Origin of the sequence: Leucobacter luti (assembly GCF_019464495.1) — a bacterium.
Taxonomy (GTDB): Bacteria; Actinomycetota; Actinomycetes; order Actinomycetales; family Microbacteriaceae; genus Leucobacter; species Leucobacter luti_A.
In genome coordinates this window covers 172074-287416 of sequence record NZ_CP080492.1, presented here as the reverse complement: position 1 = coordinate 287416, position 115343 = coordinate 172074, and the positions used below count along the sequence as shown (strand labels likewise).

General features: G+C 64.0%; 102 protein-coding genes, 2 tRNA genes, 1 other RNA gene and 1 pseudogene (2 of these 106 cut by a window edge). 33 read left to right on the top strand and 73 right to left on the bottom strand.

Annotation, left to right across the window (positions count from 1 at the left end):
* The 6 genes from K1X41_RS01325 to dut form a co-directional block, all read right to left on the bottom strand.
* Positions 1-119: the start of a pentapeptide repeat-containing protein gene (locus K1X41_RS01325; RefSeq protein WP_133616652.1), read on the bottom strand. 547 nt of this gene lie to the left of the window's left edge; only the first 119 of its 666 coding nucleotides appear in the window; its start codon is at positions 117-119; its stop codon lies beyond the left edge, outside the window.
* Between the two features lie 6 nt (positions 120-125).
* The gene (gene dxs, locus K1X41_RS01320) at positions 126-2096 is read right to left on the bottom strand and encodes a 1-deoxy-D-xylulose-5-phosphate synthase (RefSeq protein WP_133616651.1); all 1971 of its coding nucleotides are present in this window, start codon (positions 2094-2096) and stop codon (positions 126-128) included.
* A gap of 141 nt (positions 2097-2237) precedes the next feature.
* Entirely contained in the window at positions 2238-4907 is a 2670-nt protein-coding gene (acnA, locus tag K1X41_RS01315; protein WP_132203291.1) for an aconitate hydratase AcnA, read from the bottom strand.
* Between the two features lie 62 nt (positions 4908-4969).
* Positions 4970-5656 carry a DUF3159 domain-containing protein gene (locus K1X41_RS01310; protein ID WP_220175143.1) on the bottom strand — a complete coding sequence of 229 codons (687 nt, stop codon included), beginning with the start codon at positions 5654-5656 and terminating at the stop codon, positions 4970-4972.
* A 110-nt stretch (positions 5657-5766) separates the two neighbouring features.
* Positions 5767-6456, bottom strand: coding sequence for a DUF3710 domain-containing protein (locus tag K1X41_RS01305; RefSeq protein WP_220175142.1), 690 nt, complete (start codon positions 6454-6456; stop codon positions 5767-5769).
* 85 nt (positions 6457-6541) lie between these two features.
* Positions 6542-6979: a dUTP diphosphatase gene (dut, locus tag K1X41_RS01300; protein WP_220175141.1), complete on the bottom strand. Its 438-nt coding sequence runs from the start codon at positions 6977-6979 to the stop codon at positions 6542-6544.
* Positions 6980-7077: 98 nt separating this feature from the next.
* On the opposite strand from dut, the gene K1X41_RS01295 reads away from it, so the two are divergent.
* Positions 7078-7566 carry a DUF3093 domain-containing protein gene (locus K1X41_RS01295; protein ID WP_133617750.1) on the top strand — a complete coding sequence of 163 codons (489 nt, stop codon included), beginning with the start codon at positions 7078-7080 and terminating at the stop codon, positions 7564-7566.
* Between the two features lie 200 nt (positions 7567-7766).
* Here the strand turns inward: K1X41_RS01295 and K1X41_RS01290 are convergent, their stop codons facing one another.
* On the bottom strand, positions 7767-8057 hold the full coding sequence (locus K1X41_RS01290; RefSeq protein ID WP_132204039.1) for a DUF4193 domain-containing protein: 291 nt from the start codon (positions 8055-8057) through the stop codon (positions 7767-7769).
* 210 nt (positions 8058-8267) lie between these two features.
* Here K1X41_RS01290 and sepH point away from each other — a divergent pair, with 210 nt between their 5' ends.
* Complete coding sequence (gene sepH / locus K1X41_RS01285; RefSeq protein WP_220175140.1) at positions 8268-9551, top strand: septation protein SepH; 1284 nt, start codon at positions 8268-8270, stop codon at positions 9549-9551.
* 36 nt (positions 9552-9587) lie between these two features.
* Here sepH and K1X41_RS01280 read toward each other — a convergent pair whose 3' ends face one another.
* Positions 9588-10829, bottom strand: coding sequence for an alkaline phosphatase family protein (locus tag K1X41_RS01280; RefSeq protein ID WP_133617749.1), 1242 nt, complete (start codon positions 10827-10829; stop codon positions 9588-9590).
* Between the two features lie 10 nt (positions 10830-10839).
* Between K1X41_RS01280 and K1X41_RS01275 the strand changes: the two genes are divergently transcribed.
* On the top strand, positions 10840-13290 hold the full coding sequence (locus K1X41_RS01275; protein ID WP_133617748.1) for a DNA gyrase/topoisomerase IV subunit A: 2451 nt from the start codon (positions 10840-10842) through the stop codon (positions 13288-13290).
* Between the two features lie 122 nt (positions 13291-13412).
* Here the strand turns inward: K1X41_RS01275 and K1X41_RS01270 are convergent, their stop codons facing one another.
* Both K1X41_RS01270 and K1X41_RS01265 read right to left on the bottom strand, forming a co-directional pair.
* Positions 13413-14387, bottom strand: coding sequence for an EamA family transporter (locus K1X41_RS01270; protein ID WP_220175139.1), 975 nt, complete (start codon positions 14385-14387; stop codon positions 13413-13415).
* Positions 14388-14606: 219 nt separating this feature from the next.
* Positions 14607-16727 (bottom strand): DNA gyrase/topoisomerase IV subunit B, encoded by a 2121-nt coding sequence (locus K1X41_RS01265; RefSeq protein WP_220175138.1) that lies wholly within the window; start codon positions 16725-16727, stop codon positions 14607-14609.
* Positions 16728-16924: 197 nt separating this feature from the next.
* On the opposite strand from K1X41_RS01265, the gene K1X41_RS01260 reads away from it, so the two are divergent.
* On the top strand, positions 16925-17146 hold the full coding sequence (locus K1X41_RS01260) for a DUF7455 domain-containing protein (protein WP_132203271.1): 222 nt from the start codon (positions 16925-16927) through the stop codon (positions 17144-17146).
* A 158-nt stretch (positions 17147-17304) separates the two neighbouring features.
* On the opposite strand, the gene K1X41_RS01255 is transcribed toward K1X41_RS01260, so the two are convergent.
* Positions 17305-18609: an RNA polymerase sigma factor gene (locus K1X41_RS01255; RefSeq protein ID WP_132203269.1), complete on the bottom strand. Its 1305-nt coding sequence runs from the start codon at positions 18607-18609 to the stop codon at positions 17305-17307.
* Positions 18610-18871: 262 nt separating this feature from the next.
* On the bottom strand, positions 18872-19816 hold the full coding sequence (locus K1X41_RS01250) for a proteasome assembly chaperone family protein (RefSeq protein ID WP_207907390.1): 945 nt from the start codon (positions 19814-19816) through the stop codon (positions 18872-18874).
* Positions 19817-20040: 224 nt separating this feature from the next.
* On the opposite strand from K1X41_RS01250, the gene lpdA reads away from it, so the two are divergent.
* The 5 genes and pseudogenes from lpdA to glnA (K1X41_RS01225) all read left to right on the top strand — a co-directional run bounded on the left by lpdA (position 20041) and on the right by glnA (K1X41_RS01225) (position 26611).
* Entirely contained in the window at positions 20041-21414 is a 1374-nt protein-coding gene (gene lpdA / locus K1X41_RS01245) for a dihydrolipoyl dehydrogenase (RefSeq protein WP_220175137.1), read from the top strand.
* Positions 21415-21462: 48 nt separating this feature from the next.
* A pseudogene (gene sucB / locus K1X41_RS01240) lies at positions 21463-23233 on the top strand (2-oxoglutarate dehydrogenase, E2 component, dihydrolipoamide succinyltransferase).
* Positions 23234-23954: 721 nt separating this feature from the next.
* Positions 23955-24644, top strand: a complete 690-nt coding sequence (locus tag K1X41_RS01235) for a DUF4191 domain-containing protein (protein ID WP_220175136.1) — start codon at positions 23955-23957, stop codon at positions 24642-24644.
* 3 nt (positions 24645-24647) lie between these two features.
* Positions 24648-25079: an RDD family protein gene (locus K1X41_RS01230; protein ID WP_220175135.1), complete on the top strand. Its 432-nt coding sequence runs from the start codon at positions 24648-24650 to the stop codon at positions 25077-25079.
* 107 nt (positions 25080-25186) lie between these two features.
* Positions 25187-26611 (top strand): type I glutamate--ammonia ligase, encoded by a 1425-nt coding sequence (gene glnA / locus K1X41_RS01225; RefSeq protein ID WP_133617740.1) that lies wholly within the window; start codon positions 25187-25189, stop codon positions 26609-26611.
* Between the two features lie 495 nt (positions 26612-27106).
* On the opposite strand, the gene K1X41_RS01220 is transcribed toward glnA (K1X41_RS01225), so the two are convergent.
* The 3 genes from K1X41_RS01220 to K1X41_RS01210 form a co-directional block, all read right to left on the bottom strand.
* On the bottom strand, positions 27107-30142 hold the full coding sequence (locus tag K1X41_RS01220) for a bifunctional [glutamine synthetase] adenylyltransferase/[glutamine synthetase]-adenylyl-L-tyrosine phosphorylase (RefSeq protein WP_220175134.1): 3036 nt from the start codon (positions 30140-30142) through the stop codon (positions 27107-27109).
* A 14-nt stretch (positions 30143-30156) separates the two neighbouring features.
* Positions 30157-31494, bottom strand: coding sequence for a type I glutamate--ammonia ligase (glnA, locus tag K1X41_RS01215; protein WP_132203249.1), 1338 nt, complete (start codon positions 31492-31494; stop codon positions 30157-30159).
* A 127-nt stretch (positions 31495-31621) separates the two neighbouring features.
* The gene (locus tag K1X41_RS01210) at positions 31622-31825 is read right to left on the bottom strand and encodes a methionine aminopeptidase (protein ID WP_132203247.1); all 204 of its coding nucleotides are present in this window, start codon (positions 31823-31825) and stop codon (positions 31622-31624) included.
* Between the two features lie 67 nt (positions 31826-31892).
* Between K1X41_RS01210 and map the strand changes: the two genes are divergently transcribed.
* Positions 31893-32762 carry a type I methionyl aminopeptidase gene (gene map, locus K1X41_RS01205; protein WP_132203245.1) on the top strand — a complete coding sequence of 290 codons (870 nt, stop codon included), beginning with the start codon at positions 31893-31895 and terminating at the stop codon, positions 32760-32762.
* A gap of 190 nt (positions 32763-32952) precedes the next feature.
* Here map and rnpB read toward each other — a convergent pair.
* The 6 genes from rnpB to K1X41_RS01175 all read right to left on the bottom strand — a co-directional run bounded on the left by rnpB (position 32953) and on the right by K1X41_RS01175 (position 37694).
* Positions 32953-33328: RNase P RNA component class A (gene rnpB, locus K1X41_RS01200), an RNA gene on the bottom strand.
* 50 nt (positions 33329-33378) lie between these two features.
* Positions 33379-34107 (bottom strand): zinc ribbon domain-containing protein, encoded by a 729-nt coding sequence (locus tag K1X41_RS01195; RefSeq protein WP_220175133.1) that lies wholly within the window; start codon positions 34105-34107, stop codon positions 33379-33381.
* Positions 34104-34964: a Nif3-like dinuclear metal center hexameric protein gene (locus K1X41_RS01190; protein ID WP_220175132.1), complete on the bottom strand. Its 861-nt coding sequence runs from the start codon at positions 34962-34964 to the stop codon at positions 34104-34106. Before K1X41_RS01190 ends, K1X41_RS01195 begins: the two co-directional genes overlap by 4 nt.
* 3 nt (positions 34965-34967) lie before the next feature.
* The gene (locus K1X41_RS01185; RefSeq protein ID WP_220175131.1) at positions 34968-35633 is read right to left on the bottom strand and encodes a methionine ABC transporter permease; all 666 of its coding nucleotides are present in this window, start codon (positions 35631-35633) and stop codon (positions 34968-34970) included.
* Positions 35633-36661 carry a methionine ABC transporter ATP-binding protein gene (locus tag K1X41_RS01180; RefSeq protein ID WP_220175130.1) on the bottom strand — a complete coding sequence of 343 codons (1029 nt, stop codon included), beginning with the start codon at positions 36659-36661 and terminating at the stop codon, positions 35633-35635. Before K1X41_RS01180 ends, K1X41_RS01185 begins: the two co-directional genes overlap by 1 nt.
* A gap of 142 nt (positions 36662-36803) precedes the next feature.
* Positions 36804-37694 (bottom strand): MetQ/NlpA family ABC transporter substrate-binding protein, encoded by an 891-nt coding sequence (locus K1X41_RS01175; protein WP_132203237.1) that lies wholly within the window; start codon positions 37692-37694, stop codon positions 36804-36806.
* Positions 37695-37899: 205 nt separating this feature from the next.
* On the opposite strand from K1X41_RS01175, the gene K1X41_RS01170 reads away from it, so the two are divergent.
* The 4 genes from K1X41_RS01170 to K1X41_RS01155 all read left to right on the top strand — a co-directional run bounded on the left by K1X41_RS01170 (position 37900) and on the right by K1X41_RS01155 (position 42376).
* Positions 37900-39339, top strand: coding sequence for a glyceraldehyde-3-phosphate dehydrogenase (locus tag K1X41_RS01170; RefSeq protein ID WP_132203235.1), 1440 nt, complete (start codon positions 37900-37902; stop codon positions 39337-39339).
* Positions 39340-39387: 48 nt separating this feature from the next.
* The gene (locus tag K1X41_RS01165) at positions 39388-40233 is read left to right on the top strand and encodes a universal stress protein (RefSeq protein ID WP_132203233.1); all 846 of its coding nucleotides are present in this window, start codon (positions 39388-39390) and stop codon (positions 40231-40233) included.
* Positions 40234-40398: 165 nt separating this feature from the next.
* On the top strand, positions 40399-41046 hold the full coding sequence (locus K1X41_RS01160; protein WP_258566601.1) for an MBL fold metallo-hydrolase: 648 nt from the start codon (positions 40399-40401) through the stop codon (positions 41044-41046).
* Between the two features lie 97 nt (positions 41047-41143).
* Positions 41144-42376, top strand: coding sequence for an MFS transporter (locus K1X41_RS01155; RefSeq protein WP_132203229.1), 1233 nt, complete (start codon positions 41144-41146; stop codon positions 42374-42376).
* A gap of 19 nt (positions 42377-42395) precedes the next feature.
* Here the strand turns inward: K1X41_RS01155 and K1X41_RS01150 are convergent, their stop codons facing one another.
* Positions 42396-43175, bottom strand: coding sequence for a TetR/AcrR family transcriptional regulator (locus K1X41_RS01150; protein ID WP_133617734.1), 780 nt, complete (start codon positions 43173-43175; stop codon positions 42396-42398).
* 112 nt (positions 43176-43287) lie between these two features.
* Here K1X41_RS01150 and K1X41_RS01145 point away from each other — a divergent pair, with 112 nt between their 5' ends.
* Positions 43288-44544, top strand: coding sequence for an MFS transporter (locus K1X41_RS01145; RefSeq protein WP_220175128.1), 1257 nt, complete (start codon positions 43288-43290; stop codon positions 44542-44544).
* Here K1X41_RS01145 and K1X41_RS01140 read toward each other — a convergent pair.
* Positions 44537-45073 (bottom strand): flavin reductase family protein, encoded by a 537-nt coding sequence (locus tag K1X41_RS01140; RefSeq protein ID WP_132203223.1) that lies wholly within the window; start codon positions 45071-45073, stop codon positions 44537-44539. The two genes, K1X41_RS01145 and K1X41_RS01140, sit on opposite strands and share 8 nt — an antisense overlap.
* 140 nt (positions 45074-45213) lie before the next feature.
* Here K1X41_RS01140 and K1X41_RS01135 point away from each other — a divergent pair, with 140 nt between their 5' ends.
* Both K1X41_RS01135 and K1X41_RS01130 read left to right on the top strand, forming a co-directional pair.
* Positions 45214-45702 (top strand): glutathione peroxidase, encoded by a 489-nt coding sequence (locus tag K1X41_RS01135; protein ID WP_133617732.1) that lies wholly within the window; start codon positions 45214-45216, stop codon positions 45700-45702.
* Positions 45703-45736: 34 nt separating this feature from the next.
* On the top strand, positions 45737-46012 hold the full coding sequence (locus K1X41_RS01130; RefSeq protein ID WP_132203219.1) for a DUF4031 domain-containing protein: 276 nt from the start codon (positions 45737-45739) through the stop codon (positions 46010-46012).
* Here the strand turns inward: K1X41_RS01130 and K1X41_RS01125 are convergent.
* Positions 46009-46944 carry a saccharopine dehydrogenase family protein gene (locus K1X41_RS01125; RefSeq protein ID WP_133617731.1) on the bottom strand — a complete coding sequence of 312 codons (936 nt, stop codon included), beginning with the start codon at positions 46942-46944 and terminating at the stop codon, positions 46009-46011. The genes K1X41_RS01130 and K1X41_RS01125 overlap by 4 nt on opposite strands.
* Complete coding sequence (locus K1X41_RS01120; RefSeq protein WP_220175127.1) at positions 46941-47168, bottom strand: putative antibiotic biosynthesis monooxygenase; 228 nt, start codon at positions 47166-47168, stop codon at positions 46941-46943. The genes K1X41_RS01125 and K1X41_RS01120 overlap by 4 nt, the downstream gene beginning before the upstream one ends.
* 87 nt (positions 47169-47255) lie before the next feature.
* Here K1X41_RS01120 and K1X41_RS01115 point away from each other — a divergent pair, with 87 nt between their 5' ends.
* Both K1X41_RS01115 and K1X41_RS01110 read left to right on the top strand, forming a co-directional pair.
* Positions 47256-47831 (top strand): TetR/AcrR family transcriptional regulator, encoded by a 576-nt coding sequence (locus K1X41_RS01115; protein WP_220175126.1) that lies wholly within the window; start codon positions 47256-47258, stop codon positions 47829-47831.
* Between the two features lie 211 nt (positions 47832-48042).
* Positions 48043-49671 (top strand): ATP-binding cassette domain-containing protein, encoded by a 1629-nt coding sequence (locus K1X41_RS01110; protein ID WP_220175125.1) that lies wholly within the window; start codon positions 48043-48045, stop codon positions 49669-49671.
* Positions 49672-49814: 143 nt separating this feature from the next.
* Here the strand turns inward: K1X41_RS01110 and K1X41_RS01105 are convergent.
* Together K1X41_RS01105 and K1X41_RS01100 are read right to left on the bottom strand one after the other, a co-directional pair.
* Positions 49815-49887 (bottom strand) — tRNA-Val (locus K1X41_RS01105).
* Positions 49888-49941: 54 nt separating this feature from the next.
* On the bottom strand, positions 49942-50403 hold the full coding sequence (locus tag K1X41_RS01100; RefSeq protein ID WP_132203209.1) for a peroxiredoxin: 462 nt from the start codon (positions 50401-50403) through the stop codon (positions 49942-49944).
* A gap of 284 nt (positions 50404-50687) precedes the next feature.
* Between K1X41_RS01100 and aceE the strand changes: the two genes are divergently transcribed.
* The 6 genes from aceE (at position 50688) to K1X41_RS01070 (ending at position 58387) form a co-directional block, all read left to right on the top strand.
* Positions 50688-53414, top strand: a complete 2727-nt coding sequence (gene aceE, locus K1X41_RS01095; RefSeq protein WP_132203207.1) for a pyruvate dehydrogenase (acetyl-transferring), homodimeric type — start codon at positions 50688-50690, stop codon at positions 53412-53414.
* Between the two features lie 29 nt (positions 53415-53443).
* Positions 53444-54634, top strand: a complete 1191-nt coding sequence (locus K1X41_RS01090; RefSeq protein WP_132203205.1) for a PucR family transcriptional regulator — start codon at positions 53444-53446, stop codon at positions 54632-54634.
* Between the two features lie 112 nt (positions 54635-54746).
* Positions 54747-55664: an ACP S-malonyltransferase gene (locus tag K1X41_RS01085; RefSeq protein ID WP_220175124.1), complete on the top strand. Its 918-nt coding sequence runs from the start codon at positions 54747-54749 to the stop codon at positions 55662-55664.
* A 17-nt stretch (positions 55665-55681) separates the two neighbouring features.
* A complete protein-coding gene (locus tag K1X41_RS01080; RefSeq protein WP_220175123.1) occupies positions 55682-56686 on the top strand; it encodes a beta-ketoacyl-ACP synthase III in 1005 nt (334 codons plus the stop codon).
* An 84-nt stretch (positions 56687-56770) separates the two neighbouring features.
* On the top strand, positions 56771-57019 hold the full coding sequence (locus tag K1X41_RS01075; protein WP_130454444.1) for an acyl carrier protein: 249 nt from the start codon (positions 56771-56773) through the stop codon (positions 57017-57019).
* 129 nt (positions 57020-57148) lie between these two features.
* Positions 57149-58387: a beta-ketoacyl-[acyl-carrier-protein] synthase family protein gene (locus tag K1X41_RS01070; protein ID WP_220175122.1), complete on the top strand. Its 1239-nt coding sequence runs from the start codon at positions 57149-57151 to the stop codon at positions 58385-58387.
* 75 nt (positions 58388-58462) lie between these two features.
* On the opposite strand, the gene K1X41_RS01065 is transcribed toward K1X41_RS01070, so the two are convergent.
* The 3 genes from K1X41_RS01065 to K1X41_RS01055 all read right to left on the bottom strand — a co-directional run bounded on the left by K1X41_RS01065 (position 58463) and on the right by K1X41_RS01055 (position 60974).
* Entirely contained in the window at positions 58463-58951 is a 489-nt protein-coding gene (locus K1X41_RS01065) for a Dps family protein (RefSeq protein WP_133617389.1), read from the bottom strand.
* 155 nt (positions 58952-59106) lie between these two features.
* Positions 59107-59841 (bottom strand): hydrogen peroxide-dependent heme synthase, encoded by a 735-nt coding sequence (hemQ, locus tag K1X41_RS01060; protein WP_133617390.1) that lies wholly within the window; start codon positions 59839-59841, stop codon positions 59107-59109.
* A 35-nt stretch (positions 59842-59876) separates the two neighbouring features.
* Entirely contained in the window at positions 59877-60974 is a 1098-nt protein-coding gene (locus K1X41_RS01055; protein ID WP_220175121.1) for a ferrochelatase, read from the bottom strand.
* A 161-nt stretch (positions 60975-61135) separates the two neighbouring features.
* On the opposite strand from K1X41_RS01055, the gene K1X41_RS01050 reads away from it, so the two are divergent.
* Positions 61136-61951 (top strand): FadR/GntR family transcriptional regulator, encoded by an 816-nt coding sequence (locus K1X41_RS01050; RefSeq protein ID WP_220175120.1) that lies wholly within the window; start codon positions 61136-61138, stop codon positions 61949-61951.
* A 47-nt stretch (positions 61952-61998) separates the two neighbouring features.
* On the opposite strand, the gene K1X41_RS01045 is transcribed toward K1X41_RS01050, so the two are convergent.
* Positions 61999-62793 (bottom strand): tyrosine-protein phosphatase, encoded by a 795-nt coding sequence (locus K1X41_RS01045; RefSeq protein WP_220175119.1) that lies wholly within the window; start codon positions 62791-62793, stop codon positions 61999-62001.
* Positions 62794-62862: 69 nt separating this feature from the next.
* On the opposite strand from K1X41_RS01045, the gene K1X41_RS01040 reads away from it, so the two are divergent.
* Positions 62863-62936: transfer RNA gene (locus tag K1X41_RS01040), tRNA-Ile, on the top strand.
* A gap of 16 nt (positions 62937-62952) precedes the next feature.
* Here the strand turns inward: K1X41_RS01040 and K1X41_RS01035 are convergent.
* From K1X41_RS01035 to K1X41_RS01000, 8 genes are all read right to left on the bottom strand, one after another.
* Positions 62953-63513: a DUF308 domain-containing protein gene (locus K1X41_RS01035; RefSeq protein WP_132203187.1), complete on the bottom strand. Its 561-nt coding sequence runs from the start codon at positions 63511-63513 to the stop codon at positions 62953-62955.
* A gap of 67 nt (positions 63514-63580) precedes the next feature.
* Entirely contained in the window at positions 63581-64624 is a 1044-nt protein-coding gene (locus tag K1X41_RS01030) for a siderophore-interacting protein (protein ID WP_220175118.1), read from the bottom strand.
* The gene (locus K1X41_RS01025; protein ID WP_220175747.1) at positions 64611-65414 is read right to left on the bottom strand and encodes an ABC transporter ATP-binding protein; all 804 of its coding nucleotides are present in this window, start codon (positions 65412-65414) and stop codon (positions 64611-64613) included. The genes K1X41_RS01030 and K1X41_RS01025 overlap by 14 nt, the downstream gene beginning before the upstream one ends.
* Positions 65414-66436, bottom strand: coding sequence for a FecCD family ABC transporter permease (locus tag K1X41_RS01020; protein WP_258566600.1), 1023 nt, complete (start codon positions 66434-66436; stop codon positions 65414-65416). Before K1X41_RS01020 ends, K1X41_RS01025 begins: the two co-directional genes overlap by 1 nt.
* On the bottom strand, positions 66433-67410 hold the full coding sequence (locus tag K1X41_RS01015) for a FecCD family ABC transporter permease (RefSeq protein ID WP_220175117.1): 978 nt from the start codon (positions 67408-67410) through the stop codon (positions 66433-66435). The genes K1X41_RS01020 and K1X41_RS01015 overlap by 4 nt, the downstream gene beginning before the upstream one ends.
* A gap of 20 nt (positions 67411-67430) precedes the next feature.
* A complete protein-coding gene (locus tag K1X41_RS01010; protein WP_133617396.1) occupies positions 67431-68471 on the bottom strand; it encodes an iron-siderophore ABC transporter substrate-binding protein in 1041 nt (346 codons plus the stop codon).
* Between the two features lie 139 nt (positions 68472-68610).
* The gene (locus K1X41_RS01005; protein ID WP_133617397.1) at positions 68611-69297 is read right to left on the bottom strand and encodes a response regulator; all 687 of its coding nucleotides are present in this window, start codon (positions 69295-69297) and stop codon (positions 68611-68613) included.
* The gene (locus K1X41_RS01000) at positions 69294-70553 is read right to left on the bottom strand and encodes a sensor histidine kinase (protein WP_220175116.1); all 1260 of its coding nucleotides are present in this window, start codon (positions 70551-70553) and stop codon (positions 69294-69296) included. The genes K1X41_RS01005 and K1X41_RS01000 overlap by 4 nt, the downstream gene beginning before the upstream one ends.
* Before the next feature lie 148 nt (positions 70554-70701).
* Here K1X41_RS01000 and K1X41_RS00995 point away from each other — a divergent pair, with 148 nt between their 5' ends.
* On the top strand, positions 70702-72216 hold the full coding sequence (locus tag K1X41_RS00995; protein WP_220175115.1) for an ABC transporter permease: 1515 nt from the start codon (positions 70702-70704) through the stop codon (positions 72214-72216).
* An 82-nt stretch (positions 72217-72298) separates the two neighbouring features.
* Positions 72299-73000 (top strand): ABC transporter ATP-binding protein, encoded by a 702-nt coding sequence (locus tag K1X41_RS00990; RefSeq protein WP_243642821.1) that lies wholly within the window; start codon positions 72299-72301, stop codon positions 72998-73000.
* Here K1X41_RS00990 and K1X41_RS00985 read toward each other — a convergent pair.
* From K1X41_RS00985 to efp, 11 genes are all read right to left on the bottom strand, one after another.
* Positions 72981-73937 carry a DMT family transporter gene (locus K1X41_RS00985; protein ID WP_132203171.1) on the bottom strand — a complete coding sequence of 319 codons (957 nt, stop codon included), beginning with the start codon at positions 73935-73937 and terminating at the stop codon, positions 72981-72983. The two genes, K1X41_RS00990 and K1X41_RS00985, sit on opposite strands and share 20 nt — an antisense overlap.
* Positions 73934-74878, bottom strand: coding sequence for a guanylate kinase (gene gmk / locus K1X41_RS00980; protein ID WP_132203169.1), 945 nt, complete (start codon positions 74876-74878; stop codon positions 73934-73936). The genes K1X41_RS00985 and gmk overlap by 4 nt, the downstream gene beginning before the upstream one ends.
* Positions 74879-74933: 55 nt before the next feature.
* On the bottom strand, positions 74934-75788 hold the full coding sequence (pyrF, locus tag K1X41_RS00975; protein WP_132203167.1) for an orotidine-5'-phosphate decarboxylase: 855 nt from the start codon (positions 75786-75788) through the stop codon (positions 74934-74936).
* Complete coding sequence (gene carB, locus K1X41_RS00970; RefSeq protein ID WP_132203165.1) at positions 75785-79111, bottom strand: carbamoyl-phosphate synthase large subunit; 3327 nt, start codon at positions 79109-79111, stop codon at positions 75785-75787. Before carB ends, pyrF begins: the two co-directional genes overlap by 4 nt.
* A 5-nt stretch (positions 79112-79116) precedes the next feature.
* Positions 79117-80325: a glutamine-hydrolyzing carbamoyl-phosphate synthase small subunit gene (gene carA / locus K1X41_RS00965; protein WP_220175113.1), complete on the bottom strand. Its 1209-nt coding sequence runs from the start codon at positions 80323-80325 to the stop codon at positions 79117-79119.
* The gene (locus K1X41_RS00960) at positions 80322-80861 is read right to left on the bottom strand and encodes a PH-like domain-containing protein (protein WP_133617400.1); all 540 of its coding nucleotides are present in this window, start codon (positions 80859-80861) and stop codon (positions 80322-80324) included. The genes carA and K1X41_RS00960 overlap by 4 nt, the downstream gene beginning before the upstream one ends.
* A complete protein-coding gene (locus K1X41_RS00955) occupies positions 80858-82261 on the bottom strand; it encodes a dihydroorotase (protein WP_220175112.1) in 1404 nt (467 codons plus the stop codon). Before K1X41_RS00955 ends, K1X41_RS00960 begins: the two co-directional genes overlap by 4 nt.
* Positions 82258-83253 (bottom strand): aspartate carbamoyltransferase catalytic subunit, encoded by a 996-nt coding sequence (locus K1X41_RS00950; protein WP_220175111.1) that lies wholly within the window; start codon positions 83251-83253, stop codon positions 82258-82260. The genes K1X41_RS00955 and K1X41_RS00950 overlap by 4 nt, the downstream gene beginning before the upstream one ends.
* Positions 83250-83804 carry a bifunctional pyr operon transcriptional regulator/uracil phosphoribosyltransferase PyrR gene (pyrR, locus tag K1X41_RS00945; protein WP_132203157.1) on the bottom strand — a complete coding sequence of 185 codons (555 nt, stop codon included), beginning with the start codon at positions 83802-83804 and terminating at the stop codon, positions 83250-83252. The genes K1X41_RS00950 and pyrR overlap by 4 nt, the downstream gene beginning before the upstream one ends.
* Positions 83805-83924: 120 nt before the next feature.
* Positions 83925-84341 (bottom strand): transcription antitermination factor NusB, encoded by a 417-nt coding sequence (gene nusB / locus K1X41_RS00940; protein ID WP_132203155.1) that lies wholly within the window; start codon positions 84339-84341, stop codon positions 83925-83927.
* Positions 84342-84346: 5 nt separating this feature from the next.
* Positions 84347-84910 carry an elongation factor P gene (efp, locus tag K1X41_RS00935; protein ID WP_132203153.1) on the bottom strand — a complete coding sequence of 188 codons (564 nt, stop codon included), beginning with the start codon at positions 84908-84910 and terminating at the stop codon, positions 84347-84349.
* 276 nt (positions 84911-85186) lie between these two features.
* Between efp and K1X41_RS00930 the strand changes: the two genes are divergently transcribed.
* A complete protein-coding gene (locus K1X41_RS00930; RefSeq protein WP_258566599.1) occupies positions 85187-85747 on the top strand; it encodes a thioesterase family protein in 561 nt (186 codons plus the stop codon).
* Between the two features lie 12 nt (positions 85748-85759).
* Here K1X41_RS00930 and K1X41_RS00925 read toward each other — a convergent pair whose 3' ends face one another.
* Both K1X41_RS00925 and K1X41_RS00920 read right to left on the bottom strand, forming a co-directional pair.
* Positions 85760-86614: a hypothetical protein gene (locus K1X41_RS00925; protein ID WP_133617404.1), complete on the bottom strand. Its 855-nt coding sequence runs from the start codon at positions 86612-86614 to the stop codon at positions 85760-85762.
* Between the two features lie 98 nt (positions 86615-86712).
* The gene (locus K1X41_RS00920) at positions 86713-88635 is read right to left on the bottom strand and encodes a vWA domain-containing protein (protein WP_220175109.1); all 1923 of its coding nucleotides are present in this window, start codon (positions 88633-88635) and stop codon (positions 86713-86715) included.
* Positions 88636-88677: 42 nt separating this feature from the next.
* Between K1X41_RS00920 and K1X41_RS00915 the strand changes: the two genes are divergently transcribed.
* The gene (locus K1X41_RS00915; protein ID WP_258566598.1) at positions 88678-90162 is read left to right on the top strand and encodes an AAA family ATPase; all 1485 of its coding nucleotides are present in this window, start codon (positions 88678-88680) and stop codon (positions 90160-90162) included.
* Positions 90163-90343: 181 nt separating this feature from the next.
* Here K1X41_RS00915 and K1X41_RS00910 read toward each other — a convergent pair whose 3' ends face one another.
* From K1X41_RS00910 to K1X41_RS00835, 16 genes are all read right to left on the bottom strand, one after another.
* Positions 90344-91216: a DUF1684 domain-containing protein gene (locus K1X41_RS00910; protein WP_220175107.1), complete on the bottom strand. Its 873-nt coding sequence runs from the start codon at positions 91214-91216 to the stop codon at positions 90344-90346.
* Positions 91216-92613 (bottom strand): acyl-CoA thioesterase/bile acid-CoA:amino acid N-acyltransferase family protein, encoded by a 1398-nt coding sequence (locus K1X41_RS00905; RefSeq protein ID WP_220175106.1) that lies wholly within the window; start codon positions 92611-92613, stop codon positions 91216-91218. The genes K1X41_RS00910 and K1X41_RS00905 overlap by 1 nt, the downstream gene beginning before the upstream one ends.
* Positions 92610-93605 (bottom strand): Ldh family oxidoreductase, encoded by a 996-nt coding sequence (locus K1X41_RS00900; protein ID WP_220175105.1) that lies wholly within the window; start codon positions 93603-93605, stop codon positions 92610-92612. Before K1X41_RS00900 ends, K1X41_RS00905 begins: the two co-directional genes overlap by 4 nt.
* A gap of 11 nt (positions 93606-93616) precedes the next feature.
* A complete protein-coding gene (locus tag K1X41_RS00895; RefSeq protein ID WP_132203137.1) occupies positions 93617-94459 on the bottom strand; it encodes an ABC transporter permease in 843 nt (280 codons plus the stop codon).
* Positions 94456-95220 carry an ABC transporter ATP-binding protein gene (locus K1X41_RS00890; protein ID WP_132203135.1) on the bottom strand — a complete coding sequence of 255 codons (765 nt, stop codon included), beginning with the start codon at positions 95218-95220 and terminating at the stop codon, positions 94456-94458. Before K1X41_RS00890 ends, K1X41_RS00895 begins: the two co-directional genes overlap by 4 nt.
* Positions 95217-96260: an ABC transporter substrate-binding protein gene (locus K1X41_RS00885; protein WP_165875583.1), complete on the bottom strand. Its 1044-nt coding sequence runs from the start codon at positions 96258-96260 to the stop codon at positions 95217-95219. The genes K1X41_RS00890 and K1X41_RS00885 overlap by 4 nt, the downstream gene beginning before the upstream one ends.
* A gap of 151 nt (positions 96261-96411) precedes the next feature.
* Complete coding sequence (aroB, locus tag K1X41_RS00880) at positions 96412-97497, bottom strand: 3-dehydroquinate synthase (RefSeq protein WP_220175104.1); 1086 nt, start codon at positions 97495-97497, stop codon at positions 96412-96414.
* Positions 97494-98039: a shikimate kinase gene (locus tag K1X41_RS00875; RefSeq protein WP_258566597.1), complete on the bottom strand. Its 546-nt coding sequence runs from the start codon at positions 98037-98039 to the stop codon at positions 97494-97496. The genes aroB and K1X41_RS00875 overlap by 4 nt, the downstream gene beginning before the upstream one ends.
* Before the next feature lie 191 nt (positions 98040-98230).
* Positions 98231-99427, bottom strand: coding sequence for a chorismate synthase (aroC, locus tag K1X41_RS00870; protein WP_220175103.1), 1197 nt, complete (start codon positions 99425-99427; stop codon positions 98231-98233).
* 5 nt (positions 99428-99432) lie between these two features.
* Positions 99433-100266, bottom strand: coding sequence for a shikimate dehydrogenase family protein (locus K1X41_RS00865; RefSeq protein ID WP_220175102.1), 834 nt, complete (start codon positions 100264-100266; stop codon positions 99433-99435).
* On the bottom strand, positions 100267-101364 hold the full coding sequence (gene mltG, locus K1X41_RS00860) for an endolytic transglycosylase MltG (RefSeq protein WP_220175101.1): 1098 nt from the start codon (positions 101362-101364) through the stop codon (positions 100267-100269).
* On the bottom strand, positions 101361-101858 hold the full coding sequence (gene ruvX / locus K1X41_RS00855; protein ID WP_132203121.1) for a Holliday junction resolvase RuvX: 498 nt from the start codon (positions 101856-101858) through the stop codon (positions 101361-101363). Before ruvX ends, mltG begins: the two co-directional genes overlap by 4 nt.
* A gap of 4 nt (positions 101859-101862) precedes the next feature.
* Entirely contained in the window at positions 101863-104517 is a 2655-nt protein-coding gene (gene alaS, locus K1X41_RS00850; protein WP_220175100.1) for an alanine--tRNA ligase, read from the bottom strand.
* Between the two features lie 74 nt (positions 104518-104591).
* Positions 104592-104822 carry a hypothetical protein gene (locus K1X41_RS00845; protein ID WP_220175099.1) on the bottom strand — a complete coding sequence of 77 codons (231 nt, stop codon included), beginning with the start codon at positions 104820-104822 and terminating at the stop codon, positions 104592-104594.
* A gap of 170 nt (positions 104823-104992) precedes the next feature.
* A complete protein-coding gene (gene rpsD, locus K1X41_RS00840; RefSeq protein ID WP_132203115.1) occupies positions 104993-105622 on the bottom strand; it encodes a 30S ribosomal protein S4 in 630 nt (209 codons plus the stop codon).
* A 271-nt stretch (positions 105623-105893) separates the two neighbouring features.
* Positions 105894-107222 (bottom strand): replication-associated recombination protein A, encoded by a 1329-nt coding sequence (locus K1X41_RS00835; protein ID WP_220175745.1) that lies wholly within the window; start codon positions 107220-107222, stop codon positions 105894-105896.
* 158 nt (positions 107223-107380) lie between these two features.
* Here K1X41_RS00835 and K1X41_RS00830 point away from each other — a divergent pair, with 158 nt between their 5' ends.
* Both K1X41_RS00830 and K1X41_RS00825 read left to right on the top strand, forming a co-directional pair.
* A complete protein-coding gene (locus K1X41_RS00830; protein WP_220175098.1) occupies positions 107381-108616 on the top strand; it encodes a DUF349 domain-containing protein in 1236 nt (411 codons plus the stop codon).
* 110 nt (positions 108617-108726) lie between these two features.
* A complete protein-coding gene (locus K1X41_RS00825; protein ID WP_220175097.1) occupies positions 108727-109290 on the top strand; it encodes a hypothetical protein in 564 nt (187 codons plus the stop codon).
* A gap of 9 nt (positions 109291-109299) precedes the next feature.
* On the opposite strand, the gene K1X41_RS00820 is transcribed toward K1X41_RS00825, so the two are convergent.
* The 5 genes from K1X41_RS00820 to ruvB all read right to left on the bottom strand — a co-directional run.
* The gene (locus tag K1X41_RS00820; protein ID WP_132203109.1) at positions 109300-111546 is read right to left on the bottom strand and encodes a RelA/SpoT family protein; all 2247 of its coding nucleotides are present in this window, start codon (positions 111544-111546) and stop codon (positions 109300-109302) included.
* A gap of 77 nt (positions 111547-111623) precedes the next feature.
* The gene (gene secF / locus K1X41_RS00815; RefSeq protein ID WP_220175096.1) at positions 111624-112661 is read right to left on the bottom strand and encodes a protein translocase subunit SecF; all 1038 of its coding nucleotides are present in this window, start codon (positions 112659-112661) and stop codon (positions 111624-111626) included.
* 2 nt (positions 112662-112663) lie between these two features.
* Positions 112664-114451 carry a protein translocase subunit SecD gene (secD, locus tag K1X41_RS00810; RefSeq protein WP_132203105.1) on the bottom strand — a complete coding sequence of 596 codons (1788 nt, stop codon included), beginning with the start codon at positions 114449-114451 and terminating at the stop codon, positions 112664-112666.
* A 62-nt stretch (positions 114452-114513) separates the two neighbouring features.
* Complete coding sequence (gene yajC / locus K1X41_RS00805) at positions 114514-114996, bottom strand: preprotein translocase subunit YajC (protein WP_133617416.1); 483 nt, start codon at positions 114994-114996, stop codon at positions 114514-114516.
* Positions 114997-115124: 128 nt separating this feature from the next.
* Positions 115125-115343 carry the 3' portion of a Holliday junction branch migration DNA helicase RuvB gene (gene ruvB, locus K1X41_RS00800; RefSeq protein WP_132203101.1) on the bottom strand. Its footprint extends 792 nt past the window's final position, so 219 of the gene's 1011 nt are visible here — the last part of the coding sequence; its start codon lies off the right edge, out of view; its stop codon occupies positions 115125-115127.

Below are 115343 nucleotides of genomic sequence, written 5' to 3'. Positions count from 1 at the left end.
GTGAATTCAATCAGATCGTAGCTCCCGCGTGCACCAGGTGCGTTGGCAGGAGCGTGATCGAGCCTCGGAAAGCGCAGCGGCTCAAGCACGGGAAAACGCGGGACCTTGCGGACAGCCATGGAAGCCTACGGGTGCGTCTCGGGCAGCGGACCGTCCACGGGGAGCGCGATGGGTTCCGTGCGGGGCTCTTGGCGTGCGACCGGTACTTTGACCCCGCGCACCTGCGCTGAGACATCGGCCGCGATCTGTGCGGCGGTGAGCCCGGCAGACTCGAGCAACTGTTCGCGTGAGGCGTGTTCGGGGAACTCGTCTGGCGTGCCCAGCTCACTGACCGCGGTATCCACCTCCGCATCGCGCAGCGCCTGCCTGATCCGGGTTCCGACACCGCCGACGCGGATACCATCTTCGATACTGATGAGCAAGCGATGCGATCGGGCCAGCTCAACGACGGACTGTGCGACAGGAACCACCCAGCGCGGATCCACCACGCTCGAACTAATTCCGTGCTCGGTGAGCAGTTCGGCTGCTTCCAGTGCAATCGCCGCCATCGGTCCGACCGTCACGAAGAGGACATCGCGTTCTACCGCTTCGGGCGGCACCTCGCGCAGCACATCGACGCCGTCCGTGGTGCGGCGGAGCGCAGGGATCGGCCGGCCGACAGACCCCTTGGGGTACCGGATCACTGTCGGCCCGTCGTCGATCGCCACCGCCTCAGCGAGAAGCTCGCGGAGGGTTTCTTCGTCGCGCGGTGCCGATATCCGGATCCCGGGCACTACCTGGAGCGTCGCGAGATCCCACACACCATTGTGGCTGGCGCCATCGGGGCCGGTGAGGCCTGCGCGGTCAAGCACGAACGTGACGCCGGCGTGGTGGAGCGCGACATCCATGAGCAGCTGATCGAAGGCGCGATTCATGAACGTCGCGTAGACCGCCACGACGGGGTGCAGGCCCCCGTAGGCAAGGCCGGCAGCACTCGTCACCGCGTGCTGTTCAGCGATTCCCACATCGTAGACTCGCTTCGGGTGCTTCTCTGCCAACGCGTCGAGCCCAGTGGGGGCAAGCATCGCAGCGGTGATCGCCACGATGCGATCGTTCGTGTCCGCGAGTTCGACAATTCGTTTGCGGAACACGCCTGTCCAGCTCGCGCCGTTCGATACCGAAACCGGCTCACCATTGCCGGGATTGATCTGGCCAACCGAGTGGAACTGGTCAGCTTCATCGTTTTCCGCAGGCGCGTAGCCGCGACCCTTCTCGGTGATGACGTGCACGAGGGTGGGGCGTCCGTAGCCCTTGGCCTGGTGCAGCACTTCTTCGACGGCGGCGAGGTCGTGCCCGTCAACCGGGCCGAGATACTTGATGTCGAGGTTTGAGTACAGGTGGTCGTTGTTACTTGCCCGGCTCAAGAAACCGTGCAGGGCCCCGCGTGTGCCGCGGTAGAGCGTTCGACCTGGCCGCCCCAAACGCGAAAACAGCTTTTCGCTGCCCTCCTGCAGATCGCGGTAGGTGTCTTTGGAGCGCACCGAGTTGAGGAATCGTGCCATGCCGCCAATCGTCGGGGCGTAGGACCGTCCGTTGTCGTTCACGACGATGACCAGGTTGCGGTCGTTATCGTCGGTGATGTTGTTCAATGCTTCCCAGGTCATGCCTCCCGTGAGGGCGCCGTCTCCCACGAGCGCGACCACGTGACGATCTTCCTGGCCGGTTCGGGCAAACGCGCGCGAAATCCCATCCGCCCAGCTCAGCGAGCTGGATGCGTGTGAGCTCTCCACGATGTCGTGTTCCGACTCCGAGCGCTGCGGGTACCCGGCGAGTCCGCCTTTGCGTCGCAGCAACGAGAAGTCGCGGCGGCCGGTGAGGATCTTATGCACGTAGCTCTGGTGACCCGTATCGAAGACGATGGGATCACGGGGTGAGTCAAACACGCGATGGATCGCAATCGTTAACTCAACGACGCCGAGGTTCGGGCCCAGGTGTCCGCCAGTCTTGGCGACCTCAGCGATCAAGAACTCCCGAATCTCCGCTGCAAGCTGCAGGCACTCTTCGGGGGTGAGGGCATCGAGGTCTCGCGGACCTTCGATTCCATCCAGAATCGCCACCCGGTTACCTCCCCTTCAGCCCCAGCCGAGAGTGGCGGAGTATCTCAACAGTCTACTCGCCGGAGCGTGGTGAAGCTGCACCAGCACACACGCACAGGGCCCGAGTGCATGCACCCGGGCCCTGTATAGCGCGTAGCGTCCCTAGACGAGCGAACGCAGCACGTACTGGAGAATACCGCCGTTGCGGTAGTAGTCCGCCTCACCCGGGGTGTCGATGCGCACGACCGCGTCGAAGGCGACGACGTTGCCGTCAGCCTTCGTCGCTGTCACGGCAACGGTCTTCGGGGTGACGCCCTCGTTGAGCTGCGTGACGCCGGCAATGTCGAACGTCTCCGTGCCGTCAAGTCCGAGCGAATCAGCGCTCTCGCCCACGGGGAACTGCAGCGGCAGTACGCCCATACCGATCAGGTTCGAGCGGTGAATACGCTCGAAGCTCTCGGTGATCACGGCCTTAACACCCAGCAGACTGGTGCCCTTTGCGGCCCAGTCGCGTGAGGAGCCCGAACCGTATTCCTTGCCACCGAGCACCACGAGTGGGATACCAGCTGCCTGGTAGTTCTGCGACGCATCGTAGATGTAGGACTTCGGTGCGCCCTCCTGGGTGAAGTCGCGCGTGAACCCACCTTCTACGTTGTCGAGGAGCTGGTTGCGGAGGCGGATGTTCGCGAAGGTGCCGCGGATCATGACCTCATGGTTGCCACGGCGCGAGCCATAGGTGTTGAAATCGCGCACCGCGATGCCGTTCTCGACCAAGTACTGACCGGCCGGAGTCTCAGCGCGGAAGCTGCCAGCGGGGCTGATGTGGTCAGTGGTGACCGAATCGCCGAGCTTGGCGAGCACGCGCGCACCCGAGATGTCGGTGACCGGAACCGTCTCGAGGGTCATGCCCTCGAAGTACGGTGCCTTGCGCACGTAGGTCGACTTTTCGTCCCAGGCGAAGGTGTTGCCGTCGGGTGTCGGCAGCGAGGTCCAGTGCTCGTCACCGTCGAACACTGTGGCGTACTTCGACGTGAACATGTCGGAGTCGATCGAGGCGTCGGCGATCTGCTGCACCTCGGTCGGGTCGGGCCAGATGTCACGCAGGAAGACGTCGTTTCCGTCGTGATCCTTGCCGAGTGACTCCGTGTCGAAGTCGAAGTCCATCGTGCCGGCAAGCGAGTACGCGATCACGAGCGGCGGGCTCGCGAGGTAGTTCATCTTGATATCCGGGTTGATGCGGCCCTCGAAGTTGCGGTTACCCGAGAGCACGGCCGTGACGGCCAGATCGTTCTCGTTGACCGCGTGCGAGATCTCCTCGTTCAGCGGGCCGGAGTTTCCGATGCAGGTCACGCAGCCATAACCGACGGTGTAGAAGCCCAGGGCTTCAAGGTCCTGATTCAGACCCGACTTCTCGTAGTAGTCCGTGACGACCTTGGATCCCGGTGCCAGCGTAGTCTTGACCCAGGGCTGCGCCTTGAGGCCCTTAGCGACTGCGTTGCGAGCGAGCACGCCCGCCGCGAGCATGACCGAGGGGTTCGAGGTGTTCGTGCACGAGGTGATCGAAGCGAGCGTCACCGCGCCGTGATCGAGTTCGAACTCGTTACCTGCAGTGTCTGTGACCTTTGCGGGGTTGGCTGCCTGCGCGTAGTTCTTGAGATCGGTCTCGAACTGCGTCTTCGCCGCGGTGAGCTCGATGCGATCCTGCGGACGCTTCGGGCCGGCGATCGAAGACACGACCGTGCTGAGATCGAGCTCGAGGTACTCGCTGAACTCGGGCTCCTTCGCAGGGTCATGCCACATGCCCTGCTCCTGGGTGTACGCCTTGATCAGGGCGATCTGCTCTTCGCTGCGCCCGGTGAGGCGGAGGTAGTCAAGCGTCACATCGTCCACTGGGAACATCGCCGCGGTCGAGCCGAACTCCGGGCTCATATTGCCGATGGTGGCGCGGTTCGCGAGCGGCACGGAGCCAACGCCCTCCCCGTAGAACTCGACGAACTTGCCGACGACGCCGTGCTGGCGCAGCATCTGAGTGATCGTGAGCACCACATCGGTCGCAGTAACGCCTGCGGGGATCTTGCCAGAAAGCTTGAAACCGACGACGCGTGGGATCAGCATCGAGATGGGCTGACCGAGCATAGCGGCCTCGGCCTCAATGCCGCCAACACCCCAGCCCAGCACGCCGAGGCCGTTCTCCATCGTGGTGTGCGAGTCGGTGCCAACACAGGTGTCGGGGTACGCCTGGAGCGCGCCGTTGACCGTGCGAGTGAAGGTGACGCGCGCCAGGTATTCAATGTTGACCTGGTGCACGATGCCTGTCCCGGGCGGGACCACCTTGAACTCGTCAAACGCCCCCTGGCCCCAGCGCAGGAACTGGTAGCGCTCGCCGTTGCGCTGGTACTCGATCTCAACGTTGCGCGCAGCTGCGTCAGCGGAGCCGTACACATCGGAGATCACCGAGTGGTCGATGACCATCTCAGCGGGTGCCAGCGGGTTGATCTTGTCGGGCGTGCCCCCGAGATCGACGACGGCCTCACGCATCGTCGCGAGGTCAACCACGCAGGGAACGCCGGTGAAGTCCTGCATGATGACGCGTGCCGGGGTGAACTGAATCTCCGTGTCGGGCTGTGCTGCGGGATCCCAGCCGCCCAGCGCCTCGATGTGCGCCTTCGTGACGTTCGCACCGTCTTCGGTGCGGAGCAGGTTTTCCAGCAGCACCTTCAGGCTGTAGGGCAAACGCTCGTGGCCGGGTACGCGGTCGATCCGGTAGATCTCGTAGTCCTGCTCGCCGACGGCGAGGGTGCTCTTCGCGTCGAAGCTGTTGACGGCTCCCATGAGGCTCCTCCAATTTATCTCGATGTCAAGATAACTCTACACCGAAATGGAGCCCTCAAGACTCACTCCGGCGGGGCGGTTTGCCCAGTGCTCCCAACGATATCGGGCTTCGAATCATCAGATGATTTCGCGACACGCCGAACCCCGAACCAGGTGACAATGATCACAGCAGCGAACAGCGGCGTGCCCATTACGATCCTGGCCGCGCCGAGCGCGGTGACCTGCTCTGCGAGATACATCGGAAGCTGCACAGCGAGGCGCGCAACGAACATCGCGAGCCAGAGCAGCGTCAGCAGCGTGCCCATGCGCTTCAGCCGCAGTTCACGCCGCCACCCTGTGAGATCGCCACGTACAAACCCGATCACAAGACCGATGGCTGGCCAGCCAATGAGCAACGAAATCACGAGCCCAAGGGCCCACGCCGTGTTGATGACGAATCCCCACAGGAAGTAGTCGACGCCGCGTCCCGTGACCAGGGTGATGAGCACGGCAATGCCAACCCCGAGCATGCCTGACAGCGCCGAGACTGGCGTCTCCCGCCGCACGAGACGGATGACAAACAGGATCACGGCGAGCACGCCCGGCACGATCGCGGCGAGCCGCGCATCTTGAGTCGGGACGTAAATTCCGAGGAAAATCAAGCTGGGCAGCAACGTTTCCGCGACCCCACGCCAGCCGCCGATCGTGGCGAGCACGTTCTGCGCGTTGACGTCCTCGCCTGCGGCGCCTGCCTGAACGGCACGGGCCATCCCGCCGAGCCGCTGGACCGCCCCGACCGGAACTCCCTGCGCGGGGTGAGCGCCACTCTGCGCTTCCTCCGCCGGCTCACGTTCTGGTTCGAGGGGCCCACTGTTCACGCTCACGCGGGCTGCGCCCCATCTGGTGCGTCCGTGCGCTGAGCCTGGACTCCGGCGGGCACCTTGAGCGGGAGCAGCTCACTCGGCGGCATGGGCTGATCGCCACGGACAACCACGAGTTCGCGGAACACCTCAAGCACGCGCTCACGCGCCTGCGAGTCCGTCGCGCCCTGCCCCATGAGAACTCCACGCAGCATCCACCGTGGGCCGTCAACCGCGATGAAGCGCACCGTGCGGGATCCGCCCTGTTCGGCAGTGGCCGTGGTTTGCACCAGCAGCTCGGGGCCGAGCGGGCCGGATTCCTCAGCAACGGTGGCACCCTGAGCGCTCATCTGCTGGGTCAGCTCTCCGCGCACTCCGTGCCACAGGCCCGTAGTCTTCGGAGCGGCAAACGCCTGCACCTGGAGGAGGGACTCGGCATACTCGAGGGACACCGCGACGACTCGATTCGCACGCTCGTCAACCTCGAGCCTGAGCTGCAGTCCCTCGCGTGGTGCCACCTTGATGCCACCGAGATCGACGTACGGGCGCATAGCGGGCACTTCCGCTGCGTCGAACGGTCCGGCGACCTCGCGATCCTCCGGTGCGGACTTGGTGTCATCCACCTCATCGGGGGTGGCCTCGCGCAGTTCCACTTCTTCGGCGGTTCGCTGCGGCTCTGCCGCCTCCTGCTCGCGCTGTTCGTCGCTCATACTCGTCTACTCCTTGTTCGCTCCCCGCAATGCGAGGCCTTAACGGTGAGGCAACACGACCGAAGTGGCCGCGTGCCCAAGATTCTTAGCCGCGGACTCCGGTTGAGCCGAAACCGCTGGTGCCGCGCACGCTCTCGGGCAGCTCTGCAACCGGAATAAACGTTGCGCGCGACACCGGCATGATGATGAGTTGGGCAATGCGATCCCCCACCTCCACGTCGAATGCCGTGTTTTGATCCGTATTGAGCAGGGTGACCTTGATTTCACCGCGGTACCCGGCATCGATCGTGCCGGGCGAATTGACCACTGTGATGCCATGTTTGGCTGCGAGCCCGCTGCGCGGCACCACGAAACCCGCATAGCCTTCGGGCAACGCGATCGCGACACCGGTGCCCACGAGCGCGCGAGCGCCCGGCGCGAGCGTCACTGGCTCGGAAGCCATCAAGTCGGCACCTGCGTCATCCGCGTGTGCGTAACGGGGCGCATTCTCAGCGTGGAACGGAATCTCAACTACATCGGTCACCCGGCCAGGTTATCGGATCATCCCGCCCGCGGACTCACTCTTTGCTGAAGCACCTGCGCACACAGCGAGGGCGTAGGCGCTTGAGAGATAATGAGAGCATGACGAGCGACGTTTCCGCCTCCAGCGCGGCCTCCGCAACACCTTCTTCTCCGGAATACCGCGAGCGCTTGGTACCGGGACCAGGGCTATTCATCGCCTTGCTGCTCATTGTTCCGGCTGTAGCGCTCGTGTTCACCCCGATTAACGCTCCGTTCGCGATCCCGATGGGAGTGATCGTGTTCGTGATTGCGTGTGTGACGATGCTCCTCCTCGCGCCCACGGTGCGGGTGTCGGGGAATACGCTCATCGCCGGACATGCTTCGATCCCGGTCAATCAGCTCGGTGACATCGAACTGCTGGGGAGCGAGGCGCTCCGCGCGGCAATCGGGCCCGGCCTTGACGCTCGGAGCTTTCTGATGGTGCGCGGTTGGATCCACCGCGGGCTCCGGATCGTGAACATTGATCCTGCAGACCCCGCTCCGTACTGGATCATCACCACACGGCACCCGAAGAAGCTTGCAGACGCCATCGTCGCAGCTCGGGGCTAAGTTCCAGGCGTTGCGCAGGCACGGAAAAGCCCGCGTCACCCCTCGCATTCGAGAGCGGTGACGCGGGCTTTCATGTGTTTCCGGGGTCGAAATTGCTCCGCGTGGGTTTCCCGTCACAGCGGCCACGCAGCGTTCCCACGGCCTCAACCGTGCACTGTCACGCGGTGGTGCGAGCACCGTGCGCCCGCACCCTGATGAACTTAGACCGCGCACTCCGCGCAAATAGGTCCAAGATCAGTCTGGTGATCCATCTGGGAGCGGTGGCGCACCAGGAAGCAATTGACGCAGGTGAACTCGTCATCCTGCTGTGGAAGCACGACGACGTCGAGTTCCACGTCGGACAGATCTGATCCGCCTAGATCAAAACTGGGGTTATCGGCGTCCTCCGAATCGAGGCCCGAAGCGCCCTTAGCGGGCCCGCGTTCTTTCAGCGCCTCAATGGAGTCGGCTTCTTCTTCGGACTTCCGGGGGGCGTCGTAATCAGTAGCCATTCTCTCCTGCAATCTTGTGCCGTATTTCAGCACCACAACCATCGAGCGGCCATAGTCTGCCGTACGATTCACGTTTCATGCAAACTCTGAGCCTCCGAGTTCTCTGTACGCGAAATGTATGTGCCCGAAGTTTCCTACGCGCCGCGTCAATACTGCACACCACCGGTGAGGTGTGTCACCCTGGTTCGCGAGCGAGGAAGGGATGCGCCGATGGATGAATTGCGCTTTGTGCGACGTGAGGATCAGACACTCATCGTTGCGAACGATGCCGACCAGGAATTCCGACTCGTCGTCGACGATGCCGTACTGAGCGAATTGCGGGCACTGAGCCGGCGCGAACGCGATACGAGCAAGGTGCGGCCGCGTGAGATCCAGGCCCTGATCCGCGCCGGGAAGACGCGTGCCGAAATCGTCGCTCAGACCGGGCTCGACGAGTCCGATATCGAGCGTTACGAGGAACCCGTGCTCGCAGAGCGTCGGTATGTCCTTGAGCGCGCGCACGCTGTGCCTGTGCGCGCTGAAGCGCACGCAGACTCGGATCAGCGCTTCGGATCCGTCATTCAGGAACGCCTCATCTCCCTCGGCGCAGATGCCAGCGAGTGGTCGTCCTGGCGCGACGAGGAGACCGGGTGGATGATCGGTCTCGAGTTCATCTCTCATGACGTGGCTCACCGTGCGGTGTGGGCATTCGAGCACCGCAAGGGCGCGCTCTCCCCCATTACTCCGGACGCGGTGAACTTGTCGAAACAGGGCGAGGTGGGCGATCGGCTGATTCCGAAGCTCCGAGCGGTTGACACCGCGGATGGAGCGACACGCTTCGACTCGGGAGCGTTTGACGCAAACGAAGTGGCTTCGGCCGTTGCAGAGGCACCTACTGTTGAGCTGGCGGACGCTTCATCTCCAGCCGCTCAGGATTCTCCGTCGGACGCCGTACAGGACGCGACACCGGAGAGTGTCGAGGCCGACTACGAGCGCAGGCGCGAGATCGACCAACGCGCCATCAAGACGAGTGAAGCGCTCCCGGTGGATCTCAGCCAGACCGCTGATTTGCTTGACGCCCTGCGCCGCAGGAGAGGCGAGCGCGACGAAGCGAACCGCGCAGCAGCACTCGCCGAAGTTGCAGAGACGGCCGCACCAGAAACGCCGGGCGCAGACGTGGGCGGCGAAGCTCAGCTGGAACTTCCCGAACCGACGCCGCCGCCCTCCGAAGCACGTGCACGCAGCATCTGGGGTGCGAGTGGAGTGAGTGGCTCTGCACCGCCCCGTGGGAGTCGCAGCGAAGCTCCCGCTGCGCCAGCGAATGCCACCAAACCGCTCCCGAAGGCGCCGCGGTCCCCCGCCGAGTCGCTTGCAGCCGCGCCAAACTCTGAAGCTCCTGCGCCAGAGAAGGCCGAAGATACACAGGAAAAGCTTCCCAAAAAGGGACGCGCATCAATCCCCAGCTGGGACGACATCCTGTTCGGTACTCGCAGCGACGAAGACCCGAACCAGTAGCGACAGGGGCGCCCCCCTGTGGAGCGCCCCTCGAACTCAGGTTCCGTTGACTCCGCTGCGGCTCGCGACGGCAGTGACCAGAGCCGCGAAACTGGTCCCAGCAAGTGCCCCACCCAGCGCGAGCGGCACACCGCGCTCCTCATCGCTGAATGACCCGTGTTGCCCGATCATGGCGTGAGAGCCAGCATCGTCGCTACTCAAGGTGTACGCGACGCGTTTCCTGGCCGCGATAAGTACATCGCCCAGCCGCTCGGCGACGCCGGGCGCCACGGGTCCGAACAATCCCGCAGCAATTCCCTCATCGCGGGTAAATACCCACGCACGATCCCGTTCAGACTCTGCCCAGCGCTGTTGCACTTCGGTCGGGTCCGCACCTGGCGTCAGATAGAGCGAGCGAAACCGCGGTTCACCACCGATCTCAGCGACTCCCGCGAGGAGTTCGGGTGCTGAGTCCATGAGCACGTGCTGCTCTGGTGCAACGTCGACGATGCCATGATCTGCAGTCACCACGACGCCGACTTCCCCAGGCAGTGTGCGCAAGAAGTCTGTGAGTGCAGCATCGAGCTGCTCCAATCTGCGCACCCATTCACCGCTCGCTGAGCCATACTCGTGTGCCGCGCGATCGAGCTCGTCAATGTAGAGATACATCACCGTCGGTTCTCCGCCCCGCAGCGCTTGTGAGGCAATCGCGAAACGATCGTCGATCCGCTGGCCAGCGAGATACTCGGCACCCGAAAGTATCGCCTCGGTGAGCCCACCGTTCGCGTGGGCCGGCCGGCCGATCACCAGTGGGCGAGCACCGAGTGCGGCTGCCTGCGCAAAAAGCGGCTCGGCGAGCTGCCATGTGCGGCGATCAGCGATCCCATCCCACTCGTTGAGTGTGGTGATGACACCGAGTTCTGGGTGGCGGATCCGGTAGCCAATGAGTCCGTGCGCCCCTGGCAGCCTGCCGGTCGTGATCGTTGTCAACGCGGCACCCGTCGTTGAGGGTGCAACTGTCTCAATGCGCCGCTGCGGGAGCCCCGCCAGTGTCGGCGCGTGGCCGCGGCGTGCTCGCAGGTTCGCGTGACCGAGACCGTCAACGACGAGCAACACGAGTGAGCGCAGCGGCGGGATCTGCTGCGGATCGAGCTCTCCCAGGCGGGCCCCGCCCGGCGAACCGAAGGCGCGCTCAAGTGTTTCGAGTGGATTGTGGCCGAGGCCCTGTGAGACTGCGGCAAGTCCGCTTGGCAGAATCGCGGCAAGCCTCGCGCCGTTGTCGGCAGCTGTCGGTAGCATGATCTCCATTATGACCGAATCGCCCGGAGCCCCACACGAGATCGCCGGCGAACGCATCGAGGACATTGACATCTCCCAGGAGATGGAGGGTTCGTTCCTTGAGTACGCCTACTCCGTAATCTACTCGCGCGCCTTGCCTGATGCCCGTGACGGGCTGAAGCCTGTGCAGCGCAGAATCCTGTTCATGATGGACGACATGGGACTACGCCCCGAGAAGGGCCACGTGAAGTCGGCCCGCGTCGTCGGCGAAGTGATGGGCAAACTGCACCCGCACGGCGATTCGTCGATCTACGACGCGCTCGTGCGCATGGCGCAGAGCTTCAATATGCGCCTGCCCCTTGTGGACGGCCATGGCAACTTCGGCTCGCTCGACGACGGCCCGGCTGCCTCCCGATACACCGAGGCTCGCCTCGCCGGCGCTGCGCTCGCGATGACGGACTCACTCGACGAGAACGTCGTGGATTTCGTTCCCAACTATGACAATCAGATCATGCAGCCGGAGGTGCTGCCTTCGGCTGTGCCCAACCTGCTTGTGAACGGTGCGAGCGGCATCGCCGTCGGCATGGCCACGAACCTTGCGCCGCATAACCTGATTGAGGTGGTGGACGGCGCGAAGCATCTACTGCATCACCCGAACGCCACTGTTGAAGAACTCATGGAGTTTATCCCCGGCCCGGATCTGCCTGGTGGCGGAACGATAGTCGGTCTTGACGGGGTTAAAGACGCCTACCGGACTGGTCGTGGCGCCTTCCGCACGCGCGCCAAGGTGGCTGTCGAGCAGCTCGGGCCTCGCCGCACCGGCCTGGTCGTTACGGAACTCCCCTATTTGGTTGGCCCCGAGCGCGTGATCGAGAAGATCAAGCAAGGAGTCGAAGCGAAGAAGCTTTCTGGCATCTCTGACGTTGCTGACCTCACCGACCGCAAGAACGGGCTCCGTCTCGTGATTACCCTCAAGACCGGATTCGCGCCAGAAGCCGTGCTCGAGCAGCTCTACCGCTACACTCCGCTCGAGGACTCGTTCAGCATCAACTCCGTTGCTCTGGTGAATGGACAGCCGCAGACGCTTGGTCTCCGCGAGATGCTCCGGGTCTTTATCGAGCATCGGATCTCAGTGATCACGCGGCGGTCGCAGTACCGCCTCGATAAACGTCGCGATCGTCTGCACCTTGTGGAGGGTCTGCTCATCGCGATCCTGGATATCGATGAGGTCATCCAGCTCATCCGCACCAGTGACGACTCGGAGACAGCTCGCACCCGTCTGATGCAGGTGTTTGACCTGTCCGAGGCGCAGGCTGAGTACATCCTTGAGCTCCGCCTGCGGCGGCTCACAAAGTTCTCTCGGGTCGAACTGGAGAGCGAGCGAGACGAGCTGAACGCTGAAATTGCGCGCCTGCTCGAGATTCTCGGCAGTGATGCGCGCCTGCGCGGTGTGGTGTCGACTGAGCTCGACGAGGCCGCTGCCGCGTGGGGCACGCCGCGGCGCACCCTGCTCACTGGTGCCGTGGTGCGTCCGACGCGCACCGCAGCTGCGTCAGCTTCGCTCGAAGTCGCTGACACCCCGTGTTCGGTGCTCCTCTCCGTCACCGGCCGCGCGCTGCGAGTCGATCGCGATCCGGAATCTCCCGAGTCAACCCGCGGCGCACCGCGTGCCACAAAGCACGGTGCCGTCCTCTCAAGCGCTGAGGGCACCGTACGCGGCGAGTTCGGTGCGGTGCTATCCGACGGTACGTTGCACCGTTTCACGCCCGTAGACCTGCCCCTGGTGCCCGCAGCGAGCATCGCCTTTTCAGCGGGCGCCAAGCTCCTTGACTACCTCGGTGTCACCGACAAGAAACTGCGAGTCGTCGGCATCGCTCCGCTCGATCAGGACACGCCGATCGGGCTCTGCACGCAGCAGGGCACCGTCAAACGAGTGGTGCTCACTGAGCTGCCGGCAAAGCCCACGTTTGAAGTCATCGGACTCAAAACTGGCGATCAATTGGTAGCGGCATTCCCTGCGCCAGACGGAGCGGAGTTCGCGATTGTCACGAGCGACGCGCAGTTGCTGCGATTCGACGCGACCACGGTGCGCCCGCAGGGACGCCCTGCGGCTGGAATGGCCGGTATTCGCTTGGGCGCCGAAGCGAAGGTCGTCTTCGCCAATGCGATACCGGCCGACTCCGCTGCGAAGGTCGTGACCGTGGCGGACAGTTCAATCACGCTGCCGGGCACCGACGTTGCGACGGCAAAGATCACTGACTGGGCCGAGATCCCGCCGAAGGGCCGCGCAACCGGTGGCGTGCGCATTCAGCGCTTCTTGAAGTGGGAAGACCAGATTGCCTGTGCGTGGGTCGGTACTGGCGAGCCACGTGCGCTTGCGGCAGACGGTGCGGCACGGAAGCTGCCAACCGAGCTCGGGAAGCGCGACGGTTCTGGACAGCCGATCGACGGCGCTGCGGCGTATGTCGGCGAGGCGCCCTAGGGGCACTTCGCACCGCGGCGCTGGGGCACACGGCAATGCTGGGGCGCAGCGCTCCTGTGCCGCTGCGCTCCAGCGCCGCTGCGCCGCCGTGGCAGATCTCACCATGCGGCACCGCTGTACTTCTACAGGCCGATGAGGAGCACGCCCGCCACGACCACGAGGGCAGCGAGGATGCGCAAAATCGGGCGTGACTCGCGGAAACGCCAGGCACCATAGAGGCCGACCAGCACCACGCTCACCTCCCGCATCGGTGCCACAAGGGAAAGCGGTGCCATTGTGACAGCGGTGAGCACAAGGATGTACGACAGCGGCGAGAAGATACCGAATACCAGGAGTCTCCGCCAGTTTGTGCGCAGTTCAACACCGAGCCCGGCAGTCCCCGTGCGGCCACGCCGGAGCAGCGCAGCGGTGAAGAACGGGATCTCGGCAGCAGTGCAGCCCACCATGAACGCTACGGGTGCGATCGAGAGGGTGTTCACCGCGTAGGCGTCCCAGATCGTGTACGCGGCGATGGCCGCGCCGGTGAGGAGTCCGTAACCGATCGCGGGATCGATCAACCTGCTCCAGCGCTTCGCGTGTGTGCGCCCGTCTTCTCCCCCGCGCCCGTCGCCGATTCCCGCTGCGTGCTCTGAGGCCTTCGCCCGGATACCACCGAGCCGAGCAGGTATCGCAGGGCGCCGGCCGATGATGCCGAACGCGACGACACCGAGCAGCACGAGCCCAACCCCGGAGAGAGCCAGCCAGCTCGGCTGTTCTCCGAGAATGAGGATGGCGACACACACGGTGAGCAGCGGTCCCGAGCCCCGCGCTGTGGCGTAGACCGTGGAGAGCTCTCCGCGTGCATAGCCGCGTTGCAGCACGAGCATGTAGCAGACGTGAAGCACAGCGGAGACCAGGATGCCGAGCGTGAACCCAGCGAAGTCCCCTGTGCCAAATCCGCCGGTGAACGGGATGACCCCCACCCACAGTACTGTGGCGAAGACTGATCCCCACCACAGGAACGGGATGCCCGAGCGGCTTGCGCCGTGAGCGACGATGTTCCAGATCGCGTGTGCGATCGCGGCAGAGAGGACCAGGAGAAGAGCAACAACAGACATGCGGGAACCTTCTCTTCGCCGCAGGGCACGGCGAAGGGGTTCCTCCAGGCTTTTGTCCGTTCAGATGACGGCTGATCCCGAGAACAGCCGTGGTACCGCTTGGACCAGTCGAGCACGCTGCCCCGGAACCCTAGGTACTGTCGCACCGAGTGTAGCGCGACCGAGGGAACCGGCGTTGTTTTTCACTGCAGTGTCGTGACCTGAATTCCTCCGGATGTGTTACGCGTCAATGCGATCCCGATCGAGATCATCTGCATTCTCGATGATGAACTCCTTGCGGGGCGCCACCTCGTTGCCCATCAGCAGTTCAAACACCTGCGAGGCCGCATGGGCGTCCTCAACGCGCACTCGGCGTAGGGTGCGGTGCTCGCGATCCATCGTCGTCTCAGCGAGCTGGTCTGCGTCCATCTCTCCCAAGCCCTTGTAGCGCTGGATCGGCTCCTGGTATTTCTTCCCGCGCTTGCGCAGATCAGCGAGCAGCGCGTTGAGTTCGCGCTCACTGTAGGTGTAGATCACGTCGTTGGGTTTGCGGCCTGCGTTCTGCACGATCACACGGTGCAGCGGTGGAACGGCGGCGTACACGCGACCGGCCTCCACCATCGGCCGCATGTATCGGAAGAACAGCGTGAGGAGCAGTGTGCGGATGTGGGCACCATCGACGTCGGCATCGCTCATCAGGATTACCTTGCCGTAGCGAGCGGATTCCAGGTCGAAGTCGCGGCCGGAGCCGGCGCCGATCACCTTGATGATCGCTCCGCATTCGGCATTGCTGAGCATCTCCGCGACCGATGCTTTCTGCACGTTCAGGATTTTTCCTCGGATCGGAAGGAGGGCCTGAAACTCACTGTCGCGAGCTGGGCGCGCAGTGCCGAGGGCACTGTCACCCTCGACAATGAAAATCTCGGTGTCCGAGACGTTCTTCGAGCGGCAATCGATGAGTTTGGCGGGCAGCGAGGAACTCTCAAGCGAGCTTTTGCGCCGCGCCGTGTCGCGCTGGGCGCGAAGCGCGATCCGCGCCTTCATCTCCGAGACCATCTTTTCGAGCAACACGGCAGTCTGTGTCTTGTCGTGCTTCTTCGTGGACTCATACCGTTCGGTGAGGCCCTTGACGATCGCGCGGGAGACGATCTGGCGCACAGCTGCGGTGCCGAGCACCTCCTTCGTCTGGCCCTCGAACTGCGGCTCGGGAACGCGTACGGTGACAATTGCCGTGAGGCCAGTCAGGATGTCGTCCTTCTCAGGCTTGTCCGTGCCGGCCTTCAACTTGCGGGCATTCGTCTCGATCTGTTTCCGGAAGAACTTGGTGAGCCCCTGCTCGAAGCCACTCATGTGCGTACCGCCCTTGGGCGTCGCGATGATGTTGACAAAACTCTGGATCGCAGTGTCGTAGCCAGTGCCCCAGCGCAGCGCGATGTCGACTTCACAGCTGCGCTCGACCTCACGAGAGACCAGATGTCCAGTCTCCTCGTCCATAACTGGCACGGTCTCAGTGAACGTTCCTGAATCAATGACACGCCACGTCTCCGTGAGCGGTGCGTCCACGGCCAAGTAATCGACGAACTCCGTGAGCCCGCCCTCATACGCGAATCGGTGCACGGTTGGTGCCCCGGACCCGTCCACCGACTCCGGGCGTTCGTCAGTGATCTCGATCCCCAAGCCCGGGACGAGAAACGCGGTCTGTCGGGCGCGAGCAACGAGTGACTCAGGTTCGAACTGAGCGGTCGAGAGGAAGATCTGCGGATCGGCCCAGTACCGCACCCGCGTTCCCGTCACGCCCTTCTTGACCTTGCCAGCGACACGCAACTCAGAAGAATCCTCGAAGGGGGTGAAAGCGCTATCTGGACCGTCACCAGCAAACACACCTGGCTCGCCATGCCGGAAGGACATCGCCCACGTCTTGCCGTCACGATCCACTTCGACGTCCAGTCGCGAGGAAAGCGCGTTGACCACCGAGGCGCCGACTCCGTGAAGTCCGCCGGAAGACGCATAGCCGCCACCGCCGAATTTGCCACCGGCGTGCAGCTTCGTAAAGACAAGCTCAACGCCAGAGAGGCCACTCTTGGGTTCGACATCCACGGGGACACCGCGGCCGTTGTCAGTCACCGTGACACTACCGTCGGGGTGCAGCGTGATCCCGATCTCATTGCCGTAGCCGGCGAGTGCTTCGTCAACCGAGTTGTCGATGATCTCCCAGAGGCAGTGCATCAGACCACGCGAATCGGTCGTACCGATGTACATACCGGGTCGCTTTCGAACCGCCTCGAGTCCCTCGAGCACGGTGAGATGCCGTGCGGAGTAGTTCGACTCCGATGACTGCCCTGCTGATCGCTGCGTCGCCACTCAGTGGCTCCCCTCTGTTTCGATGACTCCCCTACCCTAGGCCAGACCACCCACACGGTCGTGCAGCTTGCCCGGCGAGTGCAGAAGCGTGACCGAGCTCTACGCGGTCAGCGAACCCGCCGCTTCTCGATGAGGATTCTCACCCAGAACGTGTTTACATAGACATGTACTGAATTACTGATGGACGGGAGGTCGCCATGACGACAATCGAGCAAGATCGTACTGACACGATCGATGCCGCGGATCGCCCGCTCAGCGCACTCGACCGCTGCGACAGTTGCGGCGCGCAGGCGTATGTGCGTGTCGAGCTGAGCGGAAGCGAACTACTCTTCTGCGCACATCACGCGCACAAGCACGAGGCCAAGCTTCGCCCAATGGCTGAAGTCTGGCACGACGAGAGCCACAAGCTGACCCCGTAACCACTGGGTTGCACAACACCCCCGAGCGATTTCGCTCGGGGGTGTTGTGCTTTGCGCGTTTTCTGCCTCGTGGGCGAATACCGCACAACGCACTGCGCCCCCTGGCTGAAGCCAAGGGGCGCAGTGCGTTGTGAGTACCTCGAGAGGTGGCCTGTGGCCTACTCGAGATAGTCGCGCAGCTGCTGGCTCCGCGAGGGGTGGCGCAACTTCGCCATCGTTTTCGACTCGATCTGGCGGATACGCTCACGGGTCACACCGAACGTGTCACCAATCTGGTCGAGCGTCTTTGGCATACCGTCGCCCAGACCAAAGCGCATCCGAATCACTCCGGCCTCGCGCTCGGAAAGAGAATCGAGGAGCTGCTCGAGCTGCTGTTGCAGCATCGTGAAGCCCACAGCATCAGCCGGCACCACGGCCTCAGTGTCCTCAATGAGGTCACCGAACTCACTGTCTCCATCCTCGCCAAGAGGAGTGTGCAGCGAGATCGGCTCGCGGCCGTACTTTTGCACCTCAATGACCTTCTCAGGGGTCATATCGAGTTCGCGGCTGAGCTCTTCTGGCGTAGGTTCACGGCCAAGATCCTGCAGCATCTGGCGCTGCACGCGTGCGAGCTTGTTAATGACTTCCACCATGTGCACAGGAATGCGGATCGTGCGCGCCTGGTCTGCCATTGCGCGCGTGATCGCCTGGCGGATCCACCAGGTGGCGTAGGTCGAGAACTTAAAGCCCTTGGTGTAGTCGAACTTCTCGACCGCACGGATCAGGCCGAGGTTGCCCTCCTGGATGAGGTCAAGGAACTGCATGCCGCGGCCCGTGTAACGCTTGGCAAGCGACACCACGAGGCGGAGGTTCGCGCCGAGCAGGTGGCTCTTGGCTCGCTGGCCGTCTCGCGCAACCCACTTGAGCTCACGCTCCAGCTTCTTGGGAAGCCCCTTCTCCGTCGCAAGCTTCTCCTCGGCGAACAGCCCAGCTTCGATTCGCATCGCAAGCTCGACTTCTTCGGCGGCGTTCAGCAACGCCACCTTGCCGATCTGCTTCAGGTAGTCCTTCACCGGATCCGCGGTCGCGCCGGGAATCAGGGTCGTTACTGTCGGGACGTCCTCTTCTTCGCTGGCCTTGAGCACAATTGCGCCGGTGGGCAGCGGCTCAGTGACAGCCGGAGTAGGCTTTTCGTCATCAGCGTCAGAGCCGTCGTCTTCTACTTCTTCGACTTCTTCGAGCTCAGCTTCAGCGGCCTTCTTCGCGGTTGCACGCTTCGTGGCCGGCTTCTTGGCCGCGGTCTTCGTGGCAGCCGTCTTTGTGGCAGCCGTCTTTTTTGCAGCAGGCTTCTTTGCCGCCGCTGAGGTGCCGGTCGTCGGAGTTTCGGTGGATACCTCGGTCTCCTCCGCGGGGGCCGCGGCCGACTTGGCCGCCTTCGCCGTGGTGGAGGTTGCCCGAGTCTTGGGGGTGGATGCAGTTGCCACGCAGCCGCCTCTCTCTATCGAATGCGTCGCTGTGTCGCTGGCAGAATCACCAACGAGTGCTCACAGCATGAAAACCCATGTCAAGCCCGTTTGATTCCCGGCGTGCAGAAATCGGTACGAGTTGAATGGGTTGGTCACCTCTATTATTGCATGAACTGGGCCCAGCTCCTGACCACGCCACACCGGCGCGGAGGTGTCCACACGCACGCGCTGGCGCCCGTCAGGCGAGGTGTCGCCTCGCAATGCGGGCGCCGCCGCAACTTCAGATACGGGGAAACTCGTCGGGCTCCGTGTCGCCAGTCGCGGGCCCTTGCTGCTGGGCCAAGAAACGTTCCAGCTCGCTGGCAATCTGATCAGCCGTCGGAATCGATCCGTCCTCACTCATCAGTGGGGACCGCGTTGTCTGGTCTTCCATATAGGCGTCGTAGCGCTGCTCAAGCGTGCGCACCATCTCGAGTGACTCTTGGTTCTCTGCGAGCTGCGAGTCGAGTTGCGCTGTGAATCGACGTGACGCCTCGCGCACTTCATCTGTTGCGAGGATGAGCCCCGTGGCGGCCATGATTCCGTCGAGGGCGCCCTGGAGTGCTTCTGGATACTCGGTATTTGCAAGGTAGTGCGGGATGAGCAGCGCAAATCCGGCGACCTCTTCTCCGAGACTGTGGAGGCGGTATTCCAGAACGTGGGCGGCAGACGCGGAGAGTTTCGTCGTGGGTCGCCACACGGACCGCGCCTCAATCAGATCATCGCGAGAACCACTCACGGTAACTGAGAGCGGACGAGTGTGTGGGACCGGCATTGGGATCGCGTGAGACCAGACCGTGATCGAGACTTCAAACTCGTGCACGAGGAGCAGCACGGTGTCGATGAAGTGCTCCCACCGAAAGTCCGGCTCGTAGCCGCTCAGAAGGAGGAATGGTGCACCAAATTCATCGTGCGCGAGACTCAAGCTGAGCTCCTCGGGCGAGTAATCGATGAAGTGATCCTCACTGAAGGTGATGATGGGGCGCCGAGCCCGATAATCCAGGAGCATATCTGCGTTGAATCGCAGGATCTCCTGGGGGTCATAGCGGCGCCACAGATACTCGTCGAGCTGGGAGATTGCGTTGCCCGCATCACTCAGCCCCTGCATCGCGAGCACGAGCGGGAGCCCACGCGGAACGGCGGCGCGGCGTTCTGCGTACTCTGCGGAGAAGATTGATTCGGTCACACCTCCATCCTACGAAGCGCAGCGCTGGCGCGAGTGGTTTCTGTCACGCCGTCAGCGAAACCACTATTCCCACTCCGCTTCTCCCGGGAGTGCCCGATCCTGGGGCGACTCGCCCCAGATGCGACCCTGCCGTCCTTACAGTCACAGGTGTAGGGTTGGCAAGGTACGCCCGCTTACACGCGGACGCCGGAAATCTATTGCGCATACACCGAGGGAGATCCCACTTGGCCGATCAGCAGTTTGACATCGTCGTCCTGGGCGGCGGAAGCGCCGGATACGCCACGGCGGTCCGGGCTACGCAGCTTGGGCTTAGCGCCGCCGTTATCGAGAAGGACAAACTCGGTGGCACTTGTCTGCATCGCGGGTGTGTCCCCACGAAGGCGTTGCTCCACGCCGCGGAGATTGCCGATGTCGCACGCGATGGAGAGACCTACGGAATCCTGTCCAGCGTTGCTGGCATTGATATGGCCAAGGTCAACAGCTATCGCGAGAACCTCGTCGCAGGCAAGCACAAGGGCCTTCAGGGCCTCCTGAAGGCCAACAAGATCACCGTGATCGAGGGCGAGGGCCGGCTTGTCGCTGCGAACACCGTTCAGGTGGGCGAGGACCGCATCGTTGGCAAGCACGTGGTGTTGGCTTCGGGCTCCTATTCACGCTCGCTGCCGGGTCTTGAGATCGGCGGACGAGTCATCACGAGCGAGCGAGCACTCGAACTGGATCATGTTCCGGCTCGCGTCGCGATCCTCGGAGGCGGCGTCATCGGCGTTGAGTTCGCCAGCGTCTGGCGCTCCTTCGGAGCTGAGGTCACGATCATCGAGGGGCTCCCCCACCTGGTCCCCAACGAGGAAGAATCGGTCTCAAAGCAGCTCGAGCGGGCATTCCGCAAGCGTGGCATCGATTACAAGCTCGGCGTTCGATTCCAGTCCGTAACCCAGGACGATGCCAGTGTCACCGTAAACCTCGAAGACGGCACCGTGATCACGGCCGACTACTTGCTTGTCGCAGTAGGACGCGGTCCCTCAACGCAGGGCCTCGGGTACGAAGAGGTCGGAATCGAAATGGATCGCGGTTTCGTGCTCACGAACGAGCGCCTGGCAACGAACGTGGCCGGAGTCTACGCCGTTGGCGACATTGTGCCAGGGCTGCAGCTCGCGCACCGCGGATACCAGCAGGGCATCTTCGTTGCCGAAGAGATCGCTGGCCTCTCGCCAGTGATCGTCGAAGACGTGAATATCCCGAAGGTCACCTACTGCGATCCGGAGATCGCTTCGGTGGGCCTCACCGAGGCGAAGGCCAAGGAGAAGTACGGCGAGGGGAACGTCACCAGCTATGAGTACAACCTGGCTGGGAACGCGAAGAGCTCGATCCTCGGCACAGCCGGCTCGGTGAAGGCCGTGCGCGTGGTGGATGGCCCCGTTGTCGGTGTGCACATGATTGGAGCCCGCGTTGGCGAGCTCGTCGGCGAAGCGCAGCTCATCGTGAATTGGGAGGCTCACCCCGAGGATGTTGCTCCACTCGTGCACGCACACCCGACGCAGAACGAAACGATCGGCGAGGCCATGCTGAAGCTCGCAGGTAAGCCGCTTCACGCCATCTGAGCCCGCACACATTCAGACTTTCAGACGTAACGAACGGAGATATACACGATGAGTGAATCGGTGGTCCTCCCCGCACTGGGTGAGAGCGTGACCGAGGGGACGGTGACTCGCTGGCTGAAGAACGTCGGCGACACCGTCGAAATCGACGAACCGCTGCTCGAGGTATCGACTGACAAGGTTGACACTGAGATTCCCTCCCCCGTCGCGGGTGTACTCCAGGAGATCCTCGTCCAGGAGGACGAGACCGCCGAAGTGGGTGCGGTACTCGCTGTTGTCGGCGACGGTGCTGCGGCACCTGCGGAGGCAGCACCGGCTGCTCCCGCTGAAGCAGCGCCTGCCGCGGCCCCGGCCGAAACTCCGGCTCCCGCCGCTGAAGCTCCGGCAACTGAGGCCGTGGCTCCGGCGCCCGCACCCGACGCAGCTGCAGCACCCGCTGCGGACGCCGCCAGCCAAGAAGTCGTGCTTCCTCGCTTGGTGAGAGCATCACCGAGGGCACAGTGACTCGCTGGCTCAAGAACGTCGGGGATACCGTCGAGGTCGATGAGCCGCTACTTGAGGTGTCGACTGACAAGGTTGACACGGAGGTGCCCTCGCCGATCGCCGGTGTGCTGCAGGAAATCCTGGCGCAGGAAGACGAAACCGTTGAAGTTGGCGCGGGCCTCGCACGCATCGGCTCCGGCGCTCCAGCAGCTCCGGCTCCCGAAGCACCAGTTGCGGCTTCTGCTGCGCCAGAAACAGCTCAGGCTGCGCCTCCGCCCCGGCTGCTCCCGCAGCTACGCCCGCTCCTGCGGCAACGCCCGCGCCTGCAGCTCCTGCGGCAACGTCCGCGCCTGCTCCCGCAGCCACGCCAGCTCCTGCAGCTACGCCCGCTCCCGCAGCGGCACCGGCGGCAGCAGTTGCCGCGGACGCTGCTTCCGGGTATGTCACTCCGATTGTGCGCAAGCTCGCAAACGAACGCGGGGTTGATCTGAGCAAGGTGACGGGTACCGGGGTTGGGGGGCGGATTCGGAAAGAAGACGTGCTCGCAGCCGCGACGGCTCAGCCGGCTCCATCCGAATCAGCATCGGCAGCATCGGCAGCAGCTCCGGTTGTTGAGGTCTCCGAGCTCCGCGGCACCACGCAAAAGATGAGTCGTCTCCGCAAGGTCATTGCGGAGCGCGCGGTAGCCTCTCTGCAGGGCACGGCGCAGCTCACGACCGTCGTTGAGGTGGATGTCACGAAGGTGGCGCAGTTCCGCCAGGCGAAGAAGGATGAGTTCCTCGCCAAGACCGGGTCGAAGCTCTCCTTCCTGCCGTTCTTCGCCCTTGCAGCTGCTGAGGCACTCCGCACCTACCCGATCATCAACGCGACGGTGGAGGGCGATTCGATCGTCTACCCCGACACGGAGAACATCAGCATTGCTGTCGACACCGAGCGTGGCTTGCTCACACCGGTGCTGCGTTCCGCAGGCGAGAAGAACCTCGCCGAGATCTCGGGCGAGATCGCTGACCTGGCGCAGCGCACGCGCGACAACAAGCTGACGCCTGATGAACTGAGCGGTGGCACCTTCACGCTGACCAACACCGGTTCGCGCGGCGCACTGTTCGACACGCCGCTCGTCTTCCTCCCGCAGGTGGCAATCCTGGGCACTGGCGCAGTCGTGAAGAAGCCCGTCGTGATCTCGGGTCCCGACGGCGATTCAATCGCGGTTCGTTCCATGGTGTATCTCGCAATCTCCTACGATCATCGCATTGTCGATGGCGCGGATGCCGCTCGCTTCTTGACGCAGGTACGCCTGCGTCTTGAAGCAGGCGACTTCGCAGGAAATCTGGGGATCTAGGCCCTCACGAACGTGCCAGGCCGCGGTGCTCTCACGAGCGCCGCGGCCTCTTGCGTTTCAGGGGCGAGGCTGCGCCGGTGAGCGCGGCGTGATCTGACGTCGAATTGAGTCACTCACCGCCTCCCGCGCGGCCCGAGCTTCCCAGCGAGTGCCCCACGCATCGATTTCCGTGATCGCGTTCACAGCGGCCTCTGCGAGCAGCGGCGCAACCCCGACGCTATCCCGTGCCCGCAGGAACCGCAGGATCCGAGACAGCGGTATGCCGACGGCACGACAGCCCGCGTCGTGCCCGCGTCGCCGGTGTCGCTTCCTGCTCCGCACCGTCCCAGACACGATGGCAACGCACCTCCCGTGTTCGCGGAGGGTGATCCCGTTGAGGCATCGGCGCTCGAGCTCAGCGGCAAGCTTGCCAGCACGTCCGGAAGGTCTTGCTCCCCCCGCACGCGCCGGGCGTTGCCAGCCGGTCATGTGTCCCTCCTATCTTCTGCTGCTCCTGCTGCTGCTGCTCCTGCTCCTTTGCTGATCCTGCTGATCCTCCTGCTCCTGCTGATCCTGCACATCGTCACGAGTCTGACTGAACGAAGGTCCACTGAGCGGAACCGCCGGAGCACTCTGAGCAAGTTCGTCTGGAACAGCCATTCTCGCCTGCTGTGAGCGAACAGAGCACGCGCGCCGGTGAGACAGGTTCTGGGAAGCGTGCGAGAAGCGGTACCCTAGTGTCATGGCAGCAGAGAAGGCGAAGCGCAACGGTCGCATCAAGCAGATGATCGAGATCTATCGGACCACGAAGGTCCATGATCGCAATCTGCCGTGGGTGCTGCTGCTGGTATTCATCGCACCGATCGTTGTCTCGGTTCTGCTCGCCTGGCTGCTCCCAGGCGGCTGGTTTGGCTGGGTGATCTGGCCACTCTCCGGCATCTTGGTTGGGTTGTTGCTCGCTATGATCGTGCTTGGGCGCCGTGCTGAAAAGCAGGCGTATCTGCAGATCGAGGGCCGGCCCGGCGCGGTAGGCGCGGTGGTGCAGGGAGCACTCCGTCGTTCTTGGCGGGGGTCCGAGGTGCCCATTGCAATGAATAAGAGCCAGGATGCGGTGTACCGCGTCGTTGGTCGTGGTGGTGTGGTGCTCATTTCGGAGGGCTCGCGCAGTCGTACAGCCCGCATGGCCGCCGACGAGGAGCGTAAAGTCAAGCGCGCGCTGCGCAATGTCGAGGTCGTGCACCTCTACGTCGGCCCCGACGGCGACGGTATCCCGCTCCCCAAGCTTTCGAAGGCACTCCTCAAGCTGAAGCCGAAGCTCAACCGCAATGAGGTCGCAGCGGTGTACAACCGTCTCTCTTCGCTGCAGGCTGCGCCGATCGGAATTCCCAAGGGGATGGATCCGAACCGCGTCCGCGCGCAGCGTCCGCGCTAAGCAATGTCAGCTTCTCAGCCGCAGCGCTTCGGCGACCTCGCTCCAAGCGAGTGGCCCGGACAACGGCTCGGGCTTCCCGAATCCGGCCCAAGATCCGTCGCTCGCATTGGTCGACGTGTCCTGGCCATCATGATTGACTGGGGTCTTGCCGCGTTGCCGGCATTTCTCCTCATCGGCGGTCCGTACGCGACTTGGTGGAACTGGGCATTCTTTGCGGTCATGCAGATGGTGTTCATTCCCACCATTGGAGGCTCGCTAGGCCACCGTATTCTCGGCTTACGCGTCGTCCCAATCGCGGGCGGCTGGGTCGGTCCGTGGCGCCCGATCGTGCGGACGGCACTGATCTGCCTCGTGATTCCCGTCCTCGTGTGGGACTCCGATCAGCGCGGCTTCCATGACAAGATCGCCGGTACCGTCCTGATTCGGAACCCGTGACACGTAACATTCGCGAAACACTCGACTCACGCTTTTGAAACCCACTAGGCATAGGCTTGTCACAAGCGAACGGTGCCGATGAGGCACACCCAGCAACGAGGAGCAGCATGTTCACAACCCCGCAGGAAGTCATCGACTTCATCAAGGAGACGGACGTCAAGTTCGTCGACATCCGGTTCACCGATCTCCCCGGAGTGCAGCAGCACTTCAACATCCCCGCCGCAACGGTGGACGATGACTTCTTCGAGGTCGGACAGATGTTCGATGGCTCCTCAATCCGCGGCTTCGCTGGGATCGCTGAGTCCGATATGCAGCTCATTCCGGATGTTACAACTGCATACATTGATCAGTTCCGGCTCGAGCGCACACTCATTGTCGTGTGTGACATCTTCAACCCACGCACCGGCGAGATCTATTCCAAGGATCCGCGCCAGGTGGCGAAGAAGGCTGAGCAGTACCTGATCTCGACCGGGATTGCGGACACTGCGTTCTTCGCGCCCGAGGCTGAGTTCTACATCCTTGATTCTGTCCGCTACGAGAACAGCCCCCAGCACACCTTCTACGAGATCGATTCCGAAGAAGCGCACTGGAACTCCGGACGCAAGATTGAGGGCGGCAACCTCGGAAACACGACGCACGAGAAGGGCGGCTATTTCCCCGTCTCCCCTGTCGACAAGCAGGCAGATCTCCGCGACGATATCTCGCTTCGCCTCATTGAGGCAGGCCTCAAGCTTGAGCGCTCCCACCACGAGGTGGGCGCCCCCGGCCAGGCAGAGATCAACTATCGATTCGACACGATGGTGAACGCGGCCGATGATGTACTCAAATTCAAGTACGTCGTGAAGAACACCGCTGAGATCTGGGGCAAGACCGCCACGTTCATGCCGAAGCCGGTGCTTGGAGATAACGGATCGGGCATGCACACTCACATGTCGCTTTGGAAGGGCGGGGATCCCCTCTTCTACGACGAGAATGGCTATGCAGGCCTTTCAGACATCGCGCGCTGGTATATCGGCGGCATTCTGCACCACGCCCCGGCTCTGCTCGCGTTCACGAACCCGACGATCAACAGCTACCGTCGATTGGTCAAGGGCTACGAGGCGCCGGTCAACCTCGCGTACTCGGCTGGAAATCGCTCGGCAGCCGTGCGTATTCCGCTGACCGGCTCCAACCCGAAGGCGAAGCGGATTGAGTTCCGCGCACCGGATGCCTCCGGAAATCCCTACCTCGCGTTCGCTGCACAGTTGATGGCTGGCCTGGACGGTATCCGCAACCGGATCGAGCCGATGGAGCCGATTGACAAGGATCTCTACGAGCTTCCGCCGGAGGAAGCCAAGAACATCCCGCAGGTACCCGGCTCGCTGGAAGAAGCGCTCACTGCGCTCGAAGCGGATCACGACTTCTTGCTTGAGGGTGGCGTGTTCACCGAAGAGCTCATCGAAACGTGGGTGAATTTGAAGCGGGAGACAGAGATCGCCGCGATGGCGCTCCGTCCGCACCCCTACGAGTTCGAGCTGTACTACGGCGTGTAAGCTCCGCCTCTCGCACGGCAAAGGCCCCGGACATGTCCTTTCAGGAGATGCCCGGGGCCTTCGCCGTGTCTTCGCCGGGCCTTCGCCATGTCTCCGCCGTGGTTGAGTGCGTTCGCCTCGCCCGTCAGCGGTCTCCCCGATTGGCACGGAACGTCAGAGCCCTCGATGCTTCCGGTGAGAAGCATCGAGGGCTCAATGTGGAACTGGGGTGGTCGTGGACTACCCGGTGGCAACGTCGCTGTTGCGGCGATGAGTGGCGCTTAGGATTCGAGTTCATCCTCGAACTCGGCCCCGTCTTCTGCGAGCAGGGCCTCCAAGAGAGTTTGTAAGTACTGCATAACGATCAGATTACGCTTCGATAACGGTTTGCGCTAGCTTTTTTACGTAGACAGTCTGGAAACTTCAGGGAGCCATACGGTGTCTGCGTGAAACGCTGCTCCCCCGAGACTGTGTTCGACCGCCGAGTGCCGCGTGCGCGATCGCGATCGCGCAGGGCTAGGGAAGCTCCGGGAATTCTGGGTCGTCTGAATAGCCGAAGAACTCTCGCTCTACGACACCCCGAGAACGTCGTGACACGGCGAACCAGCGTTCCTCAAGCTCCGATGTGCGCCTCCGCGGCATCCCGAGCACATTTGCAATGCCCTCCAGCTCGACACGATCGGTCGGGAGTGTGTCTGACGATCGGCCGTTCCAGAGCTTGAGCGCCGAGCGGACACTACTGGCGTATCGCCAGGAATCCTCGAGGTGTGCCGCGTCATCCCCAGCGATGAGTTCCAATTTCGCAGCAGCGTCGAGCGCCGCGAGAGTCTCGACAGTGCGCAGCTCAGGGTGCTCCGCACCGAAGCGGAGCTGCAGCAATTGCACGAGCCATTCGACATCACTCACACCCCCTGGCCCGAGCTTGAGATGGCGCGTGGGATCCGCGCCCCGCGGAAGCCGCTCAGCTTCGACCCGTGCCTTCATTCGGCGCACCTCGCGGATTTGGGACTCGCTGAACTCAGTCGGATAGCGGATTTCATCAGCGAGGGCGATGAACGCGGCACCCAGTTCTTGGTCACCGGCGACAGGGCGCGCACGCAAGAGAGCCTGGGCTTCCCAGGTCACAGACCAGCGTTCATAGTACGAACGTGAGGCAGCCAGACTCCGAGCGAGCGGACCGTTCTTTCCCTCTGGGCGAAGGTCAAAGTCGAGATCCACCGCGAACCGTGGATCTGACACTAAGCGGCGCAGCTCGGAAACCTTCTTGATGGCCTCACGCGCTGCCTGATCGCCGGGAATTTCTCGGAGTGGTCGGTACACCGCGATGAGATCAATATCGGACGCGAACCCTAGCTCTCCCCCTCCGTAGCGTCCCATCCCAATCAGCGCGAGCGCGACGTTGGCGGGGTGCCCGGCGGCGACCTCAGCGCGACCGAGCGCAAGCAGCAAGCCATCCAGCAGAGCAGTGTGCGCGGCATCGAGGCCGCTGGCCACCTGCATATCGTCGAGCACTCCTGTGATTCGGCCCATCGCGAGGCGGAGTACCTCTCGGCGGTGCACAGCCCGCAAGGCTGCCGCTGCCTCGTCCAGTGTGGCGCGACGCGAGGCGAGCGCTCGCATTTCCTCGAGCAGACTGGTGAGCCCGATCGGCCGCAATGAACTATCGCGCTCCAACCAGGCGACAGCGTCAGGGATGGTTTCCAGGAGTTCCGCCGCGAAGCGCGAGGACGACAGCACCCGCGTGAGACGCTCAGCGGCCTCAGTGCCGTCGCGGAGCAAGCGAAGATACCAGGGAGATTCGCTGTTTGCCTCGCTGACCCGACGGAACGCGAGCAGACCGTAGTCTGGATCGGTCCCGTCAGCGAGCCACTGCAGCAACACGGGGAGGAGGTTGCGGTGGATCCGCGCCCGCCGCGATGTCCCACGAGTGAGTGCAGACAGGTGGCGCATGGCGCCATCGGGGTCGCGGAAGCCAATACTCGAGAGTCTGGCTCGCGCCTCATCGCTGCCAAGCACGAGTTCTTCTTCCGGGAGCGCGGCAACTGCGCTGAGGAGCGGCGCGTAGAAGATCTTGAGGTGCAACTCGCGGACCTCGCGTTTAGTGCGACCCCATGCGGCGAGCAGCTCGTCGCCGGTCGTAGCGAGACCGCTGGCCCGCGCGAGAACGCGCAGGCCCTCGGGATCGAGCGGCATTATGGCTGTGCGGCGCAGCTCACGCAATTGGAGCCGATGTTCGAGCACCCGAAGGAACTGGTAGTCGGCTACGAGGCGGTCACCATCGCTCCGAGCGACAAAGCCGCCGTCAACGAGCGCCCGGAGCGCCGGGAGTGTGCCTCGGAGGTGCAAACGATCGTCGTATTGCCCGTGTACCAGCTGCAGCAATTGCACGCTGAACTCGATGTCGCGCAGGCCGCCTGGGCCCAGCTTCAACTGCACTTCGAGGTCATCGTTGGCGATGTGTTCGGTGACCCGCTCACGCATACGCTGCACTGACCCCACGAAATCCTCGCGGGAGGACGAGGCCCACACAAGCTCGCGCGTCTGCGCAACGAACTGTTCGCCCAGTGCGAGATCGCCGGCGAGTGGGCGGGCTTTCAAGAGCGCCTGGAACTCCCAGCCCTTTGCCCACCGGTCGTAGTAGGTGAGCATTGATCCGAGCGTGCGCACGAGAGCGCCGTGACGTCCCTCCGGGCGGAGATTCGCATCCAGTTGCCACAGCGGTGGCTCCACGCCGGGGTCGTGGATCCCGCGCATGGTCTCTGTGGCGAGCCGGGAGGTGATCCGGATGAGCCCGTCCGCATCCAGTACGTCCTCGTCGCAACAGTCTGCGATGAACACAACGTCGACGTCGGAAACGACGTTGAGCTCCTCTGCACCGCATTTCCCCATTGCGACGACTGCCAGGCTCGCTGCGTTCAGCCGTTCTTCGCGCACAGCAGGGCCGCTGAGGCCAGCAGCGAGGGTGGCACGAGCCACGGTGAGCGAAGCGTCCACTGCGGCGGCCGCGAGCACGGAGAGGGAGGATGCGACATGTTCGAACGCCTCAGACGCGAGCCCCTCGGTGGAACGCTCCAGGTCGAAGAGCATCACGCGCGCGAGGAGCTGACGGTAGGCGACTCGGAGCGCCGCCCACCCGGCTTCTCCGGCGAGTGTTTCGCCGCTCTCCGGGTCATGTACGGATGCTCGAAGTGTTTCATGCGCCGCAGCGGCCGGCACGAGCGCGCCGCCACCCGCGAGCAATTCAGCGAGCCCTGCTGGATGCCGAATGAAGAAGTCACCGAGCGCAGGTGAGGCACCGACCAGCAGGCACAGTCTGCGTAGAGGCTCCTCACCCAGCTCGGGTGCAAGCTCGGAGTGGCGCTCCAGAAGCTCCCGGATTCGCGCAAGTGCGATGTCGGGATCAGCGGCTGCTGCGAATGCGCGCAGCAGCTCTGCCGCGCTCACTGGAAGCTCGGGGAGCAGCGCCGCCAGGCCATCGCGAGAGCTGGTCAGCTCCTGGAAACCGACGCGCGCTGCGTCGGCAAGCTTGAACGGGCGCGGTTCCTCAGCCATGAATCCCTGCCAGATCACACCGTGTCGAGCATCGAGGAGAGCTCGTACGGGGTCACCTGGCTGCGGTACTCTGCCACCTCGCGCCGTTTGTCGCGGAGGAAGTATGCGAAGACCTGCTCCCCCAACGTCTCGGCAACAAGCTCTGAGCGCTCCATCACCGCGAGCGCATGATCGAGGCTGGTCGGGAGCGGGTCAAAGCCCATCGCCCGACGCTCACCATCACTCAGCGCCCAAACGTTGTTTTCTGCCTCGGGCGGAAGCTCGTACTCCTCACGAATGCCTTTGAGCCCGGCCGCGAGCAGCACGGAGAATCCGAGATATGGGTTGACCGCACTGTCCAGGCCACGGTATTCGACCCGCGCGGCGCCGCCCTTTCCTGGCTTGTACATCGGTACGCGTACGAGCGCTGAACGATTGTTGTGCCCCCAGCTCACGAACGAAGGGGCCTCATCACCGCCCCAGAGTCGCTTGTACGAGTTGATGTACTGGTTCGTGATTGCGGTGATCTCTGGTGCATGTCGAAGCAACCCGGCAACGAAACGTCGTCCGGTCTGTGAGAGCTGGTACTTCGCCCCGGCGTCGTAGAACGCGTTCGTGTCACCCTCGAACAGGGAGAGGTGCGTGTGCATGCCCGAGCCCGGGTGCCCCGCGAGCGGCTTCGGCATGAACGTCGCGTGGACTCCCTGCGAGATCGCCACCTCTTTCACGACCGTTCGGAAGGTCATCAGGTTGTCAGCCGTCGTGAGCGCGTCCGCGTAACGCAGATCGATCTCGTTCTGACCGGGTCCCGCTTCGTGATGACTAAACTCCACAGAGATACCGAGCTCTTCAAGCATCGAGACACTCTCACGGCGGAAGTCGTGCGCGGTACCTCCGGGAACATTGTCGAAGTACCCTGCGCGATCAACCGGCTGCGGCCCCTTCCGACCGAAATCTTTGGACTTCAGCAGGTAGAACTCGATCTCGGGGTGCGTGTAGAACGTGAAGCCCTGCTCTGCCGCGTGTGCGAGGGTGCGCTTCAGCACGTTACGCGGATCGGCGACGGCAGGCTCGCCGTTCGGAGTGCTGATGTCGCAGAACATACGCGCCGTTGGTGCCTCTTTGCTGCGCCAGGGCAGGAGCTGGAATGTGCCAGGATCTGGCACGGCGAGGAGATCGGACTCGTACGCGCGGGTCAGCCCCTCAATGGCGGAGCCATCGAAACCGATGCCCTCGCTGAACGCCCCCTCGACCTCGGCAGGCGCAAGCGCCACCGATTTGAGCGTGCCCGAGACGTCACTGAACCAGAGCCTGACGAATTTTACGCCGCGCTCCTCTATCGTGCGAAGGACGAAATCACGCTGTTTACTCACACCGGCTCCGTTTCATTGGGGCGTTCCAGCCTCCGCAGGTCTCGCGGGGCCGTGTCGCGTTCAGACTACCGCGCCCCTATGACAGTCGTGTTACGGCGTCGTCATTGATCTGTCGAACGCTCGAAACTCAGTCGTTCGCTTCGTCTTCGTCGCGCCACGCCCGTGCTCGCTCGGCGATGATCTCGTTCGCATGCTCCGCTTCTTCGCGTGTCGTGAACGGACCGACACGATCGATAGACAGTGATTGCGGCCCCGCCTCCACCTCACCAGTCCGGGTGTTAAACCAGTACGTTTCGCCGGGATCTTCGATCCCCCAGTCCCGCTTGCTCATGCGTCGAATCCTTCCGCTCTGGCGCCCACCCGCGGAGAGTACCGCGTGTACTTCATAGACTAGAGGTATGCCCTTCGACGCACACGGAAATCTGATCCCCGGAAAGCGGCCGGCCCTCCGCACCGTTCCCGCCGCCATCGCTCGTCCTCCCTACGTCGGTCTCGCAACCCCGCCCGCCTACACGGGTGACAATACCTACACCGCCGAAGAAGTCGAGCGGATACGCGCCGCTGGCCGGATCGCGTCTCGCGCGCTCGACGCCGTTGGGGAAGCCGTTCGGCCTGGTGTGACGACTGCTGAGCTGGATCGAGTGGCGCACGACGTGGTTGTTGCCGCTGGCGCGTACCCGTCAACGCTGGGGTACCGCGGCTTCCCCGCGTCTTCATGTACCTCAGTGAACGAGGTCATTTGCCACGGGATCCCGGATGACACGGTGCTCCGCGAGGGTGATCTGGTGAATGTTGATGTGACGGCGTATCTCGATGGCTTCCACGGAGACACCAACCGAAGTTTTCGCGTCGGTGAGGTCACCGAGGAGGTCGATCTTCTGATCGAGCGCACCCACGAAGCGATGATGCGCGGGATCAGGGCGGCGAAGCCGGGCCGCGCAGTGAACGTCATCGGTCGCGTGATCGAGACGTACGCAAAACGCTTCGGGTATGGCGTCGTGCGCGACTTTACCGGCCACGGCGTCGGATCCTCGTTCCACACTGGGCTCATCATCCCGCACTACGACTCGGCGCCGACGTATGGGGACATTATCGTGCCTGGCATGGTTTTCACCGTGGAGCCGATGCTCACGCTTGGCACCCACGAATGGGATCAGTGGAGCGATGGGTGGACCGTCACCACCCGAGACAAGAGCCTCACCGCTCAGTTTGAACACACCGTTCTCGTGCGCGAGGACGGGTTCGAGCTCCTCACCGTTTCGGAGTAGCACCACCCCTCCGGCACCTGGTCTGTGGTCGGGCTCCGCGACCCACGTTCCGACACCGAAGCTCACACTCGCCGCACGGGATCGTGGCTGCGCCGCGACTGCGCCGTGATTGCGAGCTCGTTTTGCTCGAATCTGAAAACAAAAAAGCCCCCTACTTCCGCACCGTGATGCGAATGTAGGGGGCTTGGGCGGAATGGGCCGGATCATACGCCGGGTTCTGTCGCGCCGAACAAGTCGGCGGTGACGGTCATCTCTCTCGGGGCACTGTTGCCAGTACCCTCTAGCGGCCTACCCGAGGACTCGGCGGGGCGCGTCAACATCCTCTGTCTGGCCTTGCTCCGAACGAGGTTTACCTGGCCGCCCGTGTCGCCACGAACGCCGGTGGTCTCTTACACCACCCTTTCAGCCTTACCAGGCACGGCAAGCCGTTTCTGGCGGTCTACTCTCTGTTGCACTTTCTCGCGGGTTGCCCCGGGTGGGCGTTACCCACCGTTCTCCCCTGCGGAGCCCGGACGTTCCTCGGCGCGTGCACTCACGTGCCGCGACGCGACCGTCTCACCGACCCATTCCAGCTCTCATCGTACACCGGCTCCGGGGCTGCATGAGCCGTGGCGAGCTACTCGTCGTCTCCCCGCACGAGGATCGCACCGGTGCCTGGGCAGAATACGAGCTCATCGGGTGCGGCGGAGCGAATGTTGCTCAGCTCTGCTGGCGCGAGCGCCATATTGCTCGCTTCGGAAACGTTGCCGCGGAGGCGCGCAGCGCCGATCCCGATCCGGGCGCGCAACTCTTCGTAGAGCCCGAGCACATCGCGCTGGAGCTCCGCTGCGAGGCCCGCGCGTTCTTCGGCGTTCGACGCAAGCTCGCGATCGATCGTTGACTCCGCGGCGTCGATCGCGGCTTGCAGCTCAGCGCGGCGTGCATCAACACCGTTGAGCGCACGCTCTGCCTCGGAGAATGCGGCCTGGGCGGTTTCCTGCTCCTCCATGACCGCGAGCTCACGCTCCTCAAGCTCACCGAGCCGACGCGCGAGCGTCTCAAGCTCGCTTTGCAGCGCCTGTGCCTCTTTCGATGAGGTGCTGACCGCAATGAGTTCTTCGTCACGAGCGCGACGCTGGCGCACCATCTTCACATCGGTCTCGATGCGCTCAATTTCAGCTGTGTGCGTATCGAGCTCGCGCTGCGCTGCCATGTATCCCTCGCGGGTCGCAGCAATCTCACCGCTGAGCCCGTCAAGGCCCGCGCGTTCAGGCAGAGTGGAGCGCTTGCGGCGAAGCCGCGCAATCGTCGTATCGAGATCTTGCAGGTCGAGCAGGAGTCGCTGCTGGCGAGGGCTGGCCTTCATACCCCCAGCCTATCGTCGAGTGCGCGCTCTGCTCCCACCGAGAAATCCCACGGGTCTGTGCATCGTGCGCTGACCCGAAATTCCACTCCAGGCAGCGCGGCCCGAAGACGTTCTGCGGCCCCCTCGAGCCACAGCGATTCGCTCGCCCAGTGTGCCACGTCAATGAGCGCAGGCCCGCGCGTGGCGCTCGAAAGCTCAAGCGACTCCTGCGCTGGATGATGGCGCAGATCGCTGGTCACATAGACATCGGCAGAACGCACATCGGGGTGATCTAGGAGGCTGTCGCCCGCACCACCCAAGAGGGCAACCCTTGAGATCAACCGATCAGGATCCCCCGCGACACGTGCACCGGTGACCGTCTGAGGCAGAACCCCCGCAACGAGTCCAGCGAACGTGCGCAACGCCATTGGCTGTGGGAGCACTCCTGTGCGGCCGATTCCGCTTGCTGGATCCGCTCCCGGCACGATCGGCCGTGTGTCGAGCAGTCCCAAACGATGTGCGAACACGTCCGACACGCCACCACTCGGGGTGTCCGCGTTTGTGTGCGCCGCGATAAGCGCGCAATTGCCGCGGATCAGGCGGGCGAGAAGGGAGCCCTTGGACGTGTCCTCTGCGACGGTGTGAATGCCTCGGAGCAACAGCGGGTGGTGGGTGAAGAGTGCATCAGCGTCCCAGCTGAGAGCTTCTGAGACGACGGCGTCAACAGCATCAACGGCGAGCAGTACGCGTCGCACCGGCGCATCGTTCGCGCCGGTGATGAGCCCGACGCGGTCCCAGCTCTCCGCAGACGCGCTCGGCCAGAGCTCCTCTGCGACGTTCCGAAAGTCGCTCAAGACAAACGGTGAATCATGTGACACGGGCTACCTCCTGAGTAGCTTGCGAGCGATAACATTCCCCAGCAATTGGACCAGCTGCACGATCACAATAATGATGAGCACGGCCGACCAAGTGACCCACGGATTGAATTGGCGGTAGCCGTACTGCAACGCGAGGTTTCCGAGCCCGCCCCCACCGACGACACCGGCCATTGCGGTCATGTCGACCACCGCGATGAACGCGAACGTGTAGCCGAGCACCAGCGGCCCTAACCCCTCCGGTATGAGCACGGTGAAGATCGTGCGCAGCGGACCCGCGCCCATAGCGCGAGAAGCTTCGATGACGCCTGGCGAGACGGTGAGGAGGTTTTGTTCAACCAGTCGTGCGATCCCGAACGTCGCCGCGAAGACGAGTACAAACATGAGGGCGCGATCACCAATACCGGTCCCGACCACGAAGCGCGCCACAGGCGTCAACGCCGCAATGAGGATGACAAACGGGATTGGGCGGAAGAAGTTCACCAGGAAGTTCAGCACGACGAACACCGCGCGGTTCTGCAGGAGTCCACCGCGCCGCGTGACCGTGAGGGAGACCCCCACCAACAAACCGAGCACGCCACCAACCCCCATGGCGACCACCACATACAGCAGTGTCTGGAGTGTTGCCTCGAGAAACTTTCCGCTCTCAAGCAAATCTAGTAAGCGATCCATTACGCCAGCACCTCCAGTTCGGTCTCCTGTGCGAGCGCGGCAACAGCGTGCTCGACTCGCAGATCGTCACCGATCAGTTCGAGGGTGAGCTTGCCGAAGCTCCGGCCGCCGACATCGGTGATTCCACCGTGCACGATACTGACACCGACCCCACGCTCGGCAAGCGTGCGGAAGACCACCGGCTGGTCGACATCTCCGTCACGGAACGTGAGGCTCACCAGGCGCCCGCGGTGTCGTTCTCGCAACTTCTCCAAGTGCTCCGCGCCTGGTTGGCTCGGCAGCGCCGTCGCGACGAACTTCCGTGTGGTGTCGCTCTGCGGTGCAGAGAACACTTCGAAGACATCGCCCTGCTCGACGGTACGTCCGCCGTCCATGACGGTGACACGGTCGGCGATCTCCCTGACGACTTCCATCTCGTGCGTGATCAGGATGATCGTGATGCCGAGTTCGTCGTTGACGCGCTTGAGCAACGCGAGCACCTCGCGTGATGTTTCCGGATCGAGCGCACTCGTTGCCTCATCTGCGAGCAGCACACCGGGTGAGGTTGCGAGCGCGCGCGCGATCCCGACCCGCTGCTTCTGACCGCCGGAGAGCTGGTCAACGTAGGCGCGAGCGCGATCCTGCAACCCGACAAACGCGAGCAACTCTGCCACCCGGGCGGCGCGTTCGTCGGCTGGCACCCCGGCCACCACAAGTGGGTACTCGACGTTCTTTGCCACAGATTTTGAGTGGAACAGATTGAACTGCTGAAAGATCATCCCGATCTGTGAGCGCACGGGCCGTAGCTGACGTTCACTGAGATCGGTGAGCACCGCTTCTCCGACGGTGATCGTGCCACTCGTCGCCCGTTCCAGGCCGTTCACGAGACGAAGTAGGGTACTTTTCCCCGCGCCAGAGTAGCCGATAATCGCATGGATCTCTCCGGATGCAACCTCGATCGAGACGTCGTCAACGGCGACGATGTCGGGGTCACCCTTGCTGCGTCCGGGGTAGCGTTTCCCCACGTCCGTCAGTTGCACACGTGTCACCGTGTCGTCCTCTCGATCAGTGTCTCCGCCGTCGCGAGCGGAGCGGGTTGTAACTATTGTGGGGGCCGGAGCCAAATACGACCGAATCGGGACGGCGAGTGGAACACGCCGCCCCGATTCGGGGTACTTCTTGTGGAGAAGACTACTTCGACTGTGCGCTGTAGTCCTCCTCCGCCTGCTTCAGGATCTTCTCCAGCTCCGAGACCGGCGTCTTCAGCAGGACAGCGCCGTCTCCGACATAGTCCTTGACTGCTGCCTGTACCTCGGCGTTGTTCTGGTAAATGTCGACCAGCTTGAGGTAGGTCTCGTTGTCCTTATCCTCAGCACGTGCGGTGAAGATGTTCGTGTACGGAGCGGCGGCGGCATCATCCGCGCTGTCCGAGCCGAGAGAATCAGCGAACTTCAGGCCGGAGGGCTCAACGAAGTCATTGTTCACGACACCACCGTCGACGTCAGGCAGCGCGCCCGGAATGCCAGCAGCGTCGAGCTCGGTGACCTTGACTTTGGACTTGTCCGCGAGAATGTCGTCGAGCGTCGAGCCCGAGTTCCCGCCGTCTTTCAGCTCGATCAAGCCGAGCTTCTGGAGCACGAGCAGGGCACGAGCGCGGTTGGACTCGTCGTTCGGCACCGCAATGGTGCCTCCCTTCGGAATGTCTTCGAGTGACGTGTACTTCGAAGAGAACAGGTTCATCGGGTAGATGACCGTCGCGCCAATCGGCACGAGATCCTCGCCGGAGTCAACGTTGTAGGACGCAAGGTACGCGATGTGCTGGAACTGGTTGAGATCAAGCTCCCCCTCGGTCACGAGCGGGTTCGGCTGCGGGTACTCGGCGAAGTCCTTGATCTCGACCGTGATGCCCTCTTCGGCGGCTGCGTCGACGAATGTGTCCCAGTACGGCTGCCCGCCGGGCACGACACCGATCGTCACGGTCGTATCCTCTGCTGCTGGGGCGCACCCGGCAAGCGTCGTGGTCGCTGCGAGGGCGAGGGCGGTGAGCGAGGCGGCGAAGATGCCGCGCTTCGTGAACGTCATGGGGTCCTCATGATTCGTTGAGATCTGGATGGGGCGCGGCTCGTGGCCACGCGGTTCTGCACTAGCTTCCGGTATCTCTGCCGCCACGCGGTAATCGCGGTGTCACACTCCGTCATCAGCGTGGGATACTGGAGGTGACGCGACAGCGTTCCGGCGGGCAGGCCGACCACTCTTCACAATTGTTTGGAAGGAACCCTCCGTTCACATGAACCAGCGTGCTGATGCTCACCTCGAAGCTTGGAAGGCGAAGCAGGAACTCGCGGAGCGGATGATCCCGCTGATCGGCCAGCTCTACCGCGACCACGATGTGGTCATGTCGGTACACGGCCGCAGCCTCGTGGGCCGCTCCCCCATCGACATCATTCGCGCGCACAGCTACGCGCGCAAGATCGATGAGGTTGAGATGCCGCTCGCAGAGACCTCCGCGATCGTCGAGGCTCTCTCACGAATTCAGCCTGGGCCCGTCTCCGTCGATCTCGCGCTTCTCGCCAACGCCTTCCGCGCATCTTCGAGCACCGATCTGGATGCGTATCTGCGCGCAGAGCTTGCTCCAGCGCTTGACGCGAAGCCCGGCGCTGGCACTGACGTCGTGCTCTACGGCTTTGGTCGCATTGGCCGTTTGCTCGCCCGGATCATCATCGACCACTCAGGCAGCGGAAACGGGCTCAATCTGCGCGCCATTGTGGTGCGCAGGGGATCCGAGAACGATCTGGAGAAGCGCGCCAATCTCCTGCGTCGCGACTCCGTGCACGGCCCGTTCAACGGCACGATCAAGGTGCTGGAAGACGAAGACGCGATCCTTGCCAATGGCGTGCGCATCCAGGTGATCTACTCAAACGATCCCGCGAGTGTGGATTACACGCAGTACGGCATCGAAGACGCGATCCTGGTAGATAACACGGGGAAGTGGCGCGACGCCGAGGGGCTGGAGCAGCACCTCCAGAATCAGGGCATTTCACGTGTGCTCCTCACCGCACCCGGCAAGGGCGACATGCTCAACGTCGTCTTCGGTGTGAACAGCAACCAGATCACAGACGCGCACACGATCGTGAGCGCAGCCTCCTGCACCACAAACGCCATCACACCCGTGCTGAAAGTCATGAACGAGGAGTTTGGCGTCAAGCGCGGGCACGTCGAGACGGTCCACTCGTACACGAATGATCAGAATCTGATCGACAACTTCCACAAGGGTGACCGTCGTGGCCGCTCGGCAGCACTGAACATGGTGCTTGCCGAGACCGGAGCCGCCAAGGCCGTCGCGAAAGCGTTGCCCGAGTTTGAAGGCAAGCTCACTGGCAATGCAATCCGCGTCCCCACGCCGGATGTATCGATGGCTGTGCTGAACCTCCAGCTCGAGCGTGAGACTGACCGCGATGAGATCAACTCGCTGCTGGAGCAGGTGTCGCTCACGGGCGCGCTGCGCACGCAGATCGACTACGTTGAGTCCCCCGAAATTGTGTCGACCGACTTCGTTGGATCGAACCGCGCGGGAATTATTGACGGCCTGGCCACAATCGTCACCGGGGACACCGCAGTGCTGTACGTCTGGTACGACAACGAGTACGGCTACAGCTGCCAGGTGGTGCGCATCATTGAGCAGCTCGCAGGGAGCCACCCTGCGCACTTGCCGGAGTTGACCGCGTAGTCTCAAGGACACAAGGCCAGCAACTCGCCTGAGAGAAAGGACCGTAACATGTCTGAGAAGTACCTCATTGGAGTCGATGGATCGGAGCAGAGTCGTGTAGCACTCGCTTGGGGGCTCGCACGAGCCACTGAGCGCGGAGCCGCCGTACAGTTGCTCCACGTCGCAGACGACTCATTCCTATCGGAAAGCGTTGCGTTCCTTTCTGAGGCGCAGAAAGCGTCTGAGCAGATGCTCGAGGCTGAAGTCGCCTACGCGCGAAGCCTTGGCTTCACCGGATCGATCTCAGGCTCCGCTGTTGTGGGGCACCCGATCGCTGAAGTGGAAGAGGCCTCCAAGCACGCCGATCTGCTCATCCTTGGTCAGCACAGCGGTACTCGCTTCGCGGGATCATTCTTCGGCACGCGCGCGGTAAAGGTCGCGGCAACCGCGCACTGCCCCGTGGCGGTGATCCCGAACCTCGCCGCGTCGCCCAACGCGGGTGTGGTGGTTGGCATTGACGGTTCCGAGGCGTCGCAGCGTGCGATTGCCTACGCTGCTGAGGAAGCATCGTTCCGCGGTGCGCCGCTGATCGCTGTCTACGCTTGGATGCCGCCGCTGACGCCCGGGCTGGAGTACCTGTGGAGTGAGGAGCTCGTCTCCTCGCAGCGCAGTGCTGCGGAGGAGGCCATCGCCATTGGTGTTGCCGGCCTTGCTGAGCGGTACCCGGATCTCGAGATTCGACGTGAGATCATTCAGGCACCACCGGTTGCGGCGCTTGTGCAAGCTGCGGAGGGCGCAGAGCTGCTTGTCGTTGGCAGCCGCGGCCGTGGCGGGATTTCACGGCTTCTGCTTGGTTCTGTCAGCCACGGCGTGCTGCAGGCCCTGCCCTGCCCTGTCGTGGTGACACGCGCGTAGCTCGGTTGCATCGTGAGGGGCGTTTCCGCCAGGGGTTCCCTGGCGGCAACGCCCCTCACTGCATTCCACCTGCCTATTGTGGCTCACGTCTCGAGCGCAGTTGAGCACAGTCGAGCGCAGCCGAGCGCAGGTACGATGGGCACAGGACGTAGGAAGGCGGAACCCGTGCCCCAGGTACACATCGAACGAATCATCACGAGCGGCTCGATTGGGGTGGGTCGTCCGGGCCTGCCGGTCGATGGCATACAGCTGGAGAACAACGTCTGGCTCATCGGCGACTCCGAGCGAGTGTTGGTTATTGACGCAGCGCACGACGCACAGGCGATCGCGCAGGCGGTTGGCGAGCGAGAAACTCTGGGCATCCTCCTCACCCACGGCCACGAAGACCATGTGAACGCAGCCCTCGAAGCGGCACAGCTGCTCGATACCCACGTCTATCTGCACCCCGAAGACCTGTTCATTTGGAGCGAGACACACGGAGACGCCCTGCCCGACTTCGAGTTGACGCACGGAGCGACCTTCCAGGTCGGAGAAATCGAACTCAGCACGCGTCACACGCCTGGCCACACCCCCGGTTCGGTGTGCTTCGTTGCACCGGCCTTGAACACGGTGTTCTCCGGTGACACGCTATTCCAGGGTGGTCCGGGCGCGACCAGGTGGGATTACTCGAGTTTCCCGCAGATCATCACCTCGATCCAGGAATCGTTGTTCACGCTGCCAGCGGCAACGGTGGTGCAACCCGGCCACGGTGATCACACTGTGATTGAGCGGGAGCAGCCCGCGCTCGAAAGCTGGCTCGCTCGGGGACAGTAACCCGGAGGACATCAGCGACCGCTAACATTGCTGAGTCGCGCAGTCACGGCCGCGATTGCGCTCCGCACTGCGCCCGTCAGCTTCGAAAGGCTCGTCCATGTCCTCGCTCACTCCGCTTCGCCGCGGCATCGCCCTCTTTGCGCTCGCCCTTGGCGGCTTCGGGATCGGTGTTACTGAGTTTGCGACGATGGGGCTCCTCCCCGATATTGCGCGCGATCTGTTGCCCGGTTTCGAGGCAGCGCCCACGACGGGCATCGCTCACGCGGGAATCTTGATCACTGCGTACGCGCTCGGTGTGGTGGTGGGAGCGCCGACCTTCGCGGTGCTCGCCGCTCGCGTCTCGCAGACCAAGCTCACGTTCTGGCTGCTCGGCCTGTTTATTGTCGGGACCATTGCCTCGGCGTGCATGCCCACGTTTGGGTCACTTGCGGTGTTCCGCTTTATTGCGGCTCTGCCGCATGGCGCCTACTTCGGCGTCGCCTCGCTCCTCGCAGCGCGCATCATGGGCCCGGGAAAACAGGGGCAGGGAATCGCGCTCGCCCTGTCTGGCCTCACGATCGCGAATGTCATCGGTGTCCCCCTCGCCACCTGGCTTGGACAGATTGCTGGTTGGCGCTGGGCGTACGCCTTCGTCGCGGTGATCTTTATCGCGACTCTCGTGCTCGGACTCGCGTTCCTTCCGCGATACCCTGGAAATCCTGAGCGGAGTCCCGCGCGCGAGCTCTCCGCGCTGCGGAACCCGCGGATCTGGGTCATGATCGCGGTCGGCTCTGTCGGCTTTGGCGGCTTTTTCGCGGTGTACTCGTACATCGCTGAGGTCACCACACGGGTCGCCGGAATGTCGCCGGGATCCATTCCCTGGGTGCTGGGTTGCCTCGGCGTGGGGATGACAATTGGCAACTTCATCGGCGGCTGGGCGAGTGATCGCCATCTCACGCGCACCATCGTGATTGGCTTCACGCTCTTTATTGCGGTGTTGGTCAGCTACTCCTTGCTTGCCACGGGGCCGGTCTCGCTGTTCGCACTGGTGTTCGCGCTCGGACTCACCTCGTCGACCCTCGTCCCGTCGATCCAGGCGCGCTTGATCCGCATCTCTGATGAAGCCGCACTCCTGGGGGCTGCGGTGAACCACGCGGCATTCAATATCGGCAACAGCCTCGGGGCGTGGCTCGGTGGCATGGTTATCGCTGGTGGCTTGGGCTATCTTGCGCCCGGCTGGGTGGGTGCCGCACTCGCCACACTCGGGTTGATGCTCGCACTCATCAGCATCGGCATCGAACGCCGCGGGCGAGCGCGGAATCTCAACACGGTCGGGATCCGAGTGGTCTAAGTGACCCATCGGGCCCGTCTCACCGGTTTTCTGAGCGTGCATCGAGCTGGTGCTGCAGCCCGGCAATCACTGAATCCAAGAGATATGCGAAGTAGCGTGACGTGGCCACGGGAGGCTGATCTGGGGGGCATGGGACTCCCCCGCCTGCGCCTGTGGGATTGACAGCGTCGAACTGTTCGATGAATGTCGCCATCTCCTCGGCGCTGTGTTGAGGAGGGGTGTTTCCATCCGGCCCGTGCCCCTCGGTGTCCGATGGGGCACGCAGCACCTGCACAAAGTCTGCTCGGGTCGGCTGCACCCCGCTACGGCCCGTGCGCCGCTGATCTGACAGCGCAATCTCGCTGATCACGGTGTTGAATGCGACGGAGTATGCGAGCGGAGCATCCTCGCCAAACCCGCCGTCACGCAGCAACTCGATACCGCGCGAAATGGTCGGGATGACGCTGGGAAGCGCTGGTCCATGAAAGAACGTCCACTCTGCAACTCCGGGGTAGGGCCACAATCGCAGCAACGCCGGCGCGAGCATGTCCGTCAGCCAGCCGCGCCAGTCGGTGGCGGAACTCATCGGCATCGCTCGCAGGATGACGCGCTCAACGACAGCAGCTTCGATGCCGGCACGATCGCCGAATTTGCGGTACAGCACGGACAACGACGTATCGAGCCGTGTGGCAAGGTCCCGTGTCGACCAGGCTTGGAGGCCGACTTCGCGAGTCAGGCTCAGCGCTGAATCAATGATCGCGTCTGCGCTGATCCCAGTTCGGTAGTGCCTGCGACCGCCACTTCGATTCCCTGTCGACATCGCCCCATTCTTCCTCTACAGTAAAATCAGAACATTGTTCTTATTCTACACCGAGATCACCCGAGTCCGAGAATTCCGGCGGCTGATCTCGCATTGAGCGGAGGAATCACGCGTGAGCGTCACAACACCATCACCCAGAGGGACGGCGCGAACAGCCCCCCAAGTTCCGCTCCTGCTCACGGCCGTGTTCCTGGCGTTCCTCGGCCAGACCACACTGAACCCAATCATTGCCCCGCTTTCGCGCGAGGTCGGTCTTGCCGAGTGGCAAGTCGGCGTCACCATTAGCGCGGCTGCCGTAATGGTGGTCGGCACCAGTCAGTTCTGGGGACGACGCTCACAGTCCTGGGGCCGCAAGCCGGTACTCGTCACCGCGCTTGCTCTCGCCACGGTGACGATGCTGCTGTTCGCGCTGCTGGCTGAGGCTGGGTTTCGTGGCCTCATCACGGGGGGCCTACTCTTCACGCTCTTCATCCTGCTACGGGGTGTCGGCTTTGGCACGGCGATCGCAGCTGTCGGGCCCACCGCGCAGGCGTATATCGCGGATGTCACGCTCGACGAGGCGGCGCGTGTGAAAGGGATGTCTGGCGTCGGGGCGGTTCAGGGAATCGCAATGGTCGCCGGAGCAATCGTCGGCGGAACGCTCTCGACGCTCGGCCTCATCGCCCCGCTCATCGCCGTTCCCGTACTGCTCGCACTTGCACTGGCCGCGGTTCTCGTCGGACTCCGTCGCGAGTCACGCTCGGAGTTGGTGCCAGCACCCGCGAGAATCCGGCCCAGCGACCCACGCGTATGGCCGTTCCTCGTTACTGGCTTTGGGATGTTCACGGCGCTCGGATTCATTCAGGTCATTACAGGGTTCATCGTTCAAGACCGCCTGGGGCTCACCGCAGGAGCCACAGGAGCCCTCACCGGCGCAGCACTCCTTGCAGCTGGCGCTGGCATGATTGTTGCGCAGGGCGTTATTGTCCCGAGGAGCGGGTGGAGCCCGGCTACGCTGCTCCGGGTCGGGTGCCCGTCCGCACTCGTTGGCTTCCTGTTGCTGATCCCGAACGCCGGCGTGGCGCTGTTGATGCTAGCGCTGCTCATTATCGGGCTCGGGATCGGGACCGCGATGCCGGGGTACACGGCAGGGCCGACACTGCTGATGCGCAGAGAAGAACAGGGTGGCCTGGCGGGTCTCGTCGGGGCGACGAACGGACTCACGTTCGTCATCGCCCCCACTGCGAGCACTCTGCTCTATAGTTTCAGCGCACCGCTTCCAGTGATCACCGGTGCACTCATCCTCAGCGCGGTCTGCATCTTCGTGTTTTGGCACCCGATGTTCCGCACCCCCGAGCCCGGGGCGCTGCGGACCCCAGTGGTCAATTAGAAATCTCGGGCCCCACGCCCCGAAACGTGCGATCAACGTGCACCATCGGCCCGGCAGCCGCGCCAAATACTGCGCCAAGCACTTCCGCGACCACGATCACCGACGAGCCCACACCGAGAGAGTGCAGCGTGCGGCAACGCAGTGCAACCCGCGTGTCGGGCAGATACGGCTCACCGGTCACCAGCTTGCGCCATCCCTGCTCGGGCGTGAAGCGCTCGGTGCCCGATACGGCGAACGTCGCCGCAATTGCCGCGTGCCGTTCATCAAGCAGGTGCACAACGTAGCTGTCTGCGTTCAGGATCCCACCCGCACTCCCGGTTGCGCGGGTCACTGAGAACGAGATCGTTGCTGGATCAATTCCGACCGACGCGACACTTGAAGCGGTAAGGCCGACGGGCCCTTCGGGAGTTCGTGCAGCTATGAGCGACACTCCTGCCGGGTGGTGTCGAAACGCCACCTTGAGGGCATCTGCCCCAGCGGTTTCGTCCGCGTCATAGCGCGGTGATTCCGCTCGCGTCGTGTCAGTCATGCACTGCTCCGTCTCATGTTTGGCTGCATTCGTCGCCCGGGAAGGCCCTGCACGCAGGATCGGTCGCTGCTTCACACAACACCGATGACTCTGGGCACATTCCCCACTTTGCGTGCCACTACCGAGCGTACGCTGGAGTTATGCAACTGAGAGAAGTCCCCCTCACCACGATCGATGGCGATCCCACGTCGCTGGCAGCGTACGCCGACCGCGCCGTGCTCATTGTCAACGTTGCCTCGAAGTGCGGTATGACTCCGCAGTACGCAAAGCTTGAAGAGCTCCAGCGCACCTACGGGGAGCGTGGCTTCACGGTGCTCGGAGTGCCGTGCAATCAGTTTTTGGGGCAGGAACCGGGAAGCGCAGACGACATCAAGACGTTCTGCGCCATGAACTACGGGGTGACCTTTCCCCTGCTCGAGAAGGCGAAAGTGAATGGGCGGCACTCACACCCGCTCTACCGGATCCTCCGCGAAACGAAAGACGCTGCGGGAAAGCGCGGTCGCGTGCAGTGGAATTTCGAGAAGTTCCTTGTCTCCCCCGACGGCAGCATCGCACGGTTTCGCCCGTCGACGGAACCAGACGACCCCGCAGTTGTCGCAGCCATCGAAGCGGCGCTGCCGGCGGCATAGTCGATGCCGCCGGCTGTCGGCGTAGGATCGAGCGGTGACCGTTCTCATTGACACCCCCAGCTGGCCGGCTCATGGCCGCCTGTGGGCACACCTAGTGAGCGATGAGTCTCTCGCTGAGCTCCACGGGTTTGCCGCGGCGAACGAGCTCCCCTCGCGCGGCTTTGACCATGATCACTACGATGTGCCCGAAGAACTCCACGACAAGCTCATCGCTGCTGGGGCAGTGTACGTCTCAGGGAACGAGCTCGTGAGACGGCTCATTGCTTCGGGGCTGCGCGTGCGCGCAAGAGACCGGTCACCCCGGGCTTAGCCAGCGAACTGAGTCGCAGCCCCGGGTGCGGCAAAATCCGGGAGCGCATCGAGCTCGAGGAGATCTGCCAGTGTGACGACTCCGGCGGTGCTGCGTCGTACCAGGGCGTCCGCCCCGAGCGCCGTGAGGATCCCGGTCGTGCGCGATTGCCCGCGGCCGGATGCAGCACGTTGCTCGCCAGTGCGACGGTTGCGCGCCACGAGGCTCCAGCGGTCATCTCCCAGATGCGGTGCTCGCGCCACCGCCCGTGCGAGTCGTGGCACACGTCCGACGAGACCCAGCGCTGCAGTGGTGAGTCGATCCCCCAGTGCAAGATAGGACCGCACGCGGATGTCCCTCGCAGATCCAAGCAGCACGTGGTCGGGAAAGTCCGCTCGAAGATACCGACGCGTACCGCCAGGGGCCGTCAGCCTGCGAGACTCGCGGAGGTTCACGACTAGATCGCGCTCAGGGGGAGCAAAAACCGCTCGGCCTGCGAGTGCTGCGGTCCACGCCACAGCTGCCGGGCCGTGTCGTTCCCCGGATCCGAGAATGATGCCCAGGTCGATATCGTCTCCGGACTTCGTCGGGAGTTCCGCGATGAGCATCGTGCTGAGCCCAGGCACGAGTCCGGCACCGAGGAGCACACGTTGACCGGGCAGCGCCGCATCACGCAGCTCTGCCAAGACGCGGCCAGTTGCGGTGATATCGACGTAGGCGGCCGGAGCCACCGCGCTCACCAGGCCAGCGTCCTCGATGCCGGAGGCGTTGATCACCAGTTCGTGGGTGCGTGCCAGCGCGTGGAGTGCGTCGATACCGCTCGGGGCGCGTAGGTCGAGAGGGGCATGCGGATTCTGCCGACTCGCACGTGTGGTCCGCCACCCCAGCCGCTCAAGTTGCGCAGCCACGACTCGCCCGACGGCACCGCTGCCTCCGAGCACCAGTGCCCTCATCGGAGCTTCCGCCGGGTGCGTCCGAGTGAAGCGGCTGCGCGCATGGCGAGCGGGAGGCCCCAGGTCACTGCGATGGGCACCACGAGCGAAATGGTAGCGGTGAGGCGCAGTACGGGATGCCACGTTTCGGTGAGTGGAGAAAGCGCCCACTGCGCAAGGAGTGCCAATGGCAGGATCACGCCCCAGGTTGTGAGTATCCGGATGGGCAAAGGAAGCGGGGGCATGTATTCTCCAAACGTTTGTTTGGGTACAGCGTAGCCGTGGAACCACTGTTTTCCAAATACCCGTTTGGATTCAGATAGACTTGACACATGGCTTGGGATACGGCGGCAACGCAACGGCACCTCCTTGATGCAGGGGCGCGGCAGTTCGCCGCACATGGCCTAGCTGGTGCCCGAATGGACCGCATCGGCACAGATGCCGGCGTGAACAAGGAACGTGTGTACCAGTACTTCGGCAACAAACAAGGATTGTTTGACGCCGTGCTCGCCGACCGTCTCGCTGATCTCCTCTCCGGGGCTGGTGTTCCGGAGCGTGGGCCGGAGGGTATCGGCAAGTACGCCGGCGAGATGTTTGATTACTTCAACGGCCACACGGACCTTGCCAGACTGCTCGCCTGGGAAAGTCTGGAGCTGAGCGAAGATGCGGGGACCCCAGCGCGAGCCGCATCGTGCGCGGCTCACGTACGCGCGGTGGCGGACGCAATGCCCGGATTGAGTGTCCAGCAGGCCGGGCACCTCCTCCTCAGCATCGTGGCGCTCTGCGCGAGCTGGTGGACACTCACTCGCGTAACGAACATGATCGTCCCAACTGCGACTTCGGAGTCGCGTCGAACCGAACTGATGCTGCAGTGCGAGGCGATGGCGCGCACGTATTCCGTGACGTAGGCTTCGCCGTGCGGTAGCGTTGGTGCCATGCGGCACATGTACTTCCTGTAATAACGGCACTGCCACGCCTCGCCCGGCGAGAACTCCGCACAGACGGACTCGTTCCCCGAGCTGATGGCCGGCACGTGATCTGCCCTCCTGGGGCACCGTTATCTGCGGACCCGTTAAGTGCCTTCGTGCGTGGCGCGGTTCGCGTGAGCGAAGGAACACTATGCAGCACTCACCCCTGTCCACCCCTCCGCGCCACCGCGCTCAACTCATCGCCTCCGACGTCTCGGTCATCCGCGGCGGCAATCGGGTCCTCCACGAGCTTGATCTCACCGTCACCGCGGGCTCACGCATCGCCGTGGTCGGCGAGAACGGGCGTGGAAAATCCACGCTGCTCGATGTACTCGCCGGGGAACTCGCTCCCGATGCTGGTGGCGTGACACTGATCGGCACGATCGGGCGCGCCAAGCAAGAGCTTCCCGTCGCAGCGGACACGACTGTTGGCACGCTCGTGTCCGCGGCAATAGCCCTCCCACTCGCGGCACTCGCAGAGCTGGACCGCGCAGCTGCCGCGCTCGCGAACGGCGACCAGGGCGGAGAGCTTGCCTACGCGACCGCGCTTGAACGCGCTGAGGCCGCTGCTGCCTGGGACGCGGAACGTCGTGTACTCACCGCGCTCCGAGCACTGCACGCCAGCACGGACATGGACCGGCCACTTGCTGAACTCTCGGTTGGCCAACGCTCCCGCGTGCGGCTGGCCTGCCTCCTGGGGGGAAGCGACGATTTCCTCCTGCTCGACGAACCGACCAACCATCTCGACCACTCTGGCCTCGACTTTCTCACCACACAGGTGCGGGAACGAAGAGGCGGCGTGGTACTCGTGAGTCATGATCGCGCGTTTCTTTCGGATTGCGCAGAAGCAGTGCTTGATCTGGATCCCACTCCCGACGATCGCCCTCGAATGTATGGGGGCTACACGGCCTACCGCGAGGGTCGGACGGCAGCGCGCACGCGCTGGGAGCAGGAATACGAACGACAGCAGGGCGATCTCGAGCGACTGCAGTGCGACCTGAGCGCAGCACAGAACCGGCTCATTTCCGGGTGGCGCCCTGACAAGGGCACCAACAAGCACGGTCGCGCGACGCGCGCTGGAGCACTCGTGCATAGCGTGCACCGCCGGCAGGCGGCCCTCGAAGCGCAGTCGCTGCCGCTCCCTGCGCCCCCGCAGCGGCTGCAATTTCCGGATCTCTCGCCGATCCGGGGATCGACGGTGCTGAGCGTGACGAATGTTTCGCACGCTGCACGTCTCCCGGCACCGGTTTCATTCGAGGTTTCCTCCGCGGGGCGCCTGGTGATCGTTGGCGCGAATGGGGTGGGAAAGTCGACACTCGTGCAGATCGTGAGCGGCGTGCTTGCCCCCAGCACCGGCGCCGTTCGCGCTGCCAGCGGCGCCAGACTCGGGGTACTGGGACAGGAGACCGCGCTACCCGGTGACGGCAGAGCCAGTCAGGTGTTTGCGGCACACGTGGCCGCACTGGTGCTGGCGGGACGGCTCGCAGAGCGCGAGGCAATTTCACTGTCAAGCCTGGGTCTGCTTCGAGCATCAGAGACAGCGCAGCGAGTGAGTGAGCTGTCGATAGGCCAGCAGCGCAGGCTTCATCTTGCGTTGGTGCTCGCCAGCCGGCCACACCTGCTCCTGCTCGACGAGCCGACAAACCACCTCTCGATCGCGCTCGTCGACGAGCTCACCGAGGCACTCGGGGCAACCCGAGCGGCAGTCATGCTCACCACCCACGACCGGCAGCTGCTCCGCGACACTGACACCTGGCCCAGGCTCGAACTCGCGAAATAGCTCACTCGGGTGCAGCACAGCGCGCCGTGCGGCACCCGAGTGCGGCAGGATGCCGGAATCGACAACGCGAAGAAGGCATGCATACCAGGCAGACCGCCAGGAATGCAGAAACGGCCTCCACCCATCGGGTGGAGGCCGTACAGTGGGCCCGGCCGGGATCGAACCGACGACATCCACGGTGTAAACGTGGCGCTCTACCAGCTGAGCTACAGGCCCCCATCCGCGAAGCGGACTCCCCAAGTGTAGGGGAAACCACCCCGCAGAATCGAATCAGGCGATTGTCGCGAGTGCCGCGCGATACGAGGCGAAGTCGCGCGCCTCCCCCGGCTCGGTCTCAAATGCCGCGAGAACACGCCGATCTTCGCCGATCACCAGCGTTGCGCGCGTCGCGATTCCGGCCTCTTCAACGAACACGCCGTACTGCTGTGCAACGGCGCCGTGCGGCCAGAAGTCCGACAGAATCGAGAACTCGTAGCCCTCGGCATCTGCCCACGCCTTGAGCGCCCACACGGAATCCACGGAGATGCCAACTAGGCGAACTTTGCTGTCGTCGAACATGGCAAGGTTATCGCGCAGCTCGCACAGCTCGCCCGTGCAGATGCCGGAGAACGCAAGCGGGAAGAATACGAGCGCGACCGGTCCTTCCGCGACAAGCTCAGAGAGTGTGAGCTCCTCGCCGTGCTGATCCGACAGGGTGAAATCGGGCGCCTGTGCGCCGACCTCGAGCACCATAGTGTGCTCCTTTCTCGGTGCAGAGCACCGGGTGAACGGTCCGGGCCTCAACACTATCGAGGGACGCCGCCCCGCAGTGCACACCGTTCGCATCGCGACGCGCCGGAGTTCTGACCGCAGATTGTTCACGCGGACCAGATTTCAAGCGCACATTCCGCTGGGATTCGTCGAGATTCGATAGTGTGGTGGGACACCCGCGAACCAGCGGGCGCCTCTCGTGCTGCGCGCAGACGCACCAAGCCGCGTCTACCGGTCAGTACGCCTCTGGTGAATGGAGCACTAACTTGGCTGTGAACACACAGGATCCGTACGCACCTGACAGCGACGACATGGATCCGCAGGAGACCGCTGAGTGGCGCGAATCGCTCGACGCGGTCGTAGAGGAGCGCGGCGCAGGGCGCGGTCGCGAGATCATGACGAGCATGTTGGCTCGCTCTCGCCAGTTGCATTTGAATGTGCCTCAGGTTCCCACCACGGACTACGTGAACACCATCGCTTCAGACGATGAGCCAAGCTTCCCGGGGAACGAAGAGCTTGAGCGCCGCTACCGCTCGTGGATCCGCTGGAACGCGGCGATGACGGTGCACCGCGCACAGGCCCCTGGGATCGGCGTCGGCGGGCATATCTCGACCTACGCGTCAGCGGCGTCGCTCTACGAGGTCGGGTTCAACCACTTTTTCCGAGGCCAGGATCACCCCGGTGGCGGAGATCAGATCTTTGTCCAGGGCCACGCCTCCCCCGGCATGTACTCGCGCGCGTTCCTCGAGGGCCGCTTGACCGCCGATCAGCTCGATGGCTTCCGCCAGGAGAAGTCACACGCGGGCGGTGGGCTTCCGAGCTATCCGCACCCGCGGCTGGCTCCCGATTTTTGGCAGTTCCCGACCGTGTCGATGGGCCTCGGGCCGATCAACGCGATTTACCAGGCACAGCTCAACAAGTACCTCACAAATCGCGGCATTAAAGACGCATCCGATCAGCATGTCTGGGCCTTCCTCGGCGATGGTGAGATGGACGAGGTCGAGAGCCGCGGCCAGCTCCAGGTTGCCGCAAACGAGGGTCTCGACAACCTCACCTTCGTCATCAACGCGAACCTGCAGCGCCTCGATGGCCCGGTTCGCGGCAACGGCAAAATCATCCAGGAGCTGGAGAGCTATTTCCGAGGCGCTGGCTGGAATGTCATCAAGGTGATCTGGGGCCGCGAGTGGGATGACCTCCTGAATCGCGACTCTGAGGGCGCGCTCCTCAACCTGATGAACACCACGCCAGATGGCGACTTCCAGACGTACAAGGCAGAGAACGGCGGCTTTGTTCGCGATCACTTCTTTGGCCGCGACGAGCGCGCACTGCGCCTCGTAGAGGGCTACTCTGACGATCAGGTCTGGGGACTTCGCCGCGGTGGCCATGACTACCGCAAGGTCTACGCCGCGTACAAGGCTGCCACCGAGCACAAGGGCCGCCCGACCGTGATCATCGCGAAGACCATTAAGGGTTACGGCCTGGGTCCGCACTTCGAGGGCCGCAACGCGACCCACCAGATGAAGAAGATGACGCTGGACGATCTGAAAATGTTCCGCGATACGATGCGGATCCCGATCACGGACGCGCAGCTTGAAGCGGATCCCTACCGTCCTCCGTACTACCACCCCGGACCGCAGGACGAGGCGATCGAGTACATTCATGAGCGCCGCCGCGCGCTCGGGGGCTACTTGCCTGAGCGCCGCTCGAAGCACGTTGAGCTTGCCGTCCCGGACGCGAAGTCATACGCAATCGCTGCCAAGGGATCCGGAACTCAGGAAGCCGCAACGACGATGGTCTTCGTGCGCTTGTTGAAAGACTTGATGCGCGATAAGAACATGGCCGGCCGATTCGTGCCGATTATCCCTGACGAGGCACGCACCTTCGGCATGGATTCCTTCTTCCCGACGTCGAAGATCTACAACCCGCATGGCCAGAACTACGTTTCGGTCGACCGGGAGCTGCTGCTTGCCTACAAGGAGAGCCCGCAGGGTGTGCTGATTCACGTTGGCATCAACGAAGCAGGCGCATCGGCAGCGTTCACGGCGGTCGGCACCTCGTACTCGACACACGGCGAACCGTTGATCCCGATCTACATTTTCTACTCCATGTTCGGATTCCAGCGCACCGGCGACGCGCTCTGGGCGGCTGGTGACCAGATGGCGCGTGGCTTCCTCATTGGCGCCACGGCAGGCCGCACCACGCTCACAGGCGAGGGACTGCAGCACGCAGACGGACACTCGCTCGCGCTCGCGTCGACGAACCCGGCTGTGGTGGCATACGATCCGGCCTATGGCTACGAGATCGGGCACATCATGCGCTCCGGTATCGAGCGGATGTACGGTGGCACGCATTCGGATCCAAACGTGATGTACTACCTCACGGTCTACAACGAGCCGCTGATTCATCCGGCGGAGCCGGAAGACACTGACGTTGACGGCATTGTGCGCGGTATCCATCGGGTACAGTCCGCGACCTCAGGCACGCACCGCGCTCAGATCCTGGCTTCGGGAGTTGCCGTCGGCTGGGCGCGTGAGGCAGCCGATCTCCTCGCCAAGGACTGGGACGTTGCTGCCGATGTGTGGAGCGTTACCAGCTGGAACGAACTGCAGCGCGATGGTGCCGCAGCTGAGCGCGAGTCGCTGCGGGATCCGGCGGCAGCACTCCGTACGCCGTATCTCACGGAAAAGCTCGCTCACTCCGAGGGGCCTGTGGTTGCGGTGAGCGATTGGGCGACTCAGGTGCCCGAGCAGATCCGCCCGTACGTCCCAGGCGACTACTCGGTGCTCGGTGCCGACGGCTTCGGCTTCTCGGACACGCGTGCGGCCGCTCGCCGCTACTTTGGCATCGACCGTGAGTCGGTCGTGGTGAAGGTGCTCCAGCGTCTTGCACTGCAGGGCAAGATCGCCGCCGATGTACCAGCGCGTGCAGCCGAGCAGTATCGACTCAATGACGTCAACGCCGGCACCACGGGTGGCGCTGGCGGAGAGGCGTAGAACAGCGTGGCGTGGGGGGCCTCTCGATCATGGATCGCATGAAAGAGCAGGAGCTTGCGTGGCTTCGAACCATCACGGGTGAACTATCGACGCTTACCCTGACCCGGCTCGATGACACGCTGCCCTGGTATGGGAGCATGCCCCCCAGCCGACGCTCGGCAGTCGGCCTCGTGGCACAGACCGGTATTGCCTCGTTCATTCAGTGGTATGAGGACCCCACCTCGACGCCTTGGATCGCATCCGATGTGTTCGGAGCTGCGCCGCGAGAGCTGCTGCGCTCCATCAGCTTGCAAGAGACGCTCCAGCTGATCCGTGTCGTGGTCACCGTTGTCGAGGAACGGGTCGCGCCGCGCAGCGAATCTCTGCGTGAAGCGATCATGCACTACTCCCGAGACGTTGCCTTTGCGGCCGCTGATGTCTATGCCCGTGCAGCCGAGGCGCGCGGGCTCTGGGATGCGAGGCTCGAGGCACTCGTCGTCGATTCAATCCTCACGGGCGAGAGCGATGATGAACTCCCCAGCCGAATCGCCGCCCTGGGGTGGCACGGTGACGGGGAGGCCGCAGTGCTCGTCGGCACCGCGGAACGTACGGTGGATGTGGATCAGCTCCGCCGTTCCTCACGCCACTCCGGCGCCGACGTGCTGATTGGCTTGCAGGGCACACGGCTTGTGCTGGTGCTCGGACGGGTCGATCCGTTGCAGCGTGAGGCCGGAGATGATGAACCACTCACGTTCCTCGAGATCGCTCAACGCCTGGCGGACGGGTTCTCTGATGGGCCGCTCGTGCTCGGACCCACGGTTGCGAATTTGATCGATGCGTCACGGAGCGCACGCGCCGCACTCGCTGGCGTCGCGGTCGCTCGTTCCTGGCGCAAAGCACCGCGCCCGGTCCTCGCAGACGATCTGCTGCCAGAGCGCGCACTGGCGGGCGACGGCCTGGCACGCCGCACTCTGATCGAGCACATTTACGAACCGCTCGCAGCCCACTCCGGGGAGCTCCTCGAAACGCTGTGGTGTTATCTGGACAATGGCCGGTCCCTCGAGGCGACGGCTCGGGAACTCTTTGTGCATCCCAATACGGTGCGCTACCGCTTGAAGAAAGTCTCCGACGTCATCGGTTGGAACGCGACAGGTGCGCGCGAAGCCTTGATTTTGCAGTCCGCTCTGATCGCTGGATCGATCGCGCAGAGTGGTCGCAAGCCTGGCTCTGGCGGAAAATAACCGCTGAGGCGCGCCGCTGAGACCCGAAAAGAGCCATACTCTACAACGATATTTGGAATTTATCGTGGAGAATATGCAGTCTTGGGCCGGATCATCTGAGAAACTGGAACACGTGATTGTCATCGCTTGCCCTGGACAGGGCTCACAGACCCCCGGTTTCTTGACCGAGTGGCTCGACCTTCCCGGAGCCCGCGACTTCCTCCGCGAGGCTTCCGAGCGTTCGGGAGTCGATCTGCTCGCCCACGGCACTGAGAGTGACGCTGATACGATTCGCGACACCGCAATCGCCCAGCCACTCATCGTTGCTGCGAGCCTGCTCGCGTGGCAAGAGCTCGCAGCACGGACGGACCTCAGCGATGTTGGAGTTGCCGGACACTCCGTCGGTGAATTTGCCGCCGCCGCCATCGCTGGCGTGTTGCCGGCAGGCGACGCGCTGCAGCTCGTGGGCGTCCGGGGGCGCGCGATGGCAGAATCCGCGGCACGCACGGAGACCGGCATGGCAGCGGTCGTCGGCGGTGTCGAAGAGGCTGTGCTTGCGAAGATCACTGAGCATGGTCTCACCGCGGCGAATCGCAACGGCGGCGGTCAGATCGTCGCCGCTGGCTCACTCCCCGCGCTCGCGGCCCTCGCCTCAGATGCTCCGCGCGGAGCACGCGTGATTCAGCTGCAGGTAGCCGGCGCATTCCACACTGACTACATGGCAGACGCGATCCCCGCGCTTGCTTCGGCAGCTACTGCGGTGACTCCGGCGGAGCCAACTCACACACTTTGGACGAACGCCGACGGCTCGCGTGTCGAGAGCGGTGCCCGCTATGTTGAGCTGCTCGTCTCGCAGATCGCCAATCCCGTGCGCTGGGATGCCTGCATGGCAGGCTTCCAGGACGCCGGCATCACTGGACTCATCGAACTGACCCCCGCGGGCGCCCTGAGTGGCATCGCGAAGCGCGCTCTCAGAGGTGTGCCCAGCGTTGCGATCAAGTCCCCCGCCGATCTCGATGCAGCTGTCGCGCTCATCGCCGACGCAGCCTGACCGAAGGAATCTCAACTATGAAGACTCTCGTGCAGCCCACAGGGCCCGCGCACTCCAGGATTCTCTCGATCGGGGCCGCTCGTGGTGACCTCAACGTCCCCAATGACGATCTCGTCGGGCCGATCGACTCTTCAGATGAATGGATCCGACAGCGCACAGGAATCATCCAGCGCCGACGCGCGAGCACCGACGTGAGCGCAGTAGATCTTGCCGTCGCTGCCGCCGAGGAGGCCATTGTCCGCTCAGGGCTCGACCGCAGCGAAATCGACGGCGTCATTATTTCGACTATTTCGAACGTCGCGGTTACGCCATCGATGGCATCACTCGCGGCGCACCGCCTTGGGCTCACGCCAGCAGCGGCCTTCGATATTTCTGCAGCGTGCGCCGGATATGTCTATGGTGTTGCGCAGGCCGACGCGCTCGTGCGCTCCGGGGTCTGCACGAATGTCGTCGTGATTGGTGCTGAGAAGCTCTCGGATCTCGTGGATCCTACGGATCGCAGCATTTCGTTCCTCCTCGCCGATGGTGCGGGCGCAGTGGTCGTCGGGGCCAGCGATCACGCAGGCATCGGTCCGACGGTGTGGGGCTCCGACGGCGAGAAGTGGGATGCGATCCGCATGACCACTACGTTCGAGGAGTACCGCAACAACCCGACCGAAGTTGCCTGGCCGACGCTGCGACAGGACGGGCAGACAGTATTTCGCTGGGCAGTTTGGGAGATGGCGAAGGTCGCCCGTGAGACGCTGGAGCAGTCCGGCATCGAAGCGAAGGATCTCGCCGCATTCATTCCGCATCAGGCAAATATGCGTATCATCGATGAGTTTGCAAAGCAGCTCAAGTTGCCAGAGAGCGTCATCGTGGCGCGGGACATCGAAATGCAGGGCAATACCTCTGCAGCGTCGATTCCGCTCGCTCTGCACGCACTGCGAGAGACGCACCCCGAGCTTTCCGGCGGCCTCGCCCTGACGATCGGCTTCGGTGCCGGCCTCGTCTACGGCGCACAGGTAGTCGAGATCCCATAGGACGTCACGCGCGCGCCACCTCGGCGTAGCATGTCCTCCCCGATACACTTCATCAGCCAGTACCAATCTAAGGAGAAACACACCATGGCATACAGCAACGAAGAGGTCCTCGCAGGTCTTGCAGAGCTCATCAATGACGAGACCGGGATTGCGGCTGACGTTGTCGCACTCGACAAGTCGTTCACCGATGACCTCGACATCGACTCGATCTCGATGATGACGATCGTCGTCAACGCAGAAGAGAAGTTCGACGTCAAGATCCCGGACGAAGAGGTCAAGAACCTGAAGACCGTGGGCGACGCTGTCGACTTCATCGTCAAGGCTCAGGCCTAACCCTCTCCGGTTGCCGGGAGGCGGGTACACGCTCGCCTCCCAGCCCGGCACTTGGGCAGCGTGCACTTCGCACGTCCCGCCCGTATCTACCCAGCCCAGGATTCAGACCACCATGCGGAGAACGTATACATGACGAAGAAGATTGTCGTTACCGGCATTGGCGCCACCTCACCGATCGGCGGAACCGCTGCGGAGAGTTGGGACGCGCTGCTCGCCGGCGCCTCTGGCACCCGGACCCTCGAACACGGCTGGGTAGCAAAGTACGACCTTCCCGTGCACTTCGCCGCAGAGGCGAAGGTACGGCCGGAAGAGGTGCTTGCACGCCCCGTGGCGAAGCGCCTTGACCCTTCAAGCCAATTTGCCCTCATCGCAGCGATGGAAGCGTTCGCTGATGCGGGAAGTCCTGAGCTCGACCCTGAGCGTCTCGGCGTCGATTGGGCCACAGGCATTGGAGGCCTCTGGTCACTGCTTGATGCCTGGGACACGCTCCGCGAGAAGGGACCGCGTCGCGTAATGCCGCTGACGGTGCCGATGCTCATGCCCAACGCCCCGGCCGCGGCCGTGTCCATGCATTTCACTGCGCGCGCCTATGCGCGCACGGTCGCCTCCGCTTGCGCATCGAGCACTGAATCGATCGCCGGGGCATACGAACACCTGCAGTCCGGCTACGCCGATGTTGTCATCGCTGGAGGATCCGAGTCCGCGATCCACCCGATCACCATGGCGTCGTTCTCCTCAATGCAGGCGCTCTCAAAGCGGAATGACTCGCCCGAGACTGCTTCGCGTCCGTACAGTGTCGACCGCGACGGCTTTGTCATGGGCGAAGGCGCGGCTGCGCTGGTGCTCGAGACCGAGGAACACGCACTCGCCCGCGGAGCGAAGATCTACGCTGAGGTCGCGGGTGGCGGCGTGACGGCCGATTCGTACCACATCACGGCAAATGATCCTGAGGGACGTGGTGCGAGCCGCGCGGTAGAGATGGCTCTCAGCCAGGCTGGAGCAACGCCGGACGATGTGACGCATATCAACGCGCACGCAACGTCGACCCCGGTGGGCGACATCGCCGAGTACGCCGCGCTGCGCAAGGTGTTTGGAGACCGGATTGACACGATCCCGGTTTCTGCCACGAAGGGCGCCACTGGCCACCTGCTCGGAGGCACTGGAGCACTCGAAGCGATCTTCGCGGTCCTCGCAGTGCAGCACCGCGTTGCCCCGCCGACGATCAACCTTTCAGAGCAGGATCCCGAGATTCCGTTGCAAATCTCAGGCACCCCGCAGGAGCTTGGCGCCGGGCCGCAGCTCGCGATCTCGAACTCCTTCGGCTTCGGCGGACACAACGCCGTCGTTGCGATCCGCTCGTACGAGTAGCGCGCGGCGAGCGCACGAATGACTGAAGCCCCCTCCGCTGGAGGGGGCTTCAGTCATTCGTGCGTGAAGGAATAGTTACTCCGCGATGTGCGATACGAGGAACCAGCGATCCTTGTCGAGCTGCTGTGCGATCGCGATCACGATGTCCTGGCTGACAAGGTCGATCTCGTCGAGACCCTTGACCGCTGCGTACACCGTGGTGAGTGTGGCGTCGAGCTGCGCGACCATCTCGCGAATCGTGACATTCGACTGCTGGAAGCCATCGCTCAATTCGGTCGTCGACGTGCGGGCAGCCACGGTGCCAATGCGACCGTCAACAGGAAGCCCCAGCGCTACGATCCGCTCAGCAACTTCGTCAGACGCGTCCTGAGCGTGTGCAACAACCTGGTCGAGGAACTCGTGCACGCCGATGAAGTTGGCGCCGCGCACGTGCCAGTGGGCCTGCTTGCCGTTGACCGCGAGAGCAATGAGGTCATGCACAACCGGCGTCAGGTACTGCGCGACACCGCTCGGGCGTGCAAGGTCTCCCTGCGCTGCGGGAATGGTGATCTGCTTGGTAGCCATGTAAATGGATCCCCTCTCGTTCTGGTGAACTAACACTCTTAAATGTACGCCGAATTCTGAACCGCGCAAGCAAGGAAAGGCTGAGCTTACTCTCGTCACACGGGACCATAGTGCCTGATCAGAAGCTCAAATCGCGCGCAATGAGCTCATGTTCGCTACCCGAGAATACGCGCGAGCATCGGGGCGGGATCGACGCGTGGCCCGGTGAAGAAGGGAATCTCCTCCGTCACGAAGCGACGCGCTTCAGTGGCACGCAGCTCACGCATCAGGTCGACAATCCGGAGCAAGTCACCTGACTCGAACGCAAGCAACCACTCATAGTCACCCAGCGCGAACGCGGCGACCGTGTTCGCGAGCACGTCGCCATACTCCTTTGCGGCCGCACCGTGCTCTCGCAGCATGTCACGGCGCTCAGCATCGGGCAGGAGATACCAGTCTTTGCTCCGGACGAAGGGATACACGCACACGTAGTCTCCTGGCGCGTCTCCCGCGAGGAACGCCGGAACGTGGCCGCGATTGAACTCCGCTGCGCGGTGCACACCAATATTCGACCAGACCGGAGCGAGCCGCCCGGCCGTCCACTCGAGCACCGTGCGGTATGCGCGCTGCAGCGCCTCTGTTGACGGAGCATGCCACCAGATCATGAGATCTGCGTCGGCGCGGAATCCTGAGATGTCGTACCAGCCGCGTGTTGCCAGGCCCGGGATCGACTCGAGCTCTGCCAGGAGGCTATGAGCGATACTTCGCCAGGCTGGGGACAGGCCTACTGCTCCAGAGCGTCGCTCCTCACGGAACACCGCGAACATAGTGAAGTTTGTCTCGGCATTGATCCGCTCAGCGACCGCACTGTGGTCGACCTGCGGCCCTGGGCTCGGATTCAGCGTGCTCATGGAGTTCTCCTCGTTCTACGATTGTCAGTTCGGGATCAGTCGTGGGGTCCAGCAAGGACAGGAATTCCCGTCACCTCGCCGTGGCGCATCCGACAGCTCCCTGCTGGCGCCTCGTCGGGGAAGGCGCCGAGCGCCCCAGTGGTCACTGCGCTTGGGTCCTCGCCGCGTTCGCGTGCAGCCCGCTCCATGATCATGTCCACGAGGCCGCCCACGAACTCTGCGCGGACACCAACGGTACCGGCACGCGCCGCGGCGATGCCGTGCTCTGTAGCCGTTTCCATCGCCTCGACATCCAGGTCAAATGCAACCTCCATGTGGTCCGAGATGAAGCCGATGGGAGCGATCACGATCTTCGTGACACCCGCGGCGGCAAGTGCTTCGATATGGTCGTTCACATCTGGTTCGAGCCACGGCGTATTCGGGTTCCCGGAGCGCGAGCAGTACGACAGCGAAGAGGCAATTTCGCCTCCGGTCAACTCCCGCAGCGCGGCATCGAGCACCGCGCGAACATCTTCGTGTTGCTCACGGTACCCCGGGCCCGTGACCGCTGACGCATCTTGCATCGCATCAGGGATCGAGTGCGTGACGTACACGATGTGCGCTCCAGCGATGCCTCCTGGAAGCGTCGCGCCAGCCTCTGTGATCGCAGCAAGATTGGCTGCGATGAACCCGGGTTCGTTGAAGAACGGGCGCAGGATGTCGATATGCGGCGCGTCCTCCCCCAGCGACGCTACTGCCGAAGCGAGGTGTTCGCGGTACTGGCGGCTGCCGGAGTACGATGCGTAGGCACTCGTGACGAGAGTGAGTACGCGCTTCGCTCCGAACGCGCTCGAGTCACGGAGCGTGTCGACGGTATAGGGGTGCCAATTGCGATTGCCCCAGACCACGGGCAGGGCGATCCCGCGATTCTTCAATTCCCGCTGCAGCGCCGCGACGAGGGCGAGGTTCTGCTCGTTGATCGGGCTCTTGCCGTCGAAACGGTGGTAGTGCTCCCCGACCTCGGCCAGGCGATCCTCGGGGATTCCCTTTCCGTGGGTCACGTTGCGAAGGAACGGAATGACGTCATCCGTGGCGTTCGGTCCCCCAAATGAGCAGAGGAGAAGTGCGTCGTACGGCAAAGCATTTTCGGTCATATATTGCACCGTACCACCAGGTTTCCTGTACATCTGATGTATAAGATCAGATGTGCGGATTCGTTCGCGGTTCCTCGCACTCACGGAGCGGCCACAGCTCTCGGAACACCCGGCTCGATATAGTTGAGCAACGTATCCGGAATCTCACCAGGGGTCACTCCATGGCAAGCACCACACGCGGTTCGCAGAAAGCGCGCGACACACTCGACTACTTGCGAGACAAGATCTCCAGCAGTGAGTGGGCCGTGGGTGAGCTGATTCCGCGAGAGCCTGAACTCATGGACCTCATCGGAGTCGGGAAATCGACGGTTCGCGAAGCGGTGCGCTCACTCGCGGCATTTGGCATGCTCGAGACGGTGCCCGGTGTCGGGACGTTCGTGCGGGCCCGCACCCCCGTCAGCACTCTACTCACCGAGTTCCTCGCGGATCACGACCTCGAAGAGGTCCTCGTCTATCGGCGCTCCCTCGAGATCGAGGCGGCGCAGCACGCGGCGGTGCATCGCAGCGCGGATCAGCTCGCTCAATTGCACGCGGCAGTCGAGCGAGCTGAGCACACGGATCCCGCACACATCGATTCCTGCGACCAAAGCACCAACCCCGGCTCGTTCCACATGCTCGTGGTCGAAGCCAGCGGCAGCAAGCTCCTGCTCGACCTGTACCGTGGCGTGATGGGTGTGCTGCAGCGCGCAGCCTCCGAGGGTCGCGTCATTCTCGGGACGACACTGGAGACCATGCACTTGGATCACGGCGCCGTGCTCGACGCGATCGAAGCGCGCGATGTTCGCAGCGCTGCCCACTCGATGGCGCTCCACGTTGATCGTGATCTGGGCTTGCGCACGGATATGCTCGATTTTGCTGGGCAGACGGAACGCGCGGCGTCCCTGATCGGTGCTGGCTATGATCCGGGTGATGTGGTGTCCCCCGACGCCACGCAGTCTCCAGAGGCGCTGACGCAGTCTCAGCCACAGCGCGGCTGAGTCTTCAGACGCGATGCGGCTCGAGCACTGAGCACGCTCAGCTCCGACTACGCAACGAAACGCTCGCGCAGGGCCTCAATATCTGCGGCACCCAGTCCGAGCCCCTCGCTAAAGTAGCCTTCGATCGAGCCGAAGCGCTGCTCGACTTCATCGTAGGCGGCGTCAAGATAGCGTTCGTCGACACCCAGCACTGGGCGGAGCAGTTCCGGATCGACCCCCGCGGCCGCGGCGCGATCGATCACCGGCTGCAACGCGGGGAGAAGATCAGTGTTTGTCTGCAGGTAGTCAGCACGAATCACATCGTCGCTTGCCCCGAGCAGGGTCAACAGCGCAGCAGCCGCCCACCCGGTGCGATCTTTCCCCGTGGTGCAGTGGAACAGTACTGCGCCTGCACGTGAGGGATCCGTGAGCCCGCCGAAAAAAGTGCGGTACGCGCGAAGCGCCGAGGGCAAGCCCACAATGTCGCGGTAGGCCGACGCCAACAGCTCAGTAGCCTGACCGCCGCTAAAGGCTTGCTCAATGGCCGCAGGGTTCGACATCATCTCGTTGATGTTCGCGGCAGCCGCGGCAGGAGCGTCCGCCAGCACGTCAAGCGAGACTGAGGGGATCGACTCGGGAACCCGATCGGGGGCTCCCGCCCGCTCTTTCGCCGTCCGGAGATCGTAGACTGTGCTGATCCCGCGCGCGGCGAATGCTTCGCCGTCCTCTGCGCTGAGCGCCGCGAGCGTCGCAGAGCGATACACCTGGCCCGACGCAAGGGTCCCGCCCGCGACAGGCAGGCCTCCCAGATCACGCATGTTCATCACACTGGTGAGTGGGATCCGGCGGTCAAGTTCAGTCATCGAGCTTCTCCAAGTCGTTGCGGGGCACACGCAGCGTTGCCGTATCCCCTAGGATGAAAAGGTTGTTGCGGGGCGGTAGCTCAGTTGGTTAGAGCACTGGACTCATAATCCATCGGTCACGGGTTCAAGTCCCGTCCGCCCTACGGGTATTGCCTGTGCTTACTCCACGATAATCGTGGTCTGATCAACGCGTGTGCTGCGCAGCCGCGTTGCACCCCAGATCAGCGACGCGCCAAACAGCAGCATCGCGATACCGGCGCAGAACGCCACGATGCTGAGGGCCGCAGCCGGCCAAATCAGGGCGAAAATGCCGCCGAGAACCGCGAGCACACCCGGCACCATGATGAAGCCGCCACGGCCGGCGCCGATGCGCATTCCGACCACGATCCATGACACGCCGAGGACCAGCAGGGCTGCTCCGACGAGCACCACCAGCGCCTGCACGGTGAACGCTGCGAAGATCATTGCAAGCACGCCGGCGATGATGAACACGACGCCGAGGACGCGCGAGGTGGCGTTCGGTCCGCCACGCACGAGCATCGCGAGGCCGTTGGCGATCAGTGCGAGACCGAAGAACACCGCGAGCATCTGGCTTGCGGCAACGAACGGCCATACCACCAGGCCGATTCCGGCGACAATCACCACGATCCCGACAACGAGGACCACCCACCACGGGAATCGACGCGAGTCGGAGACGATGCGGATCGGTTGCTCGGTCATTGCGGCTCCCTCGGTGTGTGCTTAGGTCTCGCAGAGTGGCGCATGCGCCCGCCACGAACTGTGGCGGTCATCCCTTCATTGCAACTCCGCGTCGCCAGTATCCCATGAACGCGACCTGCGAGCGTGAGATTCCGAGCTCCCGTACGAGGTGTCTGCGCAGGGTCGTGACCACGCCGCTTTCCCCGGCAATCCAGAAGTAGCGCTGATCACCTGCGGCAGGCTCGGCCGTGCCTGCGGCGCCGCTTGCGGCTGCAACGTCCTCACCGAGTCCTGAGTACACCGGGGTCTCCCACAGCAGTTGGTCGGTCGCGACGTCTTCGATTTTGAGCACAGTGCGCTCGCCCAGATATGCGAGCAGCTCGGGGATCAGCGCGGTGCCGTGGTCCTCGTGCCCGCGCACCACCCAGCGCACTTCACAGTCGGCCGGCGCCGCAATGGGGAGTTCGTCTGCGCGATCCGGGATCTCAATCCACGCGATGCCGCGCGCCGTTACTGGCAGGTCCTCAAGGATGCGAGCGATTGCCGGTGCCGCGGTCTCGTCCCCCACGAGCACGACCTCGGGCGCGTCTCCGGGTTGGAACTCGATCCCGGCCGAGTCCGCGTGCCCGCGCACCGGCGCCACAATCAGCAGCTCGTCTCCCGGCTGCGCCGTGGCCGCCCAGCGCGCGGCAGGGCCGCTCTTGCCCGGCTCAAGGTGCAGTACAAAGTCGACGATGAAGCGGGTTTCGCCGCTCGGACTCACCTGAAGCTCCCGGATCGAGTACGTGCGCATCGCGCCACGGGTTGATTCCGGCAGCGCCAACCACTCGGCGTACCAGTCGGCGCTGTGCGAGAGCACTGGGAGATCCCCTCGCTCGGCCACCGAGTTCCCGTCGGCTGCCAGCCGCTCTGCCGGGAAGATCAGCTTGATGCGCTGATCGAACGTGGCCCCCGGATCGCCACAGTCGTCGAGCTCGGGGCCGACGAACACCACCCGCGCGAACGTCGGCGACACTCGGGTGATGGACTCGACGCTGGCGCGCACTGGACGATGCGGGAATCCGCTGCGGTGCGTACGAGCGGCCCGCCTACTGGGGACCCGCTTACTGAGTGACTGCTCACTGAGTGACATAGTGCCTTCCAATCGGGATCACGAGGGGCGTGAGTGAAACAGGATCCTCAATCACGCGACAGTCGAGATCAAACACCTCGCGCACGAGTTCTGGCCGCAGCACAGCTCGCGGCGTGCCAGCGCCGAGCACCACGCCACCGCGAACGGCGACGAGCTCGTCAGCGTAGCGCGCGGCCAGGTTTAGGTCGTGCAACACCATCACCACGGTCGTACCGTTGGCACGGTTCAGCTCGCGCACGAGATCGAGCACTTCAAGTTGATGGGTGACGTCAAGGTAGGTCGTTGGCTCATCGAGCAGCAAGACTTCCGGTTCCTGGGCGAGCGCCATCGCGATCCACACGCGCTGGCGCTGCCCGCCAGAGAGTTCGTCGACTGCGCGTTCCGCGAGCTCAGCGGTTCCCGTAGCCGTCAGTGCATCGGCAACGATGCGCGTGTCACGCTCGCTCCAGCGCGAAAAGCCGCGCTGGTGCGGGTGCCTGCCCCGGCCGACCAGATCCGCCACCGTGATTCCCTCCGGCGCGATCGGGTTCTGTGGCAGCAGCCCGAGCACCCGCGCGAGTTCTTTCGTTGGCATGGCGTCGACGGCCCGCCCGTCAAGGAGCACCGCGCCAGCCCGTGGACGTACCAGACGTGCGCAACTGCGCAACAGCGTGGACTTGCCGCAGCCGTTCGGCCCGACAATCGCGGTCACGGCGCCCGGGGTGAAGGACAAGTCGAGTCCCGAGATAATCGCGGTATCACCGTAGGACACGCTGAGGTCGCGTGCGGCGAGGGTGCGGGTGGGGGCCATCATGCTCCCGCCTTTCGATTGAGCTGGATCAGCAGGAAGATCAGCGTCGGTGCGCCGAGCACGCCGGTCACCACACCGACGGGGGTGCGGCCGCCGAGCAGGAACTGGCCAACGTGATCAGACACAAGCACCAGCAGCGCGCCCATGAGGCCCGCCGGGAGGAGAAGGGAGCCGCCCGAGCCGACCACGCGCGCAGCGATGGGTCCCGCCATAAACGCAACGAACATCACCGGACCGCATGCTGCCGTGGCAAACGCGAGTAGGGCGACCGCGGCGACGATGAGCACGATCCGCACCCACCCCACCGAGACGCCAAGGCCCTGCGCGGTGTCTGTGCCCAGGCGCAGAAGTTCAAGGTCACGGGAACGCCACAGCAGCACAGGCAGGAGCACGACACTCGCGAGCGCGAGCGGAAGGACCTGCGCCCAGGTTGCTCCGGTAAGACTCCCTGTGAGCCACTGCATGGCGCGCTGCATATCCCACTCCGCTGCCCGCGAGAGCAGATAGGAGGTGACACTCTGCAGGATCGCGGCGAGTCCGATGCCAATCAGGATAAAGCGCATCCCGGCGAAGCCGCCCCGGTTTGCCAGCAAGAAAATCGCAGCCGCGGTCGCGAGGGCTCCCCCGAGCGCGATCAGCGACGTCGCAGACTCGTTCAGGCCCAGCACCAGGATTCCGAACACCGCGGCAGCGCCGGCGCCCGAGGTCACGCCAAGGATATCGGGCGAGGCGAGCGGATTGCCGAGCAGCGTTTGGAACGTGGCTCCCGCGATCCCGAATGCGAACCCGGCAAGCACCGCAAGGGTCGCGCGCGGCAGCCTGAGCTCGCCGACGGTGAACGCCGCGCCCGATTGGGATTGGCCGGTGAGCACCGCCCACACTTCCTGCGGTGGGGTCACCGTGCGCCCCAGCATCAGGCTGAGCGCGAAGCCCGCGAGCACCGCGGTCGCGAGCGCGGTAATCGCGATCCAGCGCCGTCTGGTGCGCCTGCGCCGCCCCGAAACGAGCGCCGCGGCCGTCACAGCGCACCCACTCGGGTACGGCGCACGATCCAGATCAGGAACGGGGCCCCGAGGATCGCGGTGAGGATTCCCACCTCGATCTCTGCTGGCCGCGTGATAACGCGACCGAGCACGTCTGCGCCAAGGAGCAGCATCGCGCCTGCAAGCGCCGAAAACGGCAGCAACCAGCGGTGATCAGGCCCGAAGAGCGTGCGACACACGTGCGGCACCAGTAGCCCGACAAACCCGATGGGACCGGCCACGGCGGTGGCAGCACCACAGAGCACCACGGCGGCGACGCCGACGAGCGCCCGAGTGCGCCCTACTGACTCGCCGAGGCCCGTTGCGACGTCATCGCCGAGCGCGAGTGCGTTCATGCCGCGCGCGAGCAGCGCGCATAGCACGACACCGGCGATGAACAATGGGATCAGCACACTTACGCTCTCCCAGCTCGCGCCGCCAACGCTGCCAATGCGCCAGAACTGGTAGGTCCGAAGCAGATCGACGCGCGGCAGCATAATCGCGTTCGTCAGCGAGATAAATGCAGCTCCGCACGCGGCACCGGCGAGAGCGAGTGCAAACGGGCTGCGCCCGCGGCTCCCGAGACCACCGATCAGGTACACCGTGATCGCGGCGCAGGCAGCTCCACCGATGGCAACAGCCATCAGGGTAAACGGACGGTGTAGCCCAAAGAAGCTGAGTCCGGCGACCACGGCGAGCGCCGCGCCGCTTGACACTCCAAGGATCCCCGGCTCGGCGAGCGGATTGCGCGTGATCGCCTGCATCGCGGCACCCGAGAGTGCGAGCGCGGCACCAACCAGCACTGCGAGGGCCGTGCGCGGGAGGCGCTTCACCACAGCGGCCGAGTCGACACTGCTGGCGTCGCCCTGGACACCTGCGAGGAGATCGCTGAGCCCAACTGTGCGCGCGCCGAACGCCACCGAGGCGACGCAGAGCAGCGCGAGCAGCAGAATGCCGCAGATCAACCAGGTCACTCGGTGCGCGTGCGTGCGGGTCACTCCTGGCCAGCGGCGTCAGCGAGGACGTCGAAGTAGTCGTCGATCCCCCAGCTGACCGACAGCGGCGAAGGGTTCGCGGACGCTGCCAGCGGAGTTGCGTCCTCAAGCACGGCGATGCGACCCTCCGCAATCGCGGGAATCTTCGACAGCAGCGGATCGGCCTGCAGCTGCGCCACAAATTCGCCGTCGGGATCACCGTAGGTCACAAACACGTCGACGTCGCTGAAACGATCGGCAACGTCTGAGCTCACTTCAACGTAGAACTCGTCGGTCTTCGCGCTCTCTTCTGTCACGATCTCAGGCTGGGGCAGCCCAAGCCCCGCAAGGAATCCGGGGCGCGTGTCATGCACCGTGTAGAACCCGATCTTAGAGAGGTCTGACGGGTTAATGAATGAGAACAGCAACTTCTGGTCGGCGAGTGCCGGGTGTGCAGCAAGGGCGTCAGCCACCGTGCCCTGCAACTGGGTAATCAGCGTGTCCCCTTCATCTGCGAGTCCCAGTGCCGCTGAGTCGAGCTTGATCATGTCTTCGAGCGAAGTCCCCCAGGGCGTCTCCGGGTACGCGACGACCGGCGCAATCTTCGAGAGCGTGTCGTAGTCCTCTTCGCTGAGCCCCGAGTACGCCGCCAGAATCACGTCTGGCGAGGTCTCGGCCACGGCCTCAAAGTCGATGCCGTCCGTCTCATCGAACAGCACCGGCGTCTCTGCGCCGAGCTCGGTGAGTTTGTCCTCCACCCAGGGCAGCACACCATCACCATCGTCATCACCCCAGGTCGCCTTGCTCATCCCAACGGGGACGACGCCCAGTGCCAGGGGCACCTCGTGGTTCGCCCAGGCGACGGTAGCGACCCGCTCGGGGCGCTCTTCGATCGTCGTGGTGCCGTAGACGTGCTCGATCGTAACCGGGAAGCCAGCTTCATCGCCTCCGCCGTTGCCCCCGCTCCCACCACCGGAACTCGCAGGTGCCGCGCATGCGGCCAGCGTTGTCGCGAGCAGGGTGAGGGTGACAGCGGTGCCGAGCAGGCGAAGAGCGCGCACGCGAGTCCTTTCGGAAGAGACCAGAATCGGTCGACGGAGCGACGCGCCAGCTTCGATCGCGCCACATCACATCATGGTAAGGCTCGCCTTAGTTGTCAAGCTGACAGCGCAGCTTCACTCAGCGTTTGCGCAGCTCAGCTCACGATTGGTTGTCTCCTGGTACGAGCAGACCACTCTCGTAGCCCACAATCACGAGCTGCGCGCGGTCATGCGCCCCGAGCTTCGTCATGATCCGGTTTACGTGAGTTTTTGCGGTGTGTGGTGAGATGAACAGCTCCGTCGCGATCTCTTGATTTGATCGGCCTCGCGCCACGAGCAACAGCACTTCTCGCTCCCGCTCGGTGAGCCCCGCAAGGAGTTCTGGCTGCGCACGGTGCGGCGGTGCCCCATCGCTCGGGCCCGCGTGCAGGTAGCGGCTGATCAAGCCACGCGTGGCCGTCGGCGAAAGCAACGCCTCCCCCGCGTGCACTGCGCGCACCGCGCTTGCAATCTCTTCAGGCTCAGCGCCCTTCCCAATGAAGCCACTCGCACCAGCCCTGAGCGCTGCAACGACATACTCGTCCTCCTCGAACGTCGTCAGCACGAGCACACGTGCCCCGTCTGGTCCTGGGGCCGCACAGATCACGCGAGTGGCCTCGATACCGTCGATTCCAGGCATCCGAATATCCATCACGACGACGTCAGGGCGCAGTTCCGCGGTGCGCCGGATCGCGTCTGCACCGTCCACCGCTTCGCCGAGCACCACGAGATCGGGTTGGCTCGCCAGGATGTCGGTGACAGCCTGGCGAATGAGCGCCTGATCATCCACTACGAGCACGGTGGTCATCTGGCACTCGTTTCGTCAGGGGTCGCGAGCGGTAGCTCCGCGACCAGTCGGTAGACAGCGCCGTGTGCGCCGCAGGTCACCCGCCCGCCAACTGCTGCGACACGCTCACGGATCCCGATCAGGCCGAGCCCTGTGCCAACGCGGAAGGGCGCCGTGTCTGGCGCAACCGCGTTTGAGATCACGATCTGCAGCTGTTCGTCGTGCACGGCGAGATCAACAGTCGCGCGCCGGCCGGTGCCGTGTTTCAGCGCGTTCGTCAGGCCCTCCTGGACGATCCGGTAGGCGACGCGGCCAACCCGATCCCCCACCAGGTGCAGCTCACTGCGTGCGCCTGCTGCGATATCAAGGCCCGCGGCGTGCATGCGCGCGATGAGGTCTTCGATGTCGGAGAGTCCCGGCTGCGGTGGCTCCACGCCGCCGTCCTCTGCCGCGCGCAGAAAGCGCAGCAGATGTCCAATATCGGCGAGCGCGGCTCGCGCGGCACCGCGAATGGTGCCGAGCGCCTCCTGCGCGCGCTCAGGCCGCTCCGTGAGTGCCCCTGACGCCACACCAGCGTTCAGGCTGATCACCGAGATCTGATGGGCCACAGTGTCGTGCAGATCGCGCGCGATGCGCAGCCGTTCCTCTGAGACGCGGCGCAGCGCCTCGGCCTCTCTCGTCTGTTCTGCCCGTTCGGCGCGCTCGGTCACCGCGCGCAGATACGCTCGACGGGAGCGGGCGCTATCGCCGAGCGCCGCGGCTACCGCGACGGCAGCCGCCGCCTGCACGAGCCGCACGTCAAGCGACTCCCAGCCGCCCAGCCAGGCGCTCAGCACCAGCAGCACGAGCGCGGCACCGCCAACGACAAGGAACGTGGTGCGCCGCGAGGCGGCTGAGGCGAGTGTGTGCGCCGCAATCGCGAGCGCAATCGACGGCCCGATCGTCGGTACCCCGAAACCCACCCCGAGCCCGAGCCCCGCGAGCACGAGCGCAAACACGAGCAGCGGCCAGCGACGTCGCAGGAACATCAACGCGGCAGAACTGATGAGCAGGATCGCGTTGCTCAGATCGTGGCCAGCGGGCTGCAGATGGGGTGGTCGCCCGCCGCCCCCGCCTGGGCCGCCGCCGAAGCCTGGGGCGAAGCCGAACAGCAACACGGCTCCGAGCAGCACCGCCAGCGCTGCGATCAAGTCGCCACCCCAACCGTTCCACGGCGAACTCACACCGCCTGGCTCCGCGCTCCGCTGCGCCGACGGCACCGCGTCACTTTCACTCATGCGTCTATTCAACAGCTCGGGATCAGAACTCGCGTCCCCCGCGCGGAGTACCCGTGAATACCACGTCGGCGGTATGAGGTGCCCCCGCTGGGGTGACGCCGCGCGGCTCGCTGGCCGAAAGACTCGAAGCACCTACGAAAGGACCCCAATGTACTGGACTATGCTCCGCAGAGAGCTCGGCGGTCGCAAACGCCAAACCATCGTTGTCGCAGCTGGCCTCGCGATAGCGATTGCGCTGGTTATCGTGGTATCCGCGCTCTCAGCCGGGATTCGGCAGGCGCAGAGCGCCGCGCTCGAGCAGGTCGCTGGCGTTGGCACTGACCTCACGGTGACCGGAGCGGCGCCCGAACCGGGAAGTGGCGACGGTCCAGGAGGAGGCGGACCCCGCTTCGAGTTCGGTACTGAGGCTGGGACGACGAGCGACGGTACCACGAGCATTGCTCAGTCGCGGCTCAGCACAGATCGGATGCGCGGCACGCTCGCCGCAGCAGCCCTCACCACAGTGCAGAGCATTGACGGCGTCGCGGCAGCCACTGGGGTGCTGAGCCTCACCAACACAAGCTTCTCAGGCGAGATGCCCGCCCCAGTGGCCGAGAGCGGCGCTGACGCCTCAGGAGCGCCGAGTGGTGGTCCGGGTGGTGGGGCAGGTGGACCAGGTGGGGCAGGAGGCAGCTCGTTTGACGTGAACTCGTTCACCGTGTTCGGCATCGACCCCACCGCGACAGCTGTCGGCCCGCTCACGGGCGTGGCTCTCGACACTGGCCGGTTGTTGACCGCAGCGGACAACGGCGTGGACGCCGACAACGTGGCCGTACTCGACGCGGCGTACGCGGCCTCGGCCGATCTCGCCCTCGGTGACACTGTCGCCATCGGGAGCGGCACGGCAGAGGTCGTCGGAATCGTGAGTTCCACGACCGAGGACGCGAGCACCGCTGCCAACGTCTATCTTGCGCTCGAGACCGCCAAAGCACTCGCGGACAGCGGCGAGGTCGTTTCGACAATCTACGTTGCCGCCGATTCGGCCGCGACGGCCGAAGCTGTGCAACAGGCGATCGAAACGGAGCTTCCCGACGCCACGGTCAGCTCGCAGGCCGACCTCGCGGCGCAGGTGTCCGGATCCCTCGCAAGCGCCTCATCTCTCATTTCAAGTCTGGGGACCTGGCTCTCACTGATTGTGCTCGCCGTTGCGCTCGCGATCGCGATCCTGCTCACGAATGCCGGTGTACAGCGACGCACCCGCGAGTTTGGCACGCTGAAGGCGATCGGCTGGTCCAACGGCCGTGTCGTGCGTCAGATTGCCGGGGAGTCGCTCGTCCAGGCACTGCTGGGCGGTGCGGTGGGCATTGCACTCGGCATTGGCGCGATTTGGGTCGTGAATCTCATCGGGATCACGCTCCCCGGCGGTGCGACCGCAGTCACCGGGGATACCGGCGGGCCAGACGCCCCTGGTGACATGGCGGCCGGCGGGCCAGGCGGTGGATTCGGCCGCGCTGCACAGGCAGCAGCCGACACCGCGGACATCGTGCTGCACGCCCCGATCACCCCGTGGATCGTGGGCGCTGCCCTTGCGCTCAGCCTGCTCGGAGGTGTGCTTGCCGGCGCTTTCGGCGCTTGGCGCGCAGTGCGGCTGAGTCCCATCGAAGCGCTTCGCACGATCTCGTGATCAGTGCATCGCCACCGTGCACGCCAGCGAACCAATGCACCAGCAGACAAGCACATCAGCAGACACACAGAGGACTACTCACGTGAATCTCACCGCCACCCCCGTCGCACCGCTGTACCAGCTCACGAGCGTGAGCCGGAGCTATCAGAAGGGAAACACCACGATCACCCCGCTCTCGTGTATCGACCTCGAACTCGCACGCGGCGAGTTTGTCACGATCCAGGGGCCAACCGGCGGTGGGAAGTCAACGCTGCTGCAGTTACTCGGAGCGCTGGATCGGCCGAGCGGCGGCACCCTCGCCTGTGAGGGCATTCAACTCGCCGAGCTGAGCGATGCGAAGCTCACTGAGCTCCGGGCGCAGCGCATGGGGTTCGTGTTCCAATCGTTCAACCTGCTGCCGACGTTAACCGCACGGGAGAACGTGGACACCGCACTCGAGCCCCGCGGCTTGAGCAGAGAGGATCGTGACGCCCGCGTAGCTGAGTCGCTCGCACGAGTCGGGCTCGCAGATCGCGCAGATCACCGCCCCCACGAGCTCTCAGGCGGCCAGCAACAGCGCGTGGCGATTGCACGCGCGATCGTTGGCGGACCGCACGTGCTGCTTGCGGATGAGCCAACAGGCAACCTCGATGAGGCGATGCGAGATGAGATTCTCACACTGCTTGAACAGCTCAACCGCGGAGGTCTCACGATCATCGCGGTGACACACGACTCGGCCGTCGCGCAGCGGGCGCACCGGCGACTCCGGCTTGCAGACGGCGGTGTTACGGTGTTGCCGGCGTAGCGGGATCCACCGGCGCTGCGTCTTCGGTGAGAGGCGCGGCGCCACCGGCCTGCGGGTGGAACTTTGCGAGGCCGATCACCCCAATGATCGCGACCATGCCGGAGAGTACATAGACCACTACTGCCCAGGCCGGGGCGCCGGCCGCTTCGTTCAACACGATGATGCCGATCAGCACTGCGACAATGGGATCGATCACTGTCAGGCCTGCGACCACGAGATCGGGCGGGCCGGAAGAGTACGCGTTCTGCACGAAGACCATTCCGAGCAGAGCTCCGGCGAGCAATGCCACGACGCAGGTCCACGTGAGCCACTCGAACTCGCCCTGTTGGAGGCGGCCGATGACTGCCTTCGCAAAGGTTGCGACGAAGCCGTAGAGCACTCCGGCACCGACGATGTAGACGAGCGCGAAACTGCGGTGCCTGAAGCCGACAAACAAGATCAAGGCGAGCAGGAGCACGACACCGAATGTGATGAGAATGGTGATCAGCTTCGCATCTGTCACGATGCTATCGCGCGCGGTAAACGCGGCAATGGTCACGAACGCCACAATTCCGAGCACCGCGAGTGAGAGCGAGGCGCGCACCCGCTTGCCGAGGTGAACACCACTCACCCGCGAATTCAGAATCGAGGTAATAATCAGGCCCACGACGCCGATGGGTTGCACGATAATGAGCGGCGAGAGCGACAGCGAACCGATCTGGAACACCACGGCAAGCCCGAGCAGCACGGTTCCGATCACCCAGGATGGGCGTCGCAGAAGACTCCGAATGTGTCCCCACGAGAGACCCGAGCCTGCGCTCTCCCCCACAATTCGTTCGACCTTATTGAGGCCGCGCGACTGATACTGCGCGCCGAACGCCAGAAAGGCCGCGCCCACGAGGGCAAGCGGGATTCCCCAGAACTGTGTTGGATTCAGTTCTGCGACCTGGTCGATCATGCGTGCGGCGGTTCAACGGCTGCGGAAGAGGCTTCTCCGCGCATAATGTCCACGAGCCGCGCAGCCGCGCGAGGGACCTCGTCGTTCACGATGATCTCGTCGAACTCGTCAGCGGCAGCGAGTTCCACCTTCGCAGTTTCCAGTCTGCGCGCACGCTCTTCTGCATCCTCGGTTCCACGCCCAACGAGGCGGTTCACGAGCTCGTCCCAGCTCGGCGGGGCGAGAAACACGAGACGCGCCTCTGGCATGCTGGCGCGCACCTGACGTGCGCCCTGCAGGTCGATTTCGAGCAGCATCAGCTCACCACGAGCCGCGGCCTCAACGGCCGGTCCGCGCGGCGTGCCGTAGCGGTACTTGTTGTGGACGGTCGCCCACTCCAGGAGTTCGTCCGCCGCAAGCATCCGGTCGAAGCCCTCGTCAGATACGAAGTAATAGTGCTTGCCCTCGATCTCACCGGGGCGGGGGGCACGTGTCGTCGCCGAGACCGAGAGCCGCACTTCTGGGTAGTGCTCCCGAATATACGCAGCCACAGTCCCCTTGCCGACCGCCGTGGGACCCGCCAGCACCGTCAGCGGTGGGCGGCCAGGGCGCTCTTCAGTGCCGGTGCGCTCGCGCACGAAGTGCTCAAGCCGCTCGCGTTGCAGGGCCCCGAGGCCGCCCAGCCGCTTCCGCTCGGAAATCTCCAGCTGCTCACGCACCCGCTCTGCCTTCACCACGCCAATCGCGGGGAAAGAGAGGAGGAAATCCGTGATCCGCAGCGTCGCCGCGGTGCTTCCCGGCACCACCGACTGTTCCAGAACCCGCAACGGCGATACCTCACCGCTGCGGAGCCGTCGCTTCAGTTCAGCGCGCGCCTGGCGTGCCGCAATCGCGGCACGGTTCGCCGCAATACGGTCAACCACCGGCATCGTGCGGGCGGTTCGGTCCTCTGAGCTGCTCATCTCATCGTCTCCACTCGTCGTTCCTGCCCCCAAACCTGTCACACCGTTAAGCGTGTCACACCGTGAGCGCAGTTGCCACGGCCTCTGCGCGGTCGCGTACCCGTGTCGCGAGCCCAATGGGGCCTCCGGCCAGCACACTGCGAGATTCGCTCGCCAGCAACGCCCATCCCAGGCCTCCAAAGATTGTTCCGGCGTTCTCCACACGCGCCCCTTGGAACCCAAAGCCGGGAGCGAGCACCGGCAACGCCGGCCGCGCAGGCGGCACTGTGATGTCGATGCCGAAGTCGGCGAGGTTGAGTGTTGCCCCAAGTACGACGCCGATCGAGTTCACGTGGTCGTCTCCGGGTGTGTCGAAGGCGACAGCGTCAGCCACCATCGCCTCAGCAACGCTGCGGCCATCGGAACGCCGCGCCAGCTGCACGTCGCGCGCCTCGGGATTCGAAGTTGCCGCGAGCACGAACAGGCCCTTCCCGTCGTGCCGGACGCGGTCGTATGCCCCGCTGAGGCTCCCGAAACCCTGATACGCGACCACCGTCATTGCGTCGGCCTCCAGCGGTGACCCGGGACGCAGCCACGCATCGGCGTACGCAGCAAAGCTCGTGCCGATATCGCCGCGCTTGACGTCGGCGATCACCAGCAGTCCTGCATCACGTGCGTCTGCGAGCACGCGCTCGAGCGCGACGTAGCCTGCGGACCCGAAGCGCTCGAAAAACGCCACCTGTGGTTTGATGCAGGCAGCGACACCAGCAGCGGCGGCGACCACTTCGCGCCCCATTCGCTCGGCCCCGGCCGCGTCGTCTGCGAGCCCCCAGTCAGCCAGCAGCGGTGCATGTGGATCGACGCCCACGCACAAGTGCCGCTTCGCAGCGAGCTCAGACGCGAGCCGGGTCCCGAACGAAACAGTGGTCATCGTGCCGTCGCCTCCTGCGCTGCCACGGCCCGAGCCGCAACACGATCAATTTCGTACTCCTGCAGTGACTTCACGTCGAAGCCCAGCTTCTGTGCAGAGACAGCGCCGACAGCTGCGGACAGCTCGGATACGGTCGTGAAGATCGGCTTGTCCGCGGCCACGGCCGCAGCACGGATCTCGTAGCCATCGGCACGAGCCGAACTGCCGGACGGCGTATTCACGATCATGTCAACTTCACCGCGGTTGATGAGGTCAACGATCGTGTCACCTTCTGCCTGCAGTGAGTGCTTGCGCACGACCTCCGAGGTGATGCCATTGCGTGCGAGCACCACCTGGGTGCCCTGCGTCGCAAGGATCCGGTAGCCCAGTTCCTGCAAGCGCAGCGCAGGCAGCACCACTGAGCGCTTGTCGCGATCCGCTACAGACAGGAACACCGTGCCGGAAACCGGAAGCTCGCTGCCAGCCGCCGACTGGCTCTTCGCGAACGCAGTCGGGAAGTCACGGTCCATGCCCATGACTTCACCGGTCGAGCGCATCTCCGGCCCGAGCAGCGAGTCGACCACGAGGCCCTCGTTCGTGCGGAAACGCTTGAACGGAAGCACAGCCTCCTTGACAGCGATCGGCGCATCGATCGGCGCGCGCGAGCCATCACGCTCTGGCAGCAGACCAGCAGCGATGAGGTCAGCAATCGTCTCGCCTGCCATCACACGCGAGGCGGCCTTCGCGAGCGGAATCCCGAGTGCCTTAGAAACGAAGGGAACGGTGCGGGATGCGCGCGGGTTGGCTTCGAGCACGTAGAGGACACCCTGGCCGATGGCGAACTGGACGTTCAGCAAGCCGTGCACGCCGAGGCCCGCTGCAATCCCGAGCGTTGCCTCGCGCACCGCGTTGATCTGGTCGTGGCCGAGCGTAATCGGGGGCAGCGTGCAGCTTGAGTCACCCGAGTGCACGCCAGCCTCCTCAATGTGCTCCATGACTCCACCAACGTAGAGCTGTTCACCGTCGTACAGTGCATCGACGTCGATCTCGATCGCATCGTCGAGGAACCGGTCCACGAGCAGCGGGTGCCCCGGGCCTACGAGCGCGTGGCCCTCGATCCGATCGAAGTAGCCGTGCAGCGAATCGGTGTCGTACACGATCTCCATGCCGCGACCGCCCAGCACGAATGACGGGCGCACGAGCACCGGGTAGCCAATCTCCTCAGCAATCCGGATCGCTCCGTCTTTATCGATTGCCGTCCCGTTGCGCGGGGCAACGAGGCCGGCGCGATCGAGGATTCCTGAGAACGCACCGCGCTCCTCAGCGAGGTCGATCGCCTCGGGTGTCGTGCCGAGGATGGGGATTCCGGCGTCTTTCAGCGGCTGTGCGAGGCCCAGCGCCGTCTGCCCACCGAGCTGCACCACGACGCCAACGAGCGTGCCCGAAGCCTGCTCAGCGTGGATAACCTCGAGCACGTCTTCGAGCGTCAGCGGCTCGAAGTACAGGCGATCGGAGGTGTCGTAGTCCGTCGAGACGGTCTCGGGGTTGCAGTTAATCATGATCGTCTCGTAGCCAGCTTCGGACAGCGCAAACGAGGCGTGCACGCAGGAGTAGTCGAATTCGACCCCCTGGCCGATGCGGTTTGGGCCGGAGCCCAGGATCACGATCTTCTTGCGATCCGAGGGAGTGACCTCGGTCTCAAGATCGTACGAGGAATAGTGGTACGGCGTGAGCGCAGGGAACTCACCGGCGCAGGTGTCAACGGTCTTGAACACCGGGCGCAAGCCCAGTCCGTGGCGGAGGCCACGGATCTCTGACTCGGAGACGCCGCGGATTGCCGCGAGCTGTGCGTCGGAGAAGCCGTGATCTTTAGCTTCGCGCAGCACATCGAGCGTGAGCTGCGGTGCCCGCTGCACGGACTCAGCGACTTCGTTGATGAGCACAATCTGATCGAGGAACCATGGGTCAATCTTCGTGGATTCAAAGACCTGCTCGATCGTCGCACCGAGGCGCAGCGCCTGCTGCACATCGACGATCCGGCCATCTGTGGGGCGCTTCATCGTTTCGAGCAGCGTAGCGACGCGCGCGGCGACGTCACTCTCCGCCACGGGCGCCCAATGGAATGAGGTGTCGCGCTTCTCGAGCGAACGCAGCGACTTCTGCAGCGCGGTCGTGAAGTTCCGGCCGATCGCCATCGCCTCGCCCACCGACTTCATGGTGGTGGTCAGCGTGTCATCTGCTGCGGGGAACTTCTCGAATGCGAAACGCGGAGTCTTCACCACGACGTAGTCGATCGCCGGCTCGAAGGACGCTGGCGTCTTCATCGTGATGTCGTTCGGGATCTCGTCGAGCGTGTACCCGATTGCAAGCTTCGCGGCGATCTTTGCGATCGGGAATCCGGTGGCCTTTGAGGCAAGCGCCGAGGAGCGTGACACGCGAGGGTTCATCTCGATGACGACGATGCGTCCGTCGACCGGATCAATCGCGAACTGAATGTTGCAGCCGCCGGTGTCGACGCCAACCCGACGGATGATGTCGATCGAGATGTCACGCAGGTCCTGGAACTCGCGGTCCGTGAGTGTCAGCGCAGGGGCAACGGTGATCGAATCGCCCGTGTGGACGCCGACGGCGTCGACGTTCTCAATCGAGCAGACGACAACAGCATTGTCTTTGGTGTCGCGCATGAGCTCGAGCTCATACTCTTTCCAGCCGAGGATCGACTCTTCGAGCAGCACCTCAGTCGTGGGGCTGTAGTGCAGGCCATCGGTGACGATCCGCACCAGCTCCGGCTCAGTGTAGGCAAAGCCTGAACCGAGGCCCCCCATCGTGTACGAGGGACGCACCACGAGCGGGTAACCGAGATCCTTCGCGAACTCCTTCGCGGCTTCCACAGTTGTCGCGATGTATGACTTCGCGACACCGGCTCCGGCGGCAATCGCGATGTCTTTAAACAGCTGACGATCCTCGCCCTTCTGGATGGCGTCAACTTTCGCACCGATGAGCTCGACGTTGTACTTGTCGAGGATGCCCTGCTCGTGCAGTTCCATGGCCGCGTTGAGTGCCGTCTGACCGCCGAGGGTCGGGAGGATCGCGTCAGGCTTTTCTTTCGCGATAATCGTTTCGATGACCTCGGCCGTGATCGGTTCCACGTAGGTGGCGTCGGCAAAGTCGGGATCCGTCATGATCGTGGCGGGGTTTGAGTTCACGAGGATGACGCGGACGCCTTCCTCGCGGAGCACGCGGCACGCCTGGGTGCCTGAGTAGTCAAACTCGCACGCCTGGCCGATGACGATCGGGCCAGAGCCAATGACGAGAACGGAATTGATGTCTGAACGCTTGGGCATACTTCCTAGGCTCCCTGAGTGGTGGTGTCGGCGGCTGCGGCGCGGTCCTGGACCAGTGCGCGGAAGCGGTCGAAGAGATAGAAGGCGTCGTGCGGGCCCGCAGCGGCCTCAGGGTGGTACTGCACCGAGAACGCCGGAATGTCGAGGCACTCGAGACCCTCGACGACCTGATCGTTCAGGCTGATGTGGCTGACCTGTACCCGGCCGAAGCCCTCGGGTGAATTCGTCTCGCCCTCGATCGGGGCGTCGACGGCGAAGCCATGGTTCTGCGCAGTGATCTCAACGCGTCCCGTGCGCTTGTCGAGCACGGGCTGGTTGATTCCGCGGTGACCGAACGGCAGTTTGTAGGTATCGAAGCCGAGCGCGCGGCCGAGCAACTGGTTTCCGAAGCAAATTCCGAAGTAGGGAATGCCGTCACGCAGGAGTTCGCGCAGCAGTACGACCTGTGCGTCGCTCGCCGCGGGATCGCCTGGACCGTTCGAGTAGAACACCGCGTCGGGGGCGAGCGCCCGGAACTCCTCGACCGACGTGTGCGCCGGGAGCACGGTGACATCGAAGCCATGCTCGGCGAGGTACTGCACCGTGGCCCGCTTAATGCCGAGATCCAGCACGGCTATTGAGCCGACGCGTGCCACATCCCCGGTAGCGGGCACCTCGTAGCGCTCAGGGGTCGTGACCTCCTGCGAGAGGTTCTTGCCCGCCATGCTGGCCTGCTCACGCACGAGTGCCAGTTGCGCGTCGTCAGACAGTTCGAACTCCGCACCCGAGAAGACGCCAGCGCGCATAGCGCCGACCGAGCGGATCCGGCGCGTCACCGCGCGGGTGTCGATCCCGGAGATCCCCACGACTCCGTCACCGACGAGATCCTCGTCGAGTGAACGCTGTGCGCGGAAGTTGGAGACGCGGCGTGCGGGATCGCGGACGACAAAGCCCGCCACCCAGATCTTGCGTGATTCCATGTCGGTGTCGTTCACGCCGGTGTTGCCGATGTGCGGCGCCGTCATGAGCACAATCTGGCCAGCGTAGGACGGGTCCGTCAGCGTCTCCTGGTACCCGGTCATGCCGGTAGAAAACACGACCTCGCCGAGCGTTCGGCCGACCGCACCGTAGGCGCGGCCTACGTATCGGGTGCCGTCCTCGAGTACCAGCACAGCAGCGCCCGTGGGCACTGCATTTGCTGGTGGCACCGTTACTTCGGTCGTATTCGTGGTCACGCTTCCTCCTGGATCGTGGGGTGAGTGGTGTTGGTCTGAGAGCGTGCCTCGGCGATGGCCACAGCGAAACGATGCTGGGCAGCCGGATCAGCAAGCAAGAAGCTGGATTCGACCTCGCGCGCAGCGCTGCCGTCCTGCGGCGCTGTGCGCCACTGGACGAGCGAGAGTGCGTCGCGGTCAACGGCTTTTCCGGCGCGCACCGCCGCGGTGCCGCTGCCGAGCAGCTGTGCGGATGGGATCAGCACAGGTGCCTCGCCGGTCACAGCGATCGAGACGCCGTCGCGGCGCACAATGAGCTCAGCGAAGCCCTTGTAGCGCAGGCCAGGCAGTGCGAGACGCTCGAACGGTGCTCCGAGAGGCGTGGTCGAAACGTAGCTCGCGCGCGGGAAGCTCGCGAGTTCCTCTCCGACGAGCGGCGCACCGGTCACCACGGCCCCTGAGTCTCGTTTGGTGCGACCGCGCCAGGCGATCCACATCCCGACGAAAAAGACAAGTGCAATCACAGCCATCAGGATGATGAAGCTCGTGCGGCTCATGCGGCCACCTCCGTCGCTACGCCCTGCTGAGCGCCAGCGGCGCGGCCGGCCGCCGCCGCCGTGTCGACATCGACGAGTTCACCTGCGTCAACGGTGAGATATCCGCGTCGGATCGTGAACGCGATCCTGCCGGGAAGCTCCATGCCGAGGTAGGGCGAGTTGACGCTGAGGCCTTTGAGGTCACTCAGGTCGAACGTGCTGGTGCCGCTCGGGTCGACGAGCACGAGATCAGCCGGCTGACCTGCGTCGAGCGCTGTCGGGTGACCCGCGAGTCCGCCAATCTGGGCGGGGCGCTGGGACAGCAGCGTTTCGAGCTCCGCCCAGCTCACATGCCCCTCCTGGATCAGCGTCGCGAGCGCAATCGGCAGCGCCGATTCCAACCCAACCATGCCGAACGCCGCGGCGTCCCACTCGCACTCTTTCGCTTCGAGCGGGTGCGGGGCGTGGTCGGTGGCGATGATGTCGATCACGCCGTCGGCGACGGCCTGACGCAGTGCACGCACGTCTTCCTCGCGGCGCAGCGGGGGGTTCACCTTGTAGCGCGCGTCGTAACTGCGGACGAGCTCCTCGGTGAGGATCAGGTGGTGCGGAGTGACCTCGGCCGTGATCTGCACGCCCCGGGCCTTCGCCCAGCGCACCACCTCGACCGAGCCGGCGGTCGAGAGGTGGCAGATGTGCAACCGCGCGCCCGTGTGCTCGGCGAGCAGCACATCGCGGGCGATGATCGACTCTTCAGCGACCGCGGGCCAGCCCTTGAGTCCCAGCTCACTCGAGAGCGCACCCTCGTTCATCTGCGCACCCTCCGTGAGACGTGGATCCTGTGCGTGCTGCGCGATGACTCCGTTGAACGTCTTCACATATTCGAGGGCGCGTCGCATGAGCAGCGGGTCGTGTACGCACTTCCCGTCATCAGAGAACACGCGGACTTGTGCGCGAGACTGCGCCATCGCACCAATTTCGCTGAGCTTCTCCCCCGCGAGGTCTTCGGTCACCGCGCCGATCGGGCGCACGGTGGCGTAGCCAGCCGCGTCGCCGAGCGCCTGGACCTGTTCGACCACGCCGGCTGTGTCCTGCACCGGGAGCGTGTTTGCCATCGCGAACACGCTGGTGAAGCCGCCAGCCGCTGCTGCCCTCGTGCCGCTCAAGACCGTCTCGGACTGCTCGAACCCGGGTTCACGCAGGTGTGTATGGAGGTCCACGAGGCCCGTCAGGGCGATCAGACCCGCAGCGTCGATGATGCGATCATCACTCTGCGCTGTCAGCCCGACACCCCGCTCGACAATGCGGTCGCCACTCACGCGGAGGTCGACCGGTGTGGCACTCGCTGAGTCTGCACCGCGCTCCGTGAGTTCGGATGCGAGGCGCACCCCGCGGATCAGGATGCTGGGATTCGCGGTCATACGGTCTCTCCTTCACGGGAGTCAGTTGGGGCGTGTTCTGTCTGGGTGCCGCGTTCGCCTGAAAGCAGCAGGTACAGGGCGGCCATGCGCACGGATACACCGTTCGTGACCTGCTCAAGCACCGTGGAACGTGAGGAATCTGCGGCGCGCGATGAGATCTCCAGACCGCGATTCATGGGGCCGGGGTGCATCACGATTGCTCGCTCCGAGAGTCTGGCCAGCCGGGCGTCGTCGAGGCCCCAGTTGCGGGCGTACTCGCGCTCATTCGGGAAGAACGCAGCGTGCATCCGCTCGCTCTGGATCCGGAGCATCATGACGACGTCGGGTCGTTCGACTCGCAACGCCTCGTCGAGCGAATGGTGGTTCGTGACCGGCCAGTCGCGTGCGCCATACGGCAGCAACGTCTCGGGTGCCACGAAGCTGACGTTGGCTCCGAGCGAGTTCAGCAGCCAAAGGTTGGAGCGCGCGACGCGCGAGTGGGCGATGTCGCCGACGATCACGACGGAGACCCCGTCGAGGTCGCGGCCCCGGCTGGCAGCGCCAAACAAGCGACGCCGCATCGTGAACGCATCGAGCAGCCCCTGTGTGGGGTGTTCGTGAGTCCCGTCCCCCGCGTTCAGCACGCCAGCGTCGATCCACCCGCTGGAGGCGAGCCGCGCCGGAGCACCGGAGGCAGGATGCCGGATCACCACGCCGTCGGCCCCAATAGCCTGTAGTGTTTGCGCCGTGTCCTTCAGCGACTCGCCCTTCGAAACTGAGGAGCCCTTCGCGGTGAAGTTGATGACGTCTGCGGAGAGGCGCTTCGCGGCAGCCTCAAAGGAGATCCTGGTGCGTGTCGAGTCTTCGAAGAACAGATTCACGACAGTCTTGCCACGCAGCGTCGGAAGTTTCTTGACCTCGCGCTGCTGTGTCGCGGCCATATCCTCGGCAGTATCGAGGATCAGGATCGCGTCTTCACGACTGAGCGTGCGGGTGTCGAGGAGGTGCCTCATGCGCGATCCCCCACACTGTCGTCGGAAGAAATCGTCACTTCGTCGATCCCGTCGTGCTCCACAAGGCGCACGGAAATCCTCTCGTGCTTCGCACTGGGGAGATTCTTGCCAATGTAGTCCGCGCGAATCGGCAACTCGCGGTGGCCGCGGTCGATCAGTGCAGCCAAGCGGACCGCCTTGGGGCGCCCATGATCGTTCAGGGCGTCGAGCGCCGCACGCACCGTTCGGCCCGAGTAGAGTACATCGTCAACCAGCACGACGGTGCAGCCGTCGATACCCACGGCCGGCATGTCGGTGGGGTGCGGGGTGCGGGTCGGGTTTTGCGCGAGATCGTCACGATAGAGCGTGACGTCGAGGCTTGCGGTCGGAACTGAACGTCCCTCGATCCGCGAGATGATGTCTGCAATCCGGGCGGCAAGAAAGGTGCCACGCGTTGGGATTCCAGCCAGAACAAGGCCGTCAACGCCCTTGTTCGCCTCGATAATTTCGTGCGAGATTCGAGTCAGCGCCCGCGAGATCTCAGCGCTTTCCAGCACTACACGCGTACCCATATTCGAGCCCCCCTTCTCCGCCTCACAGGACGGGAGTTAAAGAAAAGCTATCCGGATCAGCATACCGGATCTGAAGCGAAGTGACGTGCGGGCGCCGTGTCGGGCGCCCGCACCGCCTGTTTAGTCTCGTGAGTGGTCCGCGACGCGGCCCAGCACTCCGTTGACGAAACGACCAGAGTCGTCAGTTGAATACTCCTTGGCAAGTTCAACCGCCTCGTCAATGGCAACCGGAGTCGGCACCTCTGAGTTGAAGACAATCTCCCACGACGCCATCCGGAGCAGCGCACGGTCGATGTGAGGCATCCGCTCGAGGGTCCACCCCTGCGCGTAGCTCATGATGAGCTCGTCGATCTCGTCCTGGTGGTCACTGACCCCGTCGACGATCTCGCGCGCGTACAACCAGGAGGCCGCCCGATCGGGCTCACTCGCAGCCCGCTTGGCCTCCGCGTTGACGATTGCGGCGAGGGACTCTCCCCGCAAATCGGCCTGATACAGCATGTCGAGCGCGCGCTTGCGTGCTTTCGTTCGTGCTGACACGGAGACTAGTCGTTGACTCGGCCGAGGTAGTCACCCGTGCGGGTGTCTACCTTGACCTTCGTGCCGGTCTCGAGGAACAGCGGCACCTGGATCTCTGCGCCAGTCTCAACCGTCGCGGGCTTCGTGCCCCCTGTGGAGCGATCGCCCTGCAGGCCAGGCTCGGTGTAGGTCACTTCGAGGATGACCGACGCCGGCATTTCGAGGTAGAGGGGCTCGCCCTCGTGCAGCGCGATCTGCACCTGCTGGCTCTCGAGCATGTACTTGGAGGCGTCCCCAACCACAACAGCCGAAACCGTGATCTGGTCGTAGTCTGTCTGATCCATGAAGACGAAGTCTTCACCGTCCTGGTACAGGTACTGGAAATCACGGCGATCAACGTTCGCGGTCTCGATCTTCGCGCCTGCGTTGTAGGTCTTATCGATGATCTTGCCGGAGACCACGTTCTTCTGCTTCGTGCGGACGAACGCGCCACCCTTGCCCGGCTTCACGTGCTGGAAATCGATCACGCTCCAGAGCTGACCGTTCTCCTTGATAACGGTGCCGTTCTTGATGTCGTTCGAGGTTGCCATGCAGTGGTTCTCCGGGTTCTCTGAAGTACGAGCGCGGAAGCGCGCCGAATCAGTCTACACGCCGCCCTGGGCGAGGATTGAGCGCAGACTGGAGACCACGGGCTCCCACTCCTGCTGTACTCCGGCAGGTCCTGCCGATCCGCTCACCGCACGAGCCTCGGCCGGCAGACTCGGCGCATCCGCACAGCGCCGCGCCGGCGATCCGCTCTCGCGCTTGAGACACCCCACAAATTCTGCGGCGCTCCTCGTGCCCAGCCATAGGATCACAGGATGCACATGATCTTCCGGACCCTTTGGCACCAGCTTTTCGTCGGGGGCCGGGCTTCCCGCGTGGCGCTCGGCGATATGACCCGATCCCGATTCCGTGTCTGGCCAACTGACCTGGACATCCTGCGGCACATGAACAACGGAAAGTATCTGTCGATCATGGATGTGGCCCGCTTTGACCTCATCAAGCGCAACGGCGCGTGGGACGTGTTTACTCAGGAGGGCTGGTACGCAGTGGTGGTCGGCCAGACCATTTCCTATCGGAAATCACTGAACCCGTGGCAAAGATTCTGGGTCGAGTCACGCTTGCTCGGGTTTGACGATCAAGCCGTGTACATCGAGCAGCGATTTGTGCGGCCGAATGCCGAACGGCGGCCCGAAGTGTACGCTCGCGCCATTGTCCGCGGTCGAATCCTGCGCCGAACCGGCGGAGTTGTCCCCGTATCAGAACTCATCGAGAAGACAGGCGCCAACACCGATGAGATGCAGGTGCCCGAGGAGATCCTGGAGTGGGGTCGTTCCACTCGGCTCCCCTCGACTCGCGACTCCGCGGTCAGCAGCTGGAGCTAGCTCGCCGTCCTGCTACCCCTGCGGCGGGCGCGCCCCCAGGTGCGGACCCTGGTTCCCCACCTCGCGGCAGGTGATCCGAATCACGCGTTCACCCGCGTCGTACACGTGCCGCGCGGCCAAGCGGCCGTCCGCGATGGAACCGGCAAGCCACGTGAACGTGCCGGTGTCGACCGGCTCGAGCTGCTCGGTGATGCGCATGAGTTGGAGCATCAGCATTTCAGGCAGCGAGACATGGGGACCCTGCGCGAAACTGAGACCGAGCACCGACGGCGCAGAGCCTGCTGGGATCAGGCGCAGCGTCCACCACAGGGATCGTCCATCGTCCCTGCGCTGTGCCACGATTGGCGGGCTTCCCGCAGACTCCGGAATTCGGTCGAGTGCCGCGAAGCCGCGCTCAGCATCAGTTGCGAGCACAAGCGGGGAACCCTCTGACTCTCCTCCCAGTACGCCGGGATACTCGAGCGCAGCGCGCACGAACGTGCGGCGCCAGTGCTCCGCACCCATGCCGTAGGGAGCAGGGACGGCAACGAGATCGGGGCGCTGCGCGAGCAGGGTTCCGAGACGAGAGAGATCCGCCCCAGCTGCCGCAAATGCTTCCGGTTCCGGGAGCACGGTGTCTGCGAGGTCTGCCACGATGCGGGCCGCGTGGAAGGACGCTTCCCACCGCCGCGTGACTTCCGGATCCGTTCCAGAGCCGAAGGCGGCACCCGCGTGAATCGCGCCAGCCTCACGATCCAGCCAATCATCGAATTTCGCGCTCGCATCTTCCGCGTTCGCCGCAGCTGCGGCATCGTAGCTCGCCGCCAGATCGGGGAAGAGCGTGCGAACCAAGCGCAACTGTTCTGCAGTGGTTGATGTCTGTTCCATCTCGCTGTTCCCTTCAGTCCCGTCCGGGACGCTCCCCTCACGCTAGCTCACTCGCCCCCTGGCTTCGTGCTGCGAGCGCGACGCTCCCGCAGCATCGCTCAGCCGAGCTCGCCAGCAATGAGCTCGTGCAGCGTTTCCGCGAGCTCATCGGGGCGATTCACGCGGCGCCCCTCTGGCGCGTAGCGATCCGTCATCTCATCGCTCCCGAAGCCGCACCCGATGACCTGCACTCCGGCGGCCCGGAGCGCCCGGAGTTCACGAGCTGCTGCGGCTGCATCGTTCGACCCGCCATCACTGATGAGCACGACCATACGTTTCCGTTCAAGGCCGTCGTGGGCCGCGCCCTCCACGGCGTGCCCCGCCGGCGAGATGCCCAGCTGTTCTGCAGCAGCACGGAGCGCGGCGCCGTCATTGGTTGACCCACGGGGGGATCGGATCGCTGCGTCGATCTCACGGCGCACAGCGTCATCAAGTCCACTCGAGAGCGCTTTCACCACGGTGACCTCCGCGTCAAACACCAGCAGCGACGTGCGTACATCGAGTTCAATCGAGCTTCCGGCAGCCCGTTCTGCGTGTCGAACGTCCCGTTCCACAGCGCTCAAGGCCTCCAGCATGATCAACATCGCGTCGGAAGCCGCGGCAGCGATGGGGCCTTGCATCGACGCCGATCGGTCGACGAGGAAGACATAGTCCGTGCTCCCCGTGCGGCGCGTACGACGAGGTCGAGAGACCCGGCTCCGGTACGCCTGCGGGCGGGCGACCCCGGCGAGTGCCTGCGCGACGGCCGCGGGGAGCGCGTCGATCGCCAATTCCTCGCCTTCTGCTTGCGGCCGGCGGCTCAACCCTGGACGCAGCGCGACCCGATCAGTGATCACGCGCGCCCAGAGCTCGCGCATGCGTTCGATCGCTGGACTGAGCGCTGCCGCTCTCGCCCGATACTCGGTGAGCGCGGTCAGCCCGATGGCGCCGGGTCCCCCGGCTCCTGCGGTTCCGAGATCCCGCTGTCCCTCGGGGTCAACTCCCGCGGGATCGACGCTGAGCTCTTGGATCGCGTCGAACAAAGCGCCACTGGTCGGCATGGGGGTCGACAGCATCGTCTCCACTGCGCCAGCGTGTTCCGCAGCGAAAAGGTCTGCACCTTCCGCGTCGTCCTTCCCGTTGCCCGGGCGCGCGTGCTCTTCCGCCGCAGCGGCGATATCACCGGGATCGGCGTCAGAGTGTGCGGGGTCTTCTGCAGCCATTCCGTCCAGCTCATCGCTTGCCGCTCCCGCCCCGGTCTCCACTCCAGCACCGGCATCAGCCAGGGCAGGTGCGTCGCCCCCTCCACGGTCAAGCCCACGGTCAGCGACATCGAGCGCGAGAAGTCGCTCGTATGGTGGAAGCAGGAGTGCAAGCGCGCGCTCAAACCGGAGCAACGCTGGACGATCCGGATCCGGCGCAGTAATCCGACGAAGTACGTCGGTCGCCCCGCTCGCGAGACCGGCGAGCCGTTCAAGCTCGCTGCGTACCGACTTATCCAGTGCTCCAATGAGCGCCCCGAGACGCGGATCCGCTCCACCAGCAGTCCCCCAGAGCAGTACCGCAGCAACGAACTGCACGTGTCGCGGAAACACGCTCACATCAGCGGGAATCACCCGGGTGATCGCCGCGTCCAGCGGGGCGCGCAAGCCCGGCATGCCCTGCCGCAACTCAGCCGCGGCTTGCAGTCGCAACACTGTATCAAGCAGCGGCACCGCGGCCGGACGCTGTGCTCCAATCGAACTCCGGCGCCGAGCTCTGGCTGGTTCAAGCCGTGCACTGCGAGGGCCCTCCCACAGATGCAACAGCGCCAGGGCCACTGCCTCGGTGTCACCGTGTCCGCGCGCGGCGTACCACCCGAGGCCCACACGCAGTGCACCAGCGCTGATCTCCCAGCCATCGTCATCGGTGACGACAATGGGAACCCCCAGGATCGCGCCGGCAGCGGTGAGCTGCGCTCTGAGCTCCCCCAGACGGAACTCCGAACCGGTGTCACTGTCCATCCCCTCACACTATCCGTCGAGCCGAGTGATAGCGTGACGAGCATGCTCACATTCGACGCCAATCCGGTGCTCGCCGAGGCCAGCGAGATCGCCACCGAGTTGCGACGCGTGCTGCGCGCACTCGCCGCAGAGCAAGCCAGTGTTGCTCCTCAGCCCGTCGCCCCAGCAGTTGTGGTGCCCGCAGAGACCGGTTCGACTTCGGCTACGGTCCGCGCGTTGCGCGCAGAACGAACCGCACTTGAAGAGCGCCTTACCGACGTGCTGCGGGTGCAGGCCAACCGCGAAGCCATAGACCAGGCCCTCACTGAGCGCGCTGGCACACTCCGGCTCGCCGTCGCCGAGCGAAAGGCCGAACTCCAGGCACGATCTCGCGCTGCAACTGCGGACGGAATAGTGGCGCACGCCGTTTCCCAGGGACGTGGCCTTACTGCCGGAGAACGTACGCGCGTCGCGCGGCTCAGGTCCGAGTCCTCGCAGTCCGCTGGTCTCACCACGGCGGCGGACATCACATCTGCCGCGCGACGTGACGGTGCGCTTGCCGCGCTCGGCACACTCCGGCTGCGCGAGGCGCGCGAACAGCTTCGCTCGGGGCTACTGATGACGGAGCAGATGCGCGGAATCATCGCTGAGGCGGGCCCCGCGATCATGCGTGGCGACCCGGTGCTGCTCCTCGGAGAGACCGGGGGTGCGAAGACTGCGCTCGCCGAGCACCTCTCACGAACCACTCTGGGGCGTGAGCCCGAACTCGTCTCCGGATATGGCGACATCACCGCAGCACAGCTGATCGGCAGTCACGAGCTTCGTGCGGTCGAGGGTGCGACGGTGTCTGTGTTCACACCGGGTCCGCTGCTGCGTGCGATGGCTGAGGGGCGACCCGTCATCCTCGACGAGGTGAACGCAATGCCAGCGGAGTTCCTGAAGCGCTTGAACCGCATCCTGCAGCTCCGGCCCGGAGATGTGCTGGGGGTCCAGGAGGATGCGGGACGAGAAGTGCGGATTGAGCCTGGGTTTGCGATCATTGCCACCGCGAACGAGCAAACTCCGCATCGGTACCGCGGCTTGGATCGCCTGAGTGCAGAGCTCGTCAATCGCTTCGGCGCACATAGCTACCGAGTCCACTACCCAGATACCGGCACGGCATTCGAAGCGTTCCCTGTTGAGAACGGGTTGCTCGCGGCTGCGGCAATCGTGGATCGCGACGGCGAGTTGCCTCCGGAGTGGTCAGCCGATGCGCTGAACCGGGTGGCGCGCGCTGCATTCATCAGCCAGCAGGTTTTCGCTGGGGCAGTGAGTGGCGGCTTTGGTGAGTACGTCAGCACCGAGCGAGAAATCGATGGCCGGCCTGGACTTGAGGAATCAGTGATCGCTCCACGTACGCTCGTTGCCATCGTGCAGAAGGTGTCCGCGAGTGCCGGAGCGGTGTCACTCGATCGCGCACTCACGCGCTTCGTTGAGGGTGTGATGCACCGGGAGGATCGACGCGTGCTGGCACTCATCCTGGAGGGCCAAGGCTTCCGGCTCGGATAGCGACCGCTCTGCGCGAGTCCGGGCTGTCTGCGCCACGCCAGCGTCTGAAATTCAGGCGTGCAGCATCACCGCAGTGCTGCTGGGGTATGATTCTCGGCACGCTCGGGACGCTGCCATCGCCGGTGTCGGTCCCTCATCTCACCAAGCTGAGGTGAGATGAGGGACCGGGCCAGCGAGCGAACTAGGCTTCGTAGGTCAAGAGGCGCGCCACATCGTGCTCGGGCTTCTTCTCGCCTGCCAGCACCTCGAACTCGAGATTGTTCTGGCGCGGGGGCAGCGGGCAGGTCACAAAATTCGTCACCGCACACGGCAGAGCGTGCGCATAGTTGAAGTCGATAAAGTCGATCCGGCCCTCGCCGTCTTCTGAAAACTGCAATTCGATCACACGGCCAGCGCCGTAGCTGATTGGCCCGCTCGTGCGATCGCGCACGTGTGCAACAGGCTGCACCCCATTGGCTGAATCCTTGCCGATCAGCACCACCTCGGCGCTCACACCTGCCACGGTGAACGCAAGCGTGCCGATTTGAGTGGTGGTCTCACGCACGCCCGTCTCAACAGTGACTGCCTCGACATCGTTTCGCGCACTCGGCGTGAACACGGCGGGGATCCTCCACGCAGGATCGTACTCAAAGGCGGTGAGGCCAATCTCTTCCGCGCGCACCGAAACGTGCGGATCCCGCACGCGGACACCGAGAATCCGGTCACCGGCATCGTTGGTACGCGGCACTGTCTCAACTTCACGGTCGCCAAAGTACACGGGCACGCTCGCGCCGTGACCGTAAGTCTGATTCCGACCAGTGGGAATCTCGATCTGCGCGGTGGGGTACTCCCCGTTCACTGAAAGATTTGGTCCCGTGGCTGGGGGCGTAAAGAGTACGCGCCCTGCGTTGACGGACCAGGTACCAGGAAGCCCATCGAGCTCCACATCTGCCGCCCCCTCGTGAAGCCAGAACTGCGCTACGAGGGCCGTCCAGCCGTACGGGCGTGTGAGCTCCGAGACACGCGTGTGACGCCACTCACGCCACTGTCCGGCAAGATGCTCATTCGTCGGCATCAGTTCTCCTTTGTTTCTGAGGTCTGTGAGAAGTGGTGTTGCGCAGCACGTGCCTTCGCCGTGCGGTGCACAAACGCGCACACGGCTGTGAACGATTCGGCGCTGGCGCGAGCGTTTCCCTGCGGCGTCCCGCCGTTCGAGTAGTGCACGCCAGATACCGGATGGGTTCGAGCTATTTCAGTGCTCGGGAGATGCGGGATTGTGATCCCGTGCCCAGCATCGACGTAGTCCAGATGGAGCCGCTCAGCGGTGTGACCGTGCCGCGCGAGCGTATCGAGCGCGAGCCGCGAGGCGTAGCTCGACGGCCACGCACGGTCGTCAAGTCCTGAGATACAGGCGACCGGCCCTGAGAAGCGCTCGATCGGGATCCGCGCGCTCCGGGCAAGCTCACGGTCATGCAGCCCGTCAACGTACACATCCGCGTGCCGGGTTGGCGCAGGAGCGTCATCCCACGGCTGCCACGTTACCCCCGAGTTGTCGTGCCACAGATGCTCGAGTGGATCGCCCGCGGCAGTCCAGGTCGGCCCATTCCAGCCGTCCGACGGATCCGCAGCACCCTGGGCGCCAAAAACAAACGCGCCGGGCACGAATGCCACTGCGCCAATGATCCGTTCGGGGTATCTCGCTGCGAGCAGTAGCGTGAGCTCCCCGCCACGTGACTGGCCGCTCACGAGCGCTGCACCACCCTGTGGATCGAGTTCGCGCGTCACGTAGTCGAGCGCGCGCTCGAAGTACTCGAGCGGCGTCCTGGAAATGAAGTGCGACAATCCCGGTGCACGAAAGTACCCGAGCGCGAGAGCTTGGATTCCTTCGGCCGCGTAGAGTGCGGCGCGCGCTTCGTTGATGCCGCCGCCGGATCCGTTCATGACAATCAGCGTCGGAAATGGCCCCTCGCCTGCCGGGCGAAAGAGCGTGCCCACGAGTCCGTCGCTTCGCACTTCCGTACGGAGCACCTCAGCGGCAAGCAGGTGTTGCTCGATGCGCACTTCCACCGCGTGCTCAGGACCGGCTGGGGCAACCACGCCGAGGCCAGGTACGTCGAGATACCCTGTCCCCGGTTCTGCCCACGCGCGCAACCGGGTCACGAGCGGAGCGGTGACGTCGTGAGGCTCACTACTTCCCCCGTTGTGCGTCTCGCGACGCTGTGCCCAGAACACGCCCATGGCGTCCGCGATACGGAAGTCTCCGGAAACCGGGGCCGACTCGTCGAGATCAACAGATCCCGCTGCATCAACGGCAAGCGTCACCTGCGCCGCCCACAGCTCATCGCCGCGGAGTGTTTCGGAACGCAACGTCACGAGCGAACCAGGCACTGCCCCGATGACACGGATCCTCCGCCGCTCGGTGAGCAAGCCGATCTCGGGCGTGACACTGAGTGTGAACGACCCCCCGCTCACGATGGCGCCCCCGCGGCGCGAAGTGCAGCATAGCTCGCCGCGGACACCCGGACATGGCGCGGAAGCGCCGCCGTAGCGGTCGCGTCAACGGGCAAGTGGTCAAAGCGCTGTGGCACGTGTCCGCCCGCGGCGCGCCAATCCTCTGCGAGCTGAGCAGTATCGACAGCTGTTTCAGCCCCACCCGCGGCGGCCGGATCAAGTGCGAGCACCAGCGCGCCGCGTCCCTGCGCAGCTTCCCCGACAGCGGTGCGCCCGCCGACTGCGACGCCTGCAAGGAGTTCGACGAGGAAACCACCGAGCGACCCCAGGAGGCTCTCGGGCAGCAGCGCTGCCACACGGGCCGCGTCTGTGGTCGCCACGCCCGCCGCATCGAGTGCGACCCCATCAGGAAGAGACGCGCCTGAGCTCCTGTATTCGCGCAACTCCGCGAGGGTCAGCGGAGCGGTCGCAAAATCGGCGACGAGTGGGGCCGCATTCGCGCGCGGAGCAGCGATTGCGAGAGGATTCGTGCCGATTGCCGGAGCTGTGCCGCCCCACGGTGCGACCATCGCGGGAGCTTGGGCCGCAAGCAACGCCACGTACCCAGCGCCAGCCAGATGACGAGCGCCGAACCCGAGTACGCCCAGAGCCCCCACATTTCGCACCCCGACGATTCCGACGCCGTGCTGGGCACCGGCCTCTCCCGCGCGGCGGACGGCGAGCGCGAGAGCAAGCGGGCCGGGAATTCCGGTCGCATCGATCGAATCGACCGCAGAGGCCGGGCTCGACAGCTGCGCCGGAGGGCTCACGCGGGGTGGGAGCCTGTCTAGATCCCGCAGCAGCATGTCAATCCCAAATCCGTGCAATCCGAGGCTCTCAGCCTGCACGAGCCAGCGCGCAGCGAGCGCGACATCGGCAGGCCTTCCGCCAGTCGTGGCGGCGAGCCCCGGAGCAAGCACCTCACCAATCGCGTCGGCGAGCTCCTCCCCCGAAACCTCAGTGTGCGTGGTCATCATCGCTCCGATCAGTACTTCACCCAGGGCACCACGCGGCGCTCGATGAAGCTTTCAAGTGCCGTCGCGGCGTACCCCAGCACTGAAATCGTAACGATTCCGACGTACATTTTTGACACCGCAAACGTCGACCACGAACTCCAGATCAGATATCCAAGCCCGCTCTGGGAGCCCACGAACTCCGAGGCGGCAATAATCACGAACGCGCCTCCAGTCGCCAGTTTCAGACCGGTGAAAATTGAGGGGAGCGCATACGGGAACGACACGGTGAACCAGCGCTGTATGCGGGTTGCACCGTTGGCGCGAGCGACGTCCACCAGCAACGGGGGTGTCTGCATGACGCCGCTCATCGTGTTGAAGAACAGGTAAAAGAAGACGCCAATTGCAACGATCACATATTTGCTGGTCTCTCCAAGCCCGAAGATGAGCAGCAGCAGCGGGAAGATCGCGACTTTCGGGATCGGGAGCAGACTCGCAAAGATCGGTTCCAGCAGCTGGCGCAGCGGCCGCACCGAGCCGAGGAGCACGCCGAGCAGCACGCCAGGGATCGCACCAAGCACGAAGCCGACCGCGATGCGTGAGAGCGTCATCGCGGCGTGTTCGATCAGTACGCCGTCGAGCAGCATCTTGATGAAGGTTTCCACGATCGAGCTCGGCGCCGGGAAGAATCGCGCGTCAAGCACGCCGAACCGGCTCAGTACTTCCCACACGAGGATCAAAAGGAGCGGGGTGAACGGGCCGATTCGCCGCACCCACGTGGAACCCTTCTCACGTTCAACGGCGTGTGCAAGTCGACGCTGAATGTCGTCGCCCCCGGTGGACACGGGCACTCCTGGCTGCACCTGGGCGCTCACGCGGCCTCCTCCTGCTCGGGACGCTGCTCAAGCAGATCCCACAATCGCACCGTGATCTCCGCATATCGCGGATCGAGACGCAACGCCTTGATGTCACGCGGGCGTCCGAATGGAATCTCGATCTCCTCGATGATTCGGCCGGGACGATGAGACATCACGACAACGCGATCGGCGAGCGTCAGCGCCTCATCCACACTGTGCGTGATGAACAGCACCGACTTCGATGTTTGTTCCCAGATCCGGAGCAGTTCTTGCTGCAGCGCGACACGGGTCTGCTCATCGAGCGCGCCGAAGGGTTCATCCATCAGCAACACATTGCCGTCATCAGCGAGCGCGCGCGCGACTGACGTGCGCTGGCGCATCCCGCCTGAAATCTGCGCAGGATAGTAGCTCGCGAAGTCCGTGAGTCCCACGAGATCAAGCAGTTCGGCCACGCGATCGCGCCGCTGGGCACGCGGCATACGTCGCAACTTGAGCGGATATGCGACGTTCTCTGCCACGGTGAGCCAGGGAAACACACCGTGCTCCTGGAACACCACTGATGGTCGCGAGTCGGTCTCGACGGTGCCCAGGCTGGGCTGCTCAAGGCCGGCGGCGACGCGCAGGAGCGTGCTCTTGCCACATCCCGAGGGGCCGAGCACGCACACAAATTCGCGCTCGGCTACCTCGAGAGACACATCCTGCACCGCGACGAGTACGTCGTCGCGGTTCTCGGCGCTCGGAAACGCCTTCCACAGATTCTGGATCGAGATTCCGCTCATTCTGCGGTGGCTTCTCCGGCCTGTGCGACGGCCTGCTTCAGGATATCGGCGCGGAAAATGTCCTGGATTCCGGAGTCGCCCTCGAACTCGAGGGTGTTGCGATCACGGAAGAACTGCTCCTGACGGGCAACGTCCTCCCAGTCAATTGCACCTTCAGGATCCTGCACGGTCAGGCCGATCGACTGCAGCGTCTCCACGGGAAGGTCGGTGTACTCCGCGATGATCGCCTGATCCGCAGGATCGTCCCAGCCCCCAGCCTCAAGCTCCTGCACCGCGCGCAGGTATGCCGCGGTGAACGCGGTGACCGCTTCGGGGTACTTGTCGACGTACTCGCTGTTGAAGGCCAAGGCTCCGAGCTCAACGCCGGAGTGATAGCCGACATCCAAGATCTCGTGGCCGATCTTCTTATCCGCGATTGCAGACGAGATCGGTTCAATCGTCCAGCTCGCGTCGACCGAGCCATTCGCAAGCGCCGGCGGGATGTCGCCGGGCGTGAGGTTCACGAGCTCGACGTCATCGAGGGTCAGGCCGACCGAATCGAGTGCGCGGTAGACGGAGTAGATGCCGAAGCCACCGTCGCCGGGGATCCCGATTTTGGCACCCTTGAGCTGCTTCGGATCCGTAATACCAGACTGCTCGGAAACCATCAGCGGAGCGGGGTTCTTCCCCTCATCCGGGATCCGCGACACACTCGCGATGACGGAGATCGATGCGCCGGCCTTCGTCGCATTGAACAGGCCTGCACCCCAGGTCGCGCCGCCGGCAACGATACTGCCGGTGCTGACCTGCTGGTAGGTCTCGCCCGAGCTACCGCTCTTCGAGATCAGTTCGACGTCGATGCCAGCGTCCTCGAAGTAGCCTTTTTCCTCCGCGATAAAGAACGGAGCGTAGTCAGCGTACGGCGAGTACAGGAAGGTAATCTTCGGTGCATCTGCCGGATCACCCGTCCCCTCTGTGCTCGCAGCGGACGCGCATCCGGTCAAGAGAGCCGCGCTGGCGAGCAGAGCGATTCCTCCGGAAATGTGGCGACGAAGACTCATGGTGTTCCCCCGAGGTAACAGACGTGACGCGGCCCTGTCGCCGCGCATTACGACAATGTATCGAGAGTTATGGGTGACATGCACATCTGAATGTCATATTCGGTCACACCAAAACACATGCCCATACCGCTTGCCCCAAGCGAATTGGGAGCTAGCTCGCGATCTCCTGGTATGCGAACTGCAGCATGGAATCATCGACGCCGGCAAGGACACGTGGCTTGCCGATATCGTCGAGGACAATAAATCGCAGCATCCCAGCACGGGCCTTCTTGTCGCGCTGCATTGTGGCGAGCAGCCCCTGCCAGCGCCCGGCCGGATAGTGCAACGGCAGTGTCAACGAGGACAGAATCCGACGGTGACGATCGACGGCCTCGTCAGAGAGTGCTCCTGCCATTCGCCCGAGTTCGGCCGCATACATCATGCCGATCGAGATTGCGACGCCGTGACGCCACTGATAGCGCTCCGCATGTTCAATTGCATGTCCCAGCGTGTGTCCATAGTTCAGAATCTCTCGCAGGCCGCCTTCACGGAAGTCCTCGGAAACAACCCGCGCCTTCACCCCAATCGCAAGTTCGACCAGGCGCTGGAACTCCGGCGTTGCTGGATCAGTCGCGCGGTCGACGTCGGCCTCAAGCAACTCCAGGATTTCCGGTTCGGCGATAAAGCCACACTTCGCGATTTCGGCGAACCCGGCGAGTACTTCATTGCGCGGCAGGCTGTCGAGCAGATCAAGGTCGCAAATCACACCCGCGGGCGCATAAAAGCTGCCCACGAGATTCTTACCCTCGGTGGTATTGATCCCGGTCTTGCCGCCGACAGACGCGTCAACCATCCCCAGCACGCTCGTGGGGATCTGCACCAGTTTCACTCCGCGCAGCCACGTCGCGGCGACAAAACCGGCAAGGTCCGTGACGGCCCCGCCACCGAGACCGATCACGGCGTCAGTGCGAGTAAAGTCAGACTGGCCGAGGATCTGCCAGCAGAATGCGGCAACCTCGACGCGCTTTGCCGATTCGGCGTCTGGCACCTCCGCGAGCAGCACTTGGTCATATCGACCCTGCAGCGCGTCGCGCAGATCAGAAGCTATCTTGCCGACGGTTGGCGTGTGCACGATGAGCACTTTTGCCACACGGTCTCCGAGCACTTCAGGCACTCGGTCAATCACACCGCGGCCAACCAGAACGCTGTACTCGCTCTCCCCCGTGACCTGAATCTCGGTTGCCTGCTGCTCGGTCATGATTCGCTCCTCTTCGGTGTTGCTGCTTCGCCGCCGGCACTCAGCCCGCGCTTCTTTCCGAAACTGCGCGCCCACTGGGCGACACGGCGTGCAAGTTGCTCTTTCGTTGCGCGATCAGTGCGGTACGTCACGTCGGCGACCTCGTCATACAGCGGTTTCCGCTCAGCAAGGATCCGGCCCCACGCCTCTGGATCGTCGCGCAGGAGCGGGCGACGGGCGAGATTCGCGGTCCGTAGCACGGCCTCCTGGGTCGTCATGAGGAGCACTACAGGGTGAGCTGCGAGCAGTTTCCGCGTACTCTCCCGGAGCACAGCGCCACCGCCGAGTGCAACAATACGGCCCCCGGGAACCGCGAGCTCCGCCGCGATCACTTCGGCCTCCAGCCGACGAAACTCGGCCTCTCCGTGTGACGCGAAGAACTCAGTGATGGGGCCGTGCGCCCGCACGAACACTGCGTCGGTGTCGACGAACGGGACACCGAGCTCGCGCGCGACCCGCTTGCCGAGACTGGTCTTCCCTGCTGCCATGGGACCGACGAACACGACGGCTCGGTCTGGCAGCTTGGCACCTGATCTGCGCCGACGGCGTCGCCGCGCACGATTCTGGGAAGCCGCAGGCAGCGCTTCTGGCGCAGAGCCATCACTCGGATGCTGCAATTCAGGTGTGGTGGGCGGCGCCGGTTTCGGAACGGCGGAGGGGGGCCCGGCGGTGCGCACCGCCCGGCGATTCCTGCTCACGACTCGATGACGGTCGACAGCCGTTCGGGGATCGCGGCCAGATAGGACTCCAGGTTCCGCTTCGTCTCCGCGACGCTGTCGCCGCCGAATTTCTCAGTGACTGCGTCCGCAAGCACGAGTGCGACCATCGCCTCTGCCACGACGCCTGCTGCGGGGACCGCGGAAACATCCGAGCGTTGATGATGTGCCCGCGACGCTTCGCCCGTGGCAATGTCGACGGTCGGGAGCGCGTGTGGCACCGTCGCGATGGGCTTCATGCCAGCACGCACACGGAGCACCTGTCCGGTAGTCATCCCGCCCTCGATACCGCCGGCCCTGCCAGTGTCGCGCGCGATCTGGCCATCGCTGAGGTGCAGCTCGTCATGCGCGGCGGATCCGCGGCGGCGCGTCGTTTCGAAGCCGTCGCCCACTTCGACACCCTTGATCGCCTGGATCCCCATGAGGGCACCCGCGAGCCGGGAGTCAAGGCGGCGGTCCCAGTGCACGTAGGAACCGAGCCCGGGCGGCAGGCCGTAGGCGAGCACTTCGACGATACCGCCGATGGTGTCACCCGACTTCTTCGTGTCATCAACCTCTGCAACCATGCGCGCACTGGTAGCTGCGTCAAAGCAACGCAGCGGGTCGGCGTCGAGCGCCGCGGTGTCGGCTGGGCGAGGCAGCGGGGACCCCGCCGGGGTCTCGATATCACCGAGCGACACCGTGTGACTCACGAGCCCGATACCAAGCTCCGCGAGGAACGCGCGAGCGACGGCACCAAGTGCCACGCGGGCGGCGGTCTCTCGGGCGCTGGCACGCTCCAGGACCGGGCGCGCCTCGTCGAAGCCATACTTCTGCATACCGGCGAGGTCCGCGTGTCCCGGACGGGGGCGCGTCAGAGGCGCACCGCGGCCGCGAGACTTTTCCGAGAGTTCAGTCGGCTCAGCGGACATCACCTCGGCCCACTTCGGCCACTCGGTGTTGCCGATGCGAATTGCCACGGGTCCCCCAATGGTGACACCCTGCACGACACCACCGGAGATGTTGAGCTCGTCTTGCTCAAACTTCATCCGCGAACCGCGGCCATAGCCGAGCTTCCGCCTCGCGAGGTCGGCCCTGATCTCCGTGAGGGAGATGGGCACACCAGCAGGCATGCCCTCAAGGACAGCGATCAGTTCAGGGCCGTGGGATTCTCCAGCGGTAAGCCAACGCAGCATACCGACTATCTTCCCATATCGGCGGACGCCGTCGCTCCGCGCATCGCCGCACGCACTGCCGACTCGTCCGGAAGAAGCGTCGTGGGATCACCGGATCGAAATATCCGCACCTGCACGATGGCCTGTTCGATCAGCATCGCTGTGCCGGGATGCGCCGTCCCTCCGGCAGCGCGCCAGCGCTCGGCGAGCGGCGACGGCCAGGGGTCGTATGCAACGTCGAACAGCGGCACTGCGGTCAGTTCTGGAGGAATGGAAGCCTGGTGTCCTGCGGGCCCGGGCAGGGTGGAAATCACGAGTGTCGCGGGCAGCCGGCGGAGCTCGGCGTCGGCGAGGTCAATCCCGTCAGTGGCGCCAAAACGCCGCGCGATAGCGTGAGCCGCAGTGCGACGGCGTCCGGCTACCCAGAGCTGCGCGGCGCCGAGCTGCTGCGCGGCAAGCACCGCTGACACCGCCGTGGCGCCCGTGCCGATGACGAGTGTCCGTGCAGCGTCCAGGCCGGCATCACGTATCGCGGCAGCGAGACCCGCGACATCGGTGTCATACCCGTCCCAGCCCCGCCCATCGGAGCGGCGGGCAAGCGTATTCACCACGCCGCTCGACTCGGCTACGGGATCGAGTGAGCGAGCAAGCCGGTGCGCCTCTTCCTTCAGCGGCATCGTGACGGAGAGCCCCCGCCACTCAGGGCCGCGCCCCGCCAAGAAGGTGCCCAGCTCGGCCGCGGCGCACCGCACCGCCGAGTACCGCCAAGGGAGGCCGAGCTGTGCATATGCTGCGCGGTGGATCCGGGGCGAAAGCGAGTGCGAGATCGGCAGCCCCAGCACTGCCAGCTGCTCGGGCATTTAGCAGCCCTTACCTGGATTCGCCGCGCACCACTCGTTGAGCCGCTGAACCGAGGCGTCGTGCTCTTCCTGAGTCACACTAAAGGCGGACTCGCGCGTGTCGAGGTTGATCGCTACGAAGTAGAGCCAGTCCCCCGGTTCTGGGTTGAGCGCTGCAGAGATTGCATCGCGGCCCGGGTTCGCGATTGGTCCCTTCGGGAGTCCCTCGTGCACGTAGGTGTTCCACGGGTTATCGTCTGAGAGCGCCTCGTCGGTCGACCAGACCGAACCATCTTCGTGCTGTCCCATGCCGTACTGGGCCGTCGAATCCATTTGCAGCTTCATGCCCTGATCCAGGCGGTTTTGGATTACGCGGGAGACCTTGCCAAAGTCCTCGATCCTTCCGCCCTCGCGCTGAATCATTGCGGCAATCGTGAGTACCCGCTCCCGGTCAGCCTCGGCCACACCAAGCTCGGTCAGCACGTTGCGCTGCTCATCGACGAGCCGCTGGATCGCTTCCGCGCCCGTGGTGTCCTCTTCGAACTCGTATGTTGCAGGGAACAGCCAACCCTCGAGTGTGTCTACCCCTGCGGGCAGACCAAAGGCGGTGGGATCCTGCACCGCTGCCTCAAGCTCAGCGAGTGGGATATCCGCGCCGGCCGCGATGAGCTCGATCGTCTGGCTCACCGTCTTGCCCTCGGGGATCATCGCAGTCAATTCCATTTTGTTCGCAGGATCCTGCAGCGCTTCGAGCGCACCCTTGGCGCTCATCTGCAGTTTCAGACGGTACGACCCCGGAAGGAACTCGACGGCTGGATCCTGCGCGAGCAACACATCGTAAAAGGCCTCAGAGGTCTTCACGACGTCGGCCGCAGCGAGATTCGCCGCAATGTCACTTCCAATTTCGCCTTCGGTGATGACCACGATCGTTTCACCCTCACCAGGGCCCTCGTAGTCATTCGTTGTCCAGCCGAACGCAAGTGAGAGCTGCTGGCCGTACTGCGACCACAGGTAGGTGCCTGCCGCAGCAAGCCCGCCGAGGAGCAACACCGCGACGAGGAGGGAGATCAGGACCTTCTTGCCGGCCCCCGAGGACTCCCCGCGAGTACGTGCGTTCATGCGTCTTTCTCCTTCGCGTCCGCGTCCACAACCTCAACTGCTTGGCCCGGTGCGGCTCCCTGCGCGCGCTCGCTATCGAGCGCGTGCTGGAGAATCACCACCGCTGCAGCCTGGTCGATGATGGAGCGCGTCTGTTTGGTCTTTTTTCCCGCCTGCCTGAGTTGCCCCTGGGCAGACACGGTCGAGAGCCGTTCGTCAACGAGTCGCACGGCAATTTCATGCCGCGCGAGACGTGCGGCGAGCTCATGAGCAAAGTCGGCGGCGTCGTCAGTAGAGAGCGTGCGTTCCCCACGCATGTTCAACGGCAAGCCCACGATGACCTCGGTTGCGTTGATTTCACGAGCAATCTCGATGAGGCGGGCGTGGTCTGCAACACCTGCGGTGTCGCGCGGCACGGTCTCCACCGGAGTGGCCAGCATCCCGTGCAAGTCGCTTCTGGCCACTCCGATGCGAGCCTTGCCCACATCCACGCCCAACCGTACGCCGCTACGCACGTCGCTATCCCGCGAGGCTGCGGCGGATTTCCGCCAGCGCTTCGTCGATCTTGCCCGGATCGGTTCCGCCGCCCTGTGCAAGGTCCGGCTTGCCGCCACCGCCGCCGCCAAGCACCTTGGCGCCCAGCTTTGCGAGGTCGCCTGCGCGCACACCAGCGGTTCGAGCAGCTTCGGTGGTCGCAGCGATGACAACAGGCTTGCCGCCAGCCTCGCCTGCGATCACCACGACACCCGCCTCGCTGGCGAGACGATCCCGCACCTGCAGTGCGAGTCCGCGCAGATCATCAGGCGAAGCAACTGAGCCGAGCGAGGCGAGCACCACACGCGTGGCACCGATTGATTCGGCGTCTGCGATGAGCTCCGGTACGCGCTGGGCGAGTTTGGCGGCCTCGAACGCCGCGATCTTCTTCTCTGCGGCTTTGAGCTGCGCTCCGAGATCCTGCACACGGCCCACGAGCTCGGTGCGGGGCACTTTCAGCCCGCTCGTGAGCTGCTGCACGATCGCCCGCTCGGCAGCGAAATTGCGGAAGGCCTCGATGCCCACGAGCGACTCGACGCGGCGGTTCGTCGATCCAACAGAGCTCTCCGAGATGAGACTGATAATGCCCACCTCAGAGGAACTGGAGACGTGTGTACCTGCGCACAGCTCACGCGACCAGGGCCCGCCAATATCGACCACGCGCACGCGATCGCCGTACTTCTCGCCGAACAGAGCCATCGCACCGAGCGCTTTCGCCTCGTCGATCCCCATTTCGCGGGTCACGACCTCGAAATCGGAGCGAATCGCAAGGTTAGAAATCTCCTCGATTTCGCTCTTCGTCTCGGACGAGAGTGCTTCACTGTGCGTGAAGTCAAGCCGGAGATAGCCAGCCTTGTTATACGACCCGGCCTGGTGCGCGTTCGATCCGAGCACCTCGCGGAGCGCAGCGTGCACGATGTGCGTGCCGGAGTGTGCCTGGGTGGCGCCCCGCCGGTAATCAGCGTCAACGCGCGTTTCGGCGCGCTGATCGATGCCGATCGCACCGATCGTCACCTTCACTGTGTGCACGACGAGTCCTGGGACAGGCTTCTGCACGTCGAGGACTTCCGCCTCGAACCCGTCGCCGACGATGAGCCCCTGGTCCGAATCCTGGCCCCCAGACTCCGCCCAAAGCGACGTCTCAGCAAGCACCACCTCAGCGATCTCACCCTCGCGGGCTTCTACCACCGAGACACCGTCGACTACCAGGCCCAGCACACGGCTCTCGTGCGTCAGTTCGTCATAGCCCGTGAACAGGGTCTCGCCAAGTCCGCGCAGCTCCTTATAGACCGAGAGGTCAGCACGCTGCCCCTTCTTCGCCTTCGCGTCTGCCTTTGCGCGATCGCGCTGCTCCTGCATCAGCTCGCCGAATACCGCGCGGTCGACCGCGACTCCGGCCTCCTCAGCGATTTCGAGGGTGAGCTCGATTGGGAACCCGTGCGTATCGTGCAGCAGGAATGCCGTGTCGCCCGGCACTGCAACCGCACCGGTCTTCGCGGTGTCAACAGCGGTCTCGAGGATCTGGATCCCCGAGGCGAGCGTGCGCAAGAACGTCTTCTCTTCTGCATATGCGGCGCGCGCGATGAACTCGAAGTCGCGCTCAACGGCCGGGTATGCGCCCTTCATCGCATCGCGCGAGACTGGGAAGAGCTCAGCGAAGCTCGATCCGTCAAAGCCCAGCAGGCGCATCGACAGGATCACGCGTCGCAGCAGACGGCGGAGAATGTACCCGCGGCCCTCGTTTGACGGCGTCACCCCGTCAGCGATCAGCATCAGTCCGCTCCGGACGTGATCGGCGATCACACGCAGACGCACGTCATCTGTGTGGTCGGCCCCGTACACCTTCCCAGCGAGCGCTGCCGCCCGGTCGAGAACGGGACGCACCTGATCAATCTCGTACATGTTCTGCACGCCCTGCTTGATAAACGCGACGCGTTCCAAGCCCATGCCGGTGTCAATGTTCTTCTTCGGCAGTTCCCCGAGAATAGTGAAGTCCGTCTTCGACTTCACGTCAGCCACCTGGTACTGCATGAAGACGAGGTTCCAAATTTCGACGTAGCGATCGTCGTCCGTGGCTGGGCCACCGTCGATGCCGTACTCCGGTCCGAGATCGAAAAAGATCTCGGAGCAGGGGCCAGCGGGCCCTGGCTGTCCGGTCGACCAGTAGTTTGTGTCCTTGCCGAGGCGCTGGATCCGCTCATCGGGCAGCGTCGAGTGCTGCTGCCACAGCGCGAGCGCCTCATCGTCTTCTTCGTAGATCGTGACCCAGAGGTCCTTCGCTGCGAAGCCGAGGCCGCCATCCTCTTCTGAGGTGGTCAGCAGCTCCCATGCAAATTTGATGGCATCAGACTTGAAGTAGTCGCCGAAAGAGAAGTTGCCGCACATCTGAAAAAAAGTGCCGTGGCGCGGCGTCTTGCCGACCTCTTCGATATCGTTCGTGCGGATACACTTCTGCACGCTCGTCGCCCGCGGGTACGGGGCAGGCACGAGACCGGAGAGATAGGGCACAAAGGGGACCATGCCGGCCACCGTAAACATCAGGCTGGGGTCGTCACTCACGAGCGAGGCGGAGGGCACGACGGTGTGACCTCGCTTCTCGAAGAAGTCGAGCCAGCGGCGGTGGATTTCAGCGGTCTGCATCCGGGGATCTTTCTGGTTCAGCGAACAGGTGCGCCGGGCATGCCGGCAGGCAAAGCAAGGAGAAGGGCGGGCGCCTATGAGTCCTTATCGCGCAGCTCGCGCAAAGCGGATTCAACGTCGTCAGCGAGTGCCGCATCATCGGCGTCAGCCTCGGCTTCGTACCCCGTGGTGAATGCGCGACTGAACTCATTGACCCCGCGATTCACACGGTCAAAGAAGCGTCGCCCCTCGGGAGTCTGGTTTACGAAGTGTGCTGCAACGAAGCCCAGTACGGCCCCGTTGAGCAGCCACAGCAGCTTGCGCATGTCTCATTCCTCCATCTGACGAGCGAGCGCGACGAAGCCGCGCTGGAAAACTTGCTCCAGCTTAGCGTGTCGACTCCGCACCAACTCGGATATTCACTGGCCCGAAAACGCCGGAGGGGCGCTGGATTTCTCCAACGCCCCTCTGGGTTCGTGCTCGTAACTCGTGCGGCTTAGCGGCCCGAGTAGTACTCGACGACGAGCTGCACTTCACAGGTCACGGGGACCTCAGCGCGCTTCGGACGACGCAGGAGGCGCGCGTGGAGCTTGTCCAGCTCAACCTCGAGGTAGCCGGGAACGGGAGGAAGCACCTCGGCGTGGCCGCCGGCTGCTGCAACCTGGAACGGCTCGGTTGCTTCGGAACGCTCCTTGACGTGGATGAGCTGACCCGGCTTCACGCGGAAGGAGGGACGATCAACAATCTTGCCGTCGACGAGGATGTGACGGTGCACAACCATCTGACGGGCCTGCGAGGTGGTGCGGGCGAAGCCTGCACGCAACACGAGTGCGTCGAGGCGCATCTCAAGGATCTCGACCAGGTTCTCACCGGTCAGGCCATCCTGACGACGGGCCTCCTTGAACGCAATGGTGAGCTGCTTCTCACGGATGCCGTACTGGGCACGGAGACGCTGCTTCTCACGAAGACGCACAGCGTAGTCGCTGTCGCTCTTACGCTTGGTTCGGCCGTGCTGGCCGGGGCCGTAGGGGCGCTTCTCAAGGTAGCGCGCTGCCTTCGGGGTCAGGGCAATCCCGAGTGAACGGGACAGGCGGGTCTTGGAACGGGTACGCGACGTAGTCGACACGTGGATCCTTTCAGGGGTTAGCGTTCAGCAATCCAGTTTCGGATCACAGGTTCTCTCGGCCACGCTGCGCCCGCATTCACAAGCTCATGCTTGCAATGCACGCGACGCAGCACACCGTGTTTCGGTGAGGGAACGACCAGCGCAGAAACCCGGCTACAGGGCGCCTGCCACAAGAACTCATCAGCAGCCAGCGATGAGCGCAGTGTTGGCCAGCGTTCAGCATACCACGGGGCAGCGGGTCACAGCGCCACTGGTGCACCCCGCGTCGCCCTCACTCGCCTCGGGTGATCCGACGGATCTTGTCGAGGCGCTCCGACACTTCGCGCTCATTTCCATGCGAGGTGGGGCTGTAATACACGCGGTCCCGCAACTCGTCAGGGAGATACTGCTGCTTCGACACCCCGCGAGGGTCGCTGTGGGGGTACACGTAGCCACGACCGTGCCCCATCCGCTTCGCTCCCGGGTAGTGCGCATCGCGAAGATGGAGCGGCACGAGACCAAAGCGACCGGCCTTCACATCAGCGATCGCCGCATCGATGGCTGAAATAACCGCATTGGACTTCGGCGCGGTGGCAATGTAGATCGTCGCCTCAGCGAGCGGAATCCTCGCCTCCGGGAGCCCGATCAATGCGGTGGCCTCCGCCGCGGCAACCGCGACCTGGAGCGCCATCGGATCCGCCATTCCCACGTCCTCTGCCGCGTGCACCATCAATCTTCGTGCAATAAAACGGGGATCTTCCCCCGCCTCGATCATCCGTGCGAGGTAGTGAATTGCTGCGTCAGGATCGGAGCCACGCATGGCTTTGATGAACGCGCTGGTGACGTCATAGTGCTGGTCGCCGTTCTTGTCGTAGCGCAACAGGGCACGGTTCACCGCGGTGGAAACCACCTCGGGCGTGACGACAGGCAGGCCTGAATCCCCCGCCTCTGCTCCGTCGTCGAGCGCGACCGCTGAACTCGCAGCGGCCTCAAGCCCGGTGAGCGCGCGCCTCGCGTCGCCTGACGCAAGCTGAATCAGCGCATCAAGCGCCTCAGGCAGCACCGTGACCGCACTATTCAAGCCACGGGGATCCGTGATGGCACGCTGCAACAGTTCCCGGAGCTCCTGATCTTGCAGCGGCTCGAGCGTCAGGAGAAGCGAGCGCGACAACAGCGGACTGATCACCGAGAAAGACGGGTTCTCAGTCGTTGCGGCAACGAGCGTCACCCACCCGTTTTCCACGCCGGGGAGCAGCGCATCCTGTTGCGCCTTGGTAAAGCGGTGAATCTCGTCGAGAAAGAGCACCGTAGCGGTGTCAAACAAATCGCGGTCGTTGAGCGCTCGCTCCATCACGACGCGCACGTCTTTGACACCGGCCGTCACCGCTGAAAGCTCAACAAAGCGACGACCGCTGGAGTGGGCAATCGCTTGCGCAAGCGTGGTTTTCCCCGTTCCAGGTGGACCCCAGAGGATCACCGAGACGGCTCCCCCACCTCCGGCAGTGTCTGACGCGAGCACGCGGAGCGGAGATCCCGGGCGCAGCAAGTGCTGCTGACCGACCACTTCATCGAGTGAGCGCGGCCGCATTCGCACTGCGAGCGGCGCTGTTGCGGCCTGCATTCCCTGGGTTTCCACGCCTCTTATGCTAGCGAGCAGCACTGACATTGCGCCGTGCCCGCGCGCGTCCGGTCCGGCGAGGCAGGCACTGTGGCATAGTGGAGGGGTCTATCCCGTAATGGTCGGCGCGCCCGGCCCACACACGACAAGTGAGTTAAACCGTGAGCGAAGCGACCAACGAAACGCCCTGGGGCCGAGTCGACGACGACCGGACCGTGTATGTCCGCGAGGGCGAAGGGGAACGCGTCGTGGGTTCGTTCCCCGACGGGTCCCCCGATGAGGCCCTCGCCTACTTCACCCGCAAGTTTGCGGATCTAGAAGGGCAAGTCACCCTGCTTGAGGCACGCATTGCCCGTGGCACCGCAGATGCGTCGGCGGCAGACTCCGTCGCCAAGCTCACTGAGCTGCTGGTGGAGCCAGCAGCGGTTGGTGACATCGCGGCACTTCGTGCACGCGTGGAAAAGCTCGGCACCAAAACCGCAGCGCTGACCGAGAAACAGCAGGCCGAGCGTGAAGCGGCCCGCCAGGAAGCCGCGGCCAAGCGCGAGGCGATCGTGGTCGAAGCTGAGCGCCTCGCCGCACAGCCCGAGGCCTCGGTCCGCTGGAAGGACACGAGCCAGGCGTTCGAGCAGCTCTTCACCGACTGGCAGACAGCGCAGCGCAGCGGCCCACAGGTGCCAAAGGCACAGGCTGATGCGCTCTGGAAGCGTTTCCGCTCAGCGCGACAGACGTTCGATACCGCCCGTCGCGCGCACTTCGCGCAGATGGACGCCACAAACAAAGACGTGAAACAGCGCAAGGAGCGCATCATCGCGGCTGCCGAAGCACTCGCGCCCAAGGGCATCGAGGGCATTCCCGCATACCGGAACCTCCTCGAAGACTGGAAGGCAGCCGGCCGCGCCAGCCGCAAGGTCGACGATCAGCTCTGGGCCCGCTTCAAAGCCGCAGGAGATGTCCTGTACCAAGCAAAGGCTGCAGAGGCCGCGCAGACGAATGAAGAGTACTCCGCGAACCTCGTCGCCAAGCAGGAGCTTCTCGCCGAGGCAGACCCGATCCTGCAGGTGACCGATCGTGCAGCAGCGCGCAAGCAGCTCACCGCGATCCAGCTCCGCTGGGACGAGATCGGGCGCGTGCCCCGTGAGGCGCTGCGCGAGGTCGAAGGACACCTCCGCAAGATCGAGGATCACGTCAAGCAGCTGGAAGATGATCACTGGCGCAAGACGAACCCCGAGACGAAGGCCCGCAGCGAGGGGCTTCGCGGACAGCTTGAAACGTCCATTTCGGAGCTTACCGCCGAGGTCGAAGCTGAGAAGGCGTCCGGGAACGCCCAGGCGCAAAAGGACGCGGAGGAGAAGCTTGCCACGCAGCAGTCGTGGCTCGCTGCTCTCGGCGAGTAACTCGCCGCTACTTCTCGCGCTTCGCGCACAGAACCGGGGCTGGTCCTCGAGTCGTCCAGACTCGAGGGCCAGCCCTTGGCTGTTTCATCCGTAGTGTGCAGCATAGGAGCATGCTGCACGATCCTGTTGCCTCGAAGATGCCGCTCGGACTCGTCCCGCCTCGGCTCGACGAGTGGCCTGCTGCCATCCGCTCCGCGGAGTTGCAGCGGGGCACCCTCGTGCGTTGCGGCCCCGGTGTGCGATTGGTCTCCTGGCCGGAGACGCCTCGGGTGCGCCTCACCGCGCTCGCACCCTGGCTCGGCACTGAGCTGATCGCGGTGCTGGAGACCGCTGCGTGGGTCTGGGGTGCGTCCTCTACTCCCGGGCGCCCGATGCATCTCTCCACCCAGCACCGGCGGCGCACCAGAGGCGAGCCACCAGTCGGCGCGCTCGTGCACCAGTTCTCCTATGCACCCCACGCCATCGTGCGGTACGGCCCATTCGAAGTCACGACCCCGTTGCGGACGGTCACAGATCTCCTCCGCTTGCCTGAAGAGTTCACGCACGCTCACCGAGTCTCGTGCCGCCTCTTGCTCCTCAGTGCCGAAATCGAGCGTTCGCTCGTCGACGGCGCCCTCGCAGTCGGTCCGCCACCGCACCGCCGACGCGCCCGTGCACGCCTGTCGGCGCTCTAAGCACGAGGTCTAGTTCGTGATCCGGTACACGTCGTAGACACCGTCGATACGGCGCACGGCGTTCAGCACGTGATCAAGATGCGTCGCGTTCGCCATTTCGAAGACAAACTTGCTGATCGCGAGGCGAGAACTCGAGGTGTTCACTGAGGCGGAGAGAATGTTGACGTGGTGCTCGGAAAGCGTCCGGGTGACATCTGACAGCAGTCCGGAGCGGTCAAGCGCCTCAACCTGAATCTGGACGAGGAACACACTCTTCGTTGTGGGCGCCCACTCGACCTCAACCACGCGCTCCGGCTGATTCTGCAGGTTGACGAAGTTATGGCAGTCGATCCGGTGCACAGAAACACCCTGCCCCTTCGTCACAAAGCCCCGGATCTCGTCGCCAGGCACCGGAGTACAGCACTTCGCCAGCTTTGCGAGCACTTCGGATGCGCCCTTTACAACGACACCGCTGGAGTCGCTGGAACGGGTCACACGCGGTGCCTCGATGATCGGCATCGTGGCCAGTGCAGGTTCTGTCGAGGTCTGCTCGTCGAACACGAGGGCAGTGACCTTCTCGACCACGGACTGCGCGGACACATGGTTGGCGCCCACAGCCGCATACAGTGCCGTCACGTCCGCGTAGCGCAACTGGAGAGCGATCTGCTGGAGCGCCTCTGAGTTCATCACGCGGTGCAGCGGGAGACCCTGCTTCCGGAGTGCTTTTGCAATCTCCGTCTTACCGTTCTCAGCGTCCTCTTCTCGACGCTCCTTCGTGAACCACTGCCGAATCTTGTTCTGCGCCCGCTTACTCTGGACGAAATTCAACCAGTTCTTGTTCGGGCCCGCATTCGGATCTTTCGAAGTAAACACTTCGACGACATCGCCGTTCTGCAGCTTCGTCTCGAGCGGCACCAAGCGCCCGTTCACCCTGGCACCCATCGTGCGATGGCCAACTTCGGTGTGCACGGCGTAGGCGAAGTCGACCGTAGTACCGCCATTCGGCAGCCCGATCACGCGCCCCTTCGGCGTGAACACGTAGACCTCTTTCGCGCCGATCTCGAAGCGCAGCGCGTCGAGGAACTCACTCGGGTCCTCGGTCTCAGCCTGCCAATCAGAGATGTGCGCAAGCCATGCCATGTCGTTCGACGGCACTTGCCGATCCTGCTGGCGTTGCTTGTACTTCCAGTGTGCGGCCACGCCGTACTCTGCGCGCTGGTGCATCTCGACGGTACGGATCTGAATCTCCACCGCTCGCCCATCTGGGCCGATGACCGTCGTGTGCAGAGACTGGTACAGATTGAACTTCGGAGTAGCGATGTAGTCTTTGAACCGTCCCGGAATCGGGGTCCACCTGGCGTGCACCGCCCCGAGCACTGCGTAGCAGTCGCGAATCGAATGCACGAGCACACGGATCCCTACCAGGTCGTAAATGTCATCGAAATCCCGACCACGCACGATCATCTTTTGATAGATCGAGTAGAGTTCCTTCGGCCGGCCGGTGACCTCACCACGGATACGAGCCTCGCGGAGATCAGCCTCAATCGAAGAGATCACCGCCCCCACAACTTCATCGCGCTGCGGGTTCCGCTGCGAAATCAGATTCTCGATCTCGGCATAGAGCTTCGGCTTCAACACCGCGAACGAGAGATCCTCGAGCTCGGACTTCATGGACTGAATACCGAGCCGATGCGCGAGCGGTGCGTAGATCTCGAGCGTTTCCTGTGCCTTGCGCTTCGCGGAGTCGCTCGACACAAATCCCCACGTGCGTGCATTGTGCAAGCGATCAGCGAGCTTGATCACCAGTACACGGATGTCTTTCGACATCGCGACCACCATTTTTCGCACCGTCTCGGCCTGGGCCGAATCTCCGTACTTCACCTTGTCGAGCTTCGTCACACCATCAACGAGCATCGCGATTTCTTCGCCGAAATCAGCGGTCAACTGGTCGAGGGTGTACTCCGTGTCCTCGACGGTGTCGTGCAGCAGCGCGGCAGCAATAGCTACCGGGGCGACCCCGAGCTCAGCGAGGATCTGAGCGACGGCGATCGGGTGAGTGATGTACGGCTCCCCACTGCGGCGTTTCTGGCCGCGATGAGCACGCTCCGCAGTGGTGTAGGCCCGCTCGATGACGGAAAGATCAGCTCGGGGGTAGTTGCCCCGCACCGTACGGACAAGCTGATCAACGGCGCCCGGGGCGCTGCCCCGCGAGAAGATTCGTGGCACGAGGCGGCGCAGAGCGGTCGTACCGCCATGTGCCACATCATTCGTTACCACCTGAACTCCTCCTCGAATGTTTGAACGCTACACCACGGGCACCCATTCCAACGAACTGGGTGCCCGCGGTGTGGCGCCTACTCCGAAGCGGCCGCCACATCCTTCGCGCTGGCCGTCTCCTCAGACACGCTCTCCCCGCGAGCGCGGAGTGCCTTCTCATCGTGCCGCTTAATCGCCGGTTCCCCCTCACGCAAGTGTGCGTAGGTCGGTGCTGCGATGAAGATCGTCGAGTATGCCCCGACGAGAATACCGATGAACAGCGCAAGCGAAATGTCGCGGAGCGTACCCGCACCCAGCACGAAGGCGCCAATGAAGAGGATCGAACCCACTGGGAGCAGTGCGACGATCGAGGTGTTGATCGAGCGCACGAGCGTCTGGTTGACGCCCAAGTTCACGGCCTCACCAAAGGTCCGGCGCTCGTTCAGCTCGCCCGGGATTGTATTCTCACGGATCTTATCGAACACCACAACGGTGTCATAAAGCGAGTAGCCCAGGATGGTGAGGAAGCCAATCATCGCGGCGGGCGTAATCTCGAACCCAGAAATCCCGTAGATGCCTGCGGTGATGATGAGGTCGTGGAGCAGCGCGACGATCGCCGCAAGCGACATCTTCCAGGTTCTGAAGTACAACATCATCACGACTGCAGCGAAGACGATGAACACGATGAGCGCGATGAAGGCCTGGCGTGTGATGTCCTGACCCCAAGTCGGGCCAATGAACGAATACGTGACTTCAGCGTCGCTCACGTCATACGCCTGTGCGAGGGCCTCGGTAACGTCGAGGTTCTCAGCTTCTTTGAGCGCCTCGGTCTGCACACGAACGTCTGTCGGTCCCAGCAGTGTGACGCGTGGAGCACTCGAAGGGAGCACCTTGGCAACCGCCTGCTCGGCGATCGCTGGGTCACGATCCTGCCCGTCTGCGAGGTGAACCTGAAACTGGCTTCCCCCGGTGAACTCGATCCCGAAGGTGAACCCTCCGCGCATCATTGGCCCAACAATGGAGAGGATGATGAGCACGATTGAGATCGCGTACCAGGTCTTGCGCCGGCCAATGAAGTCGATCGACTTCTCACCGGTGTAAAGCGCGTTGCCGAACTCGGCGAATGAGCGAGCCATTTCTAGCTCTCCTTTCCAGCGGTAGCGCCAGCGGATTCAGCCGCTTTCCGCTCCGCAATGGTCTGCCGACGTTCTGCTTCCTTTTGGCTGCGCGCGACCTTTTTCCCCGCGCCCTTGCTCGCGACGACAGGCTCACGGAACTGTGCGCGGCCTCGATAGACCGCACCGAGCTTCCGTGGGTCCAGGCCAGAGAACGAGTGACCGCTCTGATAGAAGCGAGTCCGTGCAAGCAGCGTCATCATCGGGTGTGTGAAGAGGGCGACCACCGCGACGTCCACCAGCGTGGTGAGACCCAGCGTGAACGCGAATCCCTTGACGTTCCCGACGGCGAGGATGAACAGGATCACCGCTGCCAGGAAGTTCACGCCGTCTGATGCGAGCACCGTGCGGAACGCCTTCTTCCAGCCGTGCTCAACCGCGCTCTCGATGGTGAAACCGTCGCGCAGTGCGTCTCGAATACGTTCGAAGTAGACGATGAAGGAGTCGGCTGTGAACCCGACGGCGACGATAATACCGGCGACGCCGGCGAGCGAAAGTCGGTATCCCTGACGCCATGAGAAGAAGGTGAGGAGGAGATAGGTGAGCACACCTGCAATCACGAGCGAAGCAATCGTGAGCGACCCCAGTGCTCGGTACTGGAAGAGCGAGTATACGACGACGAGCAGCAAGCCGATCAGGCCTGCGAGCAGACCCGCGCCGAGCTGGCTGGTGCCGAGCGTTGCCGAAATGTCTTCCTGGCTCTGCACGGTGAAGTCAATCGGCAAGGCACCGAACTTGAGCTGGTCCGCGAGCGCCTGCGAGCTCTCCTGAGTAAAGCTGCCGCTGATCGAAGGCCGGCCGTCAAGGATCTGTCCCTGCATCGCCGGCGCAGACAGCACGCGACCATCGAGCACGAACGCAAACTGATCCTTCGGTGACTCTGCCCCGTAAAGCCGGGTGCTGATCTTCCCGAAGGTCTCAGCCCCCTTCTTGTTCATGATGATCTGCACGTTCCAGCTTCCGGTGGTCGCACCGGTCTGCGTCGTTTCCATCCCAGCGGTCGCATCGGTGATGACATCACCGCTGAGCTCAACCGGGCCCAGGAGGAACTTAGCCGCACCGGTGTCGTCACACGTGATGAGTGGTCGATCTGCCGGCGCGTTCGTGCCGTTGAGCTCAGCTTCCATGTCACAGGTGAACGCGTCGTACTTCGCTTGCAGCGCAGGAGTCAGCCACGCATCGTCACCCGCGCCCTCAGGAAGCGGGTCCGGGTAGAGATCCTCGGCGTCGCCAAACACGATCTTCTCAGCAGCGGCTTTGTCGGCCTTCGCCTGCTCAGCAGCGGCCTTCTCCTCGTCCGTCTGCGTGCCATCCTCGCCCGTTGCGGTGGTTGCGGCAAGCTGGGACATGTCAACACCGATGCCCGTTGCGAGGACGGGACGGAAGTCGAGCTTCGCTGACGCTTCGATCCGCTGCAGCGTCGCCTCGTCGGCCTTGCCGGGAATCGACACCGAAATGTGCTGACTCCCCTGCGTGGTGATCTCCGCTTCGGAGACACCCGCCGCGTCAACACGCTGACGAATAATTGACACTGCCTGCTGCAGCTGCTCGCCACCGACGGCTTGACCATCGGTCTGCTCGGCAGCGAGCAGAATCTGCGTTCCACCCTGAAGATCAAGTGCAAGCTTGGGGGTCCACGTCGCATCGCTGCGGAACACACCATAGGTGATCAGGCCCGCGAGCCCAACGATCAGGACCAAAAGGAACACGAGTGAGCGACGCGCTCTCCGCACGTTTGGTGTGGACGCCAAGACTGACTGCTTTCTCTCAGGGTACAAAGGTGGTGCCGCGGGCGAAGCCGCGGCAAGGCGAGCTAGGCCTTCGGCGTCTGCTCGCCACCCTGGTTATCGGCGTCAGGACGCTCGATATCGGACTCATTTGCTGCGCGATCGATGGTCTCGTCAGACGCGTTCTTCACGTCATCCGAGGCATCAGCCACGCCTGCATCAACGTTGCCGTTTGCAAGACGCTCGCCAAATGCAGGATCGTCGTCAGGAGCAAGGTCGGCAGCGGCCACATCAGCCGGCGCGTCAACAGGAGCAACGATCTGGGAGATTGCGTTGCGGTGCACGACGAAGGTGCTGGTGCCACTGCGCACCGTGACCTTGTTGTCTTCCTCGTCAACCGAGTCGATCGTGCCGAAGATTCCGGACTGAAGCATGACCTCAGCTCCTGGACGCAAACCGCTCTGCAGCTCCTGCATGGCCGCCTGGCGCTTCTTACCGTTGCGGAACATGAAGAAGATCAGCAGCGCAATTAGCGCAAACATCAGGAGTGTAATCGGGTCGATTGCCACGATGGTCCTTTCGGTGGGCGTGCACGTGCGGATGCAGAAGGCACAATTCTGTCGATTCTAGCGTGCTGACACTGCGATCTCCCACACAATTCAGTGCCGAAACACACTCAGTTCGGCAGCGAGAGGCGCTACGCCGGTGCCAGAGGAGCTCCTGGCGGTACTGCGCCGATGTGCTCCCAGCCGAGTCTGGTGGCGACGCGTCCGCGCGGGGTGCGGGTGAGGAGCCCGGTACGAACAAGAAACGGCTCAACCACCGCTTCGATTGTCTCCGCTTCTTCACCGACAGAAACAGCCAACGTCGAGAGCCCGACGGGGCCACCACCGAAGCGTTCCACAACGGCCCGCAG

Excerpts from the sequence above, each read along its gene's own strand:
- acnA (WP_132203291.1), bottom strand. The coding sequence starts at position 4,907 with ATGGGAGCCGTCAACAGCTTCGACGCGAAGAGCACCCTCGCCGTCGGC.
- K1X41_RS01310 (WP_220175143.1), bottom strand. The coding sequence starts at position 5,656 with ATGGCCCGTGCCGTTCAGGCAGGCGCCGCAGGCGAGGACGTCAACGCG.
- K1X41_RS01305 (WP_220175142.1), bottom strand. The coding sequence starts at position 6,456 with ATGAGCGACGAACAGCGCGAGCAGGAGGCGGCAGAGCCGCAGCGAACC.
- K1X41_RS01295 (WP_133617750.1), top strand. The coding sequence starts at position 7,078 with ATGACGAGCGACGTTTCCGCCTCCAGCGCGGCCTCCGCAACACCTTCT.
- K1X41_RS01290 (WP_132204039.1), bottom strand. The coding sequence starts at position 8,057 with ATGGCTACTGATTACGACGCCCCCCGGAAGTCCGAAGAAGAAGCCGAC.
- sepH (WP_220175140.1), top strand. The coding sequence starts at position 8,268 with ATGGATGAATTGCGCTTTGTGCGACGTGAGGATCAGACACTCATCGTT.
- K1X41_RS01280 (WP_133617749.1), bottom strand. The coding sequence starts at position 10,829 with ATGCTACCGACAGCTGCCGACAACGGCGCGAGGCTTGCCGCGATTCTG.
- K1X41_RS01275 (WP_133617748.1), top strand. The coding sequence starts at position 10,840 with ATGACCGAATCGCCCGGAGCCCCACACGAGATCGCCGGCGAACGCATC.
- K1X41_RS01270 (WP_220175139.1), bottom strand. The coding sequence starts at position 14,387 with ATGTCTGTTGTTGCTCTTCTCCTGGTCCTCTCTGCCGCGATCGCACAC.
- K1X41_RS01260 (WP_132203271.1), top strand. The coding sequence starts at position 16,925 with ATGACGACAATCGAGCAAGATCGTACTGACACGATCGATGCCGCGGAT.
- K1X41_RS01235 (WP_220175136.1), top strand. The coding sequence starts at position 23,955 with ATGGCAGCAGAGAAGGCGAAGCGCAACGGTCGCATCAAGCAGATGATC.
- K1X41_RS01230 (WP_220175135.1), top strand. The coding sequence starts at position 24,648 with ATGTCAGCTTCTCAGCCGCAGCGCTTCGGCGACCTCGCTCCAAGCGAG.
- glnA (WP_133617740.1), top strand. The coding sequence starts at position 25,187 with ATGTTCACAACCCCGCAGGAAGTCATCGACTTCATCAAGGAGACGGAC.
- K1X41_RS01220 (WP_220175134.1), bottom strand. The coding sequence starts at position 30,142 with ATGGCTGAGGAACCGCGCCCGTTCAAGCTTGCCGACGCAGCGCGCGTC.
- K1X41_RS01210 (WP_132203247.1), bottom strand. The coding sequence starts at position 31,825 with ATGAGCAAGCGGGACTGGGGGATCGAAGATCCCGGCGAAACGTACTGG.
- map (WP_132203245.1), top strand. The coding sequence starts at position 31,893 with ATGCCCTTCGACGCACACGGAAATCTGATCCCCGGAAAGCGGCCGGCC.
- K1X41_RS01195 (WP_220175133.1), bottom strand. The coding sequence starts at position 34,107 with ATGAAGGCCAGCCCTCGCCAGCAGCGACTCCTGCTCGACCTGCAAGAT.
- K1X41_RS01185 (WP_220175131.1), bottom strand. The coding sequence starts at position 35,633 with ATGGATCGCTTACTAGATTTGCTTGAGAGCGGAAAGTTTCTCGAGGCA.
- K1X41_RS01175 (WP_132203237.1), bottom strand. The coding sequence starts at position 37,694 with ATGACGTTCACGAAGCGCGGCATCTTCGCCGCCTCGCTCACCGCCCTC.
- K1X41_RS01170 (WP_132203235.1), top strand. The coding sequence starts at position 37,900 with ATGAACCAGCGTGCTGATGCTCACCTCGAAGCTTGGAAGGCGAAGCAG.
- K1X41_RS01165 (WP_132203233.1), top strand. The coding sequence starts at position 39,388 with ATGTCTGAGAAGTACCTCATTGGAGTCGATGGATCGGAGCAGAGTCGT.
- K1X41_RS01155 (WP_132203229.1), top strand. The coding sequence starts at position 41,144 with ATGTCCTCGCTCACTCCGCTTCGCCGCGGCATCGCCCTCTTTGCGCTC.
- K1X41_RS01150 (WP_133617734.1), bottom strand. The coding sequence starts at position 43,175 with ATGTCGACAGGGAATCGAAGTGGCGGTCGCAGGCACTACCGAACTGGG.
- K1X41_RS01140 (WP_132203223.1), bottom strand. The coding sequence starts at position 45,073 with ATGACTGACACGACGCGAGCGGAATCACCGCGCTATGACGCGGACGAA.
- K1X41_RS01135 (WP_133617732.1), top strand. The coding sequence starts at position 45,214 with ATGCAACTGAGAGAAGTCCCCCTCACCACGATCGATGGCGATCCCACG.
- K1X41_RS01125 (WP_133617731.1), bottom strand. The coding sequence starts at position 46,944 with ATGAGGGCACTGGTGCTCGGAGGCAGCGGTGCCGTCGGGCGAGTCGTG.
- K1X41_RS01120 (WP_220175127.1), bottom strand. The coding sequence starts at position 47,168 with ATGCCCCCGCTTCCTTTGCCCATCCGGATACTCACAACCTGGGGCGTG.
- K1X41_RS01115 (WP_220175126.1), top strand. The coding sequence starts at position 47,256 with ATGGCTTGGGATACGGCGGCAACGCAACGGCACCTCCTTGATGCAGGG.
- K1X41_RS01110 (WP_220175125.1), top strand. The coding sequence starts at position 48,043 with ATGCAGCACTCACCCCTGTCCACCCCTCCGCGCCACCGCGCTCAACTC.
- K1X41_RS01100 (WP_132203209.1), bottom strand. The coding sequence starts at position 50,403 with ATGGTGCTCGAGGTCGGCGCACAGGCGCCCGATTTCACCCTGTCGGAT.
- K1X41_RS01090 (WP_132203205.1), top strand. The coding sequence starts at position 53,444 with ATGGATCGCATGAAAGAGCAGGAGCTTGCGTGGCTTCGAACCATCACG.
- K1X41_RS01080 (WP_220175123.1), top strand. The coding sequence starts at position 55,682 with ATGAAGACTCTCGTGCAGCCCACAGGGCCCGCGCACTCCAGGATTCTC.
- K1X41_RS01075 (WP_130454444.1), top strand. The coding sequence starts at position 56,771 with ATGGCATACAGCAACGAAGAGGTCCTCGCAGGTCTTGCAGAGCTCATC.
- K1X41_RS01070 (WP_220175122.1), top strand. The coding sequence starts at position 57,149 with ATGACGAAGAAGATTGTCGTTACCGGCATTGGCGCCACCTCACCGATC.
- K1X41_RS01065 (WP_133617389.1), bottom strand. The coding sequence starts at position 58,951 with ATGGCTACCAAGCAGATCACCATTCCCGCAGCGCAGGGAGACCTTGCA.
- hemQ (WP_133617390.1), bottom strand. The coding sequence starts at position 59,841 with ATGAGCACGCTGAATCCGAGCCCAGGGCCGCAGGTCGACCACAGTGCG.
- K1X41_RS01055 (WP_220175121.1), bottom strand. The coding sequence starts at position 60,974 with ATGACCGAAAATGCTTTGCCGTACGACGCACTTCTCCTCTGCTCATTT.
- K1X41_RS01050 (WP_220175120.1), top strand. The coding sequence starts at position 61,136 with ATGGCAAGCACCACACGCGGTTCGCAGAAAGCGCGCGACACACTCGAC.
- K1X41_RS01045 (WP_220175119.1), bottom strand. The coding sequence starts at position 62,793 with ATGACTGAACTTGACCGCCGGATCCCACTCACCAGTGTGATGAACATG.
- K1X41_RS01035 (WP_132203187.1), bottom strand. The coding sequence starts at position 63,513 with ATGACCGAGCAACCGATCCGCATCGTCTCCGACTCGCGTCGATTCCCG.
- K1X41_RS01030 (WP_220175118.1), bottom strand. The coding sequence starts at position 64,624 with ATGTCACTCAGTGAGCAGTCACTCAGTAAGCGGGTCCCCAGTAGGCGG.
- K1X41_RS01025 (WP_220175747.1), bottom strand. The coding sequence starts at position 65,414 with ATGGCCCCCACCCGCACCCTCGCCGCACGCGACCTCAGCGTGTCCTAC.
- K1X41_RS01005 (WP_133617397.1), bottom strand. The coding sequence starts at position 69,297 with ATGACCACCGTGCTCGTAGTGGATGATCAGGCGCTCATTCGCCAGGCT.
- K1X41_RS01000 (WP_220175116.1), bottom strand. The coding sequence starts at position 70,553 with ATGAGTGAAAGTGACGCGGTGCCGTCGGCGCAGCGGAGCGCGGAGCCA.
- K1X41_RS00995 (WP_220175115.1), top strand. The coding sequence starts at position 70,702 with ATGTACTGGACTATGCTCCGCAGAGAGCTCGGCGGTCGCAAACGCCAA.
- K1X41_RS00985 (WP_132203171.1), bottom strand. The coding sequence starts at position 73,937 with ATGATCGACCAGGTCGCAGAACTGAATCCAACACAGTTCTGGGGAATC.
- gmk (WP_132203169.1), bottom strand. The coding sequence starts at position 74,878 with ATGAGCAGCTCAGAGGACCGAACCGCCCGCACGATGCCGGTGGTTGAC.
- pyrF (WP_132203167.1), bottom strand. The coding sequence starts at position 75,788 with ATGACCACTGTTTCGTTCGGGACCCGGCTCGCGTCTGAGCTCGCTGCG.
- carB (WP_132203165.1), bottom strand. The coding sequence starts at position 79,111 with ATGCCCAAGCGTTCAGACATCAATTCCGTTCTCGTCATTGGCTCTGGC.
- K1X41_RS00960 (WP_133617400.1), bottom strand. The coding sequence starts at position 80,861 with ATGAGCCGCACGAGCTTCATCATCCTGATGGCTGTGATTGCACTTGTC.
- K1X41_RS00955 (WP_220175112.1), bottom strand. The coding sequence starts at position 82,261 with ATGACCGCGAATCCCAGCATCCTGATCCGCGGGGTGCGCCTCGCATCC.
- K1X41_RS00950 (WP_220175111.1), bottom strand. The coding sequence starts at position 83,253 with ATGAGGCACCTCCTCGACACCCGCACGCTCAGTCGTGAAGACGCGATC.
- pyrR (WP_132203157.1), bottom strand. The coding sequence starts at position 83,804 with ATGGGTACGCGTGTAGTGCTGGAAAGCGCTGAGATCTCGCGGGCGCTG.
- efp (WP_132203153.1), bottom strand. The coding sequence starts at position 84,910 with ATGGCAACCTCGAACGACATCAAGAACGGCACCGTTATCAAGGAGAAC.
- K1X41_RS00930 (WP_258566599.1), top strand. The coding sequence starts at position 85,187 with ATGATCTTCCGGACCCTTTGGCACCAGCTTTTCGTCGGGGGCCGGGCT.
- K1X41_RS00925 (WP_133617404.1), bottom strand. The coding sequence starts at position 86,614 with ATGGAACAGACATCAACCACTGCAGAACAGTTGCGCTTGGTTCGCACG.
- K1X41_RS00920 (WP_220175109.1), bottom strand. The coding sequence starts at position 88,635 with ATGGACAGTGACACCGGTTCGGAGTTCCGTCTGGGGGAGCTCAGAGCG.
- K1X41_RS00915 (WP_258566598.1), top strand. The coding sequence starts at position 88,678 with ATGCTCACATTCGACGCCAATCCGGTGCTCGCCGAGGCCAGCGAGATC.
- K1X41_RS00910 (WP_220175107.1), bottom strand. The coding sequence starts at position 91,216 with ATGCCGACGAATGAGCATCTTGCCGGACAGTGGCGTGAGTGGCGTCAC.
- K1X41_RS00900 (WP_220175105.1), bottom strand. The coding sequence starts at position 93,605 with ATGACCACGCACACTGAGGTTTCGGGGGAGGAGCTCGCCGACGCGATT.
- K1X41_RS00890 (WP_132203135.1), bottom strand. The coding sequence starts at position 95,220 with ATGAGCGGAATCTCGATCCAGAATCTGTGGAAGGCGTTTCCGAGCGCC.
- K1X41_RS00885 (WP_165875583.1), bottom strand. The coding sequence starts at position 96,260 with ATGAGTCTTCGTCGCCACATTTCCGGAGGAATCGCTCTGCTCGCCAGC.
- aroB (WP_220175104.1), bottom strand. The coding sequence starts at position 97,497 with ATGACCGAGCAGCAGGCAACCGAGATTCAGGTCACGGGGGAGAGCGAG.
- aroC (WP_220175103.1), bottom strand. The coding sequence starts at position 99,427 with ATGCTGCGTTGGCTTACCGCTGGAGAATCCCACGGCCCTGAACTGATC.
- K1X41_RS00865 (WP_220175102.1), bottom strand. The coding sequence starts at position 100,266 with ATGCCCGAGCAGCTGGCAGTGCTGGGGCTGCCGATCTCGCACTCGCTT.
- mltG (WP_220175101.1), bottom strand. The coding sequence starts at position 101,364 with ATGAACGCACGTACTCGCGGGGAGTCCTCGGGGGCCGGCAAGAAGGTC.
- alaS (WP_220175100.1), bottom strand. The coding sequence starts at position 104,517 with ATGCAGACCGCTGAAATCCACCGCCGCTGGCTCGACTTCTTCGAGAAG.
- K1X41_RS00845 (WP_220175099.1), bottom strand. The coding sequence starts at position 104,822 with ATGCGCAAGCTGCTGTGGCTGCTCAACGGGGCCGTACTGGGCTTCGTT.
- K1X41_RS00835 (WP_220175745.1), bottom strand. The coding sequence starts at position 107,222 with ATGCAGGCCGCAACAGCGCCGCTCGCAGTGCGAATGCGGCCGCGCTCA.
- K1X41_RS00825 (WP_220175097.1), top strand. The coding sequence starts at position 108,727 with ATGCTGCACGATCCTGTTGCCTCGAAGATGCCGCTCGGACTCGTCCCG.
- secF (WP_220175096.1), bottom strand. The coding sequence starts at position 112,661 with ATGGCTCGCTCATTCGCCGAGTTCGGCAACGCGCTTTACACCGGTGAG.